We start from the raw sequence: 113,854 nt of genomic DNA on the forward strand, positions 1-113,854 counted from the left end.
GCCAGGGGCAGGTCCACAGTGGAGCCGGTCTTGAGGCCGTCGCGGTCCGGCAGTTTGCTTACGACCAGTTGGGGCGAGCCGACCACGACCTTGGAGGAGTCCTTGTCGTCGGTCGCGCCGTCGGCCGTCACCTCGTAGCTGATGGTGCCGGAGGCGCCGGGCTTGGCGCCGGAGTCGGCGGTGAGCGTGAACGGCTCCCAGGGGCCGTGGAGGTTGCCGTTGTCGAGGCAGGTGACGACCGCGCCGGAGGCGGTGCACTGCTCGTTGTTCGCCTTGATCGTCGCGACGCCCTCGAGGCCACTCGCGTCGATGACCATCTTGGCGTTCTTCGGCAGGGGGAATTCGGCCCCGCCGTCGGCGAACGAATAAGTCACGCTCGGGGCGACGGCACCCTGGCCGTCGGCCGCCGATGGGAGGGCGATGTGCGCGGGGGCGAGGATCTCGGCCCAGGGCTGGGTCGGCTCGTCCTCCGCGTATGCGGCGGGCACGCCGACGGCCGTACCGAGCGCGATCACCGCCCCGGCGGCCGCCATGTGAATGGTTTTCCCCTTATGCCACATGCGTCCCATGCCTATCTCGCGATTGCCCAACCACCTTCGCTCGCCAGACGGTTCAGCTGACCGGATGGTTGCCCTCCGGTGAACGGAAAGTTGTGAGCAGGGGTTAGGAAGGGGAGAGGCAGGAGGGGGAGGGGTGGAAGGGGGTGAGGCGGGGGCGGGATCAGCCCCGCGAGACGTTGCGCTCGTACACCAGACGCAGGCCGATCAGGGTCAGCCACGGCTCGTGCTCGTCGATGACCGAGGACTCGCCCAGCACCATGGGGGCCAGGCCCCCGGTGGCGATGACCGTCACATCCTCGGGGTCGTCGGCCAGTTCGCGCGCCATCCGCCGGACCACGCCGTCGACCTGGCCGGCGAACCCGTACAGGATGCCGGCCTGCATCGCCTCGACGGTGTTCTTGCCGATGACGCTGCGCGGCCGGGCCAGCTCGATCTTGCGTAGCTGCGCGCCACGCACGCCGAGCGCCTCGACCGAAATCTCGATGCCCGGCGCGATCACCCCGCCCACGTACTCGCCGCGCGCGCTGACCGCGTCGAAGGTCGTCGCCGTGCCGAAGTCGACGACTACACAGGGGCCCCCGTACAGCTCGACGGCGGCCAGGGCGTTGATGATCCGGTCGGCGCCGACCTCCTTCGGGTTGTCCATCAGGATCGGCACACCGGTCTTCACCCCCGGCTCGACCAGGACGGAGGGCACATCCCCGTAGTAGCGGCGGGTCACCTCGCGCAGCTCGTGCAGGACGGAGGGGACGGTGGAACAGATGGAGATGCCCTCGATGCCGTCGCCCAGCTCCTCGCCGAGCAGCGGGTGCATGCCCATCAGACCCTGCAGGATGACGGCCAGCTCGTCGGCGGTGCGGCGGGCGTCCGTGGAGATCCGCCAGTGTTCGACGATCTCGTTACCGTCGAACAGGCCCAGCACGGTATGGGTGTTTCCCACGTCGATGGTCAGCAGCATGGTCAGTTCGCCCCGGCCTCGCCCTCGGCCTCACCCTTGGCCTCTTTTTCGGCCCCTTCTGCTTCGGCCCCTTCTTCTTCGGCCTCGCGCAGGTCCAGGCCGATATCGAGGATCGGGGAGGAGTGGGTGAGCGCGCCGACCGCGAGATAGTCGACGCCCGTCTCGCCGTACGCCCGCGCGGTCTCCAGCGTGAGGCGGCCCGAGGACTCCAGGGCGGCGCGGCCCGCGACCAGCTCGACGGCCTGCCGGGTCTGCGCCAGGGTGAAGTTGTCGAGCAGGATCAGGTCCGCGCCCGCGTCGAGCACCGGCGGGATCTGGTCCAGGGTGTCGACCTCCACCTCCACGTCCACGTCCGGGAACTCGGCGCGCACGGCCTTGAACGCCTGCGCCACGCCGCCCGCCGCGACCACATGGTTGTCCTTGACCAGGGCCGCGTCCGACAGCGACATACGGTGGTTGACGCCGCCGCCGCAGCGCACCGCGTACTTCTCCAGCACGCGCAGCCCCGGGGTGGTCTTACGGGTGTCACGGACCTTCGCCTTGGTGCCCTCCAGGGCGTCCGCCCAGGCGCGGGTCGCGGTGGCGATGCCGGACAGCCGGCACAGCAGGTTGAGCGCGCTGCGCTCGGCGGTGAGCAGGTCGCGGGTGCGGGTGCGGACGGTCAGCAGCTTCTGGCCGGGGGCGACCCGGTCGCCGTCCTCGACATGCCGCTCGACCTCGAACTCGTCGGTGCAGACGATGGACAGCACCGCCTCGGCGACGCGCAGCCCGGCGACGGTGCCCGCCTCGCGGGCGGTGAAGTCGCCGGTGGCCATGGCGTCCTCGGGGATGGTGGCCACGGTCGTCACATCCACGCCGTTGTCGAGGTCCTCCTCGATCGCCATGTGCGCGATGTCCTCGACCTTGACGGGATCGAGCCCGGCGTCGGCCAGGAGCTGGGCGAGGTCGGGGTCCAGGCCGCACTCCATCGGATCGAGGTCGTACGCCTCGTCGTCGGCGCCACAGCCGCACGCGTCACCGCAGCCGGGGCCCCCGCCGGGGAGGCCGATCTGCAGCAGCGGGAGGGCCACTGGCTGTGGGCGGTCGTCGGGGGTGCTGCTCACGGGTGGGACTCCGTCTTCGTTCGGGGGGTGGTGAGTGGGGGGAACGCCCCGGTGGTGGGGGATGCCCCGGTCGCGGGGAACGCCTCGGTCGCGGGGAACGCCTCGGAGTCCGTCGTACGGACGTCCAGCGTGTCGTCCGGACGCAGGGTGACCAGGAGGTGCCGGCGCCAGGCCGGGTCGTCCCGGTCGGGGCGGTCCTCGCGCCAGTGGCAGCCGCGGGTCTCCTCGCGGCGGAGGGCTGCGCCCACCAGGACGCGGGCGACGAGGAGGAGGTTGGTCGCCTCCCAGGTGTCGACCCCCGGCTCGGCGGTCTTGCCGTCGCGGCGCAGCGTCTCGGCGGCCTCATCGTGGACCTGCTCCAGCTGGGCGGCGGCGTGGGCCAGGCTCTCGGCGGACCGCAGCACCCCGGCCCCGGCGGTCATGATCCGCTGGATGGTGTACCGGGCTTCGGGCGGCAGCAGCGGCCCCTCGGTCATGATGGCGGCCCGGGCGACGAGCGCCTGGGCGACAGGGGGCTGCTCTGCCTGAGGGGGCGGGGCTGAGGTGATGTCCTCGGCGATGCGCTCCGCGAAGACCAGGCCCTCCAGGAGGGAGTTGGACGCGAGCCGGTTCGCGCCGTGGACGCCGGTGCAGGCGACCTCGCCGCAGGCGTAGAGCCCGGGGACCGTGGTGCGGCCGCTCAGGTCGGTGCGTACGCCGCCGCTCGCGTGGTGCGCGGCGGGCGCCACCGGGATGGGCTCGGTGACCGGGTCGATGCCGTGGGCGCGGCAGGCGGCGAGGATGGTCGGGAAGCGCTGCTCCCACATCCGCGCGCCGAAGTGGCGGGCGTCCAGGTACATGTGCTCGGCGCCCTGCTCGAGCATCCGCCGCAGGATGCCCTTGGCGACGATGTCGCGGGGCGCGAGCTCGGCCAGTTCGTGCTGCCCCTGCATGAAGCGGACGCCGTCGGCGTCGACGAGGTACGCGCCCTCGCCCCGCACCGCCTCCGAGACCAGCGGCTGCTGCCCCTCCGCCTCCGGGCCCAGCCACAGCACCGTGGGGTGGAACTGCACGAACTCCAGGTCGGAGACCTCCGCCCCGGCCCGCAGCGCCAGGGCCACGCCGTCGCCGGTGGAGACGGCTGGGTTGGTGGTGGCGGAGAACACCTGCCCCATGCCGCCGGTCGCGAGGACCACCGCGCCCGCGCGCACCGCGCCGACGCCGTCCCGCTGCCCCTCGCCCATGACGTGCAGGGTGACGCCCGCCGCGCGGCCGGACGCGTCCTTGAGCAGGTCGAGCACCAGCGCGTTCTCCACGGTCTCGATACCGGCCGCGCGCACCGCCTCGACCAGCGCCCGGGAGACCTCCGCGCCGGTCGCGTCGCCGCCCGCGTGCACGATACGGCGGCGGTGGTGGCCGCCCTCGCGGGTCAGCAGGATCTCGCCGGTGTCGTCGTCGGCGTCGAACCGGGCACCGGTGCCGATCAGTCGGCGTACGGCGTCGGGGCCCTCGGTGACCAGCGTGCGTACGGCCGTCTCGTCGCAGAGCCCGGCGCCGGCGACCAGGGTGTCGTCGAGGTGCTGTTCGGGGGTGTCGCCCTCGCCGAGGGCGGCCGCTATGCCGCCCTGGGCCCAGCGTGTGGAGCCGTCGTCGAGGCAGGCCTTGGTGACGACGGTGACCGTCGCCCCGGCGGCGGCGCAGCGCAGCGCGACGGTCAGGCCGGCGACGCCCGAGCCGACGACCACGACGTCGGCCTCGATGGCCCAGCCGGGTGCCGGGGCACGCAGGGCCGTGCCGACGGCCGTCGGCTTCTTCTCTTGGATCATCGCGCGGCTCCGAACCACAGGCGGACGTTGTCTATCAGGCGCGTGGTGCCGACCGTGGCGGCGACGGCGAGGACGGCCTCGCCGGTGTGGTCGTCGGGGACCTCGCTGAAGTCCGAGGGGTCGACGAGCGCCAGATAGTCGAGGGTGAGGGGTGGTTGGAGGGGGGCCGCCTCGTCGATCACCGCGCGCGCGGTCGACCGGACCGCCTGGGGGGAGGCTACGGAGGGGGGTCCCGCGTCCCGCCCCGCGTCGCGGCCCGCGAACAGCGCGCGCGACAGGGTCAGGGCGGTGCTGCGCTCCTGCGGCGACAGGTAGCGGTTACGGCTGGAGAGCGCGAGGCCGTCGGCCTCCCTGACTGTCGGAGCGCCGACGATCTCGACGGGGAAGTCCAGGTCGAGCACCATGCGGCGGATCACGGCCAGCTGCTGGGCGTCCTTCTCTCCGAAGAACGCGATGTCCGGGCGGGTGAGGTGGAGCAGCTTGGCCACGACGGTGAGCACCCCGTCGAAGTGCCCGGGGCGCGAGGCGCCCTCGTACCGCTCCCCCATGGCCCCGGCGGTCATCCGCACCCGCGGCTCACCGCCCCGGTACACCTCCTCGACCGGCGGGGCGAAGACGATGTCCGCGCCGGCGGCGGCCGCGACCTCGAGGTCGGCGTCGAGCGTGCGCGGATAGCGGTCCAGGTCCTCGCCCGCGCCGAACTGCAGGGGGTTGACGAAGACGGTGACCGTCACCACGCCCTTGGCGCCGACCCGGGCTCGGGCCGCGCGTATGAGGGAGGCGTGTCCTTCGTGGAGCGCGCCCATGGTCATGACGACGGCGACGCGCCCCGGGGTGGCGAACTGCGCCAGGGCGGCGTCGAAGTCGGCGCGGCTGGTGAACAGCTCCACATCGGGCTCGCCGGGGCCGGCCTTGTGCCACAGCTTCGGGCTCACGATCCCGCCCCTCCCAGGCCGGGGACGTCGGAGACGTCCGAGAGGACGCCCAGCAGGTCTTCGGCGAGCTCGGGCTTGAGCAGCCCGGCGGCGAGCGCGCGGTCCGCGGTCGTACGGGCCATCGCGAGGTAGCTGGGGACGGCCTGGGGCGCGTGGCGGTGCAGCTCGGCCACATGGGCGGCGACGGTGCCGGCGTCGCCGCGCGCGACCGGGCCGGTCAGCGCGGCGTCGCCGCTGCGCAGGGCGTTGTCCAGGGCGGCGCCCAGCAGCGGGCCGAGCATCCGGTCGGGAGTGCCGACCCCGGCGGCGCGCAGCAGGTCCATGGCCTCGGCGATGAGGGTGACCAGGTGGTTGGAGCCGATGGCGAGGGCGGCGTGGTAGAGCGGCCGGGCTTCCTCGGCGATCCACTCGGGCTCGCCGCCCATCTCGATGACCAGCGCCTCGGCCGCCATACGCAGCTCTTCGGGGGCGGTGATCCCGAAGGAGCAGCCCGCGAGCCGTTGGACGTCGACGGGGGTGCCGGTGAAGGTCATGACGGGGTGCAGCGCGAGCGGCAGCGCCCCGGCGCGCAGGGCGGGGTCGAGCACGGCCGTGCCGTACCGCCCGGAGGTGTGGACGAGCAGCTGCCCGGGGCGCACCGCGCCGGTCTCGGCGAGGCCGCTGACCAGGTCGGGCAGCGCGTCGTCGGGGACGGTCAGCAGGACCAGCTCGGCCCGCGCCAGCACTTCGGCGGGCGGGACGATCGGGACCTCGGGGAGCAGCGCGGCGGCCCGGCGCACGGAGGCGTCGGAGACGCCGGACGCGGCGACGGGGCGGTGCCCGGCGAGCCGCAGCGAGGCGGCAAGGGCGGGGCCGACCCGACCGGCGCCGACGACCCCGACGGTGAGCCGGGCCGGGCGGTCCTGCGGCTCGGGAAGTGGATGTGCGTTCACTCGACGACGGCCTTCCGTTCCAGTCCTCAGGGGGTACCGGACGATTCCCCGCCATGCTACGCGAGTGCTTCCGGATGATCCGATCCTGTCCCCCGGGCTGTGGAAAACCCCGTGGCCCGCGCGAGCGCGGCTACGACATGCTCGGCCCATGACAGACGGAACGGAGCAGCCGGAACAGCAGGGGCGGCCGGAAACGGCACGGGCCCGCAGGCTCGCGGCGTGGCACGGCTCGACGCGGGCGCTGACCAGCCTCGCGGTGGGTAGGGGGTACCCCCAGCGGTAGCTGGGGGAGGATCGGCGAGCGGCTGGCCCGGCTGACGGCCGACGCGGCCGGGGCGTACGACCTGGACGACTGGCTGGACTTCTACGGGGACGGGGTCGTCGAGAAGCTGGAGCGGCGGGTCGCCGAGCTGCTCGGCATGGAGGCCGCGGCCTTCTTCCCCACCGGCACTATGGCCCAGCAGATCGCGCTGCGCTGCTGGGCGGGGCGCACCGGCAGTCCGGCCGTGGCGGTGCATCCGCTCTCGCATCTGGAGGTGCATGAGCGCGACGCCTATCTGACGGTGAGCGGGCTGCGCGCGGTGCGGCCGACGAGCGAGCCGCGGCTGCCCACGGCCGACGAGGTCCGGGAGCTGGACGAGCCCTTCGGGACGCTCGCCCTGGAGCTTCCGCTGCGCGACGCGGGCTTTGTGCTGCCCACCTGGGACGAGCTGACCGCCGTGGTGGAGGCCGCGCGGGAGCGGGAGGCGGTGGTCCACTTCGACGGGGCGAGGCTGTGGGAGTGCACCCCGCACTTCGGGCGTGAGCTGTCGGAGATCGCCGCCCTCGCGGACTCGGTGTATGTGTCGTTCTACAAGTCGCTGGACGGCATTTCGGGGGCCGCGCTGGCCGGGCCCGAGGCTCTGGTGGAGGAGGCCAAGGCATGGCGGCACCGGTACGGCGGGCAGGTGTTCCAGCAGTGGCCCGCGGCGCTGGCCGCGCTGGCCGGCCTGGACCGCGACCTGCCCCGGCTGCCGTCGTACGTGGCGCACGCCAAGGTCGTGGCGAAGGCGCTGGACGAGGCGTTCACGGCCGCCGGGGTGGCCTGGTTCCGGGTGTATCCGCGGGAGCCGCACATCCACCGGTTCCAGGTGTGGCTGCCGTATCCGGCGGATGACCTGGACGAGGCGGGGCTGCGGCTGGCGGAGGAGACGCGGACGACGCTGTTCGGCCGGTGGTGGGAGCCGGGGCCGCCGGGCCTGGCCATGACCGAGGTGACGGTCGCCTCATCCGCACTGGAGTGGACGGCGGACGACGTCGCGGCCGCGGTCGTCGCCTTCCTGGAGCGGATTCCGCGGGGTGGCCGGGCGGTCGGCTGAGGTGACCGCCGCCTCGCCCGCCGCCCGGCGGCGGGCGAAGAGGGCGGCCAGCCGGGCGCGTACGGCCCGCCGGGCCGCTCCACGCGCCGGGCGCTCCTCGCCCACCGCGCGGACGTCGCGGTACCGGCTCAGCTCGCGGATGGTGCGCCAGTCGCCGGGGCGGGGCGCCGGCGGGGCGGGTTCGCCGCGCCGGGCGGCGCGGTACAGGTCCAGTGCGTACTGCTCGGTGAGGCTCATGGCACGAGGCTGCGCCCGCCCCCGGCCGCCGGTCGCCTCGATTGACGATCGCCGTCAAGCGACGTCGGAGGCCGTCGGCGCGGACCGCACCATGGGAGCCATGGCCAACGTCATCGACATCACCGGGCTGCCGCCCGAGCGCATCGTCTTCAGCCCCTCCCCGCTCGCCGAGCTGGGCGCCGCGCTGCACGTGCTGTCCGGGCCCGGCCACCACCCGGGGCTGCACAACTGGGCCACCGCCACGGCCGCGGGCCTCAAGCCCGACCTCGCCGACCGGCTCCACGAGGCGGACTTCCTGTGGCTCTACTCCCGCTCCGACCTGCTGCTGCCCGCCGAGCCCGGGGCGACGCTCGCGGAGGAGCTGGACGCGCTGGACCGGATCGACGACGAGACGTTCGTGGCGGCCGCCTTCGAGATCGCCTGCTCCCCCACCTCGTATGCGCTTCCCACGCCGTCGCCGCTGGTCGACGCGGGCGAGCGGGCACGGGTGCGAGAGCTGGCGGCGGCTCGTGGACCGAAGCAGGCCGCGTTCGTCGACCGGATGCTGGAGGACCCGGCGGGGCTGCGGGTCTGGCTGCGCCGCCTGCTGGAGGACTGCGACCAGGCGTTCTTCGCGGACACCTGGCGGCGGGTGCGGATCCAGCTGGCCGCCGACGCCCGCCACAAGGGGGAGCTGCTGCGGCGCAAGGGACTCGGTGAGGCGCTGGCGGCGACGTCGGCCGCGTTGTCCGTGGTGCCGGGCGAAGGCGGGGCACAGCGCATCCTCGTGGACAAGCTCGCCGGGGGCGGGACGACGGCGGCCGGCCAGGGGGTCACCTTCATCCCGACCGCGTTCGGCTGGCCGCATCTGCTCGTGGTGTACGCGCCCCGCTGGCGTCCGGTGATCCAATACCCGGTCGCGGCCCCGGAGCTGCCGCCGCCCGCCGCGCTGGAACTGGTCAAGCGCCGGATGGACGCGCTTGCCCACCCGATGCGGATGCGCATGTGCGAGAGCCTCGCCCGAGGCCCGCACACCCCCGGCGAGCTGGCCGAGAGGTGCGGCATCACCCCGCCGGAGGTCTCCCGCCACATCGCCGTCATGAAGAAGGCGGGGCTGCTGACCACCCGCCGCCGCGGCCGGTACGTGCTGCACCAGCTGGACCTGTCGGCGGTGGCGCGGCTGGGCAGCGACTTCCTGGAGAGCGTTCTGAGGTAGCGCGACCCCCGGTGTCGGAGCGGCCGGACGTCAGGGTGGCCGGACGTCAGGGTGGCCGGGCGTCAGTGCCGGGAGCCGCCGCCCGGGCCCTGGGCCCGTACCAGCCCCGACTCGTACGCCATGACCACCACCTGCACCCGGTCGCGCAGCTCCAGCTTGGTGAGGATGCGGCCCACGTGGGTCTTCACGGTCGCCTCGGAGAGCACCAGGCGCGCCGCTATCTCGCCGTTCGACAGCCCCTGCGCGACCAGCAGCATGACCTCGCGCTCGCGGTCGGTCAGCCGCTCCAGCTCCGGGCGGGCCGATCCGCCGGCCGCGCCCGGCAGCAGCGGCGCGAAGCGGTCCAGCAGGCGGCGGGTGGTGCTGGGGGCGACGACCGCGTCGCCGCTGTGCACGGCGCGGATCGCGGCGAGCAGCTCGCCGGGCGGCACGTCCTTGAGCATGAAGCCGCCCGCCCCGGCCTTGAGCGCCGAGAAGGCGTACTCGTCGAGGTCGAAGGTGGTCAGGATGAGCACCTTGGGCGCGTCCTTCTGCGCGCAGATGCGGCGGGTCGCCTCCACCCCGTCGAGCCTGGGCATGCGGACGTCCATGAGGACGACGTCCACCTCGGCGGTGCGCAGCACCTCCAGGGCCTCCGCGCCGTCGCCCGCCTCGGCGACGACCTCCATGTCGGGCTGGGCCGCGAGCACCATCCGGAAGCCGGTGCGCAGCAGCACTTGGTCGTCGACGAGCATGACGCGGATCGGCATCCGGTCGGGTCCCTTCCCTCGGTTCCCTCAACGAGCGTTCCCTCAGCGAGCGGGTCTCGGTGAGCGGGTCTCGGTGAGCGGATCACGGTGAGCGGATCACGGTGTGCGTGGTGACACTACTGACCGGCCGCGCGGCCGGTCGGTGCGGCCGGTCGGTGCGGCCGCTCAGCCGGCCGACTTGAGCGGCAGCAGCGCGCTGATGCGGAAGCCGCCGCCCGGCCGCGGGCCCGCGTCGAGGGTGCCCCCCACCATGCCGACCCGCTCCCGCATCCCGATCAGGCCGTGCCCCTGCCCGTCCGCGCCGCCGTCCTCGTACACCTCCTGCCGCGCGCCCCGCCCGTCGTCCTCGACGAGGAGGCCGAGCCCGTCGTCGAAGTAGGTCAGTCGCACGCTGGCGCCGACGTCCGGGCCGCCGTGCTTACGGGTGTTGGTGAGCGCTTCCTGCACGATGCGGTAGGCGGTCAGCTCGACGCCGCTGGGCAGCGGGCGCGGACTGCCCACGATCTTGAAGTCCACCGGCAGCCCGGCGCCGCGCACCTGCTCCACGAGGTCGTCTATCTGGTCCACGTCCGGCTGCGGGACGTAGTCGCTGTCGTCGCTGGGCGCCCCCGAGCGCAACACGCCGAGCAGCCGCCGCATCTCGGCGAGCGCCTGGCGGCCGGTGCCGGAGATCGTCTCCAGGGCCTGCCGGGCCTGGTCGGGGGCGGCGTCCATGACGTACGCGGCGCCGTCGGCCTGGACCACCATCACCGACACGTTGTGCGCGACCACGTCGTGCAGCTCGCGCGCGATCCGCGCCCGCTCGGCGGCCACCGCCACCTTGGCCTGCGCCTCGCGCTCCTTCTCCAGACGCGCGGCGCGCTCCTCCAGCTGGGCGTAGTAGGCGCGGCGGGTGCGGATGGAGTCGCCGAGCACCCAGGCCAGGACGAACGGGATGGTCGTGAAGACCGTGGCGATGGCGGCGCCCCACCACGTCCGTTCCCCGCCCTCGGGGTGGTCCGCGCCGGGCCAGCGGAGGGTGGCGAGGAGCGGCGCGGCCAGCGCCGCGACGAGCGCGAAGCGGGACGCCCAGCGCTCCCCCTCGGCCGCCACCGTGTAGACGACGACCAGCATCGCGAAGTCGGCGGGGTTCTGCTCCACGTTGAGCGCGAGCTGGGCCAGCCCGCACCCCGTGACGAGGATCAGCATCTTCTCGGGTGCGCGGCGGCGCAGTGCGACGGCGGCGCACAGCGCGAGGACGACCGGCACGGCCGCGGCGCGCGGCACCGAGGGCATGGGCGCCTTGACGATCCACAGGAGTGAGAAACCGAAGAGGAGGACGGCCCAGAAGCTGTCCACCCCTGTCGGGTGCCTGCGGAGGAAATCGTAGAGGCGCTGCACGTCACCCAGCGTAGGCATGGCGGATACGTCCGAGGGTCAGCCGGACGGGCGATCCGTGAGCCGCCGCCCTACGACCCAAGGTGGATGCCGCTCCGCTTAGCGTAGGGGTGTGGCGAGCGAGACGCGGGCATGGCCGGGGTGGCGTGACGCCACCGAACACGCCCTCTACGGACCGGAAGGGTTCTTCCGGCGTACGGAAGGACCAGCCGGGCATTTCCGTACATCGGTACATGCTTCCCCCCGGTACGCGGCGGCGGTCGCCGAACTGTTGGCGCGGGTGGACCGGGCGCTGGGACACCCGGACGAGCTGGCCTTCGTGGATGTGGGCGCCGGGCGGGGCGAGTTGCTGACCGGCGTGCTCGCGTGCGCGGCGGGGATGCCCGCCCGGCCGGCCCCCCCGCCTGGCGGGCGGCCGGGCGGGCGGCGGGACGAGCCGCTGGCCGAGCGGCTGCGCCCGTACGCCGTGGAGCGCGCGCCGCGGCCGCCCGGCCTCGACCCCCGGATCGCCTGGCTGGGGGACCTCGATGAGCTACCGCGTGACGGCCTCGCCGGGCTCCTCTTCGCCAACGAATGGCTCGACAACGTCCCCGTCGATGTGGCGGAGACCGATGCGGACGGGGTTCCGCGCCGGGTCCTGGTCGCCCCCGAGGACGGCGCCGAACGGCTGGGCGAGCCGGTGGGCGGCGCGGACGCGGACTGGCTGGCGCGCTGGTGGCCGTCGGCGGGGGACGAGCCCGGGCTGCGGGCGGAGATCGGCCGGCCGCGGGACGAGGCGTGGGCGGCGGCGGTACGGGCCCTGCGGTCGGGGCTCGCGGTCGCCGTGGACTACGCGCACGAGCGCGGGGCGCGGCCCCTTTTCGGGACGCTGACCGGCTTCCGCGAGGGGCGTGAGGTGCGGCCCGTGCCGGACGGCTCCTGCGATCTGACCTCCCATGTGGCGATCGACGCGTGCGCGGCGGCGGGCGCGGCGGCCGTGCTGAGGGCGGCGGATCGCTCGGCCGCGGATCGCTCGCCCGGAAATCGCTCGCCCGTGGATCGCTCGCCCGTAGATCCCTCGCTCATGGGCCCCTCGCCCGTAGATCTCTCACCCGTCGATTCCTCACCCGTGGATACCCCGCCTACGGATCCCTCGCTCGCCCCCGTCACCCTCCCCCAGCGCGACGCGCTCCGCGCCCTCGGCGTCGAGGGGCGGCGGCCGCCGCTCGCGCTGGCCGCCAGCGACCCGGCGGCCTACGTACGCGCGCTGAGCGGGGCGGGCGAGGCGGCGGAGCTGCTGGACCCGGCGGGGCTCGGGGGCTTCACCTGGCTGCTGCAGCCGACGGTCGCGGCGTGCGGCGGACTGCTGGGGCCGGGGCGGCAGGGTGGCGAAGGGGCGGCTGAGAGACTGGGCTCATGACGGAGACGACAGTCGGCATCGGCGGTGCCGCCGAGAGCACGGACATGGTGCTCAACATCGGCCCGCAGCACCCGTCCACCCACGGCGTGCTGCGGCTGCGCCTCGTCCTGGACGGGGAGCGGATCCAGAGCGCCGAGCCGGTGATCGGGTATATGCACCGCGGCGCGGAGAAGCTGTTCGAGGCGCGGGACTACCGCCAGATCATCATGCTCGCCAACCGCCACGACTGGCTCTCCGCCTTCTCCAACGAGCTGGGCGTCGTCCTCGCCGTCGAGCGGATGCTGGGCATGGAGGTGCCCGAGCGCGCCGTATGGACACGTACCCTGCTGGCCGAGCTGAACCGGGTGCTGAACCACCTGATGTTCCTGGGGTCCTACCCTCTGGAGCTGGGCGGCATCACCCCGATCTTCTACGCGTTCCGCGAGCGCGAGGACCTCCAGCACGTCATGGAGGAGGTCTCCGGCGGCCGGATGCACTACATGTTCAACCGGGTCGGCGGCCTCAAGGAGGACCTCCCGGCGGGCTGGCTCGGCCGGGCGCGCCAGGCGGTGGCCGAGGTCCGCTCGCGCATGGATGTGTACGACCGGTTGGTGCTCGGCAACGAGATCTTCCGGGGGCGCACCCGCTCAGTGGGCGTGCTGGCGCGCGAGACGGTGCACGCCTACGGGGTCAGCGGCCCCATCGCCCGCGCCTCGGGCGTCGACTTCGACCTGCGGCGCGACGAGCCGTACCTGGCGTACGGGGAGCTGCGGGACACCCTGAAGGTCGTCGTCCGCGAGGAAGGCGACTGCCTGGCGCGCTTCGAGTGCCTGCTGGAGCAGACCCACAACTCCCTGGACCTCGCGGACGCCTGCCTGGACCGGATCGCGGAGCTCCCGCCGGGGCCGATCAACCAGCGGCTGCCCAAAGTACTCAAGGCGCCCGAGGGCCACACCTACGCCTGGACCGAGAACCCGCTCGGCCTCAACGGCTACTACCTCGTCTCGAAGGGTGAGAAGACGCCGTACCGGCTGAAGCTGCGGTCGGCGTCGTACAACAACATCCAGGCGCTGACCGAACTGCTGCCGGGCACGCTGGTCGCCGACATGGTGGCCATCCTCGGCTCGCTCTTCTTCGTCGTCGGCGACATCGACAAATGATCAGCAAATAAGCAGCCGGTACAACCGGTACAAGTAGCCGACGGGACGTTGCGGCGGCCCTACGAGATCGCGCTGCGCAGCTCGGGCATCTCGATGTGCTCGGTCTCGTCGTGCTCGGTCAGGTCGATGACCTCACCCACGGCGCCCTTCCCGGCCTCCGCGAGGGTCTCCGCGCCGATCACGTCGGCGAGGTCCTCGTCCGGCGCGGCGGGCTCGGTCGGCGCGAGCGACTCGGCAGCGGGCTCGACAGGCTCTGGCTGCTGCTTCTTGGGCTGCTTCTTCTGCGTACCGAAGTAGTCGAAGCCGCCCTCCGCGCGGGAGGCGGCCCGGCGCGCCGCGGCGTAGGGAACCACGGCGGAGGTGGCCGTACGGGCGTGGGGCCGGGACTCCCGGGCCACGGGCGCGGCGGCAGCCGCCTGGCCCTCGACCGGCTGGTCCTGAACCGACTGGTCCTGAACCGGCTGGTCCACGACCTGCTGTCGGTCCCCTGTCGCAGGGTCAGCTGTCGCGCGGTCACCTGTCGCACGGTCACCGTCCGCGCGCTCGCCCGCCGTGCCCTCCGCCCGCTCACCCTCCGCGCGCTCCTCGGCGCGCGGCTGGCGTGGGACCCGCTCGCGCTCCTCGCGCTGCCTGCGCGCATTGCGCACCAGGTGACGCAGCGCCTCGTCGGCCCGCGCGTACGCCTCGGCGGTCGGAGCCCCTGCCACGGGGGCGCCGGGGGCCGGGGCCTCAGAGGCCGGGGCCTGGGGCGTCGACGGCTCGTACTCCAGCTCCTCGGCCGGGGCCGGGGCCGCGGCCTCCAGCGCCAGCCGGCGGCGGCCCTCCAGAGCACTGGCCCGCTCCGTCTCGGCCGTGGCGTAGCGGCGCAGCAGCGAGGCGTGCTCGTTGCGCAGCCGGGCCAGCTCGGCCCGCTTGGCGCGCAGCTTGGTGTTGAGCGCGGTCTGCAGCTCGGCGGCCTTCTCGGCGTCCGCTTCGAGTTCGGCGATCCGGTCCTCGTACTTCAGCTCCTGCCGCGCGCTCTCGCTCGCGACCTCGGCGACCCGCCGCCCGGCGGAGCGGTCCCAGCCGCGCATCAGGACGGCGCCGACGACCGCGGCGGCTGCCGCGGTCGCCGCGAGGCCACGGATCACGACCGTATCGCCGACCAGCCAGGCACCGGAGGCGCACGCTATTGACGCGGCTGCGACCGACAAAGGGGGAAGTAGCCTGTGCAGAGGTGGGGATTGGCGGTGGCGTCCACGTGGCATGGCCCGAAACTTACCGTGCGGGCGGCCCCTATGGGGCCCCGCCCCGCCAAATTCCGCGCCCGATCCGCCGTGGATCCGCCATAGATCCGTCAGGGATCCGCCTTGGAACCACCGTGCCATCCGCCGTCGATAGGCCGGCGAAGTGCGCGCGGGCCCTGGCAATAACCCATCCCGACCCAGCACTTCACTAGTTCTTCACGGAACTAGTCCTTCACGAGTCCCTTCTCCTTCAGGTAGTCCTCGGCGACGTCGGACGCCTTGAGCCGCTGCGCGTCCACCTTCTTGTTGAGTTCGGTGAGATCGGCGGTGGTCAGCACCTCGTTGAGCTTGTTGAGCGCGTTCGCGATCTTCTTCGAGCCCGCGGACTTCGCATTCACGACGGGCAGGACGTTGTCGGCATTCTGCAGTTTCTTGTCGTCCTCCAGCAGGACGAGTCCGAACTGGCTGAGGGTGGCGTCGGTGGTCGTGGTCAGCACCAGTTGGTCCTTGCCGTCCTTGACCGCCTGCTTGGCCTGGACGCTGCCAACCTCCACGGAGTCGATGCCGGTGATGTCTATCCCGTACGTCTTCTCCAGGCCGGGCTGGCAGAAGGGACGCTTGGGGCATTCGTCGCCCGCCGCCAACTTGATCTTCTGCTTGGACTTTCCGAGGTCGGAGAGCGTCTTGAGACCGTGCTCCGTAGCGAAGTCCTTGCGCACCGCGAAGGCGTTCTGGTCGACGGCCTTGCCGGGCTCCAGCACCTTCAGCCCGCGGGGCCCGGCGAGTTCCCGGAGCGCCTTCACCGTGGCGTCGACATCCGGGGAAGCGACAGGCTTGGCTTTCGGGTTCTTCTTCAGATTCAGATATTCGGCCATCGTGGCCGCGTACTCCGGCACGACATCGAGCTCGCCCTTCTCCAGAGCCGGTGCGTACAGTTCACGCGAGCCGAGTGTCTTGATCGACGCCTTATAGCCCGCGTCCTCCAGCAGCCCCACGTACAGCGCCGCGAGGATCTTGGACTCGGTGAAGTTGGCGGAACCGACCACCACCGAGCCCTCGCTCTTCTTCTCCAGGCTGTCGCCACCGCACGCGGTGAGGCCGGCCGCCAGCGCCGTGACGGTCGCGGCCACCCCGGCCACGCGGAAGATCTTGCTCATTGGAATTCCCTGTTTATAGATGACATGAGATGTCATGAGACGTCACGAATATTCAGCACGCCCACATCGCCGTGGACCGCACACCTGTTTACGAGGGCCGACCTGCCGAGCCGGTCAGAGCCGGAGCCTTCGGCGCCTGGTCCGCGGGCGGGCGCCGCTCCGTGGCCGCAGGCCTGACGCGCCTGCGGCGCATCGGGTCCAGCAGCCACTGCAGGCCGACGAACACGCCCTCGACCACCAGCGCGAGCGCCGCGACCAGCACCGCCCCGGCCACGACCTGGGCGGTGTCGGTGATCCGGAAGCCCGCCGTGATGATCCGGCCGAGCCCGCCGCCGCCGGGCAGCGCCGCGAGCGTCGCGGTCGCCACCACCTGGACAGCGGCCGAGCGCACCCCCGTCATGATCAGCGGGAAGGCGAGCGGCAGTTCGACCCTGGCCACCAGCTGACCGCCGGTCATCCCCATGCCGCGCGCCGCCTCGACGACCTCGCGGTCCGCCTCGCGCATCCCCACGTAGGCGTTGGTGAGCAGCGGCGGAACGGCGAACAGCACCAGCGCGATGATCGTGGGCCAGTCGCCGTGCGTCCCCAGCGGGCTGAGCAGCAGCAGGACCAGGACCGCGAAGGTGGGCACCGCGCGGCCCGCGTTGGAGATGTTGACCGCGAGGGCGCCCCCCTTGCCGATGTGCCCGAGCACGACGGCGACCGGCAGGGCGATCGCGCACGAGATCGCCAGACAGACGAAGGTGAGGTACAGATGCTGACCGAGCCGATGCCACACGCCGTCGGTGCCCGACCAGTGCGACCCGGTGGCCAGCCATGACCAGGCCTCGCCGATGACCCCCATCAGGCCGTCCTCGCCTTCTGCTGTGCCCTCTCCCGCGCCTCTTCCTGCGCCCTCTTCTGCGCCTTCCGCGCCTTCTTTGTTCCTCCCCGCGCCCACGGCGTGAGCACCCGCTGCAGGGCGAGCAGCAGCACATCCGCCACGACCGCCAGGGCCACGCACAGCACCGACGCGGTGAGCACCTGGGCCTTGAAGAAGCTGTTCATGCCCTCGTAGATGAGGTTGCCGAGGCCGCCGTAGCCGACGATCGCACCGACCGTGGTGAGCGAGACGGTGGAGACCGTGGTGATCCGCAGCCCGGCCATCAGCGCGGGCAGCGCGAGCGGCAGCTCCACGCCGAGCAGCAGGCGCACCGGGCCGTAGCCCATGCCGCGGGCCGCCTCTCGGGCCTCTTCGGGCACCGAGGCGAGCCCGGCCATGATGTTGCGCACCAGGATCGTCAGCGAGTACAGCACCAGGCCGGTGATCACCACCGCGGCCGAGATCCCGAAGAAGGGCAGCAGCAGCGAGAACATCGCCAGCGAGGGCACCGTATAGAGGATCGTCGTCAGCCCCAGCACCGGTCCCGCCACGGACCGCCATCGGCGGGCCAGCAGCGCCAGCGGAAAAGCGACCACGAAACCGATGGCGACCGACGCCACCGTGATCCACACATGCTGGACCGTCGCGTCCGTCAGCTCCTGACTGCGCGTACGTACATATTCCCCGCAGATCCAGTCATTGCTGATCAGGCAGTTCTGCCCGGCCACTCGGTCACCTCCCCGTCAGTCTCCGGTGACCTGGCGACCCTAACCCCGGGCACCGACAATCTCGTCGGCTCGCCACACAACAGCAACAATTCAAACCCGGAATGCGGCCACAATGGGGAGTCATGATCCGCTTCGAGAACGTCACCAAGCGCTACGCCGACGGCACGACGGCCGTGGACGAGCTGTCCTTCGAGGTCGCGGAGGGCGAACTGGTCACGCTCGTCGGCCCCTCGGGCTGCGGCAAGACCACCACCATGAAGATGGTCAACCGGCTCATCGAGCCGACCTCGGGCCGGATCTTCCTGGACGGCGAGGACATCGCCGCGGTGGACCCGGTGAAGCTGCGCCGCCGCATCGGCTATGTCATCCAGCAGGTCGGCCTCTTCCCGCACAAGACCGTGCTGGAGAACACCGCCACCGTCCCGGCGCTGCTGGGCTGGCAGCGCAAGAAGGGCCGGGACCGCGCCGCCGAACTCCTCGACCTGGTCGGCCTCGACCCCTCCGTCTACGGTGACCGCTACCCCGACCAGCTCTCCGGCGGCCAGCGCCAGCGGGTCGGCGTGGCCCGGGCGCTGGCCGCCGACCCGCCGGTGCTGCTGATGGACGAGCCGTTCGGGGCCGTGGACCCGGTGGTGCGCGAGCGGCTGCAGACCGAGTTCCTGCGGCTGCAGTCCCAGGTCCGCAAGACGGTGCTGCTGGTGACCCACGACATCGAGGAGGCGGTCCGGCTCGGCGACCGCATCGCGGTGTACGGGGCCGGGCGGATCGAGCAGTTCGACACGCCCGCGTCCGTGCTGGGCGCGCCCGCCACGCCGTACGTCGCGGACTTCGTCGGCGCGGACCGCGGCCTGAAGCGGCTGTCCGTCACCCCCATCGAGCCGGGCGACCTCGAACAGCCCCCGGTGGTCCACCTCGACGACCCGCTGGCCAAGGCCGCCGCCCGGCTGTCGGCCGGCGGGGCGCGCTGGGCCGTCGTGCTGGACGACGCGGACCGGCTGCACGGCTGGATCCCTGCGGACGCGGCGGAGGAGGCGGGCGAGACAGGCACGGCGGGCAAGGCGACGGGCGGCGGCCCGGCCGGAGGGACCGTACGGGACCACGCCCGCCGCATGGAGGCGTGGCTGCCGGTCGGCTCCTCGCTCAAGCAGGCGTTCAGCACCATGCTGCAGCACGACGCGGGCTGGATAGCGGTCCTCGACGACGACCGATTCGTCGGCGTGCTCACCCCCGCCCGCCTCCACGAGGCGCTGCGCCGCTCGATCGACGCCGACGCGGGCGGCATCGCCCGCGCGGAGGTGGAGCTGCAGACGGTCGCCGACGTGTGAACGCGCGCGGCGGCCCGGCGCGCGCGGCTCAGCGGGCGTGGGTGCCTGCTCCCGCGCGGCTCAGCGGGATTCGGCGCACGCTCCCGCGCGGCTCAGCGGGCGCGGGTGCCTGCTCCCGCGCCGCTCAGCGGGTGCTGACACAACGCAATCCCACACAGCTCAGCGGTCGCTCACGCGGCCGCCCAGCCACTCCAGCGCGCCGGGCACCTCGCGCTTCCAGGTGTTGAAGTTGTGGCCGCCGGTCTTCAGGATGATCGAGGAGATCCTGGTGGGCTCCCCCCGGCGGTTGATCTCCTTGACCTTCTCGACGAACTTCACGGTGTCCTTGTAGTTCTTCTCACCGTGCTCGCTGCTGGAGACCAGCAGGGACACCGGCGGCGCGGGCTTGTGGTCCAGCCGCCACATCAGGTTGTTCTCCCGCTCCAACTGCTTGCTGCCGCCGAACAGATCGCCGGTGGTCACGTCGATCGGGGCCTTGTACGAGGGGGAGAGACCGGCCGCGGCGGAGAAGGCCTCGGGGTGGCGCATGGCCATCTTCAACGCGCAGTAGCCGCCGGTGGAATTCCCGATGACGCCCCAGTTACGGGCGTGCACGCCCACCCGGTAGTGGCCGGCCACGGCGGTCGGCACGTCCTTGGTGAAGAACGTCTCGGTCTGCGGGCCCTGGGGCACATCCATGCACTCGGTGTCGCGCGGCGGGGCGACCGTCGGTCGCATCATCACCAGGATCACCGGCTGCGTCTTGCCGCCTCTGACCAATTTATGGGCATTCTGAGGGTATTTCAGGCCGTTGATCAGCGCCTCGGTGGTGCCCGGGTACCCGGTCAGCACCAGCGCGGCGGGGAAGTCGCGCCGGGAGTACTCCGGTTGGAAGTACTCCGGCGGCAGATAGACATACGCGGCGCTGGCCAGCCCGGAGAGCGGCCCCTTGATGGTGACCTTCTCGATCCGCCCGGCGGAGGCCGGCGCCGAGCCGCCGGGCACGTTCATCTTCCGGATGTCGGTGACCTGCACCCGGGTGCTGCCCGGAGCGTCGTGGTTCACGACCACACCCGGCGTGGTCTCGGTGCCGAACAGGTCGGACCAGGAGCCGTAGAAGCCGAAGGACTGGTTGGCGAACAGGCCGAACGCGGCGAACAGCGACACCTGCGTGACCAAGAGCATGCCGACCCGGCCGAGCACCGGAGCCACTCCGCGGCGGGCGAGCCGGGGCCAGAGCCAGATCGTGGCGCCGAACAGCAGCACCGACGCGACGACTGACACCATCACGACGTTGTTGCTCGTAAGACCCATCACTATCTTTCTGCCGGGCGGCCGGCTCCCCCGTGCCGCGATGGAACCCCGCCCCGTCAAAGTCCGTCTTGGTAGGCGCAAAATGTCCAGATGCTGCGTCAGAGACGGGTCTCTAGACCGGAGCGACGGGAAAGCGAATGTCTGACAGGCAAGATGCCGAAAAGTCCGGAAGGGTTGCCTCCCGGGTGCGGAGGCTGCCGCGCGGACCCCGGCCGGAGGCTGTGCCGACCGCCGTGGGCACGGCCTGCACGCTGATCGGGCTGCTGAACATCGTTTTCCCACGCCTCCGCTACAGCAAGGTGCACGCCCTCGCCGACGTGCTGCCGGGCGCGGTGAGCTCGCTGGCCGCCGCCGCGTCCATCGTGGTGGGGCTGCTGCTGCTCATGCTGGCCCATGGGCTGAAGCGGCGTAAGCGGCGCGCCTGGGTCGCCGCCGTGGGGCTGCTGCCCGTCGGCGCGGCCGCCCAGCTGCTGTACCGGCACTCCATATGCGGGGCGGTTCTCTCCCTGGTGCTCCTGGGCGTCATGATCCGCTACCGCCGGGAGTTCGCGGCGCTGCCGGATCCGCGCAGCCGCTGGATGGCGCTGGCCAACTTCGTGGTGCTGGGCGCGGCGAGCGTCGGGATCGGGCTGCTGATCGTACGCTCGCACCCCGACGACGTCGTGGGACGGCCGTCGTTCCGTGAGCAGCTGGAGCATGTGCTGTGGGGGCTGTTCGGCTTCGAGGGGCCGATCGGCTACCGGGACGGCGCGGACTACACCGTCGGCTACTCCCTCGGCGCGCTCGGCCTGCTGACCGTCGCGACCACCGCCTACCTCGCCTTCCGCCCCGAGCACCCCGCCGCCCGGCTGACCCCCGCGGACGAGGAGCAGCTGCGCGCCCTGCTCGCCGCGCACGGGCGCCGTGACTCGCTGGGTCACTTCGCGCTCCGCCGCGACAAGGGCGTGGTCTTCTCGCCGAGCGGCAAGGCCGCGGTCTGCTACCGGGTCGTCTCCGGTGTGATGCTCGCCAGCGGCGACCCGGTCGGCGATGTGGAGGCCTGGCCGGGCGCCATCTCCCGCTTCATGGAGGAGGCGCGGGCGCATTCCTGGACCCCGGCGGTCATGGGGTGCAGCGAGACCGGGGGCGAGGTGTGGACCCGGGAGACCGGCCTCGACGCGCTGGAGCTGGGCGACGAGGCGATCGTGGACGTGGCGGACTTCACACTGTCCGGGCGCGCCATGCGGAACGTCCGCCAGATGGTCAAGCGCATCGAGCGGGCCGGGTACGAGACCCGGGTACGCCGCGCCTGCGACCTGAGCGACGACGAGCTGGAGACCATCCGGCGGGCCGCGGCGGACTGGCGGGGTACCGACACCGAGCGCGGCTTCTCCATGGCGCTGGGCCGGATCGGCGACCCGGCGGACGGGGACTCGGTCATCGCCACCGCCCACAAGGCCCCCGATGAGGGCACCGAGCCCGGCCCGTACGGGGACCTCAAGGCCGTGCTGCACTTCGTTCCGTGGGGCCGGGACGGGATGTCGCTGGACCTCATGCGCCGCGACCGCGGCGCCGACCCGGGCATGAACGAGCTGCTGATCGTCGCCTCCCTGCAGGCCGCCGGGGGGCTCGGGGTCGCCCGGGTGTCGCTGAACTTCGCGATGTTCCGCTCCGCGCTGGCACGCGGCGAGAAGCTGGGCGCGGGGCCGGTGCTGCGCGGCTGGCGGGCGCTGCTGGTGTTCCTGTCGCGCTGGTTCCAGATCGAGTCGCTGTACAAGTTCAACGCCAAGTTCCAGCCGCGCTGGGAGCCGCGCTTCGTGGTCTTCCGCCACACGCGCGACCTGCCGCGAATCGGCCTGGCCGCGATGCAGGCCGAGGGTTTCGTCTCACTGGCCCTGCCCCGGCTGCTGCGTCGCGGGCGGCGCGCCGAGCCGAGGCCCTGCGCCCACCAGGCCGCCGCGGCCCCGCGCGGCAGCCTCGAACAGGCCGCGTGACGCGCCCGCACGACCGGGCGCGGGCGAGGCAGCTCGCCGGTGTACGCCTAGGCTGGGGTCATGAGGACGTTGTGTGAACGGGGGCGGGTGGCCGGACTGCCGGAGTGGGACCGGTGCGCGGTGATGGGCGTGGTCAACGTCACGCCCGACTCGTTCTCCGACGGCGGACAGTGGTTCGACATCGAGCTGGCCGTCAAGCACGGCCTGGACCTGGTCGCGGCCGGGGCGGACCTGGTGGATGTCGGGGGCGAGTCGACCCGCCCGGGCGCGCCCCGCGTCGACGAGGCCGAGGAGCTGCGGCGGGTGGTCCCGGTGGTGCGCGAGCTGGCCGCCGCGGGGCTCGTGGTCAGCGTGGACACCATGCGCGCCTCGGTCGCCGAGCGCGCGGTCAAGGCCGGGGCGCGGCTGGTCAACGACGTGAGCGGGGGCGGCGCCGACCCGGCGATGATCCCGGTGGTGGCCGCCGCAGGGGTGCCCTTCGTGGTGATGCACTGGCGCGGCCAGTCGATCGACATGAACAACCGCGCGGTCTACGGGGATGTGGTCGGCGAGGTCGTCGCGGAACTGCGGGCGAGCCTGGAGCGGGCGGTGGCCGGCGGCGTCGATCCGGAGCGGATCGTGGTCGACCCCGGCCTCGGCTTCGCGAAGGACGCCGAGCACGATCTGGCGCTCGTCGCTCGGCTGGGCGCGCTACGGGAGCTGGGGCGGCCGCTGCTGGTGGCGGCCTCGCGGAAGCGGTTCCTGGGACGCGTCCTGGCCGGGGACGGCGGCAGCCCGCCCCCCGCCCGGGAGCGGGACGCGGCGACGGCGGCGGTCTCGGCGATCGCGGCGCGGGAAGGCGCGTGGGCGGTGCGGGTGCACGAGGTGCGCGCGAGCGCCGACGCGGTGCGTGTGGCCCGGGCGATCGAAGCGGCGGGAGCGGCGTGACTTCCCTGACCGACGGCGAGCGGGTGGCCCTGGCCAACACCGCGCTGTACGAGGCCATGGAGCAGGGCGACCACGGGGCGATGTCGCGGCTGTGGCTCGACGACCCGGACGCCGAGGTCTCCTGTGTGCACCCGGGCTGGCCGGTGCTGCGCGGGCGCGGCGAAGTGCTCCGCTCCTACGCGCTGATCATGGCGAACACCGACTACATCCAGTTCTTCCTGACGGATGTGGAGGTGTCGATCATGTCCGACACCGCGATGGTGACCTGCACGGAGAACATCCTCAGCGGCGCCCCGGCGGAGGAGGAGGGCCAGCTCGGCCCGCTGGTGGGGCAGCTGGTGGTGGCCACGAACGTCTTCCGGCGGACCGAGGACGGCTGGAAGGTGTGGGCGCACCACGGGTCGCCGGTGCTGGCGGAGCAGGACGAGAACAATGCCGCGTCCGCAGCGGACGCCGAGGGCCCGGACGACGATCCGGACCAACTGCTGCCCTGAGCGCCGTGCCCGGAACCTCACACCGCGCGCCCGGCCCGTTAAAAGATGCGTGAGATCTGCGCCATGGGCGGGTAGGGGAAGTGGCGCGGGGGCTGCAGGAGCGCGCGCCACGGCCCCCCGTGGGCGAGTGCCGTCCTTGCTCGCAGGTAGATTCGAAGGAGGTACCCCCGCCGACGGCAGGGGACGGGTGGTGCGTTCCGGGCAGATCGGACGTGCCCCGACCGACGACAGCAGGAGTGATTCGGGTGGATCGTGTCGCGCTGCGCGGCCTGAGGGCCCGCGGGCACCACGGGGTTTTCCCCCATGAGCGCGAGGAGGGCCAGACCTTCGTCGTGGACCTGGTGCTCGGCCTGGACACCCGGCCCGCCGCGGCCACCGACGACCTCACCAAGACCGTCCACTACGGCGTGGTGGCCGAGGAGGTCGTGGAGGTGGTGGAGGGGGAGCCGGTCGCCCTGATCGAGACCCTCGCCGACCGGATCGCCGAGCGGTGCCTCAAGCACGAGCAGGTGCGGGAGGTCGAGGTCGTGGTGCACAAGCCGGAGGCCCCGATCACCGTGCCCTTCGACGACGTGACCATCACCATCACCCGGAGCCGAGCATGAGCAGCAGCGACCCGACCGTGCAGCCCGTCCCAGCCTCCGTCGTGGAGCGGGTGGACGCCGCCGATGTGACGTTGTCGAACCCGAAATGGGCGGTGATCTCGCTCGGCAGCAATCTGGGCAACCGCCTGGAGACCCTGCAGGGCGCGGTCGACGCGCTGGAGGACACCCCGGGCCTGCGGGTCAAGGCGGTCTCGCCGGTGTACGAGACCGAGCCGTGGGGGGTGGACCCCGGCGCCCAGTCGACGTACTTCAACGCGGTGGTGCTGATCAAGACGACGCTGCCGCCCTCCTCGCTGCTGGAGCGGGGACACGCCATCGAGGAGGCCTTCGAACGGGTGCGCGACGAGCGCTGGGGCCCCCGGACGCTGGATGTGGACATCGTCACGTACCAGGACGTGATCTCCGACGACCCGGGACTCACCCTGCCGCACCCCCGCGCCCACGAGCGCGCCTTCGTGCTCGTCCCCTGGCATGACGTGGACCCGGCGGCCGAGGTCCCGGGGCTCGGGTCGGTCTCGGGGCTGCTGGGCGAGGTGGGCCGGGAGGGCGTACAGGCACGGGCGGACCTGGAACTGCGGCTGCCCGAATAGACGTTGATTCCGTAGATTCGCGCGACAGATTCCGCGCGACTGCGTACGACTTCGCGATGACGCACGACTTGAGGGGCGACCGCTCGGTGAGGCAACTTCGGATCAGGGTGCTGGTCGGGCTGTTCGCCGTGGCCGGCGTGGTGTCATGGGCGGGCGCCCGGCTGTGGGACACGCTGGGTTCGCTGCCCAGCGTGCCGGTGGCCGCGCCGATCGTGCTGGCCCTGATCGCGGTCGTGCTGGTCGCGACCGCCCTGTCCCTGCGGGCCCGGCTGCGCGCCCAGCGTGAGCGCCGGCCCGGCGCCAAGGGCGTGGACCCGCTGGTGGCCGCCCGTGCGGTGGTCTTCGGCCAGGCGAGCGCGCTGGTGGCGGCGCTGGTCTCGGGGATGTACGGCGGCGTCGGTGTGTTTCTGCTGATGGAGCAGCTCGATGTGCCGGCCCGCAAGGACCAGGCGATCTACGCGGCGGCTTCGGTGCTGGCGGGGGCGGCCGTGGTCGCCGCCGCGTTCTTCCTGGAGCGGGTCTGCAAGCTGCCCGAGGACGACGACACCGACACCGGGGACGGACCCGGCGCGGCGGCCCGGGCGTAGACCTGCCGCGCCCTGGGGGGCCGCTGGGCGCCGGCTGCGATCCGGCTGGCGCGCCATGATCTGGCTAGCGCGCCATGATGAGGCTCATCGCCTCGGCGCGGGTCGCCGGGTCGCGCAGCTGGCCGCGCACGGCCGAGGTGAGCGTCTTGGCCCCCGGCTTGCGCACCCCGCGCATGGTCATGCACATGTGCTCGCACTCGACCACCACGATCACGCCGCGCGGCTCCAGGATCCGCATCAGCGAGTCGGCTATCTGTGTGGTCAGCCGCTCCTGGACCTGCGGGCGGCGGGCGAAGACATCGACCAGCCGGGCGAGCTTGGACAGGCCGGTGATCTTGCCGTCGTTGGAGGGGATGTAGCCGACGTGGGCGACGCCCACGAAGGGCACCAGGTGGTGCTCGCACGAGGACATCACCTCGATGTCCTTCACCAGCACCATCTCGTCATGGCCCAGGTCGAAGGTTGTGGTCAGGACCTCCTCGGGCTTCTGCCACAGCCCCGCGAATATCTCCCGGTACGCCCGGGCCACCCGCCCCGGCGTCTCCCGCAGCCCCTCCCGGTCAGGGTCCTCGCCGACGGCGATGAGCAGCTCGCGGACCGCCTGCTCGGCGCGCCTCTCGTCGAAGACGCCGACGGGGCCCTGGCCGTCCAGCGAAATGGGGTCGGTCATGGAGCTGCCTCGTTCCTCATGCGCACGGGAAAACGTGAAAAACCTGCGAAACCTGAAAACGCAAAATGCTGCGCCCCCCAGGCTAAAACCTGGGGGGCGCGGCCTTCATTCCGGGCCGGTATGGGCCGCTAAGGGCCGATACGGACCGTGGGTCAGCTCTCGGGTCCGGCCTCTTCCGGGCGCTCCGCGCTGTCCTCGGGGGTGGTGGCCTTCGCGAGGCCGGCCGCCGAGGGAGGCTGGGCGCCGTTGGCCGGGGCCAGCTCCCGGGGGGAGAGCACCGGCGGGCGGGTGGAGGGCGTACGCCGCGAGGAGCCGGTCCATGCCGGGCGGGCCGGGCGCTTGACGATCGGGGCGAAGATCTCGGCGATCTCCTCCTTGTTGAGCGTCTCCTTCTCCAGCAGCGCCAGGACCAGGTTGTCCAGGACGTCGCGGTTCTCGACGAGGATCTCCCACGCCTCGTTGTGCGCGGCCTCGATGAGCTTCTTGACCTCCTCGTCGACCAGCGCGGCGACCTCTTCGGAGTAGTCGCGCTGGTGAGCCATCTCACGGCCCAGGAACGGCTCGGAGTTGTCGGAGCCGAACTTGATCGCGCCCAGCCGCTCGGTCATGCCGTACTGCGTGACCATCGCGCGGGCCGTGGCCGTCGCCTTCTCGATGTCGTTGGACGCGCCCGTGGTCGGGTCGTGGAAGACGAGCTCTTCCGCGGCGCGGCCGCCCATCATGTAGGCGAGCTGGTCGAGCATCTCGTTGCGCGTGGTCGAGTACTTGTCCTCATCCGGCAGGACCATGGTGTAGCCCAGGGCCCGGCCGCGGGAGAGGATGGTGACCTTGTGCACCGGGTCGCTGTTCGGAGAAGCCGCCGCGACCAGGGCGTGACCGCCCTCGTGGTACGCGGTGATCTTCTTCTCCTTCTCGCTCATGATCCGGGTCCGCTTCTGCGGGCCGGCCACGACGCGGTCGATCGCCTCGTCCAGGAAGTGGTTGTCGATCAGCTTCTTGTCGCTGCGGGCCGTCAGCAGGGCGGCCTCGTTCAGCACGTTGGACAGATCGGCACCGGTGAACCCGGGGGTGCGGCGGGCGACGGCGGAGAGGTCGACGTCCGGCGCGACCGGCTTGCCCTTCTGGTGGACCTTGAGGATCTCCAGACGGCCCTGCATGTCCGGGCGGTCGACGGCGATCTGCCGGTCGAAGCGGCCCGGGCGCAGCAGCGCCGGGTCCAGGATGTCGGGCCGGTTGGTGGCGGCGATCAGGATGACGCCGCCCTTCACGTCGAAGCCGTCCATCTCGACCAGCAGCTGGTTCAGCGTCTGCTCGCGCTCGTCGTGACCGCCGCCCATGCCGGCGCCGCGGTGGCGGCCGACGGCGTCGATCTCGTCGACGAAGACGATCGCCGGGGCGTTCGCCTTGGCCTGCTCGAACAGGTCACGGACGCGGGAGGCACCCACACCCACGAACATCTCGACGAAGTCGGAGCCGGAGATCGAGTAGAAGGGGACACCCGCCTCGCCCGCGACGGCGCGCGCGAGCAGCGTCTTGCCGGTGCCGGGCGGGCCGTACAGCAGCACGCCCTTGGGGATCTTGGCGCCCACGGCCTGGAACTTCGCCGGCTCCTGCAGGAACTCCTTGATCTCATGGAGCTCCTCGACCGCCTCGTCCGCCCCGGCCACGTCCGAGAACGTCGTCTTCGGGGTGTCCTTGGTGATCAGCTTGGCCTTCGACTTCCCGAAGTTCATCACCCGGGAGCCGCCGCCCTGCATCTGGTTCATCAGGAACAGGAAGACCACGACGATCAGCACGAACGGGAGCAGCGACAGCAGGATCCCGACGAACGGGTTCTGCTTCGAGGTCGAGACGTTGTACCCGTCCGGGATCCCGCCCTGCTTCTGGGCATTGGCCTGCAAGGTCCGGGCGATGTCGAGGCCCTGGTCACCGATGTAGGTGGCCTGGAGCTTGTCGCTGCCCGAGATCTTGGCGACATTCTCCTTGAGCTTGATCTTGATCTTGTGCTCGTCGCCGGTCGTCAGCTCGGCGGACTGGACCTGGTTCCTGTTGATCGCCTTGACGACCTGGCTGGTGTCCACCGACTTGTAGCCGCCGGACGAGCCGACGACCTGCATCAACACGACCACGGCGAGGACGGCCAGCACGATCCACATGACCGGCCCACGGAAGTAGCGCTTCACGTCCATCCATACGGGGCGATTTCGCCCCGTCCCTCCTGCCACAGTGAGGCACGGCAGCCCTGGAGGGGCGCCTGTGCGTGCGGTGTATTGCGGTGTATTTGCGGTGTATGAGCTGTGTAATCCTCAGTCTCAAAAAAGACTGACCTTCGGACGGTACCCCAGCATTGTCACCCGACGCCGCCGTGGACTGTTAACAAATCCGCCTTCCCCTGCTCCAACGGCGGGAAACCGCGCCAGGTTCCCCGGAGCCCCGGAAGAGGCTCAGCCGCCGTAGACGTGCGGGGCGAGCGTGCCGACGAAGCGCAGGTTGCGGTACTTCTCGGCGTAGTCGAGGCCATAGCCGACGACGAACTCGTTGGGGATGTCGAAGCCGACCCATTTCACGTCGATGGCGACCTTGGCCGCCTCCGGCTTGCGCAGCAGGGTGCAGACGTTCAGCGAGGCGGGCTCGCGCGAGCCCAGGTTGGACAGCAGCCACGACAGCGTCAGGCCGGAGTCGATGATGTCCTCGACGATCAGGACGTGCTTGCCCTTGATGTCGGTGTCCAGGTCCTTGAGGATGCGGACCACGCCGGAGGACTGGGTGCCCGCGCCGTACGAGGACACGGCCATCCAGTCCATGGTGACCGGGGTGGACAGGGCGCGCGCCAGGTCCGCCATGGCCATCACCGCGCCCTTGAGGACTCCGATGATCAGCAGGTCCTTGTCCGCGTACTCCGCGTCGATCTTGGCGGCCAGCTCAGCCAGCTTCGCGTTGATCTCTTCCTCGGTGATGAGGACCGACTTCAGGTCGGTGCCCATGTCCTTGTCGTCCACCCGCGCCACTCTCGTTAGGGTTACCGGCTTCACTGGCTGGGCGGGTCAGCCCTGCCGGATGACCAGTCTGCCACCCTCCCGGCGGACCTCCACGCGGCCGGGGAGGTTGAGGGCCCGCTGCCCGCGCCAGCCGGTGATCAGGCGGTCCACCTCTTCGATGTGGCGGGCGAAGAGCGAACCGGCGGGGGCGCCCGCGGCGATCGCGGCGCGGCGCAGCACCCGGCGGCGGACGGCGGGGGGCAGCGCGTGGAGCCCGACGGCGTCGAGCTCCACCGCGTCGAGCTCCACCGCGTCCAGCTCCACGGCGGTGGGCTCCACGGCGTCGGGCTCGGCGAGGGCTTCGCCGCCGGCCGGGGCGGCCCCGGCGGGCCGTACATCGGTCCGCACCTCCGCCTCCGCCCGGGCGGCCCAGTCGTCGAGGGCGTCGGCGTCGTCGCGCGAGAGCTGGGCGGTGCGGGCGAGCGCCTCGACGACGCCCTTGCCGAGGGCCTTCTCCAGAATGGGCAGCGCTTCGTGGCGGACCCGGGAGCGGGTGTAGGCCGGGTCCACGTTGTGCGGGTCGTCCCATACGGGCAGCGACTGGGCCAGGCACGCCCGGCGGACGGTCTGCCGGTCGAGCCGCAGGAAGGGGCGGCGGTAGCGGCCACCCGCCCCGGAGACCTGGGCCATGCCGGACAACGAGCGGATGCCGGAGCCGCGGGCCAGCCCCAGCAGGACCGTCTCGGCCTGGTCGTCGCGGGTGTGGCCGAGCAGCACGGCGACCGCGCCATGGCGCTCGGCGGCGGTGTCGAGGGCGGCGTAGCGCGCGTCGCGGGCGGCGGCCTCGGGGCCACCGTCCCGGCCGACGGACACGGCGATGGACTCGACCGGCGCCAGCCCGAGCAGCCGCAGCCGCTCGGCGACCTCGGCGGCGCGCACATCGGAGCCGTCCTGCAGGCCATGGTCGACGGTGACCCCTCCGGCGCGCACCCCGAGCCTCGGAGCTTCGAAGGCAAGGGCGGAGGCGAGCGCCATGGAGTCGGCGCCGCCGGAGCAGGCGACCAGCACCAGCGGTGCGGCACCATCGGCGGGAGCCGGGGAGGGGGCGGGGACCGAGCTGGGGGCGGGGGCCGAGCCGCGGGCGGGGGCCGGCGCGGGCTGCGAGGTCGGGGCGGTCGGGAAGTCGACGATTACGTCATGGAGGACGCGGCGGACCGCCAGGCGTATCGCGGCGACCGCTGGATGGGGACCCATGTCCGTTTCCCATCTGTCGTTCGAGGGGGTGCCTCGGGGCCGTTACGAGGATTTCGTCACGCTGAGTACGTCGATGGTGACAGAAGCACGCTGTTCCCCGAGCATCGCACGCCTACCCGTCGCTCATGGTCCCTCGGACGAGTGATTAAGAGGGGCATTCTCCCGCTCTTGATCGTCCCCGTACTACGGCTCCGTAACTCCGTCCTGCACCCCGGCCTACGGCCCCGGCCTATGGCCCGCCCGTCCTACGGCTCCGACCTACGGTGCACCCGCGCGACCCAGTCCGCGGGTGTGCTGATCTCCGCCTTGGTCGGAAGCGTGTTCGGGGAGGTCCAGACGCGGTTGAAGCCGTCCATCCCGACCTGGTCCACGACGGACCGCACAAACCGCTCCCCGTCCCGGTACTGCCGCAGCTTGGCATCGAGCCCCAGCAGCTTGCGCAGCGCCTGGTCCAGCCGGCCCGCGCCGCTGGCCCGGCGCTTCTGGAACTTCTCGCGGATCTCCGCGACGGACGGCACGACCTCGGGCCCCACGCCGTCCATCACATAGTCCGCATGCCCCTCCAACAGCGACATCACGGCCGTCAGCCGGCCGAGGATCTCCCGCTGGGCCGGGGTCTGCACCAGCTCGATGATGCTGGGCGTACTGCCCTCCCGGTCGCCGTCCGACTCCGGGCGGCCGCCGCCCAGCGACTGCACGGCCTCGCGGAACCGCTCCAGGAGGGTGGCCGGGTCCACCTCGGTCTCGCCGAGGAAGGCCTGGATCTCCGACTCGATGTGGTCGCGCAGCCAGGGCACCGCGGTGAACTGCGTGCGGTGCGTCTCCTCGTGCAGACACACCCACAGCCGGAAGTCGTGCGGGGCGACGTCCAGCTCGCGCTCGACATGCACCACGTTGGGCGCCACCAGCAGCAGCCGCCCGCCGCCCGAGGAGGCGGGCAGCTCGCGGCTCGGCGGCGCGAAGGTCTCGTACTGGCCGAGCACCCGGGAGGCCAGGAAGGACAGCAGCATCCCCAGCTCCACCCCGGTGACCTTGCCGCCGACCGCGCCGAGCACGGCGCCGCCCGGCAGCCCGCCGCGCCGCTCCTGCATCTTGCCCAGCAGCGGCTTCAGCACCTCGCGGAAGCCCGCCACATTCGCCTTGATCCAACCCGCGCGATCCACGACGAGAACCGGGGTGTCCGAATCCGGTCCGCCCGCCGGGGCCATTCGGGTGAACGCCCGGACGTGCTCCTCCGACGACTTGGCGTACCGGCGCAGCTCCGCGACGACGGCGCGCGCCTCGTCCCGGCTCACGTCGGGGCCCGGCCGCACCAGCCGGGTCGCGGTCGCGACCGCGAGGTTCCAGTCGACCATCTCCGCACCACCGATGCTCGTCATGGCTTCACGGTACGTGGCGCGCGGTCCTTCCGGGAGGCGACGAGGGCATCAGCGGCAGCCGCAGTTCGCGAGTGCGGACGCCATGCGGTCCAGCGCGCGCTGTGCGCCCTGGGGGTCGTTGGTTCCGTTCGTCATGAACGCGAAGACCAGAAGGCGGCCGTCCGCGTCGACGACGGTGCCCGCGAGCGTGTTGACGCCCGTCAGGGTTCCGGTCTTCGCGCGGACCACGCCGCGGCCGACCGCCTCCTGCGCATAGCGGCCGCGCAGCGTCCCGGTGAAGCCGGCCACCGGCAGGCCGGTGAGGACCGGGCGCAGCTCGGGGTGGTCGGGGTCGGCGGCGCGCACCAGGACCTGGGCGAGCAGGGCCGCGGACACATGGTCGGCGCGGTCCAGACCGCTGCCGTCGGCGATACGGGCGCCCGACAGCGGCAGCCGGAGCTTGTTCAGCCGGTCCATGACGGCCCGCCCCGCGCCGTCGAAGCTGGCGGGCTCTCCGGCGGCGAGGGCGGTCTGCCGGGCGAGGGCCTCGGCGATGTCGTTGTCGCTGTTGGTCAGCGCCCGCTCGACCAGGCCGGACAGCGGCTGGGAGCGGACGGTGGCGAGCGGCCGCGCCTTCTTCCCTGCCTTTACGGACCGCGGCTCGCCCCGCACGTCGATCCCGCGGTCGCGCAGCATCGAGGCGAACGCCTCCGCCGCGTCGGCGGCGGGGTCCTGGGAGCGGGGGGCCGGGCCGTGGTCGCTGTCGTCCAGGCGGCCCTCGTCGACCATGAGGGGGGTGACGGGCGAGATGTTCTCGTTGGGTCCGATCGGGTGCAGGACCGGGCCGGAGTAGAGCGAGGTGTCGTAGCCCAGCCGGACGCTCTCGGTGCCGCTCTTCTTGAGCGCGGAGGCGGTCTTGTCGGCCAGCTTGCGCAGGCTGGCCGGGGCGTCGGCGCCCTTGGTGGCGTGGGCGGTGAGGGTGGGGTCGCCGCCGCCGACCAGCACGATGCGGTCCTTGGTCGTGCCGTTCTTGGCCTCGCCCTCGCCCTTCTCGCCGCTCCCGGCGTCTTTGGGGACGACGACGGTGGTCTCGATGCGGTGGTCGGGCCCGAGGGCGGAGAGCGCGGCGACGCCGGTGGCCAGCTTGATGATCGAGGCGGGCACGGCCTGGGTGTCCGACTGCGTTCCGTACAGCTGCCGCCCGGTCGCCGCGTCCACGACGGACACCGAGCGCGGCTTGCCCAGCGCGCCGTCGTCCAGCAGCGGCTCCAGCGCGTCGGCCAGGCCCGCCCGGGTGGGCTGCGGGACCGCGTCGTCGCCGCTGTCCGGGGAGGGCGCGACGGCGGCCGTGCCCAGAGGGGCCAGCACCGGCGAGGCGCTGGGCGCGGGCCGCGGGGGGCCGCCGCCGTGACGCTCGCCACCTGTCCCCGGACTCCCGGCGGCGCGGGCCCGCTCAGCCGTACGCTGCCCGGAGTCCCACGGCCCGGCCGCGAACACCGACGCGACCGCCACCACCAGGCCGACGACGGCGGAGACCGCCGACAGTCGCCACGTCAGCCGCTGCTCCACCGTGGCGCTCCGCCACCGGCCCGTGGCGCTCTGCCACCGGCTCTGCCACCACCTGACCTGCCACGATCTGGCTTCAGGCACGTCGGACCAGCCCCTTTCGCCACCACACACCTGCGTGGGGGACACTTAATCACCAGACGTATGTGTTGATCATGGAGGAGCCACCCGTGGAGTTCGACGTCACCATCGAGATCCCGAAGGGTTCGCGCAACAAGTACGAGGTGGACCACGAGACGGGACGCATCCGTCTCGACCGTCGACTCTTCACTTCGACCAGCTACCCGGCTGACTACGGCTTTGTGGAGAACACCCTCGGCGAGGACGGCGACCCGCTGGACGCGCTGGTCATTCTGGACGAGCCGACCTTCCCGGGCTGTCTGATCAAGTGCCGTGCGATCGGCATGTTCCGGATGACGGACGAGGCGGGCGGCGACGACAAGCTGCTGTGCGTGCCCGCGTCCGACCCGCGGGTCGAGCACCTGCGTGATATTCACCACGTTTCGGAGTTCGACCGCCTGGAGATCCAGCACTTCTTCGAGGTCTACAAGGACCTGGAGCCGGGCAAGTCGGTCGAGGGGGCCAACTGGGTGGGCCGCGCCGAGGCCGAGGCCGAGGTCGAGGCGTCCGTGAAGCGCCTGGAGGCCGCGGGCGGCGCACACTGAGCGTGCTGATCTCTCTTGAGTTGCGCTTGAGTTGCGCTGAGTCTTAAGAGCTTTTGAGGGCTTTGAGGGCTTCGACAAAGGGCGGTCCGGTTTTCCGGCCCGCCCTTTGTGTTTGGTCTTGCCGCCTTCGTCTTGTTACTTCTTGTCGCGTCGGGCCTCAGAAGCCGCGGGTGCGCTTGGCGGCGCGGCGGCCCGTCGCCTCGGTCTCGGGCCGCGGGGCCTTCAGGAACAGGCGCGCGGCCTCGTTGCCGAGGTTCACCCCAATGGCGATGGCCAGGGCCAGCGCCACCGCCTGGGTGAGGTGGGTGATACCCCGGTCCAGATTGCCCTGAGCCAGCGCGAGCAGGCCGAAGTACGTGGCGCTACCGGGCAGCAGCGGCCCGATGGCGGCCGTGACGTACGGCAGCGCTGACGCGTAGCGGTAACGGGACAGCATCTGGCCGAAGAGGCCGACCAACCCGGCCGCGACGGTCGTGGCGGCGACCGCGGGGACGCCCGCGGTGTCGTGCAGGGCGCCGTAGACGACCCAGGCCACCCCGCCGTTGAGGGTCGCGAACAGCACGGTGTGACGTTCCTGCTGGAGCAGGACGGAGAAGGTCAGCGCGAGCAGCATCGCCGCGACGATCTGCACCACCGGCCGGTCGACGTGCCGCAGCGCCGCCTCCGGGTTGAGCTTCGCGTCCAGCTGCAGGCCCCCGTACAGCACCGTCAGCACGCCGCACACGATCCCGACGATCAGATAGACGACCTCCAGGAGCCGGGCCGCGGCGGTGATGTAATAGCCGGTCAGCCCGTCCTGGACGCCCGCCACCAGCGCCCGCCCGGGGATCAGCGCGAACAGCCCGCCGGTGATCACCGCGGACGCCTGCAGCCCCACCCCGGCCAGGCTGAGCGCGACGCCCATCGCGGCGGGCGGCATCGCCGCGGCCACGAACTGGTAGAACTCCGGCAGACCGCGCCCCGAGGCCAGCCAGGCCAGCCGGTCGCCGAGCATCGCGCCGACCGCCGCCGCGAAGAAGACCGGCCAGTCGCCGCCGACCAGCATGCTCGCCGCACCGGCCAGCGCGCCGCCGGCCACGGTGAGCGCCCACCCGGGGTAGGGGTGGCGGTTGCGGCGGATCTCGGCGAGGCGGCGGTAGGCCTCCTCCAGGGTGAAGTCGTCGCTGGAGGTGATGTCGTCGACCAGGCGGAAGACGGCGGACAGCCGGGTGTAGTCGGTGCCCCGGCGGCGCACGGTCCGGCTGGCGGTGATCGGGTCGTCGACGAGCGAGGGCTGGTAGCTGACCGAGAGCAGGGTGAAGGTGACGGTCGGCTCGCAGCGGTCGAGCCCGTACGCGTGCGCCACGCCGAACATCGCCGCCTCCACGTCCTCGGCCCCCTCTCCGCCCGCGAGCAGCAGCTCGCCGATGCGCAGGGTCAGGTCCAGCACGCGCGGCGCGGCGGGCCCGGCCTCGTCCTGCCGCTCCTGGCGCTCGGGGGCCGGACGCTCGCTGATCGGCATGCGCAGCATGGTGCGCATCCGGTCCTGCCAGGGGCCTTCCTTGGTGAGCTGGACGACGGGGATGCCATTGGGCGGGGTGAACGCCGGGAAGTTCGCGGTCTGGGCGGTCTGCGGGCCGGTCTTGACCCCGGCGGGCGGTACGAAGGCCGAGCCCTCGGTGTCGGCGGCGGGCTCGGGGGCCAGCCCCTCGGGGACGGCGAACTCGGAGGTGGGATGGTCGTCCTCGGGCACGGGAGGCAGTGGCATCCCGAGCGGCGGGGTGAAGGCGCTGTGCGCCTCGTCCGACTGCGGCTTACGGCTCCCCGCCTCCGCTTCCGGCACGCTCACACCGCGCTGACCGCGCTGTCGTTCGGACCCCACGTCTCTTCGCTCCTCACCCGCCTCTGTGCCTGATGTACCCCGGCCACCATGCATCATGGCGGCCACTGAGCCCATTGTGCGGGTCGGCGGCCGCCATCCGAAGGGGGGGGCGGTGGGAGGAGAGGGGCGTGGGGCGGTGGGAAAAGGGTCGCGCTGGGGAGGGGCTGGGACTGCTGGGTGTCAGCGCTTGGCGTGGCGGCCGCGCACCGTCGGGCCCGAGGGCTGCTGCGCCTGGTAGCGCGCCTCGGGGCCGGTGCCCGGCCCGGCCGGGCCCGCCGCGGGGCCCTGGGCGCCGGCCGGCTCCGCCAGGCCCGACGCGGCTTCCTTCTTGGCCTTGCCCCGGGCGCGGAGGAACTCGATGACGATCGGGATCACCGACAGCAGCACGACGCCGACCAGGATCAGCTCGATGTGGGTGTGGACGAAGTCGACCTTGCCGAGCGCGGCCCCGAGCAGGGTGACCCCCACGCCCCACGCGATGCCGCCGATGATGTTGAAGATGATGAAGGAGCGGTAGTTCATCCGGCTCACGCCCGCGATGATCGGCGTGAACGTGCGCACGATGGGCACGAAGCGGGCCAGGATCAGCGACTTGGGCCCGTGCTTCTCGAAGAACTCATGGGCCTTCTCCACGTTCTCCTGCTTGAAGAGCTTGGAGTCCGGGCGGCGGAAGAGCGAGGGGCCGACCTTCCGGCCGAAGAGATACCCGACCTGGTCACCGATGACCGCGGCGGCGGCGACGCCGCCGCAGACCAGCCACAGGTCCTGCTTGATCACATCCGTGGTGACCAGCAGGCCCGTGGTGAACAGCAGCGAGTCGCCCGGCAGGAAGAAGCCGATGAGCAGGCCGGACTCCGCGAAGACGATCGCCAGGACGCCGAGCAGGCCGAAGGTTTCGATGAGGTAGTCGGGGTCCAGCCAACTGGGGCCGAGCGCGAGAGTGGTCACGGGTGACAGGCTCCTGGGTCGAGGGGTGCAGGCTCGTGCGAGGCCCGGCCGCAGGGTGGGGGCGGACAGGGTGTGGTCTTCACAGTGTGCCGCCCAAAGCTATCAACGCCGTGTGCGTTCCTCCGGTTCCCGCTGATGGTTCCGCCGGCCGGGGCGCGCCCCTATCGCCCCCGGCCGTACGGATCTCGGCGATGAGCCACGCCGCCAGGCCATACGGTCAAGCCATGCGGTCGGCGTTGGCGAGGATCGCCTCCCGGATGTACGTGGCGAGACCGGGCCTGACCGCCTCGTACGTGGCGGTGAAGCGCTCGTCCGCCACATACATCTCGGCGAGCCCCCTGTGGATCTCGTAGCCGCAGTCGTAGGAGAAACGGGAGATGTGCTGCCGGTGCTCCTCGGCGAGGTCCATGGCCTCCACGGACCGCGGCTCGACCCCGGACTCCATCAGCGCGGCGAGCCGGGCGTTGATGTCGTCCGACTCCGCCTTGATCCGCAGCCAGTCGTCCTTGGTGTACGAGGCGGCCTTGCGCTGCGACTCCCGGTACGCCTCGGTGCCGCCCCAGCGTTGCTCGGCCTCCTCGGCGTAGTCATCCGGGTCGAAGTTCCCGCCGAAGATCTCGAACTTCTCCTCCGGCGTGAGGTTGATGCCCATCTTCCGTGCCTCCATGGCGTGTTCGACGGCGGCGGCCATCTTCCGGAGTCTTTCGATCCGCTCGGTCAGCACAGCGTGCTGACGCCGCAGGTGCTCCTGCGGGTCCGCGTCCGGGTCGTCCAGGAGGACCGCCACCTCGTCGAGCGGGAAGCCGAGCTCCCGGTAGAACAGGAGTTGCTGCAGCCGGTCGAGGTCGGCGTCGTCGTAACGCCGGTGCCCGGCCAGGCTGCGGGCGCTCGGGCTCAGCAGCCCGATCTCGTCGTAGTGGTGCAAGGTGCGCACCGTGATCCCGGCGAAGCCCGCCACCTGTCCCACGGAGTAGCTCATGGCCCGTCCGCTCCTTCCTCGGTACGCGCTCCACGGTGCGCCCTCACGTGGCGTGAGGTGCAAGTCCGGATGCCGGAAATTCGCTGGGAGGTGTCCCGGGCACCTGGCATCCTGCCTCGCTGAGCAGCGCGGGGTGACGGCACGGGGCGCGACGGGGGCGTGACGGGGTAACGGCGGGGGGAACTGCCGGGGAGCGGCGCGGGAACGGGATATTCGACCCATATACCCGTATTGTCGCCAAGGTCAGCCGACGGCTCTCGCACGACTGAGGGGATTGGGCGGCCCATGACGCTCCACTCGGGCAGGCACGGCAAGCGGGACGAGGACAGGCGGCGGCGCGGTGTCGCCGTCAACCCCTTCTACGGGGCGGCCGACCCGGTCGGCGGCATGGCCGACGAGGTGCCGCGCAACCGGCTGCCCGACGGCCCCATGGCGCCCACCACCGCCCACAAGCTCGTGTACGACGAGCTGATGCTGGACGTCAACGCCCGGCTCAACCTCGCCACCTTCGTCACGACCTGGATGGAGCCGCAGGCGGACCAGGTGCTGTTCGAGTGCCGCGACAAGAACCTGATCGACAAGGACGAGTACCCGCGCACCGCCGAGCTCGAGCGACGCTGCGTCGTGATGCTGGCCGATCTGTGGCACGCCCCCGACCCCGACTCGGCCATGGGCTGTTCCACCACCGGATCGAGCGAAGCGTGCATGCTCGCCGGAATGGCCTTCAAACGCCGCTGGGCCAAGCGCAATGCGGTGCGCTATCCGGCGGCGGCCCGGCCCAACCTGGTCATGGGGGTCAACGCCCAGGTGTGCTGGGACAAGTTCTGCAACTTCTGGGAAGTAGAAGCGCGCCAGGTGCCCATGGAGGGCGACCGGTTCCACCTCGACCCCCAGGCGGCCGCCGACCTGTGCGACGAGAACACCATCGGCGTCGTCACCATCCTCGGGTCCACGCTCGACGGCTCGTACGAACCCGTCGCGGAGGTTTGCGCGGCGCTTGACGACCTACAGGAGCGCACCGGACTGGACATCCCGGTCCATGTGGACGGCGCGTCGGGCGCGATGGTGGCGCCCTTCCTCGATACGGACCTGGTGTGGGACTTCCGGCTGCCCCGGGTCGCCTCCATCAACGCCTCCGGGCACAAGTACGGCCTGGTCTACCCCGGCGTGGGATGGGCGCTGTGGCGCACGGCCGAGGACCTCCCCGAGGAGCTCGTCTTCCGCGTCAACTATCTGGGCGGCGAAATGCCGACCTTCGCACTGACCTTCTCCCGGCCCGGCTCCCAGGTGGCCGCCCAGTACTACACCTTTCTGCGGCTGGGGTGGGAAGGCTACCGCGCGGTGCAGCAGACCACGCGGGACGTGGCGCGCTCGCTCGCGGAGCGGATCGAGGCGCTGGGCGACTTCAGGCTGCTGACGCGCGGGGACGACCTGCCGGTCTTCGCCTTCACCACGGCCGAGGGCGTGGAGAACTTCGATGTGTTCGATGTGTCGCGGCGGCTGCGCGAGCACAACTGGCTGGTGCCCGCCTACACCTTCCCGCCGAACCGGCAGGACCTGTCCGTACTGCGGGTGGTGTGCCGCAACGGCTTCTCGATGGACCTCTCCGACCTCTTCCTGGAGGACCTGGAGACGCTGCTGCCCGAGCTGCGGCGCCAGCCCCACCCGCTGGGCCGGCCCGAGCACCTGGCCACGGCCTTCCACCACTGAGCCGGCCGGGCCCCGAGGCCGGGTTTGTCAGCCCGTCTGCGACGTCTCCTGCAGTATCTCGGCCCTGCGCCGGACCGCCTCCAGGGCGCCGGGCCTGCGGCCGGGCACCCGGCCGCGCAGCGATATCAGGAAAGGGGCGAGGGAGCGTGCCCTGGCGGGGTCCTGGACGTACTGCCACTGGTGGTGGGCCCGGTCCACGGCCCCTTCGACGTCCGGGTGGTCGGCGGCCTCGCCGTTGCCCAGCCGGGCGTCGGCCACTGACATCCACAGCTCGCAGGCGCGGGCGGGCTCGTCGGCCAGGCGCGCGAGGTCGGCCCGTACCTCCCGCCAGTGGATGGCCTCGCCGGAGTGCGGGCCGGCCGAGCGGAGGGCCTCTTGTTCCCAGGCAGCCGCCATGGAGGCGGCCTCGCTGTGCCGCCCGGCGTGCGCGGCCTCGAAGATCGCGGCGTGCGGATCCGGCGCGGGCGGAGGGGTCCGTTCCCACGCGGCGGGCGACGGCGGGGGCGGTAGCGCGGCGACAAGCGCGGGCGGCGGCACCTCCGGCAGGCGGTCCTGCGGGCGGGGCGCCGGGGCGGCCTCCTCCGCCTCTGCGTCCCCCTCCCCCTCCGCCTGCGTCGCGCCGTCCGCAACGCGCGTCACTTTGCCGTTCAGACCGGCGGCCTCGGGCTGGTGCGGGACGCCCGCGAGGGGGGCCGCCGGAGCGTCGGCCGCGACGGCGGACCCGTCGAACAGCAGCTCCGAGCCGCCGCCGAGACCCGCCTCGGCGACCGCCCGCTCGTGCAGCAGCGCGAACGACGCGTCCTCGGCCGCGCCCCTCAGGGCCGCGGCGAACGCCCGGCTGTAGAGCGGCGCCGCGGTCCGCCGCTTGGCCGGAGCGGGGGCGAGGGCGCCGTAAAGGGTCAGCTCGGCCGCCAGCAGCCGTCCGGCCAGGACGGGGTCGGACGACAGCCGCGGCCACGCCGTCTCGTCGGCCACCAGATCGACGAGCACCGTGGCGCTGCCCGGCGGCCGCCGCGCGAGCTCGGCCGCCAGCCAGTGCCACGGCAGCGCGGTGTAGCGGGCGGTCCTCGGCGTCGTACGGGCCAGCGCGAAGTGCGGCAACCGCTGTTTGGCGTCGAAGGTGAGCTGGCCCGCGAGATAGATCAGCACCGGACCCTCGTGGGCGGCCGCGGTCCGCAGATGCGTCAGCACCGTCTGCGGGTCGGCCGGATCCACCAGCTGTACGACGCTCGCCCCGCCCGCGGTCCCCAGCAGCGCGGCGGGCGGTACGGCCGCGAGCTGGTGCAGTGCCCCGGCCGCGTCCATCAGCCGCTGTCTGCCCCCCGGGGCGGCGGCGACGAGCAGGGCGTAACCAGCCCCGCCCGTCGCCCTCGCGCCCGTGTCCCCCCTGTCGTTCACCATGTCAGCACCGTATCCGGAACCACCCACGACGGGTGATGGTGTGGCTCACGCGGCATTCGGGCGTGTCTGGACTCGTTTCAGCGGCTGAGGTTCTTGTAACGGCCCACGGCCAGGGGGAGGAAGACCGCCAGCAGCGCCAGCGGCCAGCAGACGGCGAGCAGTTGAGCGTGCTCGACGGGCCAGGGACCGCCGCCCTGGCCAGGGCGCCCGAACAGCTCCCGGACCGCGGTGGCCGTCGCCGACATCGGGTTCCAGTCCGCGATCGCGCCGAGCCAGCCCGGCATGGACTCCGGCGAGGCGAAGACGTTCGACAGGAACCCGACCGGCCAGATCAGGATCTGCACCGCCTGGACCATCTCGGGCCGTCCGGCCACCATGCCGAAGTAGATGCCGAGCCACAGCATGGCGAAGCGCAGCAGGAGCAGCAGCCCGACCGCGGCCAGCGCGTCCCCGGGGCCGACGTGCCAGCGCCAGCCCATCGCGAGACCGGTCCCGATGAGGACCAGCAGGCCCAGCGCCGACTGCAGCATGTCCAGGGCGCTGCGCCCGACCAGCACGGCCGAGGGGGCGATCGGCATGGAGCGGAACCGGTCGATGACGCCCTTGTTGAGGTCCTGGGTGACGGCGATCATCGTGGACTCGATGCCGAAGGCCATGTTGAGGGCGAGCATGCCCGGCACCAGGTACTCCTTGTAGTCGCCGCCGCCCGGGACGGTCATGCCGCCGCCGAGGAAGTAGGCGAACATCAGCAGCATCATCACCGGGAAGACCAGGCCGACGACCAACGGGGCGGGCAGCCGCGCCCAGTGGGCGAGACCGCGCCGGGTCATGGTCCAGGAGTCGGTGGCCGCCCTGCCGAGGCACCCCTGGGCTGCTGTGGCGTATGTCGCGGTGGTCATGCGGCCGCGTCCTCCTTGGTGTCCGTGGGGTCAGCAGTGTCCATGGGGTCAGCAGTGTCTGTTGGGTCAGCGGTGTCTGTGGGGTCAGCGGTGTCCGTGGTGTTGGTGCGTTCCCCGGTGAGGTGCAGAAAGACCTCGTCGAGGGTGGGGCGGCGCAGCGCGATGTCCTCCGCCTCGATCTCCGCCGCCGCCAGGGCCCGTACGGTCTCGGTGAGCGCGGTCATCCGGTCGGCCACCGGCAGGCTGATCCGCCGGGTGTCGGGGTCGGTCTCGACGGCGCCGGCCCGGGCGTGGGCCGCGGCGGCGATCAGTGAGGCGGCGGCGTCCAGTTGACCGGTGTGGCGGACCACCACCTCGATCCGGTCCCCGCCGAGCCGGGCCTTGAGCTCGTCGGCCGTGCCCTCCGCGATCACCCGGCCGGTGTCGATCACGGAGATGCGGTCCGCCAGCTGGTCGGCTTCCTCCAGGTACTGGGTGGTGAGCAGCACGGTGGTGCCGCCGCCGACCAGCGACCGGACCGCGGTCCACACCTCGGCGCGGCCGCGGGGGTCGAGCCCGGTGGTCGGCTCGTCCAGGAACAGCACCCGGGGCCGGGTGATCAGGCCGGCCGCCAGGTCGAGCCTGCGCCGCATGCCTCCGCTGTACTGGCCGACCGGTTTGCGGCCGGCGTCGCTGAGGCCGAACCGCTCCAGGAGCTCGTCCGCGCGGCGCCCGGCTCCCCGGGCTCCCAGGTGGTAGAGGCGGCCGAACATCTCCAGGTTCTGCCGTCCGCTGAGTCCCTCGTCGAGGGCCGCGTGCTGGCCGAGGAGCCCGATGCGGTAGCGGACCTCGTCGGGGTGGCGCAGTACGTCGTATCCGGCGACCTCCGCGCGCCCGCCGTCGTGGCGCAGCAGCGTGGACAGGATCCGTACGGAGGTGGTCTTGCCCGCACCGTTGGGACCCAGCAGGGCGTGGACCGTGCCGTACGGGACAGTCAGGTCGAGCCCGGCGAGCGCCGGCCGGCCTCGGTATGCCTTCCGCAGTCCCTCGACGACGATGGCGGATTCGCTGATGCTGTCGGCCAAGGTCTTCTCCTCTTCCCCTCGTTGAGCATTAATCAAATTTGACTACTCGGAGGCGGGAAAGATACTTCCCGATCCAGGGACTAGTCAAACTTGATTAGCCAGCGTCCCGCTCGGCCTCGGCGTCGTCCTCGCCGCTCGGAGGCGCACATGGGTCCTCGACGCCGACCGCGCTCTCCACGCTGTCCATCAGCACATCGACCGAGCGCTTCCCCTCGCCCGCCATGACATACGCCCCGCCCTCGAGCCGCTCGATCAGCCTGCGCGTCCACTGCGCCCCGCTGTCGGCCGAGTGCACCCAGAGCTCCATGATCTCGCCGATGTGGCCCCATGCGTCGGGTGTGGCCTCCGGCGGCATCCAGTGCGCGGTGACCGCGGCCCGCCACTCCTCCAGGGCCGCGACCCGCTCCTTCAGCAGGGAGATCGCCTCGGCACGCGGAAGGTCGATGATGAAGCCGACCCCGGCCGACAGCTCGTCGATCTTCTGGTCATGGCGCACCAGCGCCTCGCGGAGCAGCCGGAAGTACTCCTCCTCCCCCGCGTCGGTCAGCTCGTACTCGGTGCGCGGCGGGCCGCCGACCGTGCTCGGCGCGACGTCGTGAGCGAGCATCAGGCCTTGCTTGGCCATCTGTTTGAGCGCGTGGTAGATCGATCCGGGCTTGGTGTTGGACCACTCGTGGGCGCCCCAGAACTCCAGGTCGTTACGGACCTGATAGCCATGGGCCCGCCCGTGCTGGCGCACCGCCCCCAGCACCAGCAGCCGGATCGCTGACATCGCCCGCCTTCTCTCCCTCCCGGACCCCTCCGAGGGCCCGCCGCTGTCCAGGCTAGACGGCCGACTCCTGCCCACAACCAGCCGACTCCCCGCCGCAGCCGCCCCTCTCCCGGTCTCAGCCGGACCCTCCCTGGGCCCGCTACGCCCGCAGGAACGCCAGGACCGCAAGGACTCGGCGGTGGGTGTCCTCGCCGGGGGGCAGATCGAGCTTGCCCAGGATGTTGCCGATGTGCTTGCCCACCGCGGCCTCGGAGACGACCAGCTCACGGGCGATGGCCGCGTTGGACTTCCCCTCCGCCACCAGGGCCAGCACCTCCCGCTCACGCGAGGTGAGCCGCTCCAGGGGGTCGCGCCGACGGCGGAACAGCTGGCGCACGACCTCCGGGTCGACGACCGTGCCGCCGTCCGCCACCCGGCGCAGCGCGTCCATGAACTCCTCGACCTGCCCGACCCGGTCCTTGAGCAGATAGCCCACCGCCGTGCCATCGCCGGAGTCCAGCAACTCGGTCGCGTACGTCCGCTGCACATACTGGCTCAGCACCAGGACCGGCATCCCGGGCCGCTCCTTGCGCAGGGCGACCGCCGCCCGCAGCCCCTCGTCGCTCTGCCCCGGCGGCATCCGCACATCGGTGACCACCAGGTCCGGGGAGTGCTCGGCGACCGCCGCCCGCAGCGCGGGAGCGTTGCCGACGGCCGCGGCGACCTCATGCCCGAACCGGGCCAGCAGCCCCACCAGACCCTCACGCAGCAGCACACTGTCCTCAGCCAGGACTAGCCGAAGACTTCGATCGGCTCGCACGGTATCTCCACGCCCAGAATCGTCGGCCCGCCAGGCGGGCTGGAAAGCCACAGTGTCCCATCGAGCGCGGCCACCCGGTCGGACAGCCCGGTCAGCCCGCTGCCACCCAAGCCACCACCCGAGCCACCACCCGAGCCGCCCGGCAGCAGGAGCGCACCACCCGCCCCGTCGTCCACAACGGACACGAACAGCGAGCCGTCCCGCACCTCGGCCCCCACCTCGGCCTGCGCCGCGCCACTGTGCTTGGCGACATTGGCCAGCGCCTCGCAGACCACGAAGTACGCCGCCTTCTCGACCGGTTCGGGCAGCCGCCCCAGCCCCGAGGCATTCACCAGCACGGGGACCGGCGAACGATCCGCGGCGTCTCCCAGCGCCGCCTCCAGGCCCCGGTCGGCGAGCACCTGGGGGTGTATTCCATGAATCAGCTCCCTCAGCTCCGCCAGCACCTTGCCCGCCTCGTCATGCGCCTTGGCGAGCTGGTCGGCCAGCGGCCCCGGCGGGGCGTCCAGCCGCGCCAGGCCCAGCGTCATGGTGAGCGCCACCAGTCGCTGCTGGGCGCCGTCGTGCAGATCCCGCTCTATGCGCCGGCGCTCCGCCTCAAAGGCGTGCACCAGCCGGGCCCGCGACCGGGCCACCTCCCCCAGTTCCTCACGCAACTCGCCCTCGGGACCCACGAGGAGCAGATGAGCGAACGCGGCGCGCAGCCCGGCGAAGACGCCCAGACAGTAGAGGGCCACCGGCAACAGCATCGCTCCCCCGAGGGACCACGCGGACGCCTCGGGATAGGAGGTGACGGTCCAGTACTTGAGGACCTGGGCCTGACCCCCGCCGTCCAGGGCCAGCAGTATCGGAGTGGCCATCATCCCCAGCGGCGCTCCCAGCGCGCCAAGCAGGGCCAACGCGTCCGCCATCCACAGGCCGAATGCGAACAGCACCGTGTACGCCAGCTCGTACCAGGTCGTCCGCTCCTGATACCGCACCCGCGCCCAGGCGAGAAGGCCCGGCTCGTCCGGGGTGCGGTGCGGGTTGCGGGCCGGGCTGTTGTCCACCAGCCGCAGCCGGCGGCGCTCGACCGCGCCGACCGGCACCCCGGCCAGCCCCAGCGCGGCCAGCACCACCAGCCCGATCACGACGATCGTCAACACCCCTCCGACCAAGGCGAAGACGACGATGCCGAGGAGCGCGAGGAGCCCGACGGGCGCGCTGCTCATCAGATACAGCACCGCGCGCCATGGCCAGGCGGAGCGCAGATAGCCGGGCTGATACAACGCCTGCCGGACATTTCGTGTGGACATGCGAGAACGGTACGACCCGCCAACCCCCCGCCACAGTCGGTCCAGTAGGCGTCTTGGGGGTATGGCTGGCCATACCCCGGAACTATGCCCAGTGGTCGTGTACGGACGGGCCGGGGCCGGTTGTCTGGAAGGCATGACACGAACTGACCTGGACACCGCGGCGGTCCGGCTCGCGCGGGTGAGCCGACGCTATGACTCCGGCTCCGGCACGGGCGGGGTGACGGCGCTCGACGACGTCAGCCTCTCCTTTCCCGCGGGGAGCTTTGCCGCGATCATGGGCCCCTCCGGCTCCGGCAAGTCCACACTCCTGCAGTGCGCGGCGGGCCTGGACCGGCCCGACTCCGGCTCCGTGTCGATCGGCGGCACCCCTTTGGAGGGGTTGAGCCAGACCCGGCTGACGCGACTGCGCCGGGAGCGGATCGGCTTCGTCTTCCAGTCCTTCAATCTGCTGCCCTCGCTGACCGCCGCGCAGAACGTGGCCCTGCCGCTGCGGCTGGCCGGCCGCGCCCCCGCGCGCGCGGAAATACAGGGGGCGCTGTCCAGGGTGGGGCTGGCTGACCGGGCCGGGCACCGGCCCAGCCAGCTGTCCGGCGGCCAGCAGCAGCGTGTGGCGCTCGCCCGCGCCCTGATCGCCCGGCCGCAGGTGCTCTTCGGCGACGAGCCGACCGGCGCCCTGGACTCCGCCACCAGCCGCGATGTCCTGCGGCTGCTCCGGGAGCTGGTCGACGCCGAGCGGCAGACCGTCGTCATGGTCACCCACGACCCGGTGGCGGCCTCGTATGCCGACCGGGTGATCTTCCTCGTCGACGGGCGGGTGAGCGGAGAGCTCCAGCGGCCGACCGCCGAGCAGGTGTCCGCCCGGATGACGCGGCTGGAGACGGTCCCGTGCTGAGAATGACGCTCGGCGGTCTGCGGACCCGATGGATCACACTCGTCGGCACGTTTGTCGCGCTGGGCCTCGGGGTCGCGCTGATCGCCACCATGTGCCTGGCCCTGGCCTCCACCCTGGGCGCCCCCCAGCGGGGCCCGGAGCGGTTCGCCGCCGCGCCGGTGGTGGTGCGCGGCGCCGACACCCTCACCGTCCCGGTGCGGCGCGGACCGGACATCGAGGACGTCTCGGCTCCGCTGGCCCACCCCCGCCCGGTGCCGCCCGAGTTGGTGGCGCGACTCGAGCGGCTGGGCCCCGTGACGTTGGACCGCACGTTCCCCGTGCGTTCGGCCGCGCTGCCCCAGGACACCGTCGGCCACCCCTGGTCCGCGGCGGCCTTCACCCCGTACCGGCTGACCGCCGGGCGGGCGCCGGAGAGGGCCGGGGAGGTGGTCGTCGCGGGAAGCGGGGTTCAGATCGGCGACCGGATCGGCGTGGGGACCGCTTCGGGGCCCCGAACCCGCGTCGTGGTGGGCACGGTCGCCCGGTCGGCCTTCGAGAGCGCGGTGTTCTTCACCGATGACGAGGCCGCCCGCCTCTCGCCCCGGATCGACGCGCTGGTGGTGCGCGCTCCCGCCGCCGAGGTGCGCGAGGCGGTGGCGGGTGCGCAAGGGGTGCGCGTCCTCACCGGTGCGGACCGGCGGCGGGCCGACCCCGACCCGGACCGCGACAGCCGGGCCCTGCTCACGGTGAACGCGCTGCTCGGCACGGCGGCCGGGGTGACCGGCTTCGTCTCCGTCTTCGTGGTCGCCTCCACCTTCGCCTTCGCGGTGGCCCAGCGGCGCCGGGAGTTCGGTCTGCTGCGCATGGCGGGGGCCACCCCCGGCCAGCTCAGACGGGTGGTCCTCGCGGAGGCCTCGGCGGTGGGGCTGCTCGCCTCGGCCGCGGGCTGCGCGCTGGGGACCTGGGGCGCGCCATGGCTGGCGCGCCGGCTGGTGGAGGGCGAGGTGGCGCCCGAGTGGTTCACCATCGACGATCACTTCTGGCCGCTTCCCGTGGCCTTCTCGACCGGCTTGCTGGTGGCGCTCGCGGGGGTGTGGGCCGCGGCGCGGCGCGCCGGGCGGGTCGAGCCGGCCGAGGCGCTGCGCGAGGCCGCCGTGGACAGCCGGACCATGCCGCTCGCCCGTCGGCTGCTGGGCACCGGGCTGCTGCTGGCCGGGGTGGCGACGCTGGGGTGGACGCTGGCCGACGATCCGGGAGAGCTGCTCAAGCGGAAGACCTACACCACTGAGCCCATGGTGCTGATCACGGCGGTCGGCCTGCTGGCGCCCCTGCTGGTACGGCCGGTGGTGCGGGCGCTGGGCCACCTTCCGGCCCGGCTGCCCGGCGCGACGGGGATCCTGGCCCGGGAGGGCGCCTCGGCCGGGGTGCGGCGGACCGCGTCCGTCGCGGCGCCAGTGCTGATCACGGTCGCGCTCACCGGATCCCTGCTGGGCGCGGCCGCGACGGTGAGCCAGGCGAAGGCGGCCGAACTGCGCGCCCAGACCCGCGCCGACTTCGTGGTCACGGCGGGGGCGGGCGCCGAGGGCCTGAGCGCGAGCGCGGTGCGGCGGGTGTCCGACGTCCCCGGAGCGCTGGCGTCCGCGTCCGCGACCACCTCCGTGTTCACCCGTGACGGCGACTCGGCGCTGGTCAGGTCGGCGGCGCGGGCGGTGGATCCGGCGCGGCTCGCGGCCGTCGGGCGGCTGCCCGTGGCCTCCGGGGCTGTCCGTGACCTGGACGACGAGGGCATCGTGGTGAACGGGGAGTGGGAGCGGCCCACGGTCGGCCGCCGGGTCACCGTCTGGCTGGGCGACGGTCGGAAGGCGACACTGCGGATCGTCGCCGTCCTGCGGACCGGTACCGGCGACAACGGCGCGTATGTCACCTGGCGGAACGCGCGCGGCGCCGCGGTGGACCGGATCGAGGTGCGGCTGCGGCCCGGGGCCGACACGGCCGCCGTCGCCGAGGGGCTGCGGGCCGCGGTGCGGTCCGAGGGCGGGCGGGTGCTCACCCGGGACGCCTGGGTGGCGGCCGTCCATCCCCGGACGAGTCCCCAGACCCGGCTGGGCCTGCTGGTGGTGGTCGGCATCGCCCTGGTCTACGCGGGCATAGCGCTCGTCGGCACGCTGGTCATGGCCACTTCCGACCGAATACCGGAGCTGAGGGCGCTGCGGCTGGCCGGGGCCACCACCTTCCAGGTGCTGCGCACCGTGGCGGCGGAGGCGGTGCTGACCGTGGCCGTGGGCGCGCTGCTCGGGGCGGCGGTGGCAGGGGTCCAACTGCTCGGCCTGTGGGGCGCGCTGGGGCGGCTGTCGGTGCCGGCCGCGCTCGCGGTGCCCTGGGACGCGGTGGGCGCGGCGGTGGCCGCCTGCGCGCTGCTGGCGGTGGTCTCCTCCGTTCTGCCCGCCTGGTGCGCGCTGCGGCCCCGGCTCACCCCGCGACGGTGAGCCGGCTACCGGCCCGCCGCGATCGCGTCGATGAGCTCGAAGGCGGTCTTGCCGTCGATGGTCTCGCGGATGATGTCGGCGTGACCGGCGTGCCGGGCGATCTCCTGGATCAAGGTCAGCAGCAGGAAGCGCACGGAGCGCACGCTGTTCGGGGGGAACCACGGTGCCTTGGGCAGCGGGAAGGTTCCGTCCAGGTCGGGCAGCGAGCGGATGAACCTCTCGGTCTCGGCCGCGACCTCGTCCCAGAAGGCGAGCACCTCCTTGATCGTGGCCCGCCCCTCCTCGGGCTCGAAGCTCATGTGCCAGTTGGAAGGGTCTCGCGGGATGGAGTGCGGCACCTGCTGGGCGTCCTCGACCCAGCCCTGCTCGACCTCGGCGACATGCTTGAGGACACCGAGCAGCGACAGCTCGCTCGCGGACGGCTTGAGGGCCGCCTGCTCGTCGGTGAGGCCGTGCAGCGTCCGGCGGACGGCGCCGCGCTGGGCGTCGACGAAGCCAAGGAGGGCTCCGGCCTCGTCGCCGTGGGCTTCCTGATTCACCAGAGTGGGCATGGGTCCGCCTTCCGTCGGTCCTTCGGGAGTTCCGTCTCCCGATGTCTCCGACACTACGGACCCTTGCGGTCAGCCTCTGTCCTCAACTCACCCGACGCCTCGACTCAGAACGGGAACTGGCTGCGGCCGTACTGAACGGAGATCCACTTGGTGGTGGTGAAGTCCTCGACGAAGGAGTCGCCGTTGAGCCGCCCGAGCCCGGAGTTCCCCTCCCCGCCGAAGGGCACGATCGGCTCATCGTGAACCGTGCTGTCGTTGACGTGGATCATGCCGGTGCGCACGCGCTTCGCGAAGCGCACCCCGCGCTCGATGTCGCCGGTGTGCACGGCGCCGCTGAGCCCGTACTCCGTGGCGTTGGCGAGGCGGATGGCGTCCTCGTCCCCGTCGAAGGGGATCAGCAGGACCACCGGGCCGAAGATCTCCTGGCCGAGGATCGCGGCGTCCTCCGCGACCCCGGTGAGCACGCTGGGGGCGACGAGCGTGCCCTTGGTCCGCCCGCGCACCAGCGCGGTGGCGCCCTCGGCGATGGCCTGGTCGACGAGGGCGCTGATGGCCTCGGCCTGGCCCTCGTTGATCAGCGGGCCGATGTGTGTCGTCAGGTCGCTCGGGTCGCCGACCCTCAGCGACTCGACCTTGGCCACGAACTTCTCGGTGAACTCGCGCTCGATCCGGCGGTCCACGAGCACCCGGTTCGCGGCCATGCAGACCTGGCCCTGGTGGACGAAGCGGCTGAAGACGGCGGCGTTCACCGCGTAGTCCACATCGGCGTCGTCGAGGACGACCAGGGCGCTGTTGCCGCCCAGTTCCAGGATGGAGCGCTTGAAGTGGGAGGCCGCGACGGTGGCGACATGGCGGCCGACCTTGTCCGAGCCGGTGAAGGAGATGACCTTCGGCACCGGGTGTTCGATCAGGGCGTCGCCGATCTCGGCGATGTCGGTGACCACCACATTGAGCAGTCCGGCGGGCAGCCCGGCGTCCTCGAAGACCTTGGCGACCAGCCCGCCACCGCAGATCGGAGTGTTCTGGTGCGGCTTGAGCACGACGGAGTTGCCCAGCGCGAGCGCCGGGGCGACCGACTTGATCGACAGCAGGAAGGGAAAGTTGAACGGGCTGATGACCCCGACCACACCGACCGGCAGCCGGTAGAGGCGGTTCTCCTTGCCGTCGACCGGTGAGGGCATGATGCGCCCCTCGGGCCGCAGCGCCAGCTGGATCGCCTCGCGGAGGAACTCCTTGGCGAGGTGCAGCTCGAACCCGGCCTTCACATGCGTGCCACCGCACTCCGCGATGATCGCCTCGGTGAGCTCCTTCTCGCGGTCCTCGATGATCCGCAGGGCCCGCTCGAAGACCAGGCGCCGGGTGTACGGGTTGGTGCCGCCCCACTCCGGCTGCGCCCGCTCGGCGGCGCGGTAGGCCAGGTCGACCTCCTGGACGGTGGCCACGGTGATGGAGGCGAGCTTCTCCCCGTTGTAGGGGTTGAAATCGACGATGTCCCAGGAACCGCTGCCGGTCCGCCACTCACCGTCGATGTACTGAAGGGCCAGCTCGGAGAAGTAGGACATGCCATCCCTATCTGGAGGACGGAGTGTCGCTCGAGGACACCGCGTACGCGTGGGGGATTGCTGACAGAACGTCATCCTACTGGCGTGTCAACGTCCTTGAAGGAGGCCCCGCAGCAAGTCACGGCTCTTTTCCACGGACAGGCTGTCCGCGCTCAGCCGCTCCATTACCCGCCGGTACTGCCCCACTTCCTCGGGTTTGTCGAGGTAGAGCGCGCTGGTGAGCTGTTCCAGATAGACGATGTCCGGCAGGTCGGACTCGGGAAAGCGCAGCAGGGTGAACGCGCCGCTCTCCCCCGCGTGTCCACCGAAGGAGAAGGGCATCACCTGCAGCGTGACATTGGGCTGTTCGGAGACCGTGATGAGGTGCTGGATCTGGGCTCGCATCACGGCCTGCCCGCCGTAGGGCCGGTGCAGCGCCGCCTCGTCGATCACCACATGGAAGGCCGGACCCCGCTCGGAGACCAGCAGCTTCTGCCGCTCCATCCGCAGCGCGACCCGTCGCTCCACCTCGGAGTGACAGGCATGAGGCTGGCCGCGGGTGACGACGGCGTGGGCATAGCCCTCGGTCTGCAGCAGGCCGTGGACGAACTGCACCTCGTAGCAGGCGATATGCGAGGCGGCACCCTCCAGACCGACATACGTCTGGAACCAGCTCGGCAGCACATCGCCATAGCTGTGCCACCAGCCCGCGACATTGGCCTCGCGGGCCAGGCCCAGCAGGGGCGCGCGCTCGGCCTCGTCCGTGACCCCGTAGAGCGTGAGCAGGTCCTCGATGTCACGCGCCTTGAAGCTCACCCGGCCCAACTCCATCCGGCTGATCTTGGATTCGGAGGCCCGGATGGAATAACCCGCCGCTTCCCGCGTGATGCCGCGGGACTCGCGCAACCGCCTGAGCTGAGAGCCCAGGAGAATCCGGCGCACCACCGATCCGCTCGACTCGCTTGCGCTCATGTCTGCGACCCTCCCTGTACGGAACGCACCCTTCCGAAGGCGACCCCCCGCAGCCCCGAGGCCGAAGTCTGCCACTATTCGGGCTCCGCCCTGTGCACATGTCGTTACTCAAGTGTGAGACGTACGCAAGAGGACGTAGGGAGGATCTGTGTCGAAGTTGGGTACATAGTCTCAAAAAATCGGCGTGCACGTGCATCTGCCCTTGCATCCGTTGTGCGCATTCGGAACCATAGGCCTTGCGCACGTGCAAGCTCGTACGAGATCTGGCCAGGATTCGTCAGGGCCACGGATGCAGGAGTGCTCGCATGGGGACCGAAGGCTCGACCATGCTGGAGCCCGTGTGGCTGGGGCTCCCCCCGATCGACGCCCCCGGCATCTCCGGTTCCGCCTCCTGTCCACTGCCCGCCCGCCTCGAAGCGGTCCAAGGAGCCCGGCGGTTCACCGGAGCCACGCTCGACCAGTGGGAACTCCCGGACATGTTCGACGAGGTCGCCCTGGTCGTCTCCGAACTGGTCACCAACGCCCTGCGCCACGCCGTCCCCGGCGCCTGCCCGGACGGCCCGCCGGGCACGGAGGCCGAGACACAGGTACGTCTGCATCTGATGCGCTGGCGCTCACGCCTGGTGTGCGCGGTCCGGGACCCGAGCGAGAAGAGCCCGGCGGCCGGCGAGGCCGACTCCAGCCAGGAGTCGGGGCGAGGGCTCTACCTCGTGGAGTCCTTCACCGACGACTGGGGCTGGCATCCGCTGGCCGGGACGCTGCGCGGCAAGGTCGTCTGGGCGCTGTTCCTGCTGCCGCGCCCGCGCTAGGCGTTCCCTCCGGGCCCGGACTCTCATAGAGGGCTGGACTTCGGCGGGGCCGCCGACATGCCCAGTGCGTGCAGCTGGAAGAGCCGCGTCACATCGTGGGCGGTGACGATCCCCTCCAGATGACCATGGTCGACGACCAGAATCGGCATACCGCCCCCGGGTCGCGCCCCCCGCTCCATGACCTCGTTCAGAAGATCGCCCGGCACGGCGAGCGTGCACCGGGAGACCGGCGTGGCCACATCGCGCACCCGCTGGGCCCCCCGTGTCTCGGACGGCACCGCCGCGAGGCCGCGCAGACTCACCAGCCCGCTCGGCCGGCCCTCGAAGTCGATGACCGGCAGCACCGAATGCCGGGCGGGCGCCGCCACCTCGTCGATGAAGCGGTCCACGGTGAGCCAGTCGGCCCCGACAGCCACCGGGTGGGACATGGCGTCGGCCACCCGCACCCCGCGCAGGGCGGCGGTGACGGTGGCGTGCTGACGCTCCGCGTTGGCAATGATCACCATGAAGAGACCGATGAGCGCGAACCACAGACCGCCCGTGGACCCGCGGATGAACGCCACCCAGCCGAAGGCGATCATCGCCATGCCGAAGATCTGTCCGCTGCGGCCAGCCGCCCGCTCGGCCCGCTCCCGGTCCCCCGTGCGCCACCACAGCACCGCCTGCACCACCCGCCCCCCGTCCAGCGGCGCGGCGGGCAGCAGATTGAAGACACCCAGCAGCAGATTGGCCCACCCCAGCCACACCAGCACCGCCGCGGGTATCCCCCAGCCGAACAGGCCGTTCACCCCGATCCCGGCCCCGATCCCGGCGCCCCCGATCACCAGGCTGGTGATCGGACCGCTGACGGCCACCAGCAGCGCCACCCCGGCGGTCCGCGGCCGTCCCATCTGGGTCATGCCGCCCAGCGCCCACAGCGTCACATCCTCGACCGGGACACCCTTCCTGCGGGCGGCGACCGCGTGCGCGGCCTCGTGCAGCAGCAGGCTCCCCATCAGCAGCGCGGCTCCGATCACGCTGGCGGCGGCGTAGGCGGCGTCCGAGTGGCCCGGGGTCCAGGCCGGGAGCGTCTCATGACCCAGGCCGTAGGCGAGCAGGGCCACCAGCACCGGGACGCTCCAGTGCATCCGCAGCGGCACCCCGAGAACATGTCCGACGCGCATCGACCCGTTCATAGCTGTCTCACCCCAGCCGTCTCATCCAGCCGGGCATCACACCCATCTACCAGTGTCGCTCACCGCGGCGGGGCCGGATCGGGCCGCGTCAGGTCAGGCCAGGGCGGGGCAGACCGGGCCGGGTCAGGCCGGGTCGCGCACCAAGTGGTCGAATTCGCCGTCCTTGATGCCGAGCAGCATCGCCTCGACCTCGGCCGGGGTGTAGATGAGGGCCGGGCCGTCCGGGTAGCGGGAGTTCCGTACGGCGACATGTCCGCCCGGCAGCTTGGCGAACTCCACACACGAGCCCTGGGAATTGCTGTGGCTGCTCTTCTGCCAGGCGGCCTCCTGAAGGTCCGCGGCCGCCATGCCGTTGTACGGGTGGTCGCGCACAGGGCTCTCCACTGATGAGTGCAGCTGTCAACTGACCCGGATCATAACCTTGTTGGCCTGCGAATGCATGAGCATTCGAATGAGCAAATGCATTCGCAGATGCACCAGCAGATGCACGTGCACCATGCGTATCCGGACGATCACCCGATGATCACTGGGAAGCGTAGGGCAACGGCGGTCCGTACGGTCGACGCAGACGGTCCACACATACGGTCGACAGAGGTGACGCAGGAGAGGCCCGACAGGTTCGCCCACACCCGGAAATTCTTCCGGATCACGCCATTCCAGGCATGGCGTCCAAAAGCTCCCGAGCGCACAAGATCTTCCAGACACAGCGAGAACCGCAGGCCACCGGTGTGGCCTGCGGTTCTCGCGCTCACCTCGGGCGGGGTCAGCGCCCGGCGGCGGCCGGTGTCCCGGAGGGCTCGGCCAGGGCGGTGGACGTAGAGGCCGGCGTGCCGAAGTTCGGGGTGCCGTCGGCGTTCCAGTTCACCTTCTGGGCCCGGGTGGTCCGGGTGCCGCTGCAGCCGTCCGTGGCCTTGGAATTGGCGTGGTAAGCCATCCAGACCTCCTTCCCGTCGGGCGACGGGAAGAAGAAGTTGTGGCCGGGCCCGTAGACCCCGTTCGCGTCACTGCGCTGGAAGACCGGGTTGGCGAACTTCTTCCACGCCCCCGCCGCAAGCGGATCGCTACCGGTCAGCTCCATCAGCCCCAGCTTGTAGTCGGGGGTATTGCAGTGCGAGGCGGAGAAGGTCAGGAAGGTCCGCCCGCCGTGCTGGAGGATGGTCGGCCCCTCATTGACCCCGGAGCCCACCTTCTCCCAGCTGTAGGTGGGGCTCGCGATGCGGACGGCGCCGCCGGTCGGGGTCCACGGGTTGCTCATCCTGACCGCGTACAGGTTCTGCGTGCCCCCCTCCCAGAAGGAGTAGAGCATGTAGAGGCGGCCGTCGGGCATGGACAGATAGCTGCTGTCGATCATCCAGCGGTTGTCGCCGTACGGATCGACCTGGCCCTTGTACGTGTACGGGCCCAGCGGGTTGTTTCCGGCGCTCTCCAGGACGTGGACGTGCTGGTGGTCGATGTCCGCGGAGACGCCGGCGCTGTAGGTCAGATACCAGCGCAGGCCGTTGGGACCGTTGAGGCGGTGCAGCTCGGGCGCCCAGAAGTTGCAGCAGCGGGACGCGACGGTCTCGCGGTAGATCGTGGTCGGGGCCGCGGTCTTCAGGCCGCCGAGCGTGGTGGCCCTGCGCATCTCCCAGTGGGAGGCCCAGGTGGTGCCGAGGTGGTAGTAGTACCCGGCGTAGCGGATGATCGTCGGGTCCGCGCCGTTCTGCGTCACGATCGGGTTGGTGAACGTCCCGGCCGCCACAGCGGAGTCGGCTCCGGCTGCGGGCGAAACGGCCCTGGCCGCGGGCGCACCGCCCGTCTGCAGTAAGGCAAGGAGCGCGAGAAGAGCCGCTGCGAGGAGCGGCAGCGCTCTGGTACGGGTGCGGGTCATTGACGGCTCCAAGGTTCGAGATTTCGAACGCCATTCGTCACTCCGGACGGAAAATAGAGCTGCCGCGTCTCAAGGTCAACCCCTTTCACAGCCGTAGCTACGGCCGCACCTCGTTCACTGCCGTCCATGCCGCACCTCCGCGGTCTTGTCAGACCCTCCTGTCACACTCACCGACATGAGATGGGCGGTGGCGGAGACGGGCGACGGGGGTGCTCGTCTCTGTCCACTGGACCCCGCGGGGCGGGCCGCCGGCCCCATCGCCGAGGTCACGGCCGCGGCCGGCGGTGCCGTCGAGGCCATACGGTCCCGGCCGGATGTCGAGCGCTGGGTGTGGCGGTCGACCTCCGAGCTCTACCCACGGCTCCTCGCCGCCGGCGTCCGCGTCGAGCGGTGCTACGACCTGGAGGCCGCCGAGGCGCTGCTGCTGGGCCACGAGGGGCGGTCCGGTGAGCCGCGCTCGCTGGCCGCGGCATGGGCGCGGCTGCGCGGGCTGGCGGTCCCCGACGACCCGCCGGTGCGGGCCGCCGAGACCCAGCCGTCGCTCTTCGAGCCCGGCCCGGTGCCGCTGCCGCCCGGCACCGACCCCCTCGACGCGCTGCTCGCGGTCTACGCCGGACAGCTGGCCCGTACGGAGGCGGCCGAGCACCCCGGCCGGATGCGGCTGCTGACAGCCGCCGAGTCGGCCGGGATGCTGGTGGCCGTCGAGATGCGGCGGGCCGGGCTGCCCTGGCGGGCCGACCGCCACCGCGAGCTGCTCGACGAGCTGCTCGGCGAGAGATATCCGGGCGGCCTGGAGCCCCAGCGGCTGGCCGAGCTGGCCGACGAGGTGTCCCGCGCCTTCGGGGGTGTACGGGTGCGGCCCGATCTGCCGGCCGAGGTCGTCAAGGCGTTCGCGCGCGAGGGCATCGCGCTCGGCTCCACCCGTGCCTGGGAGCTGCGGGGCATCGACCACCCCGCCGTGGAGCCACTGCTGCGCTACAAGAAGCTCTACCGCCTGCACACCGCGCACGGCTGGGCGTGGCTGCAGTCCTGGGTGCGGGACGGCCGCTTCCGGCCCGAGTATCTGCCCGGCGGCACGGTCTCCGGCCGCTGGACCACCAACGGCGGCGGGGCGCTGCAGATCCCCAAGGTGGTGCGGCGGGCGGTGGTCGCCGACGAGGGGTGGCGGCTGGTGGTCGCCGACGCCGACCAGATGGAGCCGCGTGTACTGGCGGCCGTCTCCCGCGACCCGGGCCTGATGGAGATCGCGGGCAGCGGGCGGGACCTGTACGCGACGCTGTCCGACCGCGCCTTCTCCGGCCGGCGCGACCAGGCCAAGCTCGCGCTCCTCGGCGCGATCTACGGCCAGACCTCGGGCGACGGCCTCAAGCACCTCGCGGCCCTGCGGCGCCGCTTCCCGGCGGCCGTGGCGTATGTGGACGAGGCGGCCCGGGCGGGCGAGGAGGGGCGGCTGGTGCGCACCTGGCTGGGCCGCACCTGCCCGCCCGCCTCCGCCGACGGGGACCCGGCCGACGAGGCGGGCCTGCCGCGCGACCAGGAGGAGGAGCCGACGTACGGCAGCACGGCCGGCGCCCGCGCCCGCGGGCGGTTCACCCGTAACTTCGTCGTCCAGGGCAGCGCCGCCGACTGGGCGGTGCTGCTGCTCGCCGCGCTGCGGCAGTCGCTCGCCGGGGCGGGGCTCCGCGCGGAGCTGGTCTTCTTCCAGCACGACGAGGTCATCGTGCACTGCCCGGCCGAGGAGGTCCCGCAGGTGCGGGAGGCGATCGCGGCGGCGGGCGAGACGGCGGGGCGGATCGCCTTCGGTGAGACGCCCGTGCGGTTCTCGCTCACCGCGGCCGCCGTGGAGTGCTACGCGGACGCCAAGGACTCCCCGGACGCCGGCGAATAAGCCGAACACATCCCATACGGCCCATACGGCCCACGCATCGCATAATTCGGCAGACAAACGGCCGTTACTCGCCCGACCGGCGCAGCACCGCAGGCGAGGCGCGTGCTCCCGTACACACGATGATCACAGGGCCGCCAGGGCGACGGCCCGACGCGCCGCCCACACCGGAGACCCGATCACACAGGAGACCTGACCACGCGGGAGACCTGACATGAACATCAGCCTCGATCGGTTGCGCCGCTGCTCCATCGCCGTCGACCTCGGCGCCGCCAGGACCCGGGTCTATCTCAAGCGCACCGGCCTCGTCGTCGACGAGCCGACCGTCGCCGCCGTGAACACCCGCACCGGGGGGCTGATCGCGGTGGGGTCGCTCGCCGAACGCATGACGGGCCGTACCCCCGCCCATATCCGGGTCGTACGGCCTGTGTCCGGCGGCAGGGTCGTCGACATCGCCATGGCCCAGCGCATGTTGCGGTTCCTCGTCGGCAACAAACTGCGCCGGGCCTGGCGGCGCAAGCCGCTGCTGAGCGCGGCCGTCTGCGTCCCGCACGACGCGGACCCGCTGGCGGAGCGCGCCGCCGTCGAGACGCTGACCGGGCTCGGCGCCCGGCGGGTGGAGTTGGTCGACGCCCTGATCGCCGCCGCCGTGGGCTGCGGCCTGCCGGTCGAGCGGCCCGAGGCGACGATGATCGTGGTGTGCGGGGCGGCCACCACCCAGGTCGCGGTGTTGTCGCTGGGCTCGATCGTCGCCGCCGAGCAGGTGCCGGTCGGCGGGGAGACGATCGACCACGCCGTCGTCCAACATGTGCGCAACGAGCACGCGTTGATGCTGCCGAGCCAGGCCGTCCGCCCACTGCACCTGGCCCTGGGCGCCGCCGGCACGGCCGTGAACGACACCGAGGTGCACGGCCGGGACGTGGCCACCGGCCTCGCCCGCTCGGTGCAGATCGACATCGAGGGGATCCGGGCCGTGGTGCAGACCCCGCTGACCGGGGTGCTCGACGCGGTCGGCGCGGTGCTCCGCCGCTGCCCGCCCGACCTGGTCGCCGACCTCGCGGAGCGCGGCATCATGCTGGCGGGCGGAAGCGCGGGGCTGCCCGGATTCGACGATCTCCTGCGGGAGGCGACCGGTATGCCGCTGCACATCGCCGAACGCCCCGACACCTGCGCGGTCGAGGGGCTGGGCGCGATGATCGAGGGCTCGGTGAGGCCCGTCGTCCTGGACCCCCTGGCCTCCTGACGGCCGGTGCGGCGCGGCCTGACGGCCAGTACGGCACGCCTGGCGGCCAGTACGGCACGCCTGGCGGCCAATGCCGCACGGCGCCGTCCGCGGCACTTCAAGAATCTTCGCCACGAGTTGAGCGGCGGTCCCGCCCCGTCCGTAGTGATGGAGGAAGAGGCCGTCCGGGCCACACACCCCCGGCCAACACACCGGGAGTGTCTGCTGATGATGTCCAACTCGGGTTCCGTCCTGGAGGTTCTGGTGCGCGACGACGCCGCCGTGACCGATGCACATCGGTCGAGATCCCAGCGCGGTACGCCGGACGAGGAGCTCATGCGCGCGCTCTACCAGGAGCACGCCGGGCCGCTGCTCGCCTTCGTACTGCGTCTGGTGGCAGGCGACCGGCACCGGGCCGAGGACGTCGTCCAGGAGACCCTCGTCCGTGCCTGGCGCAACGCCGACCAGCTCAGCAGGGCCACCGGCTCGATCCGGCCCTGGCTGGTCACCGTGGCCCGGCGGATCGTCATCGACGGGCACCGCAGCCGCCAGGCACGTCCGCAGGAAGTCGACCCGTCACCGCTGGAGCTCATGCCCGCCGAGGACGAGATCGACCGCGCCCTTCGGCTGATGACCCTCTCGGACGCGATGCACGACCTCAGCGACGCGCACCGCGAGGTGCTCGTCGAGACGTACTTCAAGGGCCGCACGGTCAACGAGGCGGCCCAGACGCTCGGCATACCCAGCGGGACCGTGCGGTCCCGGGTCTTCTACGCGCTGCGCTCCATGAAGCTCGCGCTCGAGGAAAGAGGAGTGACGGCATGACCGCGCAGGCGCACCACGCCGGGCACGACGCCGTCGGCGCGTACGTACTCGGCGTCCTCGACGACGCGGACGCCACGTATTTCGAGCAGCACCTCGCCGGTTGTGAACAGTGCGGACGCCGGCTCGACGAGCTGGCGGGGCTGGAACCCATGCTGGCGGAGCTGGCCTCCGACGTCCCCGGCATCCACGGTGCCCCCGGCCGGCCCGGGTTCACCGGCGTCCCGCACTCCTTCACCTCCACCCCCAACGCCATCGAGACGCTCACCGCGCGCCCCGGCCCCGGGCTGCTGGACCGTATGGTCGGCGAGGTCGCCGTGGTCCGTCGTCGTCGGCGCCGTCGGCACCTCTCCCTGGTGGCCGCGGCCGCCGTCCTGATCATCGGCGGACCGCTCGGCGCCGTGGCTCTCACCTCCGACGACGGCTCGAATACGACCATCACCGCCGCGACCACCGCGAGCAAGGTCTTCGACGACATGCCCACCAAGGTCGAGGCCACCGACCCGGGCACCAAGGTGAACGCGGCGATCGCCCTGAAGGACAAGAAGTGGGGCCTCGACGCCATGCTGCGGCTGAAGAACGTCAAGGGCCCCCTCGCGTGCAGCCTGATCGCGGTCCCCAAGAGCGGCCAGAAGCAGGTCATGACGACCTGGTCGGTGCCCCCTCAGGGGTACGGCATCGCGGACAGCCCTGACCAGAGTGCCCAGGCCCCCCTGTTCACCCAGGGCGGCGCGGCCTACAAGCTGGCCGACATCGACCACTTCGAGATCCGCACGCTCGACGGGAAGCTCCTGGTCTCCGTGAAGGTCTGAGTACGAGCAGTCCCCTCCCCCTCCCCTCCCCCGACCGCCCCGGCCCTCACTCGATCCGCCGATCGTGGCGTGCGCCGATGTGAGCGCGGTGTTACACAGGGTGTGACAGTCGTCACCGCGTCCCGGGGGTCAGGATCCGAGGAGGCACCCGTGGCTGACCCGGATGCCCGTCAACAGCGCATGTTCGCCCAGTACGTGCTGCCCGAGGTGGAGGTGTTGCTGCGGGTGGCGATGTCGTTGACCGCGCAGCCCGCCGACGCCGAGGACCTGGTACAGGACACCTTGCTCCGGGCCTACCGGGCGGTCGGCCGGTTCGACGGCCGCCATCCGCGCGCCTGGCTGCTGACGATCATGCGGCACGCCGAGGTGAGCCGGCGCCGTCAGCGCAGACCGCATCTGCTCGACGACCCGGACACCGAACTCGACCGGCTCGCGTCCGCCCCGGGCGCGACACCCGAGGAGCTGGTGGTCGACACGGCTTTCGACGAGGCCGTGGACGCCGCGTTCACCGCGCTGCCGCTGCGCGACCAGCAGGTGGTGCGGCTGGTGCATGTGGACGGGCTGTCGTACGCGGAGGCCGCGCGGGTGCTGGGCGTGCCGAAAGGGACGGTGATGAGCAGGCTGCACCGGGCGCGCAAACGAATCCGGGATCGATTGGTGGCCGCGGGACCTCAAGGACAGCGAGGTGGGGCATGAGCAGGTGGTGGATGTGGTGGCGGAGCGCCGAGCGCCGGCAGGCCAGCGAGTGCCTCGCGGACGGCGCGGAGCTCCAGTCGTACCTGGACGGTGAGCTGGACGCGCCGGCCGCGCGCCGGGTCCGGGCCCATGTGGCCCGGTGCCACCGCTGTGCGCGGGAGCTGGCCGCGCATCAGCGCGTCACGAACGCGCTGGCCTCCCGCGGGGCCCGCGAGGGCCCGGACGAAGCGGCGCTCGGACGGCTCCGCGATCTCGCGAGCTCCCTCGCGGACCCGGTCCGGAGCCGGGCCGAGGAGCGGTCCCAGGACGGGGCCCAGGACCGGATCCAGGACCGGGTAAAGGACGGGGTCCAGGGTCTGGAGCGGCCTCGGGGCGGGGCCCCGGACCTGGCGTCTCCGGACCTGGCGTCCAAAGAGGCGCCGCTGCCGCCCGGGGAGCCGGGCGCCAGCGAGAGCGCGGTCCCCAAAGCGGGAGGGTGAGGTCGCGCAGCAGGACGAGGAGGATCAGGCAGGCGCCGATCGCCAGGGCGGCGTCGGCAAGATTGAACACCGGGCCGCGGGCCGTCACCATGATCCAGTCGATGACCGCGCCCCGCAGCGGCCCGGGGTGTCGTACGGCCCGGTCGGCGCCGTTGCCGAGCGCGCCCCCGGCGATCAGCCCGAGGGCCAGCGCCCGGGACCGGCTGCGGACCCGCAGCCCCGCGCCCACGGCGGCCAGCGTCCCGACCGCCCCCACGAGGGTGATCACAACGATCAGCAGGGGCCGGCCCCGCCCCAGCCCGAAGGCCACCCCGGTGTTGCGCACCAGCAAGGTGTGCACCGGCCCGAACTCGCCCTGCGGCCCCACGGTGCCGCCGAGGGCCGCCACCGCCCAGGCCTTGCTCACCTGGTCGGCCGCCGCCGCCACGAGTGCGGCCAGCGGGAAGAGTACGCGGCCGGTGCGCTGCTGGGGCTTCATCGTCGGCCTCCTCGCGGCCGGCCTCCGCGCGCCGTCGGGGCCGGCGCGGAAAGCGGGCCCGGACAGGAAACCCGGCGAGGTGACCTGTCGCTTCCCGATGAGCCCGCGTTTTTGCCGAGGCCGCGCTTCGACAGCCCACGGCTTGCCCTACGGGGACCCGACCCTACGGGGACACGACGGAGGGCCCGCAGGCGGAATGCCTGCGGGCCCTCGCTGTCCACCGCCGGGGTGCGGCGGCCGTACCGTCTCGGGGTTACTCCGACGTCTTCCCCTTCGCCGACAGAAGCGGCGTCTGGTACTTGGACAGCATCTTCATCTTGTTCTTGTCGACCGTCTTCCAGTCGTTCTTGAGGACACCACCGGTGTCACCCGAGTTCGGGTTCAGGGACCAGTAGGTGTAGCTGATCTGGTTCTTCTTGAGGTAGTCCATCAGCGCGTTCTGCCACACGGCCTCGGAGCTCTTACCCGCGGTCTTGCGGCCACCGAACTCACCGAGCAGCACCGGAGCGATGTTCTGCTGCTTGATGTAGGCCCAGTGCTTCTTCCAGATCGCCGGCATGTTGTTCGGGAAGTCCTTGGCCATGAACCAGTTCTGGTTGTACACACCCGGGCCGTAGTCGTGCGCCGAGTAGACGACCTTGTTCGGCTCCTTCAGCTTGACCGGGTACTTCTTCACACCCTGGAGGTCGCCGCCCCACCAGAACTGCTCGTTCTTGTGACGGTCGGTGCCCTCGACGAAGATCAGCCAGTTCTTGTTGACGGAGTGGATCGCGTTACCGGCCTTCTCGGCCGCCAGGCGCCAGTCGGTCTTCGGGTTGCCGTCGCCCCACGTGGCCTGGCCACGCGGCTCATTGTGCAGGTCGGCGCCGATCACCCGGGGGTTGTCCTCGTAGCGCTTGGCCAGCTGGGTCCAGTCGTCCAGCCACTGCTTCTCGGTGAGGCTCTGGCTGTACCACAGCTCACTCTGGCCGTACTGGTCAGGACGGTGCTGGTCCAGGATCACCATCATGCCGCGGTCGGTGGCACCCTTGACGATCTTGTCCATGATCTGCTGGCCGGTGAGGCCCTTCAGGTCCGGATTCTGCTTGAAGTCGATCCCATTGGGCTTGCTCTTGGCCGCGAACATCTCGTTGGAGTACGGGAGCCGGATCGTGTTGAAGCCGTTGTGCGCGATCTGGTCGAGCATGCTCTGCCAGCTGCGGGTCCACAGGCCGTGCGGCGCGAAGCTGCCGGTCTCGGCGCCGAACCAGTTGACACCGGTCAGCACGACCTTGTGGCCCTTGGAGTCCACGATGTCGCCACCGCGGGTGGACAGCGGACCGTCGACGGCCGAGCCCTTGGCGGACGAGGCGGAAGAGCCGGACGAGGAAGAATCGGAATTCAGAGCGAACGCGGTCACGGTGCCACCGATGGCAGCAGCCACGACAACTCCGGCCGCAATACCGACACGCAGCCGGTAGGAGCGCGGGCCACGCTTCGACTCGGTGGCCTCGGAAACGGTCGGAACGTTGTTGTCCATGGGGGAATTCATTCGGTGAGACTCCTGAGGAATTGGGGTATGGCTGTTTTCAGGACGCTGGGGATATTCGTCGGAGGGTCCAGACATTCCACTCGCGGGTCGGAGACTGCGGTCAGCCGGACAAGCCGCGCACGTGGGAGGAGATCTGCGACCAACAGGTCGAGACGGAGCGATTTCCAGCTCGACTTGTCCACGTCGATGAGCACCACATCCGGCTGCCTGCGCTCGGCCAGCGAAATTGCTTCACGGACCGATCTGGCGGCGCCGGCTAGTTCCAGTCCCGGTGTTTCGGCGACTAGGTCGGCGATCGCACTCGAAACCAGATGGTGGTGCTCCACGACGAGAACTCTTTTCATCGGTGGAGCTCCTTCGGGCGGCTTTCCCTTTCGCTCACCGACATTAGGGAATCCACCGGGCCCGAATCACCGTACGTATGGCTGAAATCTCGCTACCTCAATTGCAGGAATTCCGAGCACGCCAAACGACCGAATTCCGCCTACCTCGATTGAGGTAGGCGGAATTCGGCCGCTTTGATGGCTTTATGTCCGGTTTTGGCGGGCGACTTCGCTCCGCTCTGCTGTGGATCTGTTGCACAGAGTGACCGTCGAGGGCAGGCGGAAGCCCCGAGGTCAGCGGATCAGGAGGTCAGAGGGCGAATCAGGATCAGGGCCCCCGGGGCGCTCAGCGGGTGAGCCGGAAGGCATACCCCGGGACGAAGAGCCCGGCGGTCGCGGCACAGCCGTCGGCCTGGCCCGGTTGCTTGACCCACAGATACGCGTCGATCCCGGGGATCCCGGTACGGGCGGTGGGCGGCGTGCCCAGCTTGCGCCCCGGCGGATCGCAGAACCGGTGGTCGCGGGTGGGTCCGGCGCCGTTGCGGCTGGTGTCGATCACGGCCCCCAGCCGGGGGAGACGCAGCTCTCTGAGGACGGACAGGCCGTAGCGGACCTCGTCGCGCGTGGCGTTGAAGTTGGAGATGTTGAGGGCGATGCCGTCCCCGTACCGGTCGATCCCCGCACGCCCCAGCCGCTCGGCCATGACCGGTGCGGGAAGCCAGCCGGAGTTCCCCGCGTCGTAGTAGATACGGGCGTGCGCGGCCTGCTGCCGCAGCGTCCGCCCGGCCTGGGACAGGGCCGAGAACCGCTCGGCCTGCTGCCGCCGCTTCAGACAGGTCAGATGCGCCAGGGCGTCCGGTTCCAGGATGACGACGGCGCGCGAGGCGCCGATCCCCCGGGCGAAGCCACCGATCCAGTGCCGGTAGCCGGACAGGTTCGCCATGCCCCCCGAGCTGTGCTTTCCGCAGTCGCGCTGCGGGATGGCGTACGCGACCAGCACCGGCACCCGCCCGCGGGCCCGGGCGGCCCGCACCACCTGACGTACCTGGGCCTCGACCCGGCCCTGGTCGGTGTCCGTGAACCAGGCGGCCTGCGGCTGATCGGCGATGCGCCTGCGGATGACCGCCGCCCGGCGGTCGCGGGGGTTGTCGCGGACCCACTGCGCCGCGGGGTTGTCGGGGTCCGTGTAGAACCGGGTCGTGACCGGGAAGTACGGCTTGGGCAGCGGGAAGGCGGACTCGTCGCCGGCCCAGCCCGCCGGTGGATGGAGCGTCGTCGCGGCCGTCGCGACCTCGGCCATCAGGGTCAGGGCCAGCAGCTGGGCGATGCCTCTGCCCGTCCGCAGTGGGGACCGGAGGCCCGGCCGCCGCCCCCGCCACGCCTGGCGTTCCCGCGACGCCCGCCACACCCGCCGCTCACGCCACGGCCGCCACCTCCGCTGCCCCCGCCACGCCCGGCGTTCCCGGCGTGGCAGCCGCCCGCGGCCGGAAGGGCCCGGGCGCCCCCGCCGGGTCAGCCATCTCGGCACCACCACAAGCCCCAGCCACCTCGGCAGAACTATCAGCCCCAGCAGCAGCGCCTGAAGCCTCAGCCGCTGCCAGAACCCCAGCCGCCCGCGAAGCCCCGTCGTCCCGGGGGTCCTCTCACTCACGCCGGGTCCGCCGTTCAGCTGTCGGAGTTGTTCGGCGGGGGCTTGCGGCGGCTGATCAGGAAGACCGCGATGACGGCCAGCACCGCCAGGCCCCCCGCCACCGCTCCTATCGCCACCAGCGCCGATCCATCTTCGGACCGGGCCGCGGAGTGCTCGCGGTCCGGCTTGGCGGTCGCCTGCCCGGAGCCGGGCGGGCTGGTGGAGGGGGGCGGCGCGGCGCGGTCCGCCAGCGCCCTGGCCGGGGCGATCAGCCCGAAGCCATAGCGCGGGTCACGGCCCGAGGCCCCCTTGCGGTCGGCCGTGTCGATCAGCTTCTGCACGACCTGACCGGCGGTCCAGCGCGGGTGCTCCGAGCGCAGCAGCGCGGCACCGGCCGCGACCCACGGCGCGGCGTAGGCGGTGCCCTCGCCGGTCCAGTAGTCGCTGTTCGGCGCGGTGGTCAGGATGGAGACGCCGGGCGCGGCCAGGGTCACGGCCCCGCCGTGGTGCGAGTCGGTCCACACGGCGCCCTTCTCGTCGGTCGCCACGACCGAGACCACCCCGGGGTAGGCGGCGGGGTAGGTGGGGCGGTTGCCGTCCTTGCCGTTGTCGCCGGCGCCCGCGACCACCACGGTGTCCTCGGCGATCGCGTACGTCACCGCCGACCGCAGCGCGGCGTTCGGCTTCTTGAAGGACACCGCCACATCGATGACCTGCGCCCCGCGGCTCACCGCGTGGCGGATGGCCCTGGCGGCGGCGTCGGCCAGCGGCTTTTGGCCCTCGTACACCCCGAGCGGCAGCACCCGGGCCTGGGGCGCCAGCCCCAGCAGCCCGTTGCCCCGGTAGTTCCGGCCGGTCCCCACGATGATCCCGGCCGCGTGGGTGGCCTGCTCGGTCGCGAGCCCCTGGTCCCGGGTGCCGGTGCCGCTGGGGCCGTCCCCGAAGTCCTTGCCGGCCAGGACCCGTCCGCGCAGATCCGGGTGGGCGGCGTCGACACCGGTGCCGATGACCGCGACGGTCACCCCGGCGCCCTTGCTTATTTTCCATGCCTTCTTGGCCTGCAGAGCGGTCAGCGCCCATTCGGAATCGTGCATCGCTCCGGAATCAGAATGCTGGGAAACAGCTTGGGGAACGTCCCCGGTAACGTCCTGGGAAACACCGATTGCCGCCGAGGGGGCGAGTGAGAGCGCCATCAGGGCGATAACTGCCCCGGTCCGGGCGGCGAATGAGCGATGCGACATCATCACGTGACCTGACATTACGTCACCTACCTTCATCCCCGTGGGACGCGAGGCCGTCGGCGGACGCCTGGCCGTCTCATCTTCTGCGGGTCTCCGCGGTGCGGACACCCGCGAGCGGGGGACCTGCCGCTCCCCTTTTTGGGGGACCGGTTGCAGGCGCTGTTTCCGGGCCTCCCCAAAACGGGGGAGAAAGCCGCTCCACCGAAGGTGGAGTACACCCTCCCCCGAAGGCGTGATGTCCTCGGAAATCCGGGGGCGCACTCTTGGACTGACATCGGCGAAAGAGCCCCCTGCGTAGGGAGTCGCGATGCAGCGTTTCGGAACGTGCAGCGATCGCACCAGCGACCCGAGCGAACGGGTGGACAACACCCGCAAGCGAAAAGGAGTGTTCTTTCGAACGCTCTCGATGAGCGGCCCGCTGGCCGCCCTGAGCGGTCTAATCCTGCGATTCGCGGTCGTCGGCGTGGGTGGTGTGCTGGTGAACACGGCGTCGCTCTTCGCGCTCTACCGCTGGGCCCACTGGCCGCTGCTGGCGGCCTCCCCGGTCGCGGTAGAACTCGCCGTGGTCCACAACTATCTGCTCAACGACCGTTGGACCTTCGCGGTGTCCACCCCGTCCGTCCGGCGGTTTCTGAAATTCAATGTATCCGTGCTGGGCGGGCTCGCGGTCAACGTTCTGGTGGTCTGGCTGCTGGAAGGGTCGGGAATCCATCTCCTGCTGGCGAACGGCCTCGGCATCGCCGCCGCGTTCACGGCGAATTTCGCCGCCAGCGCGGGCTGGGTCTGGGGGAGGCAGGGCCGATGACATCCATCATCTACCTGGGCCTCGTCCTGATCTCGGTACTGCTCACCATTCAGTCGGCCCATGTGCTCTACCTGATGCTCTACACCTGGGACCGGGCGGACGCCGAGCGAAAAGCCAGGGCCCCGGACACCTTTGTCCGGCCGCGTCTTTCCTTCAGCGTGCTGCTGCCGGCGCGGCACGAAGAGGACGTCATCCAGACCACCATCGAGCGGGTGGTGCGGGCCGACTATCCGGCCGAACTGCTGGAGGTCTTCGTGATCTGTTCGCAGGACGACACCGGCACGATCAAAAAGGCGGAAGAAAAAATCGCCGAGCTGAACCGGGAAGGTCTGCACAACGTCGAGGTCGTGGTCTTCGACGACAAGCCGGTCAACAAACCCCACGGACTCAACGTGGCCCTACCGCACACCACTCATGAGGTGGTGACGATCTTCGACGCCGAGGACGACATCCATCCCGAGATCTTTCTGCTGGTCAACACGGTCATGCTCAAGGAGCGGGTACGGGTGGTGCAGGCGGGCGTCCAGCTGATGAACTTCGATTCCAACTGGTACTCCACGCTCAACGTCCTGGAGTACTTCTTCTGGTTCAAGAGCCGGCTGCACTACCACGCCCACTACGGGTCCATTCCGCTCGGCGGCAACACCGTCTTCTTCGCCCGCGAGCTGCTGGTCCGGCTCGGAGGCTGGGACGACCGCAATCTCACCGAGGACGCGGACCTGGGCCTGCGGGTGTCGGCCAGCGGCGAGCGGGTGCGCGTGGTCTACGACGACCGCTATGTGACCAAGGAGGAGACGCCGCCGACCCTCGGCCACTTCATCCGGCAGCGCACCCGGTGGAGCCAGGGGTTCATGCAGACCCTCAAGAAAGGCACCTGGAAACAGATGCCCACGCGCAAACAGCGATGGCTCGCCTTCTATGTCCTCGCGTTCCCGCACGGCCAGGCGCTGCTCGGCCTGTATCTGCCGATCTCCCTGGGGATGATCCTCATCCTCAAGGTGCCCGTGCTGATCGCGCTCTTCTCCTATCTGCCCGTCCTGTTGCTGTGCGCGCACTTCCTGGTGGCCGCGGTCGGACTGTACGAGTTCACCGGGGCGCACGGGCTGGAGGCCACACCGGGGACGGTCGTGAAGATGGCGATCTCCTGGTTCCCCTTCCAGATGGTCCTCGCCTATGCCGCGGTGCGCGCCATGCGGCGGGAGCTGCTCGGCCGGCACGACTGGGAGAAGACCCAGCACGTGGGCGCCCACCGGGCCCGTACCGAGGAGGCGGACTCCCGTGTCGCATGACCCCACGCCTCCGCTGCCCCCGCGGCCTCCTCGGCCCCCTCGGCCCCCTCGGCCCGAGCGGCCTGCCCCATCCCAGCGGCCCGAGCGGCCCCCGCGCCCTGAGCGACCCGAGCGGCGTGATCGACCCGAGCGCCCTGAGCGACCCGAGCGGCGTGATCGACCCGAGCGCCCTGAGCGACCCGAGCGGCGTGATCGACCCGAGCGCCCTGAGCGACCCGAGCGCCCTGAGCGACCCGAGCGGCGTGATCGGCCGCCGCGGCCCCCGCGCTCGGTCGCGGTCGAGGAGCCCCCGCGGCGCCCCCGGCGGCGGCGTCCGCCCCGGCTGTCCGTCGAGCGCGGCATCTTCCCCCGGCTGGGCCGCACCGGTCGGCTGGCGCTGCTCTTCTCCGTGCTCTCCGGGCTGCTCAGCCACGGCTACCACCTGTTCCGCTATCCGCTGTACCTCACCGACGAGGGCATCTATATGCAGCGGGCCTGGTCACTGGTCCGGGAGACCAGGCTGTCCCCGTACACCTATGACTACGACCACGCCCCGGCGGGCTGGATCACGCTGGCCGGCTGGGCGTTCCCGCTGCCGAAGCAGTTCGAGGCCTTCGGCAACGCGATCAACACCGGCCGGTTCCTGATGCTGCTGGTGCACCTGGCCTCGGTCGTGCTGCTCTTCGAGGTCACCCGGAGGCTGTCCGGCAGCGTGCTGGCCGCCACCATCGCCGCGTTCTTCTTCAACCTCTCGCCGATCGCGGTGTACTACCAGCGCCAGGTGCTGCTGGACAACCTGATGATGTTCTGGGTGCTGCTGGCCCTGTACGCCCTGCTGCGCCGCGAGACCACGATCAGATCCGCGTTCGGCGGCGGAATCGCCTTGGGGATCGCGCTGATCACCAAGGAGAACGCGCTCTTCTTCGCCCCGACCTTCATGTATCTGCTCTATCGGAGGATCCAGGGCTCCGCGGGCCGGCGCTTCACCCGAACGCTGTGGCCATTCGCCGCGGCGGCCCCGATCGGGGCGTACATCACCTACGCCCTGCTCAAGAACGAGCTGCTGCCCAGCGGGCTCGACTTCGACCTGGCCAATCCGCCCGCGGACCACGTCTCGCTGCTCTACACCCTGTGGTGGCAGATCAACCGTAGCCAGGGCAGCCTGCTCAGCCACCACGGCCTGCTGTACACCAGCTGGCTGCCCCGGGACGCCTTCCTGCTGCTGGCCGGGATGGCCGCCACGGGCATCAGCCTGTGGTGGGGAATGCGGAAACACCGGCGGGATCTGGGGTTTTTCGTCGCCGGGACGCTGGCCTTCGGATATGCCTTCTATCTGCTGCGCGGCAGCGTGGTGCTGGACTTCTACATCACCCCGCTGATTCCGATGTTCGCCATGAATATCGGCATGGTCACGGACCGACTGCTGAGGCGGCCGGTTCTCCGCAGGCTGCTCGGACGGATGAGTTCCAAAGTGCGGATCGCGGTGCCCGCGCTGCTCGGCGTACTGCTGCTGGCCGCGCCGTCCACCGGATATGTCCTGACCGTCAACACCGAGGGCCGCGTCGCGGTCGCGGACCAGTACCAGTCCAAGCTGGCCCTGACCCATATGCAGCAGGCACAGATCGCCTGGGTACGCAAGCACGTCTCGCCCAAGGCGCGCATCATCATGGACGACGACATGTGGGGTGAATTGCATGACGTGCACCCGTTCTATCCGTACGCGCATTCCCACTGGAACGCCTCGTCCGACCCTGCCTTGCGGGACAAGCTCTTCCGCAAGAGATGGCAGAACGTCGACTACATCATCATGTCCAACAAGATGCGCAATTCGATTCACCGCAACAACGGCGACGGCCGGGAGAACTGGATCCTGGCGGCGCTACGGAATTCGGAAAGGGTATGGGCGGACGTCCGGGGTGGCATCAGGCTGGAAATCTACCGGGTGAACAAATAGCCCGCCGGAAGAGGAGGTGAAGACCATGCCCAAGTACGACGACTACGACGAGTACGAAGAGTACGACGACGGATACGACACCCGTGAGGCGGACGAGCAACACGGGGGTGACAGGAGCGACAGGGACAGCAGGGACGACAGCTACGGCAGGGACGACAGAGACGACAGAGACGACAGAGACGACAGCTCCGACAAGTACGACGCCTACGACGACGATGACGATGACGTCGACTACGACGAGCCCCCGAACAGGCGCACCCCCAAGGCTTCCAAGGCTCCCCTGAGGAAGCCGAGCGCCGCCGGAGGGAAGCGGAAGCGGCTCTCCTGGAAGACGGTCCTGCTCACCCTCGTGGCCTGCGCGCTCGTCGGATCGCTGGTCCAGATGGTCGTGCGCGGCGGCTTCGGGAACGCCCTCAACACGACCGGCGGCGGAGGCGGCCAGAAGAAGAGCGACACCCAGCAGCAGGAGGTCGTCCCGACGAAGAAGCCCAAGACCATCAGACTGGGCAACCAGCGGGTCCCGCAGGCCTCCGGCCCGATCATCGTCATCAACCCGGGCCTGGTCGCCCCTGGCGGCAAGGCGTCGGTCGAAGGCGGCGGCTTCGCCCCCAAGAGCACGGTGGACCTGCTGCTGAAGACCAAGCGGTCGGGCACCAAGGGCCGCGCCATCCGGACGGTCCGGACGGACAAGCACGGCTCGCTCTACGCGAACTTCACCATGCCGGAATCGCTGGGCGGCAGGCCCGGCACGCTGGTCGCGCAGCAGCGCGGCGGCGGCCGGACGGCCGAAGCCGAGCTGATCACCGGCGGCGCGATAGGCACCGCGAGGATCAACAAGATGGTCGGCAGGCCGGGCGACGTGGTCTCGGTCAGCGCCCGCGGCTTCAAGCCGGGCGAGCAGATCAACGTCTTCTGGGGCCGGACCACCGGCACCCCCGTCGCCAGGCTGCGTACCGACAGCTCGGGCGGGGTGGGCCGCGCCGACATCAGGGTCGGCGTCGCCCCGACGGGCCAGAGCACCATGGTGCTGGTCGGCCAGCAGAGCAAGACCACGGCCACCGCGCCGTTCCAGATGCTGAGCCTGTACCCGGCGATCAAGTCCTCCCCGTACGCGCTGAAGGCCGGACAGCGGATCAGGCTGTCGGGGAACCGGTTCGCGCCGAACGAGCGGGTGCTGGTCTACATCAATGCCACCAGCGGTCTCCCCGCCTTCACCACGCAGGCCAATTCCTTCGGCCAGATCCGCGACGTGGCGTTCGACGTGCCGTTCGGGCTGAAGGGCAGGCAGAGCCTGACCGCGATCGGCGACCAGAGCCGGGCCGTGGTCCGCTCGGGCTTCACCGTGCTGCCGTACTCCCCGAGCGCCGAGCCCAGCACCTTCGGCGGCAAGGCGGGCACCACGCTGAGCTTCTACTGCGCCGGGTTCGCGCCCAACGAGACGGTGACCGTCTACGCCGGCAACGGCAGCGTCGCCGGGCGGAAGATCGCCGTCTTCCAGGTCGACGGCCGGGGCAAGGCGTCCGCCGTGGGCTCGTACCGGATCACCACGGCCGACGAGAACGGCGTGTCCTTCAAGCTCATCGGCTCCAAGAGCGGCGGGGTCGCCAAGGCCGGCATCAACAACACGAGTGGCCAGGGCCAGGGGCACTAGGCACATGTGCGCACAGGCCGGGGGGGCCGGCCGGGGACAGTCACAGACAAGCCCGGTGTTCCATAGTTGTACCATGCATGTCCTGGAGTGTCCTATGAGTGTTATTTTCGGCCCTAATTCTCGAAGAGTCCTACAATTCCTCACCCACATCGAGGACCTCTCCCCGGAGGAGATCGACCGCGTGGCCGATCTGTGGAAGCAAACCTCCAGCCAGACCCGCGCCGAGGGGTGGGCTGAGGTCCACCGCACCACATCCGACGAGGAGCGGTACCGGATCCTGGTCGCCGCCTCCGTGGCGCGCCGGGCCGCCCTGGACGCGGCCCGGGCGCACGGCCGGCACGACTGGGCCTTCTGGGCCGCGGTGTGGGACGCCGCGGCGGCGGTCGCCGTATGCGACCGCATCGGCAGCCACTACAACGTGCTGGTCGCCCCGCTGGCCGCCGTCATGCCGTCGCTGGCGCACTGCCGGCGCGACGAACTCTCCACCCTGGAGCTCCAGGGTGCCGTCCTCAAGGGAGGTGGAGGTTGATGCGCGACGACCGGATCCGCGTCGTGGTGGCCGATGACGACCCCGTGGTCCGGGAAGCGCTCGCGGACCTGATCGACTCCCACCCCGACCTGGCGCTGGTGGGCCTGGCCGTCAACCACGAGCAGGCCGTCCGCGCCGCGGTGGAGCACCGCCCCCGTGTCGTGGTCATGGACGTGCACATGCCCAAGGGCGACGCGCCCAGCAGCGTCCGCGCCATCCGTGAGCAGGTGCCCGGGGCCCGTGTGGTGGCCCTCTCGGCCCACGGCGACCGGGAGACCGTGCTCAACATGCTCGCGGTCGGGGCCACCGGCTACCTGATCAAGGGCACTCCCGCCGAGGAGATACTCGAGGCGATCACCCGGGCCGCCCGCGACCAGTTCAGCATGGCCGGGGAGCTCGTCGCCGCCTGCACCGAGCCGCTGCGGCGGGCCGACCGTGCCTCCTGGCGGTTCGAGGAACTGGTGGGCGGCCGGCTCGAGGAGTCGTACCTGGAGCTGCTCGGCCAGGCGCCCTGCGGGGTGCTGATCGTCGGCGCCCGCGGGCGGATCGAGTCCGCCAACGCACACGCCCGGCACATGTTCGGCTACAGCTCGGCCGAGCTCCGCGACAAGCGGCTGCGCGACCTGGTCCCCGACCGGTACCGCACCGCGGCCGAGCAGCTGATCGGGCGGCTGTTCACCGCCCCCTCCGCGATGACCGGCCGACGCCGGGACGGCACCGAGTTCCCCGCCCAGTTCAGCGGCGGCCATCTGCAGGGCAGGCGGCCCCGGTGTGTGGTCTTCGTCGCGGACCTGAGCCAGCTGCGGGCGGCCGAGAGCCGGTTCCGCCAGGTCATCGAGTCCTCCCCGGAAGCCATGGTGATCGTGGACTCCGCCGGACGGATCCAGACGGCCAACCGCCGCACCGAGGCCCTGTTCGGCTACGACCGCGACCAGCTGATCGGCCGCGCCGTCGAGGCGCTCCTCCCCGACCAGCCGCTGACCATCTCGCTGCGCGACTGGGCCGACGCCTCCGAGGAACCCATGGGACACAGCATGGAGCTGGTCGGGCGGCGCAGCGACGCCAAGCAGTTCCCGGCCGACGTCAGCATCAGCCCGCTGCGCACCGAGGACGGGCTGCTGACCGTGCTGACCATCAGGGACATCACCGAGGTGCAGCGCGCCCAGTTCGTCCTGGAGCGCAGCCTGGAGCTGCTGGAGGTCACCGACCGGGACCGCCAGGCGCTGCTCAGCCATCTCGTCCACGCCCAGGAAGCGGAGCGCGGACGCATCGCCGCCGACATCCACGACGACACCATCCAGGTCATCACGGCGGCCAGCCTTCGGCTGCAGCAGCTGCGGCGGCGGCTGCGCGACCCGGACGAGCAGCGGATCATGGAGAAGCTGGACGAGACCCTCAAGCTGTCACTGAGCCGACTGCGCCAGCTGATCTTCGACCTGCGGCCGTCCAGCCTGGAGCACGGCTGCCTGGCCGCGGCGCTGCGCGGGCTCCTGGAGCAGATACGCACCGAGACCGGTGTCGAATACCGGCTGGAGGACCGGATCGCGGCCAAGCCCCCGCCCGAGACCATGGCCCTGATCTACCGCACCGCGCAGGAAGCCCTGATGAACGTGCGCAAGCACGCGCGGGCGAAGACGGTCCATGTGCAGCTGCTGGGACTCGACGAGGGGTGCCTGGTGCGGATCGTGGACGACGGCCAGGGCTACAACCCGCTCGAGGTGGAGTCCCGCCCCGGCCATCTGGGCCTGTCGCTCATCCAGGAGCGGGCCCAGATCGCGGGCGGCTGGTGCCGCATCGAGAGTGCGCCGGGCGCGGGCACCACGGTCGAGTTCTGGGTACCGCTGGGCGAGACCCCCGGCCACGGCCCGCTCCCCTTCGGCCCCGCGGACGCCCCGGGCTACCCGGATCCCCTGGGCCCGTCCGGCTCGCTGGGTTCGCCGGGCTCTTTGGGTCCGCCGGGCTCCTTGGGTTCCCTGGACGTACCGGACGCGCCGGACGCACCGGACGCGCCGGATTCACTGGACTCGTTGACCCTCCTGGACCGCCCGGAAGGGGACACGCAGCCGTGACCGCGCCGGCCGATCTCACCAAGGTGCTGATCGTCGAGGACCATCGGGTGGTGGCCGAGGGACTGTGGGCGCTGCTCGCGGAGTACTCGGACCTGACCGTGGTGGGGTGGGCCGACTCGGTCGCGGAGGTTGTCCCCATGGCCAAGGAGCTGGGCCCCGACGTGGCACTGGTCGACTTCCGCCTGCCCGACGGCACGGGAGCCGACGCGGCGGCCGCGATCCGGGCCCAGGACCCCTCCACCGCCATCGTGATCCTCAGCGCGGACGCCAGCGACTCGGCGCTGCTGGCCGCGGTGGAGGCCGGGGCCTGCGGCTATCTGCTCAAGTCGGCGAGCGGTGACGAGATCGGCGCGGCCATCCGCTCGGCGGCCGAGGGCGAGACCCTCATCCCGGCCAGCACCCTCGTCGAGGTCCTGGCCCGGCACCGGGAGACCGTGCGCTCCTCCGCCCAGCAGACCGAGCGGCTGGAGAGCCTGACCCCGCGTGAGCAGGAGATCCTGACCCTGATGAGCCAGGGGCTGGACAACCGGGCCGTCGCGGAGCGGCTGAGCATCAGTTACGCCACCGTGCGCACGCATGTGCGCAAGATCCTGGAGAAGCTGGAGGTGCGGTCCCAGCTGGAGGCGGTCGCGAAGGCCGCCGACTGGGGGTTCCGCCAGGTGGAACCCGGCTGACCTGGCTGGCCGGCGCCGGGGCTGATCCCCAATGACCCGACCCTGACGGGCTGACCCCGCCCAGGGGGCTGACCCCAACCGGGGGAGACAAAACACTCACTCGGGGGAATTCCGGGCAGCCCGCGCCGGGTTTCCTCCCCATGCGCCGCAGCCATCGGATCCTCCTGCCGGCCGCCGCCGCGAGCTACGCGGCGGTCGCGGCGGGCGTGCTCACCACCTCGCCCCTGGTCCGCCTCGACTGGCACGTGGCGATGTTCAAGCCGTACAAGCAGTGGCCGTGGGCCCGAGGCCCGCTCGACATGTTCACCGGGGTGATGGCCTTCGCGATCGGTCTCGCCACGGTCTATCCGGGCACTCACTGGATCAGCGACGTGCTGGGCGGCTGGACGGCCGGGGCCCTGGTACTGCTGGCCCTGCCGCTGGTCGAGCCGTACGTCGCCGTGGCGGAGCGGCGGCTCGGACGGAGCGGATGGCTCGGCCGACCCGGCCGCCTCGCGGCGCGCTCGCCCCCGGCCGACCGCACGTGCCCGTGTCCGCACTCGTTCCGTGAGCAGGTGAGCCAAAGTGGCACTTCGAGTTCTGATCGCCGACGATCACGCGGTCGTCCGGCAGGGCCTGCGGATGATCCTGAGTCTCGACGACGACATCAAGGTGGTCGGCGAGACGACCAACGGCCGGGAAGCCGTACGACTGGCCCGCGAGCTGTGCCCGGACGTCGTGCTGATGGATCTGCTGATGCCCGTCATGGACGGGATCTCGGCCACCGCCGAGATCCGCCAGGACCTCCCCGAGGTGGAGGTCGTGGCGCTGACCAGCGCCCTCGACGACACCATGGTCATGGGCGCGGTCCGGGCGGGCGCGATCGGCTTTCTGCTGAAGAACGCCGAGGCCGACGAGTTGAGAAGCGCTGTGAAGGGCGCCGCCGCCGGCCGGATCCAGGTCTCCCCTGACGCGACCTCCCGGCTGATGGGGCAGGTCAGGGCGCCGAGCGGGCCGGAACAGCTGACCGAGCGGGAGGCCGAGGTGCTGACGATGCTCGCCCGCGGCAAGTCGAACAAGGAGATCGCCCGCGACCTGCGGATCGGGCAGCAGACGGTGAAGACGTACGTGAGCCACATCCTGACCAAGCTCGGCGTGCACAGCCGCACCCAGGCCGCGGTGTACGCCGTCCAGTCGGGCCTGGTGCCGGCCGGGGAGCTCACCACGCCCGAGCCCCTGGACGCGACGCGGGACCACTGGTGGTCGGCGTGATCGCTGTCCGGCGCCGGGCCAGGGCACGGCGGCGCGCGCTGGCCGACATCCACCGGCACGTCCTCGACGCGGAGCCCGGCGAGGACCTGCTGCGGCTGGTCGTACGGCGGGCGCGGGAAGCCGTCGGCGCGGACGCGGCGCGGGTGCTGGTGCTGGTGGCGGAGCCCGGCGAGGCCCCGGACGTGGACGGCGCACCGGGCGTGGACGGCGCACCGGGCGTGGGCGACACCGCGGCACCCGGCGAGGTTCTGACCGTATGGGCCGCCGACGGCATCGAGGCACCCGCTCCCAGCGGCCCATCGGCGGCCGCGCGGCGGCGCGCGCTGGGGACGGCCGGGTTCACGGCCGTCCTGGACATCCCGCTGACGGTGAGCGGACGGGCAGTGGGCGTCCTGGAAGTGGCCGACCGGCGTCGGCGCCGCTTCACCTCGGGCGACCGGCGCGTGCTGAGGCGGTTCGCCGAGCCCGCCGCCCTGGCGGCCGCCCAGCTCCGTACCCGGGACCGGCTGCGCCGACTGGCCGCCACCGGAGCCGCGGACAGCCTGTGGCGGACGCTGGACCGGCTGACCGCCGCGGCCGTGGCACATACGGGCGCGGCGGAATGCGCCGTCCGGCTGCTGGAGCCGGAAGGGACGGCTCCGGGAGACGCGCCGGAGGAGGTCCGGGAGGCCGTCGCCTCCGCCGCCCCCGTCATCCGTACGCTCCGAGACGACCGCACCGGGGCGGCCTGGCCGCTGCTGGGCGAGGGGCGGGTGACCGGGGTGCTGCACTGCCGCTACCCGCCCGTCCGACGGCCCGACGGTTTCGACCTGACCCTCCTGGAGGGGATCGCCGGGCACGCGGCCCGCGCGGTGGAGGGCGAACGGTCGCGAGCGGCCGCGCGGGACAAGGGCGCCCTGGACGAGCGGCGGCGGCTGTCCAGAGAGCTGCACGACTCCGTCTCCCAGGCCCTGTACGGCATCACCCTGGGCGCGCGTACCGCCCGCGAACTGCTGGACCGGGACACGAACGGGATGTCGGAGCTGGCCGAGCCGATCGACTACGTCCGGCAGCTCGCCGACGCCGCGATCGCCGAGACACGGGTCCTGCTGGGCCGGCTCAGGCCCGAGACGCTGGAGGCCGAGGGCCTGGTCGCCGCACTCGCGCGACACGTGACGGCGCTCCGCGACCGGTACGGCATCGCCGCCGAGGCGACGCTCGGCGCCGAACCGGTGACGACGCCGGAGGCCAAGCACGCCCTCTACCGCATAGCCCAGGAGTCCCTGCACAACGTCGCCAAGCACTCGGGGGCGCGCCATGTGCACCTCCATCTGCTGAGCGGACCGGGCACCGTCACGTTGACGGTCGCCGACGACGGAGTGGGCTTCGACTCCCAGAGGTCCTTCCCGGGCCATCTGGGCCTGCTCTCCATGCGGGAGCGGGCCCGGGAGGTGGGCGGCACGCTGAACGTGGACAGCCGGCCGGGCCAGGGCAGCCGCATCCGGGCCACCGTCCCGGCGGAGCCGTAAACCCTCAGTAGCACTTCAGCACTTCAGCGCTCCAGCACTTCAGCACTCCAGGGCTCCAGGGCTCCAGGGCTCCGAGCCCGGTGGCATATGAGACATTTCATCCGCTACGTTCCTGCCCCCTGCTACGTTCCTGATGCCGGTGAGGCCGGCCGCCGCCCACAGACAGGAGACCCGCCCGTGACCCTCCTCGGGCCCATGGGGCTGAGCATGCGGGACCGCACGGTGGAGGCCGGCGTCCGAGCCGGGCTGACGGCGGTCGAGGCGGGCCTGCTGGAGGCCACGAAGAGCGACGTGCCGTTCATCACCGAGGCCGCCCAGCACCTGGTGCGGGCGGGCGCCAAGCGGCTGCGGCCGCTGCTGGTGCTGCTGGCCGCGCGGTTCGGCGATCCGGACGCGCCGGGCGTGGTGCCCTCCGCCGTCGTCGTCGAGCTGACGCACCTGGCGACGCTCTACCACGACGATGTGCTGGACGACGCCGACGCCCGGCGCCGAACGCCCGCCACCGAAGCGAACTGGGACAACTCGGTGGCGGTCCTCACCGGCGACTTCCTCTTCGCCCGCGCCTCGCACCTGCTGGCCGACCTGGGCCCGGAGGCCGTACGGATCCAGGCCGACGCGTTCAGACAGCTGGTCACCGGCCAGATCCTGGAGACGGCCGGCCCCAGCGGCGACCGCGACCCGATCGAGCACTACCTGGAGGTCCTCGCGGGCAGGACGGGCTCGCTGATCGCGGTCTCCGGGCGGCTGGGCGCGCTGGCGTCCGGAGCCGGTCGGGAAGTCGCCGGCGTACTCGCCCGCTACGGCGAACTGCTGGGCATCGCCTGCCGTCTCGCCGAGGACGTGCTGGACATCGCCGGGGCCGGCGCGGCCGGGGCCATGCCGCGCGGCCGCCCGGGCGCCGCCCTGCACGAGGGCTTCGCGACGCTGCCGGTCCTGTATCTGCGGGCGCGGGCGGCGGCGACCGGCTCGCCCGAGGACCGGGAGCTGTGCCAGCTGCTCACCACCGAACTCACCAACGAGACAGACGAGACGCGTTACGCGGAGGCGCTGCGCCGGCTCCGCGCCCACCCCGCCCTGGAGCAGGCCCGGGTGGCCGCGGACCGCTACGCCGAAGAGGCCCGCGCGGCGCTGGCGCCGCTGCCCGTGTGCGCGGCGCGGCGGGCTCTGGAGGATCTGTGCGAGGTGGCGACGCGCGGCCGCCCGGCCTCACCCCCACTGGTCGCCGCGGAGCAGCGACTCCCCGAAGCGGCGCAGCCGTGAGACGGCGTCGGGGTCAGGGCAGGGGTCGGGCTCCTGTTCCGTACGACACGCCGCCCCGCGGCACCGGCGGTCCCCCGCCGTCGCGCGAGGCCTGGGGCGGTCCGCTCCCCGGCGCCGACGCGCACCACCGGCCCGCGAGGACCGCCGGACGACCTCCGACAGCCGCCTGAATCGCTCCCTGGCAACCACAGCCAGGAAACCCGCCCGTCCGCGCCCCGTATTCCAGCGCCCGTCAGCGCCTGCGCTGCGACCTTCCGCCGCTCGCCACGGCACGCAGACAGGGACACCCCTTCGGGGTGCCCCTGTCCTTACGGGGGGGGCGGGGCAGCAGCGTTCGGCGCCCCCGCCTCACCACGTCATCACGTCAGCAGGGCGTCTGCGCACCGCCGTCGTTCAGGTTGCCGTCATAGATCCAGCCCCTGGTCCCGGTGTCGTCGTATTTCGCGTGGGTCCAGGTGTTGCCCGCGGAGTTGACCACGTAGCAGTCGTAGGAGAGACGACCGGAAAAGACGGTGATGTTCGTCGAGCACTCGGCGTTCGGGCCGCTGCGCAGCGGCGCGTCGCCGTCCCGGTTCAGGAGGTAGCCGGTCCCGGTGTCCACGTCGCGCCAGGACGGGTGGGTGCATGCGGCGGCGCCCGTGGTGGCGGCACCCGCCGATGGGGCGGCAGTCAGGGTGGCCGAGCCGACCAGGAGAGGCAGAGCGACCGCTGCCCACATCTTGTTTCTCTTCAACGCGTTCCCTTTGCTCTGTGGGCGTCATCCTCATGACGTCCCACGATGATGTGCTCGTCGAGCGTATGTACGAATCGAGTGGGAGGTCAGGGCATTTTCAGCCAGGGGGATTACGCGCCATGCGGTGGCAAATTTTAACCATTCTCGACCATTTGACCCACATATTTTTCTGTGGGTGCAGATGCAGATTGGCTGGATCCACGGGAAAGACAGGCGGAATAGAAGCGTCCGGTTGTCTCATTTAATCCCCTCGGGGTCGGGTTCCAGTTCCGTACGCTCCGCCCCGTATTCCAGCGCCCGTCAGCGCCTGCGCTGCCCCGCGTAGAACATCGAGGTGCCGGTCACCACGAACAGCCCGCCGGATATCGCCAGTGTGAGGGCGGTCTGACCCTCCTGGTCGGGCCCGTCCGGCAGCCGCGGCTCCAGAACCCCCATCGGGTCCTTGCTGAGCGTGACGCGCTGGAGCCGCTTGATGTGGTCGAAGCAGTTCTGCTGCTGCGATATCTCGTGCACGGCGTGGTCCCCGGCGGTCTCCTTCACCGTGCAGTACTGCTTCTCATCACGGTCCTCGACCTTCACGACCACAGCGGGCACCTTCTCCCCCATGGTCTTCATGTAGAGCTCGTACAGCCCCGGCCCCGCGAACAGCGTCAGCGCGAAACCCGCGCACGACACCAGCACCGCCGCCCCCGCCCGGTGCCAGATGCCGCCGACCACGGTCGCCGCGACGGCGAACGTCCCCAGCGCGAGCACGACCCCGATGTAGATGCCCACCGATGGGAACTGCGCCAGCCACGCGGCCACGGTGAACATCAGCGGCACCGACACGCCCCACATCAGCGAGCTGACCAGCCGACCCCGCTGGGACGGCGGAGCCCCTGCCGCCTTCACCTCGGTGGCCACGACGGACTCGGGCGTTCCCATTCCTGCTCCCTGCCTCGCTCACGCCTGACGGGCAGCAAGCATGCCGCAGCCGTCAATCGATCCGCACGCGGGGCGGTTTCACCGTTTTGCCCGGGAGGTGCCGAGTCGCGGCCCGGTCGGCTCATGTCCGGTGGAGGGCCATGTCCGGTGGAGGCTCACCTGAACGCGTCCGACCTACGCTTACGGCTCATGGACTGGATTACGCCCGTAAGTACGCTGATCGGCACGATGGTGGGGGTCGGATCAACACTGCTGGGCGAGACCGTTCGCGCAAAACGTGATCGAGGACACCAGCGGTACGAGCTCAGGCGCCAGCTGTACGCCCGCTATCTCGAAGCCCTCACCAACACGGACAGCGAATTGCAGTTGCTTGCCATCCGCCGACAGACCCCCGTGGACGAAGCCGACCTCCGGGCCGCCTGGCGCAGTCACTCCCTGCTGTCCCTGAATTATGAGATCGCGCTCGTCGCCCCACCACCAGTAGCCGACGCCGCCGACACGGCATACCGCTCGCTGCGAGCGATGCGGAACGTCCTGGGTGCGGCCGAGGTCACCATCGGCAGCCCCGGCGCGCCGGAGGACAACGCCCCTGGCACTGCCGAATGGCGAGGCGTCCACCGCGCGTACATCGACGCGATGACCGCTCTGCGCTCGGCCATGCGTGCAGATATAGGGAACAGTGCCTGATTCTGTGCGCTGGACGTCAAGAACCTTGCGCCTGGCGTCAATGACATCCCGGGCCGTACTGAAGAAACTCCTTCCAATGCCTCACCAATGGGCAGACCATACGGCTGAAGGGAAAACCACTCATGTCCAATCTCCGCGGCGGCAATCTCGAAGAGATGCGACTGATGTCGAAGATGTTCTCGGAGAACGCGGGAAAGCTGAACGGCATCATCAGCGTCCTGAACAGCCGCACGGCCGGGAGCGAACACATTTGGACCGGGCCCGCCGCCGACCGCTTCCGCACCGCCTGGAGCGAGGCCCGGGCGTCCTTCGAGAAGATGCGGCTGGCTCTCGACGAGGCCAGTACCGCCGTCAACAAGAGCGCCCAGAACATCGAGACCGCCACCCGCTGATACGCCGGTCACCGGCGCGGCGTGGCGAGCACATGGGCGACCCGTGCGCCGGAATTGCTCGTTCCCTTCGAACTCACCGGAAAGCCGTCAGGAGGACCAAGTGCCCGAATTCTGCGGCATCGAGCCGGCCGGCGCCCATGCCCTGCTCCAAGCCATGGCCGATGCCGCCGGACCGGCGTCCTACCTCTCGCGGAGGGTGCCTTCCGGGATGTCCGAGGCCGGCGCCGACCTCGACGGCAATGCTCGGGCTGCCGACCAGGCGCTTCAGCACTACCAGCGTTTCCTCGACTCCTGGACCCAGGACCTGCGGTGGCGGATCCAGTACATCGAGGCCATGACCGGTGGCTCCGCCTTCGACCGCACCCGGTACACCGCCGACCTCCCCTACGAGAGCGTCCAGCAGGCACAGCAGCAGGGCGCGGCGGCCGGCACGGCGGAGGGCCGGCGGCTCAAGCAACTCTGGGCGCAGTGCCACAACAATCCGACCACGCTCCCGCAGCTGGCCGCCGAGCTGGCGAAGCTGGGGCCGTACCGGTACGAGCCCTACTACGCCGGTGCGCTGCTGAAGGCGCTCGGCAAGGACGCCTTCCATCAGATTCTCGCCACGCACATCAGCCCGAGCGCCGGCATGGCCCAGGCCAACGGCGAGGGCAAGGGCCTCCAGCGGCTGCGCGGGGAGGTGGGACCGCTGGCCGACCTGTTCGCCGCCGCGGACCGGGGCGGCACGCTGCCGCTGTCCGTGCGCAAGGAATCCCTACAGGGGTTGCAGCCGCACGAGCTTGCCATCTTCTTGCGGCTCAGCGAAGGTCACAGCGACCGGTTCGCGCTGGACGCGGCCCGGCGCATCCTCGACGCGCCGCTCGTGACCTTCAGCGGCCGCGACGCCAGCGACCGGGCCGCGAGCCGACTGATCCTGCTCAAAGAGCTGGAGCGCCGACCTGGCGTGGTCCAACTGTTCCTGCACAGCGCCAAGGACACCCGGGCGCTGTACCTGCCGGACATCGTCCACTTCGGCCGGCTCGGGGAGTATCAAAAGGAGTTGGCGAACGTTCTGCGGGGCGCTCTCGCCAACGATGCGGGAAGCCTGGCCAGCCGGCAGCAGGCGTGGACGAATCTGATCAAGGTCGGTGGTGAGCCGCCGATACGGCAGATGATGGCCCAGTCGCCGGACCTGGCGAAGGCACTGGTCGAGGGGATGAAGCCGTACATCCCGTGGCTGAGTTTCATGGCGGGAAGCAACGCCAGGGACCTCAAACCCGAGCAGGTCGCCAGATACGCGCCGCACACGCCGATAATTCCAGGGCTGGACACCAACCCGCAGGACTTCTTCCCGGACGTGAGGGATTTCCTGGCCGGTCTGATCAGCAATGCGGACGGGCGCATGGCGCTCAAGAACGCCGCATACCAGAACATGGACGAGCACCGGGCGTTGTCGCCGGCGGCGATCGAGCGGCTGCGCCATCTGAGCGACCACGATTCACAGAGCCATTTCTGGGAGGACATGAAGGGAGCGCAGGCCACGGAGACGGGATTCGTCGGACTACTGCTGCGCGCGGGCAAGGTCACGAAAATCAACCACGACGCGCAGGTGGATTTCGTCAACGATCTGCTCGGCATCGGGGCGGGGTACATACCCGGCGTCAGTAACCCCTTCGCCGGTTTTGGCATAAAATATGGCCTGAACGATCCGCAGCACAAGTTGGCCGAGTTGTTGGTAAAGGACAACACTTCCCCCAAGCTGCGGAGCGAGTTGGAGAAGACGTACATGGAGAAGCTGCGTAAGCAGTTGGCTGACGCACACCTCGGCTACTCAGCGGGTGACTACGAGAATTTTCGCGATGGCTACATCGTGCTGTCCTTGGTGGCACTTCAGAACGACAAGGCGAAGCAGTAGCGGCGGCATGAGCGCGCGGCGGCAGACCGTCCGCGGAATGAGGAGGGGCGTCAAGGTGAGTGCTGCCGCGAACGACAAGGACCGGCTGGCCCAGGAGTTCTCCGGCTGGAAGGGGCTGGTCGAACAGCTGCTGGGCGGTCCGACGATGAAGTCGGCCAGCCGCCTCGGGAACGGGGCGCGAGCCGGCGGCAGGGAGGTGTGGTCAGGACCGGCGGCCGAGCGGTTCACCGGGGAGTTGCGCCAGATCAGGACCGCGCTGGAACGGTTGCCCGGCGGTTTCGACGCAACCGCCCAAAACCTCCGCGACGCGGCGAAGGACCTCAGATCCAAGGACCACGACTAGCCCTGTCCACACCGGGCAGCGCTCCTAGTCCCATTGGGTGCACAGGTCCTCCGCGCAGGTGCGGATCCACACACCGTGCCCGGCCGGAAGAGTGACCGTCCGGCGGTACCGGGAGGTGCCGCCCGGCCCCGCGACAGCCAGTTCCATGGTCTGCGAGCAGACGTTCGGCTGATTGGAGATACACAGCTGGACCACCGCTTTCCCAGTGCCATCCGGGTTCTTCACATATCCGGTCACCGTGGCTCTGGCCGAGCTCCAACAGATCGTCCCGACGGCGTAGGCGCGCATGTCCGCGTCGTAGTCGCGGCATCCGGTCGTCGGGGCCTTGGACGCCGGCTCGGAGCCGAACGGGCTCAACGGGCTGAACGGCAGCAAGGCGAGACCGAGGGACAGCAGGCACACCAGCCCCAGACCCGCGAACAGGAGCAGCCGCCGCCGAGCACCGCGCGGGGCGCGCCCGCGCCCCGGCCGGCCGCTGGGGGAAGCCGTCGCTTCGGGTGAAGCCGTCGGATCGGAGAAAGTCGCCGCTTCGCGTGAAGCCGTCGTTTCCGGTGAGGGTGCCATGTCAGGGGGCGCCGTGCCCGAGGCCGTGTCGGGTGGCGGCTGGGCGCCGGCCTCCAGCGCGTCGTCCCACAGTTTCAGCAGGAGCCTTGTATCGGCCCCGCAGGCTTGCGCAACGTCCTCGACGGCGTCGCGGCTGGGGAACAGCTTGCCGTTGACATAGCGCTCGAGCGAAGCCCTGCTGTAGTGGGTGCGCGCCTCGAGCCTGGCGAAACTCAGCCCGGATGCCTGCTTGATACGCCGCAGTTCGGCCGCCAGTCGCCGTCCCGCGGAAGAGGTCAGGGCTGCAGCCGCCTGACGGGGCGCTTCCGGTGTGTCCGATCTGCGTTGCCCCATGCTGTGCCCCCTGTGCGCCGTATGCGGGCGGCCATCCGGAGTGTGCGGCGTCTCCGGACGTCCCAGGCGTCCCAAGACATCCCATGAGACGCCCCTTTCCTTCTCGAGACGCCCTGAGCGGTCAAGAGTTTAGAGGTCAGCACCGCGCTGGGGCTGACGTTCGAGCGCTCGGGCGACCACCACGCCCGGCTCATGCGCACCTCCCTGACTGCCCGCGTCCTGTGGCATGCCCCCGGACAGGACTCGGCCGAATGAAAGGCACCTTCCGGCCTTGATAGCGCACGACTCCTTTTCAGAGCCCACGACAGAAAAGCGGCCTCATGAGAAGACCGACGAGATACGCGTGCTGGAACTCGGCCCGGTGCGCGTTACGGTGGTGAATCTTCCCGAACTGACACCGACACGACCACGCCGCCCGCTCCTGAGTCCAACTCCGGAGGCCTGGCAGCTCTCTCTCCTGTCCTCCCGCCCGCGGCCAGGGGCCATGAACAAAGCCGACGGCATTCACCAGGAAACCGGGACCCTGATGCTGCACGAGGGCTCGCAGCCCTTCGAGCCACCCGCTCCGGCTCCCGGACCGGCACAGGCCGTGGTGGTGAACCTGCCCCGCGGCACGGTGCCGATACCGGAGCGTGCGCTGCGAAGCCTGACGACACGGCCGGTGCCTCCCAGGACCGGACCCGGAATGATCCTGGCACGGTTTCTGGAAGGGCTCGCCGACCAGTTGGAAGATCTCAAATCGACCCCGACCGGGCGGCTCGGCTCGGCTGTGGTCGACCTCTCGGTCGCGTTTCTCACCAGCCTGGCCGAGGCGCGTGGACTGCTGCCGCCTCATCCCCGAAGGGCCGAACTCCTGGAAGAGATCAAGTCCTTCATCATCCGGAATCTCGGCGAACCGCACCTGTCACCCCAGCTGATCGCGGCAGAGCATCACATCTCGGTGCGGTACCTGCACCACCTCTTCCAACATGACATGCGGACGGTCCGCGGCTTCCTTCAAGAACAGCGCCTGGAACACTGCCGGGCCGACCTGACGAACCCGTCCCACCCCGGGCGCACCGTCGGTGTAATCCGTGCCCGTTGGGGCTTCCGAGACGACCCGGTGTTCTGCAGAGCCTTCAAGAAGGCCTACGGAATGTCACCGGGCGAGTACCGCAAGAGGCACTTCCAGACCCTGTGACCCTGGCGTGCCCGGCTGGCCCACGTCGGCGTGGCGAAGCCCAGTGGCACGTACCAGGGCCGCGAACGGTACGCGTCACCGGTCTCGGCGGGTGCGGCTCAGCCTACGGGCGGCCGGGCGCCCCGGCTCTCGGCGATCCGGTGCGCATCGCGCAGGGCCTCGGCCAGGCGTGTGGCGAGAAAGCGGAACTGCACGGAGGTGGTCTTGCGGTCGGAAAGCATGTCATCGGCGTGGCCGAGCAGCTTGGCGACCATGTCGAGTTGCACGCGCTCGACGTTGTCGGCGACACGGGACACGTACCCGGTCCCGTCACCGACGACGTAACAGGGCTTCCCCTCCGAAGTGGACCACGGGAGCAGTCGAGCACCGCTCGGCAGGCTGATCACGTGGTCACCTCCACGCCGTGGATCAGGCGCGGACCAATGTCGACACCGTGCAGCGCGAGCCACAGCGCGCGACGTCGTGCCCGCTGTCGCCGCGCCTCTTCGCGTCGTTCCTGGGCGACGACGTACGTCGCCAGTAATCAGCGGGTGACAGCGGTTTTGTCACAAGGCGGTTGACGGTGGGCAACACGTACGGCGACTGGCCCAGGGAGCAACAACGCACGGCGCCTGGACCGGGCCCTGAACACGGGGAATGTGCTGAGCAGCTTCCTGCCAGTCGAGGACGCACCGGTCGCCGACTACTTCGAAGCGGCCCGGCAGCTCGAACAACAGGCGACCGCCATCCGCGAGTTCGCCCTGACACTCGTGCCTGGCATTCTTCAGACAGAGAGGTACATGCGTGCGGTTTTGGAGATCGCCGTCCGCCCGCCCTCAGTGTGGGCGCTGCTGGACGAGGCGGTGCTGCGTCGCCAGGTGGGCGGGCCGGATGTCATGTCCGAGCAGATCATGCACATCGTGCGCTTGGCGGAGGACCGGAGAGTACGTGTCCCCCGCTGCGCAGCGGCGCGGTGCCGTCCCGGTTCAGGAGATAGCCGGACCCGGTGTCCTTGTCGGACCAGGACGGGTGGGTGCATGCGGTGGTGCCCGTGGTGGCGGCACCGGCCGATGGGGCGGCAGTCAAGGTGGCCGAGCCGACCAGGAGAGGCAGAGCGACCGCTGCCCACACATGGGTGGCGGGCACTCGGAGCACGCATAGAAAAACCCCCAGCTCAGACACTGTCTGGGCTGGGGTTCCAGTGGAGCCGCCTAAGGGAATCGAACCCTTGACCCACGCATTACGAGGGCGGTGGAGATCGTGCCGAGCGGTGCCATTCGGTCCTTCCAGGTCCCGTTTTCCCAGATCAGAGCACATGTCACGGTCCCGGTGCCCGCACCCCGTGCTGCACGGTCCAAAGGCGTCCGCGCTCCCTTTGCGCTCCCCTCCGCCTGACGAAGAGGAGCGTGTGCACGGGCAGCCCCTCGTCAGCAGTATGTCTGCTCAGTGTGTCGAGATCTCACAGGAGGGGTGGCACCGCCCGATCATCGCGGGCCGATGCCTCCCTGAAGCGGGCGGCCAGTTCGCTGCGGGAGCGGATGCCTAGCTTGGAGTAGATGTGGGTCAGGTGGTACTGCACGGTCTTGACGGAGATGTACAGCTCCAGCGCCGTCTGTTTGTTGGTCGCCCCCGCGGCGACCAGACGGGCGACGGCCTGTTCCTGAGGTGTGAGGTCCGACAGGCCGGGGGCGACGCGGCTGGTGTGCAGACCGCCTGCCTTGAGTTCCCGGTCACACCGCTCCACGTAGGTGTGGGCGCCGAGGGCGAGGTAGACGTCGCGGGCGTTGTGGAGGACGGCGTCGGCCTCGCGACGCTTGCCCGCGCGGCGCAGGGTCTGGCCGTAGGCGAAGTTCACCCGGGCCCGGTCGTACGGCAGCGGCAGATGCTCCAGGTGGGCGAGTGACTGCTCGAAGCCCTTGCGTGCGGTGTCGATGTCGCCGCCCCGGGCAACGGTGAGGCGGCCGCGGGCGAGGCCGAGGCAGGCCATGGCGGAGCGATGGCGGCGGCGGGCGGCCAACTCCTCGTACGGGGTGAGGAAGGCGTCGGCCTCGTCGAGGCGGCCGCTCATCACCAGGGCGTTGGCGTACACGTCCGGCCACGGCCAGAAGCCCGGTTCGTGGAAGAACTCCCGTGCGGGCAGCTGGACCACGGGCGACAGCGCCTCTATGACGCGTCCGTAGTCGCCGCGCGCCTCGGCGACCTGGGCGCGCGCCAGACAGGACGGGACCAGCATGACCTCGTAGTGGTGGAGGTCGGCGGCACCCTCACGCAGGTGGTGTTCGGCCGTGTCCCAGTCGCCGCGCAAGGCGTGGATCTGGGCACCCGTCCAGTGCACCAGGGGGCGGGCGAGTTCGATGCGGCACTCGGCGATGCGGGCGGCGGCCCGCTGCACGGTCTCGACGGCCTCCGGCCACGCCCCGAGCGCGAACTGGGTGCGGGCCAGCCAGCCCTGCGCCCACAGGGAGATACGGGTGGAACCCATCCGGTAGCTGGTGGGGACCGCGGCTTCGAGTCTTCGGCGGGCGGCTTCCGGTGCGTCCAGGGCGAGGTCCACCCAGCCGCGGCCGAGCTGGAAGCGCTGCGACTGGGCGCCGCCGGGCAGCTTGACGGCGGCCGCCTCGTACGCGGTGAAGGCATCCTCGGGACGGCCCATCGCGGCGAGGCCGAGGCCCAGGACGGCCTCCGACTCGATGGCGGAGGGGTCGCCGGGGTCCGCAAGTTCGATGGCGCGGCGGGCCCAGGCGACGACATCACGTGCGTCCCAGCGGCCCAGGGCGTGAAGCACGCGGCGCTGGCAGATCTTCGCCATCAGGTCCGGCTGGGCCTCGGGGTCGCAGCGCTCCCCGGCCCGGGTCAGGAAGGTCTCGGCCTCCGACGGGCGCCCGCGCAGGATGGCCAGATAGCCGAGGACCACATCGCGCAGGGTGCCGGCCGGGAAGCTCTCCAGTTCGGCGGCGAAGACCGCGGCCTGTGGCACATCTCCGGCGCCGACCATGGCGTCGACGGCACGCAGCAGCCGGTCCTCGCGGGCCGTGCGGCCGGGGCTCAGCCGACTGGCACGGACCAGGGTGTCGGCCACGGTCGCCCACTCCCCGGCGGCGGCACGCCCGGCCGCGTAGCGGTCGAGTTCCTCGGCGAGTGCTGCGTCGGCCTTACTGGTGGCGGCCACCCGGTGGGCCAGACGCCGCCCCTGGTCGTCGGTGATCGCCACCGCCCGGCGGTGCAGCTCCGCGCGGTGGGTCAGCTCGATGGCGGTGAGGACCGCGGCCCGGACCAGCGGATGGGGGAAGGACAGCAGCATGTGCCCGGGGTCGATGGTGGCGGTCAGCAGGCCCGCCGCCCGTGCTTCGTCGACGGCGGGCAGCGGATCGTCGACGGCCGCCAGGGCCGCCGCTTCGGAGAGTGACGTGTCGTCGCCCAGGACGGAGCACGCCTCGACCACCTGACGGGCGGCCGCGCCGCACTGGGCGAGGCGGTGCCGGACGGCTGCGGCGTAGCGGGCGGGGGCGGACAGCTCGGGCCGCCAGTCCTGCCAGGTCTCTCGCGGGAGTTCGCGCAGCAACTGGGTGAGGTACCGGGGGTTGCCCAGGGTGTGGCGGCACAGGTGCCGGGCCGTGGGCAGGTCCAGGGTGAGGCCGCAGACCTCGCGGGACAGGGTCCTGGCATCCTCGGGAGCGAGCGGCGCCGGTCGTACGGCGTCGTCGCGGCAGCCGTCGAGGAACTCCAGGGTCCGCAGGACCGGGAGGGGCAGCTCGTCGTGCGCCGACCGCATCTCGTACAGCTCGTTCGGCTCGTCGCGCGCGATCAGGAGGACGAGGACCCGCTCGTGCGACATCCTGCGCAGCGCGGACCGGATCGCGCGCAGACTCTCCACGTCGGCCCAGTGGGCGTCGTCGACCATCACCACGACGGGCTCCCGCTCCTGCCGGGCCACCCACTGGCGGTGCAGGAGCCGGGCCGTGTCCAGCACCGCCCGAGGTGCGTCGGGGCCGGTGTCGGGGGCCGGCAGCAGCTGCTTCGCGATCCCCAGCGGCAGGTCAGACTCCCAGGAGACCCCTGCGACGCGCTGCACGCGGGGTGCGGCCGGCCCGGCACCGGCCGGGTGCGTGCGCAGTACGTGCTCGACAAGCGCCGTCTTGCCGATGCCCGCGGGTCCCTCGACCAGCAGCATCGAGGGCCGGCCCGCGCGGGCGGCATCGATCGCGCGGGTCAGCGCGGCGACCTCGCCGACCCGCCCGATCAGCCGTCGTCGCTGCTCAGGGCGGTCATTCATCTGCCAGCACGCTAACACCCGGGGGAACGGTCAACCGAGGTCTCCACCGGCGACGGGAAGGACCGTGCCCGTGATGTAGGACGCCTCGTCGGAGGCCAGGAAGGCGATCGCGGCGGCCTGCTCGTCCACCGATCCGTACCGCTGCATCAGGGACGAGGCGACGGTCTGGTCGATGATCTGCTGGTACCAGGCCTTCTCCTGGTCGGTGCGGGGAGCGGGTCCCCGGGCGACGCGGCGGACAGGCGCGTCCGTGCCGCCGGGGGCGGTGGCGACGATGCGGATGCCGTACGGTGCGGTCTCCAGCGCGAGGGAGGCGGTGAGGGCGTTGATGCCGCCCTTGGCCGCCGCGTAGGGAATGCGGTTGACGCCGCGGGTGGCCACCGAGGACACGTTGACGATGGTGCCCGAGCGCTGCTCGACGAGCGAGGGCAGGACGGCGCGGCACGTCCAGAGCGTGGGGAAGAGGGAGCGCTGGATCTCGGCCTGGATCTCGTCGGGCGCGTAGTGCTCGTAGGGCTTGGCCCAGATGGTGCCGCCCACGTTGTTGACCAGGACGTCGATCCGGCCGAGTCGTGCCAGGGCCTCGGCGATCGCCGACTGCGCGCCTTCATAGGTCTCCAGATCGGCTTGGACCGCGTGGGCCTTCAACTCCTCGGCCGCGTCCCGGACCGTCTCGGAGCGGTCCACCAGGACGAGATCCGCCGACTCGGCGCTCAGTCGCCGGGCGACCGCGAGTCCGATGCCCTGCGCCGCGCCCGTGACCACGGCCTTCTTCCCGGCGAACCGGTCGATGTGCACCGAGGTCACCGCGCCGCCCCCACCACTGCCGAAGCGGCCGCCGGCGTGAACTTCTCGTAGTGGAAGGTCGCCGGGCTCACGCCGAGGGACGCGATGTGGCCGCGCACTCCCTCGACCATGGCGGGCGGCCCGCACAGATAGACGTCCACGTCACCGTCGTACAGCGTCCCGGCATCGATCAGACCGGTGACGAAACCCTTGTTGCGCGCGCCGCTCGCCGGGTCGGCCACGCAGTGGTCGACCGTGAAGCCAGGGATGACCTCCGCATAGTCCTCCAGGGTGTCCAGGTGGACGAGGTCCTGGTCGGTGGTGACTCCGTAGAGGAGGTGGACCGAGTGCGCGACCGATTGCCGTACGAGCCGTTCGAGCATCGACAGCAGGGGTGCGAGGCCGGTGCCGCCCGCCAACAGCAGGGCGGGACGGGTGAGTTCCCGCAGGTAGAAGCTGCCCATCGGGCCGGTGAACTCGATCCGGTCGCCGACCCGGGCGCGATCGGTGAGGTAGCCGGACATTGCGCCGCCCTCCACGATCCGTACCAGGAAGGAGAGTTGGTGCTGATCCGGGCCGGAGCTGAAGGAATACGAGCGGGTCTGGTCGGTGCCGGGGACGGTGATGTTGACGTACTGGCCGGGCAGGAAGTCCAGTCCCTCCCGGTCATCGACGTCGAGCGCGAACTCGACCGTGCTCGCGGAGTGGCGCTTGACGGCGGCGAGCGTGGCGGTGTGGGTGGCCGCGGCGGTCTTCGCGGCGGCCGAGGAGGTCGGGATGCGCAGGACCAGGTCGCTCTGCGGGGTCATCTGGCAGGGCAGGCAGTAGCCGAACACCGCCTCGTCGTCGGTCAGCGCCTCGTCGATGTAGTCGCCGCCGTCGTAACGGCCGGACTCGCACAGCGACTTGCAGGTGCCGCAGGCGCCGTCGCGGCAGTCGAGGGGGATGTTGATGCGGGCCTTGTACGAGGCTTCGGCGACGGTCTCGTCCGGTCGGCACTCGACGAACCGGGTAATGCCGTCCTCGAAGTTCAGGGCGACCTGGAAGGACATGGTCTTGCTCATTTCAAGTCGTGGGGCGGCCGGCTCACACGTGGTAGATGTCGACGATGTGGTGCACGTAGTCGTTCTTCAGGACGACCTTCTTGCTGATGATCAGCGGGTCCGGGCCCGAGAGGTCGATCCGGTAGAAGGACGTGCCGAAGTACGTGTCGACCGTCTGGTAGCGGTAGTAGAGCGTGAACCAGTTGAAGCGCACGTCCACCAGGTCGCCGTCCCGGCCGGTGATCTCGACGTTGGTGATGTTGTGGCCGGTGCGCGGTTCGGGCAGGCTCGTCGCGCTGGAGCGGTCGGTGCGGATGCGGAAGACCCGGTCCTCCAGGCCCGCCCGGCTCGGGTAGTAGACGAGCGAGATCTCGCGCTGCGGGTCGGTGGTGAGCCGGTCGTCGTCGGCCCAGGCGGGCATCCAGAAGTCGGCGTCCGGGTGGTAGCACTCCAGCCACTGCTCGAACTCGCGGTCGTCGAGGTGGCGGGCCTCGCGGTAGAGGAACTGCCGGATGCCCTCCAGCGTGACGCTTTCGAGCGTGACGGTCTCGGTTGCCGTGGTCACTTCGCCGCCTCCAGGGCCTCGCGCAGGGTCTGCAGCCAGTAGCCGTGCTGGATGGGGTAGAGCCCCTCGTCCTCCGTGCGCACTCCGCTGGCGATCGGGTTGATGCCGATCTTCTTCGCGTCCTCGTCCGGGCCGTCGATCTGGTGCACGGCGCCACGGCTGAGGTCGTTCCAGGGCATCGACTCGGCCAGGTAGGTCTTCTGGCAGGAGCGGAACTCCTCCAGGTCGTCCGGGGTGGCCATGCCGGTGGCGTTGAAGAAGTCCTCGTACTGGCGGATGCGCCGCGCGCGGTCCTCGGCCGGCTCGCCCTTGGGGGCGATGCAGTAGATGGTCACCTCGGTCTTGTCAACGGAGATGGGCCGGAAATGCCTGATCTGCGAGCTGAACTGATCCATCAGGTAGACGTTCGGGTACAGGCACAGATTGCGGGAGACGCCGATCATCCAGTCGGCCTTCTCGGCGCCGAACTCGGCCGCCAGTTCGTCACGCCTGTCGTACAGCGGGCGGTTGGCGGGGTCGAGCCACTTGGTCCACAGCAGCAGATGGCCGTGGTCGAAGGAGTAGAAGCCGCCCTTCTGCTTGGACCAGCCGCCCGCGTCCATCGTCTTGGTGTCGTTCTTGGACTCGCCGGACGTGCGGCGGGCCTGGGTGGCCGCGTAGTTCCAGTGGGTGGCGGAGACGTGGTAGCCGTCGGCGCCGTTCTCGGCCTGGAGCTTCCAGTTGCCGTCGTAGTGGTACGTCGACGAGCCGCGCAGTACCTCCAGGCCCTCCGGGGACTGGTCGACGATCATGTCGATGACGACCGCCGCGTCGCCCAGGTGCTCGGTGAGAGGCTTGACGTCCGGGTTGAGGCTGCCGAAGAGGAAGCCGCGGTAGTTCTCGAAGCGGGCGACCTTGGTGAGGTCGTGCGAGCCGTCGGTGTTGAACTGCTCGGGGTAGCCGGCCTCGCGCGGGTCCTTCACCTTCAGCAGCTTGCCGCTGTTGTTGAAGGTCCAGCCGTGGAACGGGCAGGTGAAGGTGGTGCGGTTGTCGGTCTTCCTGCGGCACAGCATGGCGCCGCGGTGGCTGCACGCGTTGATCAGGCAGTGCAGCTCGCCCTGCTTGTCGCGGGAGATGACGACGGGCTGCCGGCCGATGTACGTCGTGAAGTAGTCCCCGTTCTCCGGGAGCTGGCTCTCGTGCGCGAGGTAGACCCAGTTCCCCTCGAAGATGTGTTTCATCTCCAGCTCGAAGAGCTCCTCGTCGGTGAAGACGCTCCGGCGGACCCGGTACACACCGCTGCCCGGATCCTCCACGAGAGCGTCGTCGAGGATGGTTCGCGCACGGCTGCGGGCTTCGGCCATGGTCCGTCCCTCCGATTCCTTGTTACGGCTGCTTCCTTGTTACGGCTGTTTTTCAGCACCATGGCATCGCGGTGAAAGGTCGGCCCCAGGCATTTCCCCAGGGTTGACCCAGGGGGGTATTGATATCTCCGGCGTCTCAATACGCTGCAACCAGGTATTTGTGGTGTATGGGGATCGCTCCCTACGCTGGGCCGCATTCGAGGGCCCCGGAACCGGATGGGGGCAGCCCGATGGAACTCAGGCACCTTCGGTATTTCGCAGCCGTCGCCGAGACACGCCATTTCGGCAGGGCCGCGGAACACCTGCACATGGCTCAGCCCCCGCTCTCCCAGGCGATCCGTCGCCTGGAGTCGGAACTGGGCGTGAAGTTGTTCACCCGCACCACTCGGCAGGTCACCCTGACCGGCGCGGGCGAGGTGTTCCGCACCGATGTGGAGCGCATCCTCAAGGCCGTCGACGACGCGGTGGCCAGGGCCGGGCGCTTTGCCTCCGGGGCGGAGGGAGTGCTCCGGATCGGCCTGACGGGATCGGCGTCGTACCGACAACTGCCCGCGCTGGCACGGCTGCTGAAACGGGAGATGCCGCAAGTGATGCTGGAGGTGCACACCGAGATGCTCACGCCCGCCCAGGAAGCGGGGCTGCTGGAGCGCCGTCTCGACGTCGGCGTACTGCGCCCGCCGGTGCGGCAGGAGGGGATCGCCCACCGCACCGTCGCCGCCGAACCGCTGGTCGTGGCCGTGCTTGAGGAGCACTGGCTCGCAGAGGCCGACTCGGTGCGCGTGGAGCAGTTGCGGCACGAGAACTTCATCATGTACGCCGCCGCGCTCGGCTCCGTCGTCAACGACGCGGTGGTACGCAGCTGTCTTGCCTCCGGTTTCTACCCGCACCCCGCGTACGAGGTCACCGAGACCTCGGCCGCCCTGGCGCTGGTCGCCGCGGGACTCGGCGTCGCCGTGCTCCCGGACTCGATCCGCTCCGCGCCCCGCGAGGGGGTGCTGTGCCGGGAGATCGAGGACGCGCTGTCCGTCCGGCTGGATCTGGCCTGGCGCGAGGACGACGAGTCGCCGCTGCTGCGGAATCTCCTGAAAGTGCTGGAGCGGAACGACGTGTTTCTTGAATGACTTGAAGGACGCGAAGACGTGCGGGACTTGAAGGACGTGAAGGAGTGGCATGAAGATCGTCAAGGTGGAGGCAATTCCCTTTGCCATTCCCTACGCGAAGCCGCTGAAATTCGCCAGTGGTGAGGTGCATACCGCCGACCATGTCCTGGTGCGGGTGCATACGGACGAGGGCCTGACGGGGACCGCCGAGGCGCCGCCGCGGCCGTACACCTACGGCGAGACCCAGGAGTCGATCGTCGCGGTGATCGAAAGGATCTTCGCGCCGCAGATCCTGGGACTAACCGCCCTGGAGCGGGAGGCGGTGCACGAGAAGCTCGACCGGACCGTCGCCAACCCGACCGCCAAGGCCGCCGTCGACATGGCCCTGTGGGACATCCTCGGCCAGGCCGCGGGCATGCCGGTGTCCGGACTGCTCGGCGGCTACACCGACCGTATGCGGGTGAGCCACATGGTCGGATTCGCGCCCGCCGAGGAGATGGTCGCCGAGGCGGAACGGATCCGGGACACGTACGGCATCACCACCTTCAAGGTGAAGGTCGGACGGCAGCCCTACACCGAGGACGTCAAGGCCTGCCATGCGCTGCGTGAGGCCCTCGGCCCGGACGTCGAGCTCTATATCGACGGCAACCGCGGCTGGAGTGCCTCCGACTCGGCCCGCGCGTTGCGCGAGATGGACGGCCTCGGCCTGACCTTTGCCGAGGAACTCTGCCCCGCCGACGACGTGTTGGGGCGCCGCTGGCTGGTCGCGCAGAGCCCCGTCCCCTTCATCGCCGACGAGAGTGCCACCCGCGCCGCCGAGGTGACCCGCGAACTGCTCGGCGGATCCGCCACCGCCATCAGCATCAAGACCGCCCGCACCGGCTTCACCGCCTCCCAGCGTGTGCTGCACGAGTGCGAGGGACTGGGCGTGGAGGTGATGCTGGGTAATCAGATCGATGGCCAGATCGGCACGTTGTGCGCGGTCGCCTTCGGCGCCGCCCACCGCACGACCACCCGGCACGCCGGCGAGCTGTCGAACTTCCTCGACATGACCGACGACCTCCTCACCGAGCCACTGAGCATCAAGGACGGCACCCTGCGCATCCGCGAGGGAGCCGGACTCGGCATCGACATCGACCCCGACAAGCTGGCCCGCTACCGCCGGGACCGCTGACACACCCCTACACAGGAAAGACGGGACGACATGACCGACATCATCACCGAGCAGGCCACCGCAGCCGCGTCCGGAGCAGCCGCCACCGAGCAGTTCCGCAGCAAGCAGCGGACCGAGGGCGTGGACGTCGACACCAAGCGGGTCGACACCCTGGTCTCCGAACTCCTCGCCGCAACCCATGACATCATCCGTCGGCACAAGGTCAGTTACGCCGAGTACGACGTGCTCAAGTCGTGGCTGATCCAGGTCGGCGAGGACGGCGAATGGCCGCTCTTCCTCGACGTGTGGCTGGAGCACGTCGTGGAGGAGGTCGCGAACGAGAACCGCGAGGGCAGCAAGGGCACCATCGAGGGCCCGTACTACGTCGGCGACTCACCGCGCCTGCCCGCCGAGGCGACCCTGCCCATGCGCGACGACGAAGCAGGGACCCCGCTGCTCTTCCAGGGCCAGGTCACCGGCGTGGACGGAACGCCATTGGCGGGAGCCACGGTCGAGATCTGGCACGCGGACAACGACGGCTACTACGCCCAGTTCGCACCCGGTCTGCCCGAGTGGAACCTGCGGGGCACGGTGGTCGCCGACGACACCGGCCACTTCTGGATCCGCACCATCGAGCCCGCGCCCTACCAGATCCCGACGGACGGCTCGTGCGGCAGGCTCATCGCCGCCGCCGGCTGGCACGCGTGGCGCCCCGCCCACCTGCACCTGAAGGTGTCGGCACCGGGCCACCAGCTCATCACCACCCAGCTCTACTTCCAGGGCGGCAGCCACGTCGAGGACGACATCGCCTCGGCCGTGAAGCCCGAACTCATCCTCGCCCCCGGACCCGCCGCGGACGGCAACGGCCACGAGGTCACGTACGACTTCGTCCTCGACAAGGCGTGATGCGCGGTGCTGTTCGCGGTACGGATGGACGTCGAGATTCCGCGCGACCTCGATTCCGGGGTTCGCGCGGAGCTGGTGGCGCGCGAGAAGGCGTACTGCCAGGAACTGCAGAAGTCGGGCACCTGGGTGCACATCTGGCGGTGCGCCGGGCAGTACGCCAACATCAGCGTCTTCGACGTCGAGGACAACGAGGAGCTGCACCGCGTGCTGTGGGGCCTTCCGCTCTTCCCCTATCTGCGGATCGGCGTGACACCCCTGGCCCAGCACCCGTCCGACCTGGCCGCCGGTGAGGTCGTGGCCTGATGGACAAGCTGGTTTCCACGGCCCTGGAGGCGGTGGCCGATGTGCCGGACGGCACGTCGCTCGCGGTGGGCGGCTTCGGGCTGAGCGGTGTGCCGAACGTGCTGATCCAGGCGCTGTACGAGCGGGGGGTCGCCGGGGTGAGTGTCGTCTCGAACAACTGCGGGGCGATGGACTCCGGCCTCGCGGTGCTGCTGTCCGCCGGGCGGATCGCCCGGGTGACCGGCTCCTACATCGGCGCGAACAAGGAGTTCGCCCGCCAGTACCTGTCCGGCGAGCTCGAGGTCGAGATGATCCCCCAGGGCACGCTGGCCGAGCGGCTGCGGGCCGGCGGCGCCGGCATCCCCGCGTTCTTCACCCCGGCCGGCGTGGGCACCCAGGTCGCCGACGGCGGGCTGCCCTGGCGCTACGACGGCTCCGGCGGCGTCGCGCTCGCCTCGCCGCCGAAGGAGGTGCGGGAGTTCGACGGCGTGGAATACGTACTGGAGCACGGGATCCGCACCGACTTCGCCCTCGTACGGGCGGCCAAGGGCGACCGGCACGGAAACCTGGTCTTCAACAAGTCCACCCGGAACTTCAACCCCCTCGCGGCGATGGCGGGCCGGGTGACGATCGCCGAGGTGGAGGAGCTGGTGGAGCCCGGCGAGATCGAGCCGGACGCGGTGCATCTGCCGGGGATCTTCGTGCAGCGGGTGGTGGCCCTCACCCCCGCGCAGGCCACCGACAAGGGCATCGAACAGCGCACGATTTCCGCGCCTCCGGCACGAGGGACAGTGAGCAACTGATGGCGTGGACGCGGGGAGAGATGGCCGCGCGGGCGGCGCGCGAGCTGGAGGACGGCCAGTACGTCAATCTCGGCATCGGTCTGCCGACCCTGATCCCCAACTACCTCCCGCCGGGCGTCGAGGTGATCTTGGAGTCGGAGAACGGCATCCTGGGCACCGGCCCCTACCCGATCGAGGACCAGGTCGACCCGGACCTGATCAACGCCGGGAAGGAGACGGTGACGGTGCTGCCGGGGGCGTCCTTCTTCGACTCGGCGCTGTCCTTCGGGATGATCCGCGGCGGGCACATCGACGTCGCCGTGCTGGGTGCCATGCAGGTCTCCGAGACCGGCGACCTGGCCAACTGGGCCATCCCCGGCAAGATGATCACCGGGATCGGCGGGGCGATGGACCTCGTGCACGGCGCCCGCACGGTCATCGTGGTGATGACCCACACCGCCAAGGACGGCTCCCCGAAGATCCTCACCGAGTGCGCGCTGCCGCTCACCGGCGAGGCGTGCGTGAACCGGATCATCACCGACCTCGGCGTGCTCGACGTGACCCAGGACGGTCTGCTGCTCACCGAGACCGCGCCCGGTGTGACCGTTGACGAGATCACCGCCAAGACCGATGCAAAACTGACCGTCGCGGAGCATCTGCTGTGAACACCGTCTACATCGTCGACGCCGTCCGTACCCCGATCGGCCGCTACAACGGCGGCCTCGCGGGTGTCCGTCCGGACGATCTATCCGCCCACGCCATCCGTGAACTCCTGGTCCGTACGCCGGAATTGGATCCGGCGCGGATCGAGGACGTCTACTTCGGCAACGCCAACGGCGCCGGTGAGGAGAACCGCAACGTCGGCCGCATGGCCGGCCTGCTCGCCGGCCTGCCGACCACGGTGCCGGGCGTGACCGTCAATCGGCTGTGCGCGTCGGGCCTGGAGGCGGTGATCCAGGCGGCCCGCGCCATCGCGGTCGGGGACGCCTCCATCGCCGTGGCGGGCGGCGTGGAGTCGATGACCCGGGCGCCGTACGTGCTGCCCAAGAGCGACCGTCCCTTCCCGGCCGGGCATGCCGAGCTGTACTCGACCACGCTGGGCTGGCGCATGGTCAACCCGAGGATGGAGCCGCAGTGGACCGTCCCGCTGGGTGAGTCGGCCGAGCTGATCGCCGAGAAGCACAAGATCGGGCGTGAGCAGCAGGACGAGTTCGCGCTGGCCTCGCATCAGAAGGCGGCCAGAACCCAGGCGGCGGGTCTGTTCGACGCCGAGCTCGCGCCGGTGTCGATCCCTCAGCGGAAGGGTGAGCCGGTCGTCTTCGGTGCGGACGAGAGCGTACGGCCGGATGCGTCGTTGGAGGCGATGGCCAAGCTCAAGCCGTCCTTCCGCACGGAGAACGGCACGGTCACGGCCGGCAACGCCTCGCCGCTCAACGACGGTGCCGCCGCGTTGCTCCTGGTCGATGAGGAGGGTCTCAGGGCGGTTGGCCGCGAGCCCTTGGCCCGTATCAGCGCGACCGGCGTCCACGCCGTCGACCCGCACTACTTCGGCCTCGCCCCCGTGGAGGCCGTCAACCGCGCTCTCGCCAAGGCGCGCAAGGGATTTGATGATCTGTCCGTACTGGAGCTGAACGAGGCCTTCGCCGCCCAGGTGCTGGGATGTGTGGCCGAATGGCCCGAGTTCGACCCGGCGATCCTCAACCCGCAGGGCGGCGCCATCGCCCTCGGCCACCCGCTGGGCGCCTCCGGTGCCCGTCTCGCCGGCACCGTCGCCCACCAGCTGGCCCGCAAGGGCGGCGGAGTCGGCGTCGCCACCCTCTGCATCGGCGTGGGCCAGGGCCTCGCCCTCGTCCTCGAACGCTGACTGATCCCACATGTGCGCAGGAGCCGAAGTGAGCCCCTCTCCTCCCTCCCGCCTGCCGCATCACCGGGCCGACGGCCCGGCCGACGCGCCGTTGCTGGTGCTGGGCCCGTCTCTGGGCACCTCGACGGCGATCTGGGACGCGTATCTGCCCGCCCTCGCCGCCGACCACCGCGTGCTGCGCTTCGACCTCCCCGGTCACGGCGGTTCGCCGGCCGAGCTGCTGGGTGACCCTGAGCCCGGCAGCACAACGGTCGAGGACCTTGCGTCGCTGGTGCTCGACCTCGTGGACTTCCACGGCCGGGACCGGTTCCACTACGCGGGCATCTCCCTGGGCGGCGCCATCGGGGCACAGCTCGCGGTCCGGTGTCCCGAGCGGATCGCCTCGCTGGTCCTGCTGTGCACGTCCGCCCGCTTCGGGGAGCCGCAGCCCTGGCGGGAGCGTGCCGAGTCGGTACGGCTGAAGGGCATGGGACCGCTGCTCGCCGCCAGCCCGGGCCGCTGGTTCGCCGATCCGGGCACGGCCGGCACCCCCGTCGGGCGGGCCCTCCTCCAGAACCTCGCGGACACCGACCCCGCGGGCTACGCGGCCTGCTGCGACGCCCTCGCCGCCTACGACCTGCGCGCGGATCTGCGCCGTATCAAGGCACCGACCCTGGTCATCGGCGGCACCCAGGATGTCGCCACCCCGCTGCACCACGCCCGGGAACTCGCCGGCGGCATCCCCGGTGCCACTCTGACGACGGTCGGCTGCGGACACCTCGCGCTGGAGGAGCCCCGGAAGGTGGAGCTCGCGCTCCACCCCTTCCTGGCAGCGACCCGCGTACCTCACACTTCCTCCCAGAACCGGACCTGAGGTCCCATACTTCCCACTCACGTACCACGCACGCACCACCGCCGGAGGCCGCCATGAGCCCCACCGACACCGCACCACGCGACGCCGACCTGCGGCCGGAGATCGCGCTGTCCTGGCGCCGCTGCCGGATGAGCGGTCTCGGGCCCGCGGCGCCGGACCTGCGCGTCGAACCGGACGCGGTGGACCGGCGCAGTCGCCTCGTCGCCGCCGCCCAGCCGGTCCTGGCGGAGCTCGCCGGCCAGCTCGGTGACGCGGCCTTCTGCGTCATGCTCGCGGACCGGGAGTCGAGGATCGTGGACATGCCCGACGGAGCCCGGCGGCTCCGCGACCGGCTGGCGGCGCTGGGCGTGGTGACCGGCGGGGTGTTCATGGAGGAGACGACCGGGACCAACTCCATCGCCACGGTGTATGAACTGCGGCGCGGGCTCGCGGTGCACGGCGACGAGCACTACCTGGAGGCGTTCAAGCAGTTCAGCTGCTACGGGCACCCGATCAGGCACCCCGTGACCCGCAGGCTCGAGGGCGTCCTCGACATCACCTGCCTGTCCGCGGACGACTCCCCGTTGCTGGGCCCCTTCCTCGCCCGGGCGGCGCACGACATCGAGGAACGGCTGCTGCAGACCGCCCGCCGTGCCGAGCAGCGGATGCTCGCCGCCTTCCAGATGACCGCGGCCGGACGCAGCCGTCCGGTGCTGGTACTCGGTGAAGGCGTGGTGCTGGCGAACCCCGCGGCCGTGGAACTGCTCGATCCCGTCGACCACATCCGGCTGCGCGAGCTGGCGGGCGGCCTGTCCGGAAGCGGCCTGGGCAGGCTCCACGAGCCGCACGCCGCGCAGTCGATCGAGCTCTCCTCGGGGCAGTCGGTCCACGTGCGGTTCCGGGCCGTCAACCCGGGAGCGGACGGAGTCCTGTTCGAGTTCACCGCCCAGGGTGAGGCCTGCCCCGCACACGGCCGAGGCACCCCGCGGATACGGATCCCGCGGCCCGCGACGACCGCGGGCCTCCTGCCCGGCGCGCCGGTGTACATCGGCGGCGCACCCGGCACCGGACGGACGACGACGGCCAGGTCACTGGCCGGAGGTCACGACAGGAAGGCGACCAGGATCGGCGCAGGGCCGGACCGGATCGGCGACACCCGGGACCGGATCCGCGCATTCGACGCCTCGGAGGCGGCCGCCCTCGGCGAGACCGCCTGGCTGGCCTCGTTCGAGGCCGCCGTGGGGGAAGCGCCCGAGCTGCTGCTCGTGGAGGACGTCCACCTGCTGTCCGACGCCTGCGCGGCTCGGCTGCGGCGCCTCATGGAGCGCGCACCCGGGCGGATCGCCCTCACCGGAGCCCCGCTCACCGAGCTCACCGGCTACGCGGCGGCCCTCGCCGCCGACTGCCCCACCCAGATCGCGCTGCCCGCGCTGCGGGACCGTGCCGAGGACCTGCCCGCACTCGTGCGGGCCATGCTCGACGACCTGGGCGCCGGCGACCGGGTGCGCTTCACACCCACCACCCTCGGGGCCCTGGCCGGCCACCCGTGGCCCGGCAACCTGCGAGAACTCCACACCGTCGTCCGTACCGTGCTGGCACACCGCTCGGCGGGGGACGTCACCCTCCGTGACCTGCCGGCGGGCTACCAGGTCAGCCCCCGGCTACGGAGGATGACACCGCTGGAGCGGGCCGAGCACGACGCCATCGCGACCGCGTTGCGCGAGTACGACGGGAACAAGCTGCGGGCTGCCCAGCGGCTCGGCATCAGCCGGACGACGCTCTACAGCCGCATGCGGGCACTGCGAATCACCGTATGAGACGGGTAGGACCAGTGGGACCGGTGGGACATGTGGGACCGGCCGGGCTCCGGCACGGCACCCCGGAAGTGTCCAGTACTTGAACAGTCCGGCGTGCGCGCCCGCCCCTACTTTGCCGTTGGGACGAACACCGGCAAAGGAGCCGCACCATGCGCATCACAGCCGCACTGACCGAGACCGAAGGCGCCCCCTTCATCCTCGCCCCGCTCGAACTGGACGACCCGCGGCCCGGTGAGGTCGTCGTCCGGATCGTGAGCTCCGGGGTGTGCCACACCGATCTGATCGTCCGCGACCAGTGGTACCCCGTACCGCTTCCGGCCGTGCTCGGTCACGAGGGCGCGGGCGTCGTGGAGGCCGTCGGCGACGGCGTCACGTACGTGGCTCCCGGCGACCACGTCGTGCTGACCTTCAACTCCTGCGGCGGCTGCCGTATGTGTGCCCAGGGCCGGCCCGCGTACTGCGACCAGTTCTTCGCGTACAACTTCGCGGGCTCGCGCGCCGACGGCAGCACGCCCCTGCACCGCGAGTCGGGCGACGTGCACGGCGTCTTCTTCGGGCAGTCGGCCTTCGCCACCTACGCCCTCGCCACCGAGCGCAACGTGGTGAAGGTGGACCCGGCCGCGCCCCTGGAGCTGCTCGGCCCGCTGGGCTGCGGCATCCAGACCGGCGCGGGCGGCGTCCTCAACGCCCTCAAGCCCCCGGCGGGCAGCAGCATCGCCGTCTTCGGCGCGGGCTCGGTCGGCATCAGCGCCGTCATGGCCGCGGTCGTCGCGGGCTGCACCACCATCGTCGCCGTCGACCTGAACGACCAGCGCCTGGAACTGGCGAAGGAACTCGGCGCCACGCATGTCATCAACGGCGCCGCAGGCGACACGGTAGCCGCTCTGCGGGACCTCACCGGGGGCCTCGGCGTCGACCACACCATGGAGACCACCGCGGTCCCGGCCGTCCTGCGGCAGGCCGTCGACGCCCTGAACCAGGGCGGCACCTGCGGCCTGATCGGCGCCGCCGCGCTCGGCACCGAGGCCTCCCTCGACATGTCCTCGCTGCTCTTCGGCCGCAGTGTGCGCGGCATCGTCGAGGGCGACAGCGTGCCGCGCCTCTTCATCCCCAAGCTCGTCGACCTGTACCAGCAGGGCCGTTTCCCCTTCGACAAGCTGATCAAGACGTACGCCTTCGAGGACATCAACCAGGCGGTGGAGGACTCCGAGAAGGGCACCACCCTCAAGCCCGTCCTGACCTTCGCCTGAGTGGCGGGATCCGGTGTTCCTCTCCTACGAGGGAGTCGACCTCGCCTGTGAGGAGCGAGGCTCCGGCGAACCGCTCCTGCTGATCCACGGCACCGGGGCCCAGGCCGCGACCTGGGGCCGGACCGTCGACGACCTCGCGGCGGCCGGCCACCGCGTCATCGCCTACGACCGGCGCGGCTACGGGGCGTCGGCGCATCCGCCGGTGCGCGACCACCGGCGCCATGTGGCGGACGCGGCGGCCATGCTCGAACGGGTGGCCAAAGCCCCGGCCACGGTGCTCGGCTGGAGCTCGGGCGGCAACATCGCCCTCGCGCTCACCGCCGCCCGCCCCGACCTGGTCCGCCGGCTGATCGTCGTGGAGCCGCCGCTGCACGGTCTGCGGCACGCGACGGCCGCCCTGCCGGGTGTGCTGGCGCGTGCCAAGTGGGCCCAGCTGCGCGGACGGCGGGAGGAAGGAGCCGAGCACTTCTTCCGCTGGGCGGCGGGAGAGTCTGCGACAGCGCGCCCCAGGACGAACGCGACCGGCTGCTCGCCCACGCCCGCAACGTCCTGGCGGAACTCGACCCGCACCCCTACGGGGTGATGTTCGAGCACCTGCCGCTCAGCCGCATCCGGGGCATCAAGGCCCCGATCACCTTCCTGATCAGCGAGAACAGCAATCCCTTCTTCCACAAGCTGCACCGGCGGCTGGTCCGTGCCGTGCCCTCGATCCGCAGCGAGGTGATCCCCGGAGCCGGCCACCTCGTGCATGTCGAGGCCCCGGAGGCCTTCGCCGCGGCCGTACGCCGAGCGACCGCCCCAGCCCCAAGCCCGAGCGACCAAGGAGCCGTGTAATGGAACTGGCCCGAGAGACCTACAAGACCTACGACACCTTCTACATCGGCGGTACGTGGGTCCGCCCCACCACCGGCCGGACGATCATCCCGGTCAACGCCAGCACCGAAGAGCCCCTCGGCCAGGTGCCGGAGGCCACCGAGGCCGACATCGACGCCGCGGTCGCCGCCGCGCGCGGGGCCTTCGACGACCCGTCCGGCTGGGCGAGCTGGGAACCCGCGCGGCGAGCCGAAGTGATGGAGCGTCTCGCCGACGCGATCGACCGGCGGGCCGACGGCTTCGTCGAGCGGGTCAGCGCCCAGATCGGCATGCCGGTCGCGGTCGCCCGGCAGCTGGAGATCGGCTATCCGAGCGTGGTGCTGCGCTACTACGCCTCGCTGGCGCGCGAGGCCGCCTTCGACGAGACGAGGCCCGGCCTGTTCGGCGGCCAGATCGAGGTCCGGCGGGTGCCGGTCGGCGTCGTCGCGGCCATCGTGCCGTGGAACTTCCCGCAGGCCCTGACCATGTTCAAGATCGCGCCCGCGATGGCGGCGGGCTGCACGCTCGTCATCAAGCCGTCCCCGGAGACCGTGCTGGACGCCTACCTGCTGGCCGAGGCCGTCGAGGAGGCGGAGGTCCCGGCGGGTGTCGTCAACATCCTGCCGGCGGACCGCGAGGTGGGTGCCTACCTGGTCTCCCACCCGGCCGTCGACAAGGTGGCCTTCACCGGCTCCACCCCCGCCGGGCGGTCCATCGCCGAGGCCTGCGGACGCCTGCTGCGCCCGGTCACCCTCGAACTCGGCGGCAAGTCCGCGGCGATCGTCCTCGACGACGCCGACCTGGATCTGACGAAGATCGGCGAGGGCCTGTTCGGCTCCACCCTCCTCAACAACGGCCAGACCTGTTTCCTCGGCACCCGCGTCCTCGCCCCGCGTAGCCGCTACGCCGAGGTCGTGGACACCTTCACGGCACTGGCGGGCTCTCTCACGGTGGGCGACGCGAGCGACCCGGCGACGCAGATCGGCCCGCTGGCCACCGCCCGCCAGCGCGAGCGCGTCGAGACGTACATCGCCAAGGGGCGTGGCGAGGGCGCCCGTCTGACGACCGGCGGCGGCCGACCGGCGGAGCTGGAGAGGGGTTGGTTCGTGCAGCCGACCGTCTTCGCCGACGTCGACAACAGCGCCGTCATCGCCCAGGAGGAGATCTTCGGCCCGGTCCTGTCCCTCATCGCGTACGACGATGTCGACCACGCGGTCCGGATCGCCAACGACTCGGACTTCGGCCTCGGCGGCACGGTATGGACCGCCGACCCGGAACGCGGCGCGGCCGTCGCCCACCGGGTCCGCACCGGCACGATCGGCGTCAACCGCTACATCCCGGACCCGGCGGCCCCCTTCGGCGGCGTCAAGGCCAGCGGTCTGGGCCGGGAGCTGGGCCCGGAGGGACTGACGGCCTACCAGCAGACGCAGACCGTGTATCTGTGACCTGCACTCTGTCCCACGAACACGTCCGGCGGCGGGCAGTGGATGCCCGCCGCCGGACGGCAGTGTTTTACGGCAATGCTCTTACGGCAGTGTTCAGCGGGCGGCGCAGGCCCGGACGAAGGCGTCGGCGAGTTCGGCGGGGCGGGTGAAGAGGGCCTCGTGGCTGCCGGGGGTCTCGATCATCAGCGGGTTCTTCAGTCGCTGGGGGAAACGCTCCGCCCAGTGCCACTCGCCGGGGAGGGAGAAGTCCTCCTCCGACAGGACGTAGGCGGTGGGGATGTCGAGGGCGTAGAACGCGCTCGTGTCCGGCTTCTCGGTGAAGGTGCCGAGCGGCTGCGGGACCAGCAGGGAGTGGACGATCCGCTGCGTCTCCTCGTCCGCGTCCTGCATGAAGGCCTGCTGGAACACCTCGAACGGGAACGTCACCGCGTTGTTGCCGGAGGCCGCCGCCACGGCACGGAACATCTCACCGTAGTGCGGCGGGCACGCGTCGATCAGCGACTCGCCGTCGTTCGGCACGAACGCGCTCCAGAAGACCAGCCGGCTCAGGCGGGAGGCGAGCCGGGGCGCGGCGCCCGTCAGCACGTAGCCGCCCCAGCTGTGGCCGACCAGCGTCACGTCGTTGAGGCCGGCGCGCTCGACGTAGTCCACGAGGCTGTTCACACAGTCGGTGAGGGTCACGTCGCGCGGGTCGTCGTCCTCGCCCAGTCCGGCGAGGGTCGGGGTGTACACCTGGTGTCCGGCGGCTCGCAGCTCGTTCGCGACGGCGCGCCAGGACCAGCCGCCGTGGCAGGCTCCGGTGACGAGGACGAAGGTCTCGCCGGTCTCTCTGGTCTCGCTCATGTCGATCTCCTTTGATCGGGTCACAGCTGATCGGGGTCAACCCTGATCGGGGTCAGAGCCAGCGCGGGAGCTTCGGGAACTCGCCCGTGCCGCGCAGGTCGTCGGTGCCGCTCCGGCCGGTGAGCCAGGCGGCGAGGGCGTACGGCGGTCCGGAGACCGTCGTACGGGGTGTGGCGGAACCGAGTACGACGGTCTCCGGACCGCCGTACGCCGACAGTTCGGCACCGGTGTCGGGGCCCACCCGGGACGACATCCAGCCGGCGACGTCCTCGACCAGGGCCCAGGCCAGTTCGGGAGGCAGCGCCTCCATGCCGACGCCCACGTCGAGGTCGACCAGGTGGAGCCAGACCTCGCGGACCCTCAGCCAGGGCACCTCGGCGGCCGGGATCTCGCGGCCCTGGCCGCTGGTGACCGTGGCCCGCCAGGCTTCGTCGGACAGCATCCGGGCGGCCTTGGCAAAGCGTTCGCCGGACACCCGCAGATCGGCCCGCTGCTCGGCGAGCGCACGGTCGGCGCCCGCCTCGATGTCTGCTCCCCGCTGGTCCGGCGAGTCGTACATGGGCGTACGGACGCCGGTCGCGGCCCAGTTCAGCAGGTTGACCAGGGCGTCGGCGTTGCGGGCCAGGTGGGTGAGGAGGTGGCCCCGGGTCCAGCCGGGCAGGGCGGAGGGCTCGGCGACGGCGGGGGCGGGCAGTGCGGCGGCCGCCTCCTCCAGCCGCCGTTGGCCCTCCTCGGCCCAGTTGAGCAGTGTCCCCACGGGGACGGTGGTCACGGCTTCTCCTCGACGACGGTGTTCACGCACTCGCCGACGCCCTCGACCACGGTCCGTACGACCTGCCCCGGCTTCAGGAAGACCTTCGGGTCACGGGCCGCACCGACCCCGCCGGGGGTGCCGGTGAGGACGAGGTCGCCCGGCTCCAGCGTCGTGAACGTGCTGAGGTAGGCGGCGATGTCGGCCGGCGTGAAGAGCAGGTCGGAGGTGCGCGAGCGCTGCATGACCTCGCCGTCCACCTCCAGGCGGATCTCCAGGTCGGCCGCGTCGTCGATCTCGTCGCCGGTGACCAGCCAGGGGCCCGCCGGGGTGCTGGCCTCCCAGGCCTTGCCCTGGAGCCACTGCGGGGTGCGCCACTGCCAGTCCCGCATGGAGATGTCGTTGACGACGGTGTAGCCGGCGATCGCGGCCGCCGCCTCCTCCTTGGTGGCCCGGCGGCGCAGCCGGGAGCCGATGACGAAGCCGAGTTCGGCCTCCCAGTCCAGCTGCTGCGTCTCGCCGGGGTGGGCGATGTCGTCGCGGGCGCCGAGCAGGACGTTGGCGAACTTGCCGAAGAGGGCGGGGTAGGACGGCATCTCGCGGCCCATCTCCGCTATGTGGGTACGGTAGTTGTGGCCCACACAGAAGATCTTGGCCGGGGTGGTGACGACCGGGGCGAGGTCGAGGGCCGCGGTGTCGTGGGCCGGGCCATCGGCGGCGGCCGCGTGCGTGCGCCAGTCGGGGCGGCGCAGCAGGGCGGCGACATCGGGGGCGCCGACCTCCACGGCCTGGTCGCCGTCGATGCGGACGGCGGCGGTGCCGTCGGCGGTGCGGATGGTGGCGAGCTTCATGAGGCGGAACTCCGGGTGCTCTGGGTACGGGGCTACGGGGTACGGGTCTGCGTACGGGCGAGGTTGAGCGCCTCGTAGAGCGGCGCGTCGTTGAAGGTGAAGAGGTCGAGGCCGGTGCCGTCCGCCGCCTCGATGGTCAGCTCGCACCAGGACGGCACGGCGATCAGGTCACCCTGGGTGACCTCGGTGACCCGGTCGTCGAGGGTGACGGTGCCGCTGCCGCGGAACACCTGCCAGACCGACGAACCCACTGTGCGGCGGGCGGCGGTCGCGGCGCCCGGGCGCAGCCGGTGCATCTCCGTGCGCAGGCTGGCGAGGGCGTCGCGGCCGGTGGCGGGGTTGGTGAAGCGGATGCCGGCGTGGCCGGGTTCGATGACGCCGGGGTGTCCCTCGTCCTCCAGGTCCAGCTGGGCGGTGAGGGCGTCGTCGGTGTCGGCCCAGCGGTAGGCCATGAGCGGGGAGTCGGGGGTCTCCTCGGCGGCGATCGGGCGCAGCCCGGGGTGGCCCCACAACCGCTCGTTGCGCGACCGGGACGGGGTCGACCGGTCGGACACCCCGTCCTCGCCGAACTCGAAGAAACCGGCGTCGAGTCGGTGCACGAGCGGGATGTCGAGGCCGTCCAGCCAGACCATCGGCTCGTCGCCGACGTGGTGGTGGCCGTGCCAGTGCATCGATGGCGTGAGCAGCAGGTCTCCGGGGCGCATTTCGACGGCGTCGCCGTTGACGACCGTCCACACGCCCTCGCCCTCCAGGATGAAGCGGAACGCTCCCTGCGAGTGGCGGTGCGCGGGGGCGACCTCGCGCGGGCCGAGGTACTGAACGGCCCCCCAGAGATTGGGAGTCGCGTACGGCCGTCCCGGCAGACCCGGGTTGGCGAGTGCGATCGCCCGGCGCTCACCGCCCCGCCCGACCGGCACCAGGTCGCCCGAGCGGCGGGCGAGCGGGAGGAGGGTGTTCCACTGCCAGATGTGCGGTACCGCTTCCGGCTGCGGGGTGAGCGGCATCAGGTTGCCGATCTCGGTCCACAGCGGGATGAGACCGGCCGCGGCGAAGCCGTCGTACAGCTTCCGGAGTTCGGGGTCCGTCTCCTGAGGGGCTATGACTGAGTCGATGGTCATCGGGCGTCTCCTTCGGCTTCGGCGTCGAGTCCTTCGGCGTCCAGGCGGCGGGCGATGTCGGCGCGCAGTGCCTTCTTGTCGATCTTGCCGACCTTGGTGGCGGTGAGTTCGGGGACCGTGACCAGCCGGTCGGGGAGCTTGAAGCGCGCGGTGCCGGCCCGCTCCATGACCTGATGGACGTCGGCGAGGGTCACCGTGCGGCCGGGTTCGGGGACGACGTAGAGGCAGATGCGTTCGCCGAGCTGGGCGTCGGGCATCGCCACGGCGGCGGCGCGGGCGACGCCGGGGGTCTGGTAGGCGAAGTTCTCGATCTCCTCGGCGGAGATGTTCTCCCCGCCCCGGATGATCATGTCCTTGTCGCGGCCCTCGACGACGAGGTTGCCGTCGGGCCGCAGCCGCACGATGTCGCCGGTGCGGTACCAGCCGTCCTCGGTGAACGCGCGGCCGTTCTGCTGCTCGGCACGGTAGTAGCCGCGCGGTGTGTACGGGCCCCGGGTGAGCAGGACACCGGGTGTTCCGTCGGGCACCGGCTCGCCCAGTTCGTCGACGACGAGGAGCTCGTCGTCCTCGCACATGGGGCGCCCCTGCGTCGTACAGATGACGTCCTCCGGGTCGTCCAGGCGCGTGTAGTTGAGCAGTCCTTCAGCCATCCCGAACACCTGCTGAAGCGTGCAGCCCAGCTCCGGGCGGACGCGACGGGCGACGTGGTCGGCCAGGCGCGAGCCGCCGACCTGGAGCACCCGCAGCGAACTCAGGTCCGCTTCCGGGTGGTCCTCTCGGTACTCCAGCCAGCGCTGGGCGACGGCCGGGACCACGGCGGTCGCGGTGACACCCTCGCGCTCGATCAGCGCGAACGCCTTCTTTGGGCTGGGCGAGCCCAGGACCACCCGTCCGCCGACCAGCAGCGTGCCGAGCAGGCCCGGGCAGGCGAGCGGGAAGTTGTGCGCGAGGGGCAGGGCCGCGAAGTAGACCGTGTCGGGGCCGAAGTCGCAGACCTCGGCGCTGCGGCGGGCGTTGTAGACGTAGTCGTCGTGTGTGCGGGCGATGAGCTTGGGCAGTCCGGTGGTGCCGCCGGAGAGCAGGAACACGGCGATGGAGCGGCTGTCGGGCCGGTACGCGTCCACGGCGGCCCGGTCCTCAGGTGTGCCGGGCGCGGCGCACAGCTCCCGCAGATCGACGGCCCCGTCGCCGATCTTGTCGCCGAGGACGAGGAGGTGCCGCAGGGTCTCGGAACGCTCCGCGATCCCGGCCGCCATGGCCTGGTGGTCGTGGTCCTTCAGGAAGTCCGGGACCGCGATCGCCACTGCCTCGCTGTGCTCGACGAGATAGCCGATCTCGTGCGCGCGGTGGCCGGGCAGGGCCATCACCGGGATGACACCGAGCCGCAGACAGGCGTACGTCAGGACGGCGAACTCGACGGAGTTGGGCAGCTGCACCACGAGCCGGTCGTCCGGGCCGAGGCCCAGCGCGGCCAGCCGCAGCGCGGCGGCGTCCGCCCGCTCGGCGAGCTGCCGATGTGTCAGCCGCTGGGTGCCGTCGACGACCGCGACCGCCTCGGGGTTCGCGTCGGCGACGGCCAGGAGCCGGTCGCCGATGGCGTAGCCCTCCCAGTAGCCCTTCGCCGTGTAGCGCTCGGCGTACTCCGCGGGCCAGGGCACAGCGCCATTGCTGGTGGGCCTCGGCATGGTCGTTCTCCTTACCGGTGGGGACGATCGACGATCACAGCGTCGAGCCCGATCAGGCCGTCGGCGGTGAGCCGCAGCGGGTTGATCTCGATCTCGGCGGTGTCCGGGCTTGCGGCCAGGGCGGCGGCGAGCGTGGCGGCGACCCGGCCGAACTCGGCGCGGTCGAGCACCGGCCCGCCGCGCCAGCCGTCGAGCAGCGCACGGGCGGCCAGCTCGTCCGGCATGGCCGCGGCCTCGGCCTCGGACAGCGGGGCGAGCCGGATCGCCACGTCGGCGAGCGCCTCGGCGGCCGTGCCGCCCAGCCCGGCCAGCACGACCGGCCCGAAGACCGGGTCCCGCCGCACCCCGAGGACGAGGTCGACGCCGGACGGGGCCATCGACTCGACGAGGTAGCGGCGGTCGGAGCCGATGGCGTCCAGCGCCACGTCGAGCTCCGCAGGGGTGCGGACGCCGAGGTGCACCCCGCCGATCTCCGTCTTGTGCAGAATCTCAGCGTCGAGGACCTTCACCGCCACCGGCCCGCCCAGCATGCGCAGCGCGTAGTGCGCCTCGGCGCGGTCACGGCAGGCGACCCGGTCGGGGGTGCGGATCCCGAGGTCGGCCAGGAAGGTCTTGGCGGCATCCTCGTCGAGGGGACCTTCGGGCACACGGTGGCCCGCGCGGAGCTCCCTCTCGGGGGCCGACCGGGCTCCCTGCCGCGCATGCGTCACCAGCGCCCGTACGGCGTTGGCGGCGGAGGAAGGCCCCGTGAGCGCCGGGATGCCCGCCTTGTGCAGCCGCGCCCGCTGCTCGGCGACGTCCTCGTGGAGGCCGCCGACGACCACCACGGCCGGGAAGTCCGCGCCGAGGCCGGCGTCCTGGGCGGCCGAGGCGAGGTCGACGCTGTCGGGCTCGGTCAGGGCGTAGACGGCCAGCAGGTCCACGGCCGGATCGTCGGCGGTGGTACCGAGCACCCGGGCGAAGGTCTCGCCGGGCCGGCCGGTGTCGACCGGGTTGCGCTGGTAGGTCAGTGGGGGCAGAAGCCCGCCCAGGGTCTCCTGCGTGGACTCGGCGAGCGTCGGCATGCGTACGCCGTCGGCGCCCGCCCGGTCCGCCAGCAGCAGCCCCGGACCCGCCTGGGCGGTCACGATGCCGAGCCCCGGGTCCTGGTTCGGGCGGAGCTGCACGCGGGAGAGCGCAGTGAGCGCG

General features: G+C 71.2%; 105 protein-coding genes and 3 pseudogenes (2 of these 108 only partly in view). 53 read left to right on the top strand and 55 right to left on the bottom strand.

Annotated features, from left to right (window positions below):
* The 6 genes from PV419_RS21820 to PV419_RS21845 all read right to left on the bottom strand — a co-directional run.
* On the bottom strand, positions 1-533 hold the 5' end (the start) of the coding sequence (locus PV419_RS21820) for a hypothetical protein (RefSeq protein WP_319691377.1). The gene continues 1,129 nt to the left of window position 1, outside the view; 533 of the gene's 1,662 nt are visible here — the first part of the coding sequence; the start codon lies at positions 531-533; the stop codon falls past the left edge of the window.
* Between the two features lie 187 nt (positions 534-720).
* Positions 721-1,518 (bottom strand): type III pantothenate kinase, encoded by a 798-nt coding sequence (locus PV419_RS21825; RefSeq protein WP_319691379.1) that lies wholly within the window; start codon positions 1,516-1,518, stop codon positions 721-723.
* A 2-nt stretch (positions 1,519-1,520) separates the two neighbouring features.
* Positions 1,521-2,621, bottom strand: a complete 1,101-nt coding sequence (nadC, locus tag PV419_RS21830; RefSeq protein ID WP_319691381.1) for a carboxylating nicotinate-nucleotide diphosphorylase — start codon at positions 2,619-2,621, stop codon at positions 1,521-1,523.
* On the bottom strand, positions 2,618-4,426 hold the full coding sequence (locus tag PV419_RS21835) for an L-aspartate oxidase (protein WP_319691383.1): 1,809 nt from the start codon (positions 4,424-4,426) through the stop codon (positions 2,618-2,620). Before PV419_RS21835 ends, nadC begins: the two co-directional genes overlap by 4 nt.
* Positions 4,423-5,310 carry a pantoate--beta-alanine ligase gene (gene panC, locus PV419_RS21840; protein WP_319691731.1) on the bottom strand — a complete coding sequence of 296 codons (888 nt, stop codon included), beginning with the start codon at positions 5,308-5,310 and terminating at the stop codon, positions 4,423-4,425. Before panC ends, PV419_RS21835 begins: the two co-directional genes overlap by 4 nt.
* 47 nt (positions 5,311-5,357) lie before the next feature.
* Positions 5,358-6,293 (bottom strand): Rossmann-like and DUF2520 domain-containing protein, encoded by a 936-nt coding sequence (locus PV419_RS21845; RefSeq protein ID WP_319691385.1) that lies wholly within the window; start codon positions 6,291-6,293, stop codon positions 5,358-5,360.
* A 148-nt stretch (positions 6,294-6,441) separates the two neighbouring features.
* Here PV419_RS21845 and PV419_RS21850 point away from each other — a divergent pair, with 148 nt between their 5' ends.
* A complete protein-coding gene (locus tag PV419_RS21850; RefSeq protein WP_319691387.1) occupies positions 6,442-6,576 on the top strand; it encodes a hypothetical protein in 135 nt (44 codons plus the stop codon).
* Positions 6,577-6,712: 136 nt separating this feature from the next.
* Positions 6,713-7,651, top strand: coding sequence for a threonine aldolase family protein (locus PV419_RS21855; protein ID WP_319691389.1), 939 nt, complete (start codon positions 6,713-6,715; stop codon positions 7,649-7,651).
* Here the strand turns inward: PV419_RS21855 and PV419_RS21860 are convergent.
* A complete protein-coding gene (locus PV419_RS21860; protein ID WP_319691391.1) occupies positions 7,559-7,888 on the bottom strand; it encodes a hypothetical protein in 330 nt (109 codons plus the stop codon). The genes PV419_RS21855 and PV419_RS21860 overlap by 93 nt on opposite strands.
* Positions 7,889-7,988: 100 nt before the next feature.
* Between PV419_RS21860 and PV419_RS21865 the strand changes: the two genes are divergently transcribed.
* Positions 7,989-9,083, top strand: a complete 1,095-nt coding sequence (locus tag PV419_RS21865; RefSeq protein ID WP_319691392.1) for a DUF5937 family protein — start codon at positions 7,989-7,991, stop codon at positions 9,081-9,083.
* A 62-nt stretch (positions 9,084-9,145) separates the two neighbouring features.
* Here PV419_RS21865 and PV419_RS21870 read toward each other — a convergent pair whose 3' ends face one another.
* Both PV419_RS21870 and PV419_RS21875 read right to left on the bottom strand, forming a co-directional pair.
* Entirely contained in the window at positions 9,146-9,832 is a 687-nt protein-coding gene (locus PV419_RS21870; protein ID WP_319691394.1) for a response regulator transcription factor, read from the bottom strand.
* A 165-nt stretch (positions 9,833-9,997) separates the two neighbouring features.
* On the bottom strand, positions 9,998-11,212 hold the full coding sequence (locus PV419_RS21875) for a sensor histidine kinase (RefSeq protein ID WP_319691395.1): 1,215 nt from the start codon (positions 11,210-11,212) through the stop codon (positions 9,998-10,000).
* 109 nt (positions 11,213-11,321) lie between these two features.
* On the opposite strand from PV419_RS21875, the gene PV419_RS21880 reads away from it, so the two are divergent.
* Positions 11,322-12,608: an SAM-dependent methyltransferase gene (locus tag PV419_RS21880; protein WP_319691396.1), complete on the top strand. Its 1,287-nt coding sequence runs from the start codon at positions 11,322-11,324 to the stop codon at positions 12,606-12,608.
* Complete coding sequence (locus PV419_RS21885) at positions 12,605-13,747, top strand: NADH-quinone oxidoreductase subunit D (protein WP_319691398.1); 1,143 nt, start codon at positions 12,605-12,607, stop codon at positions 13,745-13,747. Before PV419_RS21880 ends, PV419_RS21885 begins: the two co-directional genes overlap by 4 nt.
* Before the next feature lie 59 nt (positions 13,748-13,806).
* Here PV419_RS21885 and PV419_RS21890 read toward each other — a convergent pair whose 3' ends face one another.
* From PV419_RS21890 to PV419_RS21905, 4 genes are all read right to left on the bottom strand, one after another.
* Complete coding sequence (locus tag PV419_RS21890; protein ID WP_319691400.1) at positions 13,807-14,877, bottom strand: hypothetical protein; 1,071 nt, start codon at positions 14,875-14,877, stop codon at positions 13,807-13,809.
* Between the two features lie 320 nt (positions 14,878-15,197).
* The gene (locus PV419_RS21895) at positions 15,198-16,130 is read right to left on the bottom strand and encodes an ABC transporter substrate-binding protein (protein WP_319691402.1); all 933 of its coding nucleotides are present in this window, start codon (positions 16,128-16,130) and stop codon (positions 15,198-15,200) included.
* Positions 16,131-16,218: 88 nt separating this feature from the next.
* Positions 16,219-16,974 carry an ABC transporter permease gene (locus PV419_RS21900; RefSeq protein ID WP_319691404.1) on the bottom strand — a complete coding sequence of 252 codons (756 nt, stop codon included), beginning with the start codon at positions 16,972-16,974 and terminating at the stop codon, positions 16,219-16,221.
* Complete coding sequence (locus tag PV419_RS21905; RefSeq protein ID WP_319691406.1) at positions 16,974-17,720, bottom strand: ABC transporter permease; 747 nt, start codon at positions 17,718-17,720, stop codon at positions 16,974-16,976. Before PV419_RS21905 ends, PV419_RS21900 begins: the two co-directional genes overlap by 1 nt.
* Before the next feature lie 122 nt (positions 17,721-17,842).
* Between PV419_RS21905 and PV419_RS21910 the strand changes: the two genes are divergently transcribed.
* Positions 17,843-19,045 carry a betaine/proline/choline family ABC transporter ATP-binding protein gene (locus PV419_RS21910; protein ID WP_319691408.1) on the top strand — a complete coding sequence of 401 codons (1,203 nt, stop codon included), beginning with the start codon at positions 17,843-17,845 and terminating at the stop codon, positions 19,043-19,045.
* A gap of 159 nt (positions 19,046-19,204) precedes the next feature.
* Here the strand turns inward: PV419_RS21910 and PV419_RS21915 are convergent, their stop codons facing one another.
* Positions 19,205-20,338 (bottom strand): alpha/beta hydrolase, encoded by a 1,134-nt coding sequence (locus tag PV419_RS21915; protein WP_319691410.1) that lies wholly within the window; start codon positions 20,336-20,338, stop codon positions 19,205-19,207.
* A 137-nt stretch (positions 20,339-20,475) separates the two neighbouring features.
* On the opposite strand from PV419_RS21915, the gene PV419_RS21920 reads away from it, so the two are divergent.
* The 6 genes from PV419_RS21920 (at position 20,476) to PV419_RS21945 (ending at position 25,514) form a co-directional block, all read left to right on the top strand.
* Positions 20,476-22,311: a phosphatidylglycerol lysyltransferase domain-containing protein gene (locus tag PV419_RS21920; RefSeq protein WP_319691412.1), complete on the top strand. Its 1,836-nt coding sequence runs from the start codon at positions 20,476-20,478 to the stop codon at positions 22,309-22,311.
* Between the two features lie 60 nt (positions 22,312-22,371).
* Positions 22,372-23,238, top strand: coding sequence for a dihydropteroate synthase (gene folP, locus PV419_RS21925; RefSeq protein WP_319691414.1), 867 nt, complete (start codon positions 22,372-22,374; stop codon positions 23,236-23,238).
* Positions 23,235-23,732, top strand: a complete 498-nt coding sequence (locus PV419_RS21930; protein WP_319691416.1) for a nuclear transport factor 2 family protein — start codon at positions 23,235-23,237, stop codon at positions 23,730-23,732. The genes folP and PV419_RS21930 overlap by 4 nt, the downstream gene beginning before the upstream one ends.
* Positions 23,733-23,977: 245 nt before the next feature.
* Positions 23,978-24,337: a dihydroneopterin aldolase gene (gene folB / locus PV419_RS21935; protein ID WP_319691417.1), complete on the top strand. Its 360-nt coding sequence runs from the start codon at positions 23,978-23,980 to the stop codon at positions 24,335-24,337.
* On the top strand, positions 24,334-24,927 hold the full coding sequence (gene folK, locus PV419_RS21940) for a 2-amino-4-hydroxy-6-hydroxymethyldihydropteridine diphosphokinase (protein ID WP_319691419.1): 594 nt from the start codon (positions 24,334-24,336) through the stop codon (positions 24,925-24,927). The genes folB and folK overlap by 4 nt, the downstream gene beginning before the upstream one ends.
* Before the next feature lie 86 nt (positions 24,928-25,013).
* Positions 25,014-25,514, top strand: a complete 501-nt coding sequence (locus tag PV419_RS21945) for a DUF3180 domain-containing protein (RefSeq protein ID WP_319691732.1) — start codon at positions 25,014-25,016, stop codon at positions 25,512-25,514.
* A gap of 64 nt (positions 25,515-25,578) precedes the next feature.
* Here PV419_RS21945 and folE read toward each other — a convergent pair whose 3' ends face one another.
* The 6 genes from folE to dacB form a co-directional block, all read right to left on the bottom strand.
* The gene (gene folE / locus PV419_RS21950; protein WP_319691421.1) at positions 25,579-26,184 is read right to left on the bottom strand and encodes a GTP cyclohydrolase I FolE; all 606 of its coding nucleotides are present in this window, start codon (positions 26,182-26,184) and stop codon (positions 25,579-25,581) included.
* A 152-nt stretch (positions 26,185-26,336) separates the two neighbouring features.
* Positions 26,337-28,373 (bottom strand): ATP-dependent zinc metalloprotease FtsH, encoded by a 2,037-nt coding sequence (gene ftsH, locus PV419_RS21955; protein ID WP_319691423.1) that lies wholly within the window; start codon positions 28,371-28,373, stop codon positions 26,337-26,339.
* 255 nt (positions 28,374-28,628) lie between these two features.
* Positions 28,629-29,168 (bottom strand): hypoxanthine phosphoribosyltransferase, encoded by a 540-nt coding sequence (hpt, locus tag PV419_RS21960; RefSeq protein WP_319691734.1) that lies wholly within the window; start codon positions 29,166-29,168, stop codon positions 28,629-28,631.
* 60 nt (positions 29,169-29,228) lie between these two features.
* Positions 29,229-30,416 carry a tRNA lysidine(34) synthetase TilS gene (tilS, locus tag PV419_RS21965; RefSeq protein WP_319691425.1) on the bottom strand — a complete coding sequence of 396 codons (1,188 nt, stop codon included), beginning with the start codon at positions 30,414-30,416 and terminating at the stop codon, positions 29,229-29,231.
* 245 nt (positions 30,417-30,661) lie between these two features.
* Positions 30,662-31,795: a zinc-dependent metalloprotease gene (locus tag PV419_RS21970; RefSeq protein ID WP_319691426.1), complete on the bottom strand. Its 1,134-nt coding sequence runs from the start codon at positions 31,793-31,795 to the stop codon at positions 30,662-30,664.
* Positions 31,796-31,843: 48 nt separating this feature from the next.
* Positions 31,844-33,424, bottom strand: coding sequence for a D-alanyl-D-alanine carboxypeptidase/D-alanyl-D-alanine-endopeptidase (gene dacB, locus PV419_RS21975; protein WP_415925362.1), 1,581 nt, complete (start codon positions 33,422-33,424; stop codon positions 31,844-31,846).
* Between the two features lie 86 nt (positions 33,425-33,510).
* Between dacB and PV419_RS21980 the strand changes: the two genes are divergently transcribed.
* A complete protein-coding gene (locus PV419_RS21980) occupies positions 33,511-34,005 on the top strand; it encodes an inorganic diphosphatase (RefSeq protein ID WP_014178498.1) in 495 nt (164 codons plus the stop codon).
* Between the two features lie 157 nt (positions 34,006-34,162).
* Here PV419_RS21980 and PV419_RS21985 read toward each other — a convergent pair whose 3' ends face one another.
* From PV419_RS21985 to PV419_RS21995, 3 genes are all read right to left on the bottom strand, one after another.
* Positions 34,163-35,866, bottom strand: coding sequence for a threonine/serine ThrE exporter family protein (locus PV419_RS21985; RefSeq protein WP_319691428.1), 1,704 nt, complete (start codon positions 35,864-35,866; stop codon positions 34,163-34,165).
* A gap of 180 nt (positions 35,867-36,046) precedes the next feature.
* On the bottom strand, positions 36,047-36,814 hold the full coding sequence (locus tag PV419_RS21990) for a DedA family protein (RefSeq protein ID WP_319691430.1): 768 nt from the start codon (positions 36,812-36,814) through the stop codon (positions 36,047-36,049).
* 217 nt (positions 36,815-37,031) lie between these two features.
* Positions 37,032-37,793, bottom strand: a complete 762-nt coding sequence (locus PV419_RS21995; protein WP_319691432.1) for a MerR family transcriptional regulator — start codon at positions 37,791-37,793, stop codon at positions 37,032-37,034.
* A 285-nt stretch (positions 37,794-38,078) separates the two neighbouring features.
* Between PV419_RS21995 and PV419_RS22000 the strand changes: the two genes are divergently transcribed.
* Complete coding sequence (locus PV419_RS22000) at positions 38,079-39,503, top strand: glutamate decarboxylase (RefSeq protein WP_319691434.1); 1,425 nt, start codon at positions 38,079-38,081, stop codon at positions 39,501-39,503.
* Positions 39,504-39,530: 27 nt separating this feature from the next.
* On the opposite strand, the gene PV419_RS22005 is transcribed toward PV419_RS22000, so the two are convergent.
* The 6 genes from PV419_RS22005 to PV419_RS22030 form a co-directional block, all read right to left on the bottom strand.
* Entirely contained in the window at positions 39,531-40,904 is a 1,374-nt protein-coding gene (locus tag PV419_RS22005) for a hypothetical protein (RefSeq protein WP_319691436.1), read from the bottom strand.
* 77 nt (positions 40,905-40,981) lie between these two features.
* Positions 40,982-41,803 carry an ABC transporter permease gene (locus tag PV419_RS22010; RefSeq protein WP_319691438.1) on the bottom strand — a complete coding sequence of 274 codons (822 nt, stop codon included), beginning with the start codon at positions 41,801-41,803 and terminating at the stop codon, positions 40,982-40,984.
* On the bottom strand, positions 41,800-42,867 hold the full coding sequence (locus tag PV419_RS22015) for an ATP-binding cassette domain-containing protein (RefSeq protein ID WP_415925363.1): 1,068 nt from the start codon (positions 42,865-42,867) through the stop codon (positions 41,800-41,802). The genes PV419_RS22010 and PV419_RS22015 overlap by 4 nt, the downstream gene beginning before the upstream one ends.
* Before the next feature lie 94 nt (positions 42,868-42,961).
* A complete protein-coding gene (locus tag PV419_RS22020; protein WP_319691440.1) occupies positions 42,962-43,639 on the bottom strand; it encodes a PadR family transcriptional regulator in 678 nt (225 codons plus the stop codon).
* Positions 43,640-43,778: 139 nt separating this feature from the next.
* A complete protein-coding gene (locus PV419_RS22025; protein ID WP_319691442.1) occupies positions 43,779-44,438 on the bottom strand; it encodes a response regulator transcription factor in 660 nt (219 codons plus the stop codon).
* On the bottom strand, positions 44,411-45,733 hold the full coding sequence (locus PV419_RS22030) for a sensor histidine kinase (protein ID WP_319691445.1): 1,323 nt from the start codon (positions 45,731-45,733) through the stop codon (positions 44,411-44,413). The genes PV419_RS22025 and PV419_RS22030 overlap by 28 nt, the downstream gene beginning before the upstream one ends.
* A 133-nt stretch (positions 45,734-45,866) precedes the next feature.
* Here PV419_RS22030 and PV419_RS22035 point away from each other — a divergent pair, with 133 nt between their 5' ends.
* Both PV419_RS22035 and PV419_RS22040 read left to right on the top strand, forming a co-directional pair.
* Complete coding sequence (locus PV419_RS22035; RefSeq protein WP_319691447.1) at positions 45,867-46,625, top strand: ABC transporter ATP-binding protein; 759 nt, start codon at positions 45,867-45,869, stop codon at positions 46,623-46,625.
* A complete protein-coding gene (locus tag PV419_RS22040) occupies positions 46,619-49,090 on the top strand; it encodes an ABC transporter permease (protein ID WP_319691449.1) in 2,472 nt (823 codons plus the stop codon). Before PV419_RS22035 ends, PV419_RS22040 begins: the two co-directional genes overlap by 7 nt.
* Before the next feature lie 5 nt (positions 49,091-49,095).
* Here the strand turns inward: PV419_RS22040 and PV419_RS22045 are convergent, their stop codons facing one another.
* From PV419_RS22045 to PV419_RS22055, 3 genes are all read right to left on the bottom strand, one after another.
* The gene (locus PV419_RS22045) at positions 49,096-49,641 is read right to left on the bottom strand and encodes a DinB family protein (RefSeq protein WP_319691451.1); all 546 of its coding nucleotides are present in this window, start codon (positions 49,639-49,641) and stop codon (positions 49,096-49,098) included.
* A gap of 104 nt (positions 49,642-49,745) precedes the next feature.
* Entirely contained in the window at positions 49,746-51,203 is a 1,458-nt protein-coding gene (locus PV419_RS22050; protein ID WP_319691453.1) for an aldehyde dehydrogenase family protein, read from the bottom strand.
* Between the two features lie 87 nt (positions 51,204-51,290).
* Positions 51,291-52,154: a helix-turn-helix transcriptional regulator gene (locus PV419_RS22055; protein WP_319691455.1), complete on the bottom strand. Its 864-nt coding sequence runs from the start codon at positions 52,152-52,154 to the stop codon at positions 51,291-51,293.
* Positions 52,155-52,459: 305 nt separating this feature from the next.
* On the opposite strand from PV419_RS22055, the gene PV419_RS22060 reads away from it, so the two are divergent.
* The gene (locus PV419_RS22060; protein ID WP_319691456.1) at positions 52,460-52,963 is read left to right on the top strand and encodes an ATP-binding protein; all 504 of its coding nucleotides are present in this window, start codon (positions 52,460-52,462) and stop codon (positions 52,961-52,963) included.
* Between the two features lie 23 nt (positions 52,964-52,986).
* Here the strand turns inward: PV419_RS22060 and PV419_RS22065 are convergent, their stop codons facing one another.
* The 3 genes from PV419_RS22065 to PV419_RS22075 all read right to left on the bottom strand — a co-directional run bounded on the left by PV419_RS22065 (position 52,987) and on the right by PV419_RS22075 (position 56,008).
* Complete coding sequence (locus tag PV419_RS22065; RefSeq protein WP_319691458.1) at positions 52,987-54,138, bottom strand: site-2 protease family protein; 1,152 nt, start codon at positions 54,136-54,138, stop codon at positions 52,987-52,989.
* Positions 54,139-54,261: 123 nt separating this feature from the next.
* Positions 54,262-54,486: a DUF397 domain-containing protein gene (locus tag PV419_RS22070; RefSeq protein WP_319691739.1), complete on the bottom strand. Its 225-nt coding sequence runs from the start codon at positions 54,484-54,486 to the stop codon at positions 54,262-54,264.
* A gap of 415 nt (positions 54,487-54,901) precedes the next feature.
* Complete coding sequence (locus PV419_RS22075; RefSeq protein WP_319691459.1) at positions 54,902-56,008, bottom strand: glycoside hydrolase family 43 protein; 1,107 nt, start codon at positions 56,006-56,008, stop codon at positions 54,902-54,904.
* Between the two features lie 175 nt (positions 56,009-56,183).
* Here PV419_RS22075 and PV419_RS22080 point away from each other — a divergent pair, with 175 nt between their 5' ends.
* The 6 genes from PV419_RS22080 (at position 56,184) to PV419_RS22105 (ending at position 61,924) form a co-directional block, all read left to right on the top strand.
* Complete coding sequence (locus tag PV419_RS22080; RefSeq protein ID WP_319691461.1) at positions 56,184-57,896, top strand: bifunctional 3'-5' exonuclease/DNA polymerase; 1,713 nt, start codon at positions 56,184-56,186, stop codon at positions 57,894-57,896.
* A 211-nt stretch (positions 57,897-58,107) separates the two neighbouring features.
* Positions 58,108-59,136, top strand: coding sequence for a rod shape-determining protein (locus PV419_RS22085; RefSeq protein WP_319691463.1), 1,029 nt, complete (start codon positions 58,108-58,110; stop codon positions 59,134-59,136).
* Positions 59,137-59,346: 210 nt separating this feature from the next.
* Complete coding sequence (locus PV419_RS22090) at positions 59,347-59,940, top strand: sigma-70 family RNA polymerase sigma factor (protein WP_043491081.1); 594 nt, start codon at positions 59,347-59,349, stop codon at positions 59,938-59,940.
* A complete protein-coding gene (locus tag PV419_RS22095) occupies positions 59,937-60,749 on the top strand; it encodes a zf-HC2 domain-containing protein (protein ID WP_319691465.1) in 813 nt (270 codons plus the stop codon). Before PV419_RS22090 ends, PV419_RS22095 begins: the two co-directional genes overlap by 4 nt.
* Before the next feature lie 150 nt (positions 60,750-60,899).
* Entirely contained in the window at positions 60,900-61,445 is a 546-nt protein-coding gene (locus PV419_RS22100; protein ID WP_319691467.1) for an RNA polymerase sigma factor, read from the top strand.
* Entirely contained in the window at positions 61,442-61,924 is a 483-nt protein-coding gene (locus PV419_RS22105; RefSeq protein ID WP_319691469.1) for an anti-sigma factor, read from the top strand. Before PV419_RS22100 ends, PV419_RS22105 begins: the two co-directional genes overlap by 4 nt.
* Before the next feature lie 19 nt (positions 61,925-61,943).
* Here PV419_RS22105 and PV419_RS53335 read toward each other — a convergent pair.
* From PV419_RS53335 to PV419_RS22125, 5 genes and pseudogenes are all read right to left on the bottom strand, one after another.
* Positions 61,944-62,402 (bottom strand): annotated as a pseudogene (locus tag PV419_RS53335) (signal peptidase II); the annotation flags it as partial.
* 253 nt (positions 62,403-62,655) lie between these two features.
* A complete protein-coding gene (locus tag PV419_RS22110) occupies positions 62,656-63,921 on the bottom strand; it encodes a glycoside hydrolase family 5 protein (RefSeq protein WP_319691471.1) in 1,266 nt (421 codons plus the stop codon).
* Between the two features lie 8 nt (positions 63,922-63,929).
* Positions 63,930-64,277, bottom strand: coding sequence for a DNA-binding response regulator (locus PV419_RS22115; RefSeq protein ID WP_319691473.1), 348 nt, complete (start codon positions 64,275-64,277; stop codon positions 63,930-63,932).
* A gap of 325 nt (positions 64,278-64,602) precedes the next feature.
* A complete protein-coding gene (locus PV419_RS22120; protein ID WP_319691475.1) occupies positions 64,603-65,907 on the bottom strand; it encodes a glycoside hydrolase family 6 protein in 1,305 nt (434 codons plus the stop codon).
* A 14-nt stretch (positions 65,908-65,921) separates the two neighbouring features.
* Positions 65,922-66,980, bottom strand: a complete 1,059-nt coding sequence (locus PV419_RS22125; protein WP_319691477.1) for a S8 family serine peptidase — start codon at positions 66,978-66,980, stop codon at positions 65,922-65,924.
* A gap of 454 nt (positions 66,981-67,434) precedes the next feature.
* On the opposite strand from PV419_RS22125, the gene PV419_RS22130 reads away from it, so the two are divergent.
* The 11 genes and pseudogenes from PV419_RS22130 (at position 67,435) to PV419_RS22180 (ending at position 80,096) form a co-directional block, all read left to right on the top strand.
* Positions 67,435-67,932, top strand: a complete 498-nt coding sequence (locus PV419_RS22130; RefSeq protein WP_319691479.1) for a GtrA family protein — start codon at positions 67,435-67,437, stop codon at positions 67,930-67,932.
* The gene (locus tag PV419_RS22135; RefSeq protein ID WP_319691480.1) at positions 67,929-69,221 is read left to right on the top strand and encodes a glycosyltransferase; all 1,293 of its coding nucleotides are present in this window, start codon (positions 67,929-67,931) and stop codon (positions 69,219-69,221) included. The genes PV419_RS22130 and PV419_RS22135 overlap by 4 nt, the downstream gene beginning before the upstream one ends.
* Positions 69,222-69,609: 388 nt before the next feature.
* Positions 69,610-71,154, top strand: a complete 1,545-nt coding sequence (locus tag PV419_RS22140) for an ArnT family glycosyltransferase (protein WP_319691481.1) — start codon at positions 69,610-69,612, stop codon at positions 71,152-71,154.
* Between the two features lie 25 nt (positions 71,155-71,179).
* Positions 71,180-72,805: a hypothetical protein gene (locus tag PV419_RS22145; protein ID WP_319691482.1), complete on the top strand. Its 1,626-nt coding sequence runs from the start codon at positions 71,180-71,182 to the stop codon at positions 72,803-72,805.
* A gap of 94 nt (positions 72,806-72,899) precedes the next feature.
* Complete coding sequence (locus tag PV419_RS22150; RefSeq protein WP_319691484.1) at positions 72,900-73,334, top strand: hypothetical protein; 435 nt, start codon at positions 72,900-72,902, stop codon at positions 73,332-73,334.
* Positions 73,334-75,403, top strand: a complete 2,070-nt coding sequence (locus PV419_RS22155; RefSeq protein ID WP_319691486.1) for a PAS domain S-box protein — start codon at positions 73,334-73,336, stop codon at positions 75,401-75,403. Before PV419_RS22150 ends, PV419_RS22155 begins: the two co-directional genes overlap by 1 nt.
* Complete coding sequence (locus PV419_RS22160; RefSeq protein WP_319691488.1) at positions 75,400-76,077, top strand: response regulator transcription factor; 678 nt, start codon at positions 75,400-75,402, stop codon at positions 76,075-76,077. The genes PV419_RS22155 and PV419_RS22160 overlap by 4 nt, the downstream gene beginning before the upstream one ends.
* Before the next feature lie 299 nt (positions 76,078-76,376).
* Positions 76,377-76,490, top strand: a pseudogene (locus PV419_RS22165) (phosphatase PAP2 family protein); the annotation flags it as partial.
* Between the two features lie 151 nt (positions 76,491-76,641).
* Positions 76,642-77,328 (top strand): response regulator, encoded by a 687-nt coding sequence (locus tag PV419_RS22170; protein ID WP_014178459.1) that lies wholly within the window; start codon positions 76,642-76,644, stop codon positions 77,326-77,328.
* Positions 77,325-78,836 carry a GAF domain-containing sensor histidine kinase gene (locus PV419_RS22175; protein ID WP_319691489.1) on the top strand — a complete coding sequence of 504 codons (1,512 nt, stop codon included), beginning with the start codon at positions 77,325-77,327 and terminating at the stop codon, positions 78,834-78,836. Before PV419_RS22170 ends, PV419_RS22175 begins: the two co-directional genes overlap by 4 nt.
* A 177-nt stretch (positions 78,837-79,013) precedes the next feature.
* Positions 79,014-80,096: a polyprenyl synthetase family protein gene (locus PV419_RS22180; RefSeq protein ID WP_319691491.1), complete on the top strand. Its 1,083-nt coding sequence runs from the start codon at positions 79,014-79,016 to the stop codon at positions 80,094-80,096.
* A gap of 364 nt (positions 80,097-80,460) precedes the next feature.
* Here the strand turns inward: PV419_RS22180 and PV419_RS22185 are convergent, their stop codons facing one another.
* Both PV419_RS22185 and PV419_RS22190 read right to left on the bottom strand, forming a co-directional pair.
* On the bottom strand, positions 80,461-80,829 hold the full coding sequence (locus tag PV419_RS22185; RefSeq protein ID WP_319691492.1) for an SH3 domain-containing protein: 369 nt from the start codon (positions 80,827-80,829) through the stop codon (positions 80,461-80,463).
* A 300-nt stretch (positions 80,830-81,129) separates the two neighbouring features.
* Positions 81,130-81,753 (bottom strand): hypothetical protein, encoded by a 624-nt coding sequence (locus PV419_RS22190; protein WP_319691493.1) that lies wholly within the window; start codon positions 81,751-81,753, stop codon positions 81,130-81,132.
* Between the two features lie 189 nt (positions 81,754-81,942).
* Here PV419_RS22190 and PV419_RS22195 point away from each other — a divergent pair, with 189 nt between their 5' ends.
* From PV419_RS22195 to PV419_RS22210, 4 genes are all read left to right on the top strand, one after another.
* Complete coding sequence (locus PV419_RS22195; protein WP_319691495.1) at positions 81,943-82,440, top strand: hypothetical protein; 498 nt, start codon at positions 81,943-81,945, stop codon at positions 82,438-82,440.
* Positions 82,441-82,562: 122 nt separating this feature from the next.
* Positions 82,563-82,832 carry a WXG100 family type VII secretion target gene (locus tag PV419_RS22200; RefSeq protein WP_319691498.1) on the top strand — a complete coding sequence of 90 codons (270 nt, stop codon included), beginning with the start codon at positions 82,563-82,565 and terminating at the stop codon, positions 82,830-82,832.
* 154 nt (positions 82,833-82,986) lie between these two features.
* Entirely contained in the window at positions 82,987-84,726 is a 1,740-nt protein-coding gene (locus PV419_RS22205) for a hypothetical protein (RefSeq protein ID WP_319691500.1), read from the top strand.
* Between the two features lie 55 nt (positions 84,727-84,781).
* On the top strand, positions 84,782-85,069 hold the full coding sequence (locus PV419_RS22210; RefSeq protein ID WP_319691502.1) for a hypothetical protein: 288 nt from the start codon (positions 84,782-84,784) through the stop codon (positions 85,067-85,069).
* A 24-nt stretch (positions 85,070-85,093) separates the two neighbouring features.
* Here PV419_RS22210 and PV419_RS22215 read toward each other — a convergent pair whose 3' ends face one another.
* Positions 85,094-85,966, bottom strand: coding sequence for a helix-turn-helix transcriptional regulator (locus PV419_RS22215; RefSeq protein ID WP_319691504.1), 873 nt, complete (start codon positions 85,964-85,966; stop codon positions 85,094-85,096).
* 226 nt (positions 85,967-86,192) lie between these two features.
* On the opposite strand from PV419_RS22215, the gene PV419_RS22220 reads away from it, so the two are divergent.
* Positions 86,193-87,146, top strand: a complete 954-nt coding sequence (locus PV419_RS22220) for a helix-turn-helix domain-containing protein (RefSeq protein WP_319691505.1) — start codon at positions 86,193-86,195, stop codon at positions 87,144-87,146.
* A 98-nt stretch (positions 87,147-87,244) separates the two neighbouring features.
* On the opposite strand, the gene PV419_RS22225 is transcribed toward PV419_RS22220, so the two are convergent.
* Positions 87,245-87,532, bottom strand: coding sequence for a hypothetical protein (locus tag PV419_RS22225; RefSeq protein ID WP_319691507.1), 288 nt, complete (start codon positions 87,530-87,532; stop codon positions 87,245-87,247).
* A 201-nt stretch (positions 87,533-87,733) separates the two neighbouring features.
* Here PV419_RS22225 and PV419_RS22230 point away from each other — a divergent pair.
* Positions 87,734-88,078 (top strand): annotated as a pseudogene (locus tag PV419_RS22230) (Scr1 family TA system antitoxin-like transcriptional regulator); the annotation flags it as partial.
* A 506-nt stretch (positions 88,079-88,584) separates the two neighbouring features.
* Here the strand turns inward: PV419_RS22230 and PV419_RS22235 are convergent.
* The 5 genes from PV419_RS22235 to benA are packed head-to-tail and all read right to left on the bottom strand — an operon-like array spanning position 88,585 to position 95,135.
* Positions 88,585-91,398, bottom strand: a complete 2,814-nt coding sequence (locus PV419_RS22235; RefSeq protein ID WP_319691509.1) for a helix-turn-helix transcriptional regulator — start codon at positions 91,396-91,398, stop codon at positions 88,585-88,587.
* 30 nt (positions 91,399-91,428) lie between these two features.
* Positions 91,429-92,205, bottom strand: a complete 777-nt coding sequence (locus PV419_RS22240; RefSeq protein WP_319691511.1) for a 1,6-dihydroxycyclohexa-2,4-diene-1-carboxylate dehydrogenase — start codon at positions 92,203-92,205, stop codon at positions 91,429-91,431.
* Positions 92,202-93,236, bottom strand: coding sequence for a benzoate 1,2-dioxygenase electron transfer component BenC (benC, locus tag PV419_RS22245; RefSeq protein ID WP_319691512.1), 1,035 nt, complete (start codon positions 93,234-93,236; stop codon positions 92,202-92,204). The genes PV419_RS22240 and benC overlap by 4 nt, the downstream gene beginning before the upstream one ends.
* Positions 93,237-93,270: 34 nt before the next feature.
* Complete coding sequence (gene benB, locus PV419_RS22250; protein ID WP_319691514.1) at positions 93,271-93,792, bottom strand: benzoate 1,2-dioxygenase small subunit; 522 nt, start codon at positions 93,790-93,792, stop codon at positions 93,271-93,273.
* The gene (gene benA, locus PV419_RS22255; protein ID WP_319691516.1) at positions 93,789-95,135 is read right to left on the bottom strand and encodes a benzoate 1,2-dioxygenase large subunit; all 1,347 of its coding nucleotides are present in this window, start codon (positions 95,133-95,135) and stop codon (positions 93,789-93,791) included. Before benA ends, benB begins: the two co-directional genes overlap by 4 nt.
* A gap of 230 nt (positions 95,136-95,365) precedes the next feature.
* Here benA and PV419_RS22260 point away from each other — a divergent pair, with 230 nt between their 5' ends.
* The 13 genes from PV419_RS22260 to PV419_RS22320 all read left to right on the top strand — a co-directional run bounded on the left by PV419_RS22260 (position 95,366) and on the right by PV419_RS22320 (position 107,418).
* Positions 95,366-96,256, top strand: coding sequence for a LysR substrate-binding domain-containing protein (locus PV419_RS22260; RefSeq protein ID WP_319691518.1), 891 nt, complete (start codon positions 95,366-95,368; stop codon positions 96,254-96,256).
* Between the two features lie 49 nt (positions 96,257-96,305).
* Positions 96,306-97,409 carry a mandelate racemase/muconate lactonizing enzyme family protein gene (locus PV419_RS22265; RefSeq protein ID WP_319691520.1) on the top strand — a complete coding sequence of 368 codons (1,104 nt, stop codon included), beginning with the start codon at positions 96,306-96,308 and terminating at the stop codon, positions 97,407-97,409.
* 30 nt (positions 97,410-97,439) lie between these two features.
* Positions 97,440-98,294 (top strand): catechol 1,2-dioxygenase, encoded by an 855-nt coding sequence (gene catA, locus PV419_RS22270; RefSeq protein ID WP_319691521.1) that lies wholly within the window; start codon positions 97,440-97,442, stop codon positions 98,292-98,294.
* Between the two features lie 6 nt (positions 98,295-98,300).
* The gene (gene catC / locus PV419_RS22275; protein ID WP_319691523.1) at positions 98,301-98,597 is read left to right on the top strand and encodes a muconolactone Delta-isomerase; all 297 of its coding nucleotides are present in this window, start codon (positions 98,301-98,303) and stop codon (positions 98,595-98,597) included.
* The gene (locus tag PV419_RS22280) at positions 98,597-99,379 is read left to right on the top strand and encodes a CoA transferase subunit A (RefSeq protein WP_319691524.1); all 783 of its coding nucleotides are present in this window, start codon (positions 98,597-98,599) and stop codon (positions 99,377-99,379) included. Before catC ends, PV419_RS22280 begins: the two co-directional genes overlap by 1 nt.
* Positions 99,379-100,023, top strand: a complete 645-nt coding sequence (locus PV419_RS22285; protein WP_319691526.1) for a CoA transferase subunit B — start codon at positions 99,379-99,381, stop codon at positions 100,021-100,023. The genes PV419_RS22280 and PV419_RS22285 overlap by 1 nt, the downstream gene beginning before the upstream one ends.
* Positions 100,020-101,222, top strand: a complete 1,203-nt coding sequence (locus tag PV419_RS22290; RefSeq protein WP_319691527.1) for an acetyl-CoA C-acyltransferase — start codon at positions 100,020-100,022, stop codon at positions 101,220-101,222. The genes PV419_RS22285 and PV419_RS22290 overlap by 4 nt, the downstream gene beginning before the upstream one ends.
* Positions 101,223-101,250: 28 nt before the next feature.
* Positions 101,251-102,075, top strand: coding sequence for an alpha/beta fold hydrolase (locus tag PV419_RS22295; protein ID WP_319691528.1), 825 nt, complete (start codon positions 101,251-101,253; stop codon positions 102,073-102,075).
* Between the two features lie 53 nt (positions 102,076-102,128).
* Complete coding sequence (locus PV419_RS22300) at positions 102,129-103,871, top strand: sigma-54-dependent Fis family transcriptional regulator (protein ID WP_319691529.1); 1,743 nt, start codon at positions 102,129-102,131, stop codon at positions 103,869-103,871.
* A 149-nt stretch (positions 103,872-104,020) separates the two neighbouring features.
* Positions 104,021-105,121, top strand: coding sequence for an NAD(P)-dependent alcohol dehydrogenase (locus tag PV419_RS22305; RefSeq protein ID WP_319691531.1), 1,101 nt, complete (start codon positions 104,021-104,023; stop codon positions 105,119-105,121).
* A gap of 13 nt (positions 105,122-105,134) precedes the next feature.
* The gene (locus PV419_RS22310) at positions 105,135-105,704 is read left to right on the top strand and encodes an alpha/beta fold hydrolase (RefSeq protein WP_319691533.1); all 570 of its coding nucleotides are present in this window, start codon (positions 105,135-105,137) and stop codon (positions 105,702-105,704) included.
* Positions 105,701-105,955: an alpha/beta fold hydrolase gene (locus tag PV419_RS22315; protein ID WP_319691534.1), complete on the top strand. Its 255-nt coding sequence runs from the start codon at positions 105,701-105,703 to the stop codon at positions 105,953-105,955. Before PV419_RS22310 ends, PV419_RS22315 begins: the two co-directional genes overlap by 4 nt.
* Entirely contained in the window at positions 105,955-107,418 is a 1,464-nt protein-coding gene (locus PV419_RS22320; protein ID WP_319691536.1) for an aldehyde dehydrogenase, read from the top strand. The genes PV419_RS22315 and PV419_RS22320 overlap by 1 nt, the downstream gene beginning before the upstream one ends.
* Before the next feature lie 93 nt (positions 107,419-107,511).
* Here the strand turns inward: PV419_RS22320 and PV419_RS22325 are convergent, their stop codons facing one another.
* The 6 genes in view from PV419_RS22325 to PV419_RS22350 are tightly spaced (at most 52 nt apart) and all read right to left on the bottom strand, a layout consistent with a single transcriptional unit that may run on beyond the window.
* Positions 107,512-108,261, bottom strand: coding sequence for an alpha/beta fold hydrolase (locus tag PV419_RS22325; RefSeq protein ID WP_319691537.1), 750 nt, complete (start codon positions 108,259-108,261; stop codon positions 107,512-107,514).
* A 52-nt stretch (positions 108,262-108,313) separates the two neighbouring features.
* Positions 108,314-109,033, bottom strand: a complete 720-nt coding sequence (locus PV419_RS22330; protein WP_319691539.1) for a maleylpyruvate isomerase family mycothiol-dependent enzyme — start codon at positions 109,031-109,033, stop codon at positions 108,314-108,316.
* Entirely contained in the window at positions 109,030-109,863 is an 834-nt protein-coding gene (locus tag PV419_RS22335) for a fumarylacetoacetate hydrolase family protein (protein WP_319691540.1), read from the bottom strand. The genes PV419_RS22330 and PV419_RS22335 overlap by 4 nt, the downstream gene beginning before the upstream one ends.
* A gap of 32 nt (positions 109,864-109,895) precedes the next feature.
* Positions 109,896-110,981, bottom strand: coding sequence for a cupin domain-containing protein (locus PV419_RS22340; RefSeq protein ID WP_319691542.1), 1,086 nt, complete (start codon positions 110,979-110,981; stop codon positions 109,896-109,898).
* The gene (locus PV419_RS22345; protein WP_319691543.1) at positions 110,978-112,666 is read right to left on the bottom strand and encodes a (2,3-dihydroxybenzoyl)adenylate synthase; all 1,689 of its coding nucleotides are present in this window, start codon (positions 112,664-112,666) and stop codon (positions 110,978-110,980) included. Before PV419_RS22345 ends, PV419_RS22340 begins: the two co-directional genes overlap by 4 nt.
* An 11-nt stretch (positions 112,667-112,677) precedes the next feature.
* A protein-coding gene (locus tag PV419_RS22350; RefSeq protein WP_319691544.1) for an acetate--CoA ligase family protein crosses the window boundary here: on the bottom strand, positions 112,678-113,854 show its 3' portion. The gene runs 863 nt beyond the window's last position; 1,177 of the gene's 2,040 nt are visible here — the last part of the coding sequence; its start codon lies beyond the right edge, outside the window; the stop codon is at positions 112,678-112,680.

The organism is Streptomyces sp. ME19-01-6 (genome assembly GCF_033793745.1).
GTDB lineage: Bacteria > Actinomycetota > Actinomycetes > Streptomycetales > Streptomycetaceae > Streptomyces.

Coding starts and splice junctions, on each gene's coding strand:
- PV419_RS22115 (WP_319691473.1), bottom strand. CDS start 64,277: ATGAAAAGAGTTCTCGTCGTGGAGCACCACCATCTGGTTTCGAGTGCG.
- PV419_RS22080 (WP_319691461.1), top strand. CDS start 56,184: ATGAGATGGGCGGTGGCGGAGACGGGCGACGGGGGTGCTCGTCTCTGT.
- PV419_RS22005 (WP_319691436.1), bottom strand. CDS start 40,904: ATGGTGAACGACAGGGGGGACACGGGCGCGAGGGCGACGGGCGGGGCT.
- PV419_RS21970 (WP_319691426.1), bottom strand. CDS start 31,795: ATGACGAGCATCGGTGGTGCGGAGATGGTCGACTGGAACCTCGCGGTC.
- PV419_RS22135 (WP_319691480.1), top strand. CDS start 67,929: ATGACATCCATCATCTACCTGGGCCTCGTCCTGATCTCGGTACTGCTC.
- PV419_RS21865 (WP_319691392.1), top strand. CDS start 7,989: ATGGCCAACGTCATCGACATCACCGGGCTGCCGCCCGAGCGCATCGTC.
- PV419_RS22205 (WP_319691500.1), top strand. CDS start 82,987: ATGGCCGATGCCGCCGGACCGGCGTCCTACCTCTCGCGGAGGGTGCCT.
- PV419_RS21920 (WP_319691412.1), top strand. CDS start 20,476: ATGTCTGACAGGCAAGATGCCGAAAAGTCCGGAAGGGTTGCCTCCCGG.
- PV419_RS22085 (WP_319691463.1), top strand. CDS start 58,108: ATGAACATCAGCCTCGATCGGTTGCGCCGCTGCTCCATCGCCGTCGAC.
- PV419_RS22220 (WP_319691505.1), top strand. CDS start 86,193: ATGCCCCCGGACAGGACTCGGCCGAATGAAAGGCACCTTCCGGCCTTG.
- PV419_RS21900 (WP_319691404.1), bottom strand. CDS start 16,974: ATGGGGGTCATCGGCGAGGCCTGGTCATGGCTGGCCACCGGGTCGCAC.
- PV419_RS22320 (WP_319691536.1), top strand. CDS start 105,955: ATGGAACTGGCCCGAGAGACCTACAAGACCTACGACACCTTCTACATC.
- PV419_RS22285 (WP_319691526.1), top strand. CDS start 99,379: ATGGCGTGGACGCGGGGAGAGATGGCCGCGCGGGCGGCGCGCGAGCTG.
- PV419_RS22035 (WP_319691447.1), top strand. CDS start 45,867: ATGACACGAACTGACCTGGACACCGCGGCGGTCCGGCTCGCGCGGGTG.
- PV419_RS22075 (WP_319691459.1), bottom strand. CDS start 56,008: ATGACCCGCACCCGTACCAGAGCGCTGCCGCTCCTCGCAGCGGCTCTT.
- PV419_RS22215 (WP_319691504.1), bottom strand. CDS start 85,966: ATGGGGCAACGCAGATCGGACACACCGGAAGCGCCCCGTCAGGCGGCT.
- PV419_RS21835 (WP_319691383.1), bottom strand. CDS start 4,426: ATGATCCAAGAGAAGAAGCCGACGGCCGTCGGCACGGCCCTGCGTGCC.
- PV419_RS22190 (WP_319691493.1), bottom strand. CDS start 81,753: ATGGGAACGCCCGAGTCCGTCGTGGCCACCGAGGTGAAGGCGGCAGGG.
- ftsH (WP_319691423.1), bottom strand. CDS start 28,373: ATGGACGTGAAGCGCTACTTCCGTGGGCCGGTCATGTGGATCGTGCTG.
- PV419_RS22110 (WP_319691471.1), bottom strand. CDS start 63,921: ATGGACAACAACGTTCCGACCGTTTCCGAGGCCACCGAGTCGAAGCGT.
- PV419_RS21995 (WP_319691432.1), bottom strand. CDS start 37,793: ATGAGCTACTCCGTGGGACAGGTGGCGGGCTTCGCCGGGATCACGGTG.
- PV419_RS22030 (WP_319691445.1), bottom strand. CDS start 45,733: ATGTCCACACGAAATGTCCGGCAGGCGTTGTATCAGCCCGGCTATCTG.
- folE (WP_319691421.1), bottom strand. CDS start 26,184: ATGACCGACCCCATTTCGCTGGACGGCCAGGGCCCCGTCGGCGTCTTC.
- PV419_RS21850 (WP_319691387.1), top strand. CDS start 6,442: ATGACAGACGGAACGGAGCAGCCGGAACAGCAGGGGCGGCCGGAAACG.
- PV419_RS22060 (WP_319691456.1), top strand. CDS start 52,460: ATGGGGACCGAAGGCTCGACCATGCTGGAGCCCGTGTGGCTGGGGCTC.
- PV419_RS22200 (WP_319691498.1), top strand. CDS start 82,563: ATGTCCAATCTCCGCGGCGGCAATCTCGAAGAGATGCGACTGATGTCG.
- PV419_RS22195 (WP_319691495.1), top strand. CDS start 81,943: ATGGACTGGATTACGCCCGTAAGTACGCTGATCGGCACGATGGTGGGG.
- PV419_RS22235 (WP_319691509.1), bottom strand. CDS start 91,398: ATGAATGACCGCCCTGAGCAGCGACGACGGCTGATCGGGCGGGTCGGC.
- benC (WP_319691512.1), bottom strand. CDS start 93,236: ATGTCCTTCCAGGTCGCCCTGAACTTCGAGGACGGCATTACCCGGTTC.
- tilS (WP_319691425.1), bottom strand. CDS start 30,416: ATGGGTCCCCATCCAGCGGTCGCCGCGATACGCCTGGCGGTCCGCCGC.
- PV419_RS22105 (WP_319691469.1), top strand. CDS start 61,442: ATGAGCAGGTGGTGGATGTGGTGGCGGAGCGCCGAGCGCCGGCAGGCC.
- catA (WP_319691521.1), top strand. CDS start 97,440: ATGACCGACATCATCACCGAGCAGGCCACCGCAGCCGCGTCCGGAGCA.
- PV419_RS22065 (WP_319691458.1), bottom strand. CDS start 54,138: ATGAACGGGTCGATGCGCGTCGGACATGTTCTCGGGGTGCCGCTGCGG.
- PV419_RS22095 (WP_319691465.1), top strand. CDS start 59,937: ATGACCGCGCAGGCGCACCACGCCGGGCACGACGCCGTCGGCGCGTAC.
- PV419_RS22055 (WP_319691455.1), bottom strand. CDS start 52,154: ATGAGCGCAAGCGAGTCGAGCGGATCGGTGGTGCGCCGGATTCTCCTG.
- PV419_RS21885 (WP_319691398.1), top strand. CDS start 12,605: ATGACGGAGACGACAGTCGGCATCGGCGGTGCCGCCGAGAGCACGGAC.
- PV419_RS22070 (WP_319691739.1), bottom strand. CDS start 54,486: ATGGCGGCCGCGGACCTTCAGGAGGCCGCCTGGCAGAAGAGCAGCCAC.
- PV419_RS22050 (WP_319691453.1), bottom strand. CDS start 51,203: ATGTCCTACTTCTCCGAGCTGGCCCTTCAGTACATCGACGGTGAGTGG.
- PV419_RS22155 (WP_319691486.1), top strand. CDS start 73,334: ATGCGCGACGACCGGATCCGCGTCGTGGTGGCCGATGACGACCCCGTG.
- PV419_RS22045 (WP_319691451.1), bottom strand. CDS start 49,641: ATGCCCACTCTGGTGAATCAGGAAGCCCACGGCGACGAGGCCGGAGCC.
- benA (WP_319691516.1), bottom strand. CDS start 95,135: ATGGCCGAAGCCCGCAGCCGTGCGCGAACCATCCTCGACGACGCTCTC.
- PV419_RS22345 (WP_319691543.1), bottom strand. CDS start 112,666: ATGCCGAGGCCCACCAGCAATGGCGCTGTGCCCTGGCCCGCGGAGTAC.
- PV419_RS22000 (WP_319691434.1), top strand. CDS start 38,079: ATGACGCTCCACTCGGGCAGGCACGGCAAGCGGGACGAGGACAGGCGG.
- PV419_RS22265 (WP_319691520.1), top strand. CDS start 96,306: ATGAAGATCGTCAAGGTGGAGGCAATTCCCTTTGCCATTCCCTACGCG.
- PV419_RS21870 (WP_319691394.1), bottom strand. CDS start 9,832: ATGCCGATCCGCGTCATGCTCGTCGACGACCAAGTGCTGCTGCGCACC.
- PV419_RS21895 (WP_319691402.1), bottom strand. CDS start 16,130: ATGAGCAAGATCTTCCGCGTGGCCGGGGTGGCCGCGACCGTCACGGCG.
- PV419_RS22305 (WP_319691531.1), top strand. CDS start 104,021: ATGCGCATCACAGCCGCACTGACCGAGACCGAAGGCGCCCCCTTCATC.
- PV419_RS22125 (WP_319691477.1), bottom strand. CDS start 66,980: ATGCACGATTCCGAATGGGCGCTGACCGCTCTGCAGGCCAAGAAGGCA.
- PV419_RS22090 (WP_043491081.1), top strand. CDS start 59,347: ATGTCCAACTCGGGTTCCGTCCTGGAGGTTCTGGTGCGCGACGACGCC.
- PV419_RS22300 (WP_319691529.1), top strand. CDS start 102,129: ATGAGCCCCACCGACACCGCACCACGCGACGCCGACCTGCGGCCGGAG.
- PV419_RS22335 (WP_319691540.1), bottom strand. CDS start 109,863: ATGAAGCTCGCCACCATCCGCACCGCCGACGGCACCGCCGCCGTCCGC.
- PV419_RS21915 (WP_319691410.1), bottom strand. CDS start 20,338: ATGGGTCTTACGAGCAACAACGTCGTGATGGTGTCAGTCGTCGCGTCG.
- PV419_RS22130 (WP_319691479.1), top strand. CDS start 67,435: ATGCAGCGTTTCGGAACGTGCAGCGATCGCACCAGCGACCCGAGCGAA.
- PV419_RS21910 (WP_319691408.1), top strand. CDS start 17,843: ATGATCCGCTTCGAGAACGTCACCAAGCGCTACGCCGACGGCACGACG.
- folK (WP_319691419.1), top strand. CDS start 24,334: ATGAGCAGCAGCGACCCGACCGTGCAGCCCGTCCCAGCCTCCGTCGTG.
- PV419_RS22010 (WP_319691438.1), bottom strand. CDS start 41,803: ATGACCACCGCGACATACGCCACAGCAGCCCAGGGGTGCCTCGGCAGG.
- PV419_RS22150 (WP_319691484.1), top strand. CDS start 72,900: ATGAGTGTTATTTTCGGCCCTAATTCTCGAAGAGTCCTACAATTCCTC.
- PV419_RS21855 (WP_319691389.1), top strand. CDS start 6,713: ATGGAGGCCGCGGCCTTCTTCCCCACCGGCACTATGGCCCAGCAGATC.
- PV419_RS21825 (WP_319691379.1), bottom strand. CDS start 1,518: ATGCTGCTGACCATCGACGTGGGAAACACCCATACCGTGCTGGGCCTG.
- PV419_RS22145 (WP_319691482.1), top strand. CDS start 71,180: ATGCCCAAGTACGACGACTACGACGAGTACGAAGAGTACGACGACGGA.
- PV419_RS22325 (WP_319691537.1), bottom strand. CDS start 108,261: ATGAGCGAGACCAGAGAGACCGGCGAGACCTTCGTCCTCGTCACCGGA.
- PV419_RS22260 (WP_319691518.1), top strand. CDS start 95,366: ATGGAACTCAGGCACCTTCGGTATTTCGCAGCCGTCGCCGAGACACGC.
- PV419_RS22340 (WP_319691542.1), bottom strand. CDS start 110,981: ATGACCATCGACTCAGTCATAGCCCCTCAGGAGACGGACCCCGAACTC.
- folP (WP_319691414.1), top strand. CDS start 22,372: ATGAGGACGTTGTGTGAACGGGGGCGGGTGGCCGGACTGCCGGAGTGG.
- hpt (WP_319691734.1), bottom strand. CDS start 29,168: ATGGGCACCGACCTGAAGTCGGTCCTCATCACCGAGGAAGAGATCAAC.
- PV419_RS22280 (WP_319691524.1), top strand. CDS start 98,597: ATGGACAAGCTGGTTTCCACGGCCCTGGAGGCGGTGGCCGATGTGCCG.
- PV419_RS21860 (WP_319691391.1), bottom strand. CDS start 7,888: ATGAGCCTCACCGAGCAGTACGCACTGGACCTGTACCGCGCCGCCCGG.
- PV419_RS22020 (WP_319691440.1), bottom strand. CDS start 43,639: ATGTCAGCGATCCGGCTGCTGGTGCTGGGGGCGGTGCGCCAGCACGGG.